Origin of the sequence: Bradyrhizobium guangdongense (assembly GCF_004114975.1) — a bacterium.
Classification (GTDB): domain Bacteria; phylum Pseudomonadota; class Alphaproteobacteria; order Rhizobiales; family Xanthobacteraceae; genus Bradyrhizobium; species Bradyrhizobium guangdongense.
The window spans coordinates 1,368,558-1,481,590 of sequence record NZ_CP030051.1; the positions used below are offsets into that span (position 1 = coordinate 1,368,558).

The 113,033-nt window shown below is 64.5% G+C and carries 113 protein-coding genes, 1 other RNA gene and 1 pseudogene (2 of these 115 cut by a window edge); 62 read left to right on the plus strand and 53 right to left on the minus strand.

Features of this window, described 5'->3' with window-relative positions; all coding sequences use genetic code 11:
• Both X265_RS06520 and X265_RS06525 read left to right on the plus strand, forming a co-directional pair.
• Window positions 1-330, plus strand: partial view of a metallophosphoesterase family protein gene (locus X265_RS06520; protein ID WP_128964062.1) — the 3' portion only. The gene continues 1,179 nt to the left of window position 1, outside the view; 330 of the gene's 1,509 nt are visible here — the last part of the coding sequence; its start codon lies off the left edge, out of view; it ends in the stop codon at window positions 328-330.
• A 70-nt stretch (window positions 331-400) separates the two neighbouring features.
• Window positions 401-1,213, plus strand: coding sequence for a tetratricopeptide repeat protein (locus tag X265_RS06525; protein WP_128964063.1), 813 nt, complete (start codon window positions 401-403; stop codon window positions 1,211-1,213).
• 129 nt (window positions 1,214-1,342) lie between these two features.
• Here X265_RS06525 and X265_RS06530 read toward each other — a convergent pair whose 3' ends face one another.
• The 10 genes from X265_RS06530 to X265_RS06570 all read right to left on the minus strand — a co-directional run bounded on the left by X265_RS06530 (window position 1,343) and on the right by X265_RS06570 (window position 10,268).
• A complete protein-coding gene (locus X265_RS06530) occupies window positions 1,343-2,317 on the minus strand; it encodes a type II secretion system F family protein (RefSeq protein WP_128964064.1) in 975 nt (324 codons plus the stop codon).
• A gap of 9 nt (window positions 2,318-2,326) precedes the next feature.
• Window positions 2,327-3,304, minus strand: a complete 978-nt coding sequence (locus X265_RS06535) for a type II secretion system F family protein (RefSeq protein WP_128964065.1) — start codon at window positions 3,302-3,304, stop codon at window positions 2,327-2,329.
• Between the two features lie 16 nt (window positions 3,305-3,320).
• On the minus strand, window positions 3,321-4,784 hold the full coding sequence (locus tag X265_RS06540) for a TadA family conjugal transfer-associated ATPase (RefSeq protein ID WP_128964066.1): 1,464 nt from the start codon (window positions 4,782-4,784) through the stop codon (window positions 3,321-3,323).
• Window positions 4,785-4,805: 21 nt separating this feature from the next.
• Window positions 4,806-6,074 carry a CpaE/TadZ family protein gene (locus X265_RS06545; RefSeq protein ID WP_128964067.1) on the minus strand — a complete coding sequence of 423 codons (1,269 nt, stop codon included), beginning with the start codon at window positions 6,072-6,074 and terminating at the stop codon, window positions 4,806-4,808.
• Window positions 6,071-6,805 (minus strand): CpaD family pilus assembly protein, encoded by a 735-nt coding sequence (locus tag X265_RS06550; RefSeq protein WP_128964068.1) that lies wholly within the window; start codon window positions 6,803-6,805, stop codon window positions 6,071-6,073. Before X265_RS06550 ends, X265_RS06545 begins: the two co-directional genes overlap by 4 nt.
• A 20-nt stretch (window positions 6,806-6,825) precedes the next feature.
• Complete coding sequence (locus tag X265_RS06555; RefSeq protein ID WP_164938448.1) at window positions 6,826-8,301, minus strand: type II and III secretion system protein family protein; 1,476 nt, start codon at window positions 8,299-8,301, stop codon at window positions 6,826-6,828.
• An 11-nt stretch (window positions 8,302-8,312) separates the two neighbouring features.
• Window positions 8,313-9,110, minus strand: coding sequence for a Flp pilus assembly protein CpaB (gene cpaB / locus X265_RS06560; protein ID WP_164938449.1), 798 nt, complete (start codon window positions 9,108-9,110; stop codon window positions 8,313-8,315).
• A 127-nt stretch (window positions 9,111-9,237) separates the two neighbouring features.
• A complete protein-coding gene (locus X265_RS06565) occupies window positions 9,238-9,762 on the minus strand; it encodes an A24 family peptidase (protein ID WP_128964071.1) in 525 nt (174 codons plus the stop codon).
• Between the two features lie 123 nt (window positions 9,763-9,885).
• Window positions 9,886-10,026, minus strand: coding sequence for a hypothetical protein (locus tag X265_RS40330; RefSeq protein ID WP_164938337.1), 141 nt, complete (start codon window positions 10,024-10,026; stop codon window positions 9,886-9,888).
• A gap of 77 nt (window positions 10,027-10,103) precedes the next feature.
• The gene (locus X265_RS06570) at window positions 10,104-10,268 is read right to left on the minus strand and encodes a Flp family type IVb pilin (protein WP_128964072.1); all 165 of its coding nucleotides are present in this window, start codon (window positions 10,266-10,268) and stop codon (window positions 10,104-10,106) included.
• A 258-nt stretch (window positions 10,269-10,526) separates the two neighbouring features.
• On the opposite strand from X265_RS06570, the gene X265_RS06575 reads away from it, so the two are divergent.
• Together X265_RS06575 and X265_RS06580 are read left to right on the plus strand one after the other, a co-directional pair.
• Window positions 10,527-11,354: a sterol desaturase family protein gene (locus tag X265_RS06575; protein WP_092293397.1), complete on the plus strand. Its 828-nt coding sequence runs from the start codon at window positions 10,527-10,529 to the stop codon at window positions 11,352-11,354.
• A gap of 141 nt (window positions 11,355-11,495) precedes the next feature.
• On the plus strand, window positions 11,496-11,993 hold the full coding sequence (locus tag X265_RS06580; RefSeq protein ID WP_128964073.1) for a pilus assembly protein N-terminal domain-containing protein: 498 nt from the start codon (window positions 11,496-11,498) through the stop codon (window positions 11,991-11,993).
• A 131-nt stretch (window positions 11,994-12,124) separates the two neighbouring features.
• On the opposite strand, the gene X265_RS06585 is transcribed toward X265_RS06580, so the two are convergent.
• The 3 genes from X265_RS06585 to X265_RS06595 form a co-directional block, all read right to left on the minus strand.
• A complete protein-coding gene (locus X265_RS06585; protein WP_057759442.1) occupies window positions 12,125-12,337 on the minus strand; it encodes a cold-shock protein in 213 nt (70 codons plus the stop codon).
• A 263-nt stretch (window positions 12,338-12,600) separates the two neighbouring features.
• A complete protein-coding gene (infA, locus tag X265_RS06590; protein WP_024340539.1) occupies window positions 12,601-12,888 on the minus strand; it encodes a translation initiation factor IF-1 in 288 nt (95 codons plus the stop codon).
• 23 nt (window positions 12,889-12,911) lie between these two features.
• Window positions 12,912-14,459 (minus strand): DEAD/DEAH box helicase, encoded by a 1,548-nt coding sequence (locus X265_RS06595; RefSeq protein ID WP_128964074.1) that lies wholly within the window; start codon window positions 14,457-14,459, stop codon window positions 12,912-12,914.
• Window positions 14,460-14,978: 519 nt separating this feature from the next.
• On the opposite strand from X265_RS06595, the gene urtA reads away from it, so the two are divergent.
• From urtA to X265_RS06670, 15 genes are all read left to right on the plus strand, one after another.
• Window positions 14,979-16,301, plus strand: a complete 1,323-nt coding sequence (urtA, locus tag X265_RS06600; RefSeq protein ID WP_128964075.1) for an urea ABC transporter substrate-binding protein — start codon at window positions 14,979-14,981, stop codon at window positions 16,299-16,301.
• Window positions 16,302-16,381: 80 nt separating this feature from the next.
• Window positions 16,382-17,992 (plus strand): urea ABC transporter permease subunit UrtB, encoded by a 1,611-nt coding sequence (gene urtB / locus X265_RS06605; RefSeq protein ID WP_128964076.1) that lies wholly within the window; start codon window positions 16,382-16,384, stop codon window positions 17,990-17,992.
• Entirely contained in the window at window positions 17,989-19,167 is a 1,179-nt protein-coding gene (urtC, locus tag X265_RS06610; RefSeq protein ID WP_128964077.1) for an urea ABC transporter permease subunit UrtC, read from the plus strand. The genes urtB and urtC overlap by 4 nt, the downstream gene beginning before the upstream one ends.
• Complete coding sequence (gene urtD, locus X265_RS06615) at window positions 19,164-19,925, plus strand: urea ABC transporter ATP-binding protein UrtD (RefSeq protein ID WP_128964078.1); 762 nt, start codon at window positions 19,164-19,166, stop codon at window positions 19,923-19,925. The genes urtC and urtD overlap by 4 nt, the downstream gene beginning before the upstream one ends.
• Window positions 19,926-19,928: 3 nt before the next feature.
• Window positions 19,929-20,624 (plus strand): urea ABC transporter ATP-binding subunit UrtE, encoded by a 696-nt coding sequence (gene urtE, locus X265_RS06620; RefSeq protein ID WP_128964079.1) that lies wholly within the window; start codon window positions 19,929-19,931, stop codon window positions 20,622-20,624.
• A 35-nt stretch (window positions 20,625-20,659) separates the two neighbouring features.
• Window positions 20,660-21,490, plus strand: coding sequence for an urease accessory protein UreD (locus X265_RS06625; RefSeq protein WP_128964080.1), 831 nt, complete (start codon window positions 20,660-20,662; stop codon window positions 21,488-21,490).
• Between the two features lie 24 nt (window positions 21,491-21,514).
• Window positions 21,515-21,817 (plus strand): urease subunit gamma, encoded by a 303-nt coding sequence (locus X265_RS06630; RefSeq protein ID WP_128964081.1) that lies wholly within the window; start codon window positions 21,515-21,517, stop codon window positions 21,815-21,817.
• A 10-nt stretch (window positions 21,818-21,827) separates the two neighbouring features.
• Complete coding sequence (locus tag X265_RS06635) at window positions 21,828-22,133, plus strand: urease subunit beta (protein WP_128964082.1); 306 nt, start codon at window positions 21,828-21,830, stop codon at window positions 22,131-22,133.
• A gap of 57 nt (window positions 22,134-22,190) precedes the next feature.
• Window positions 22,191-22,730: an HD domain-containing protein gene (locus X265_RS06640; protein WP_128964083.1), complete on the plus strand. Its 540-nt coding sequence runs from the start codon at window positions 22,191-22,193 to the stop codon at window positions 22,728-22,730.
• A 37-nt stretch (window positions 22,731-22,767) separates the two neighbouring features.
• The gene (gene ureC / locus X265_RS06645) at window positions 22,768-24,483 is read left to right on the plus strand and encodes an urease subunit alpha (protein WP_128964084.1); all 1,716 of its coding nucleotides are present in this window, start codon (window positions 22,768-22,770) and stop codon (window positions 24,481-24,483) included.
• Between the two features lie 128 nt (window positions 24,484-24,611).
• Entirely contained in the window at window positions 24,612-24,911 is a 300-nt protein-coding gene (locus X265_RS06650; RefSeq protein ID WP_128964085.1) for a putative quinol monooxygenase, read from the plus strand.
• Window positions 24,912-24,917: 6 nt separating this feature from the next.
• The gene (gene ureE / locus X265_RS06655; protein ID WP_128964086.1) at window positions 24,918-25,553 is read left to right on the plus strand and encodes an urease accessory protein UreE; all 636 of its coding nucleotides are present in this window, start codon (window positions 24,918-24,920) and stop codon (window positions 25,551-25,553) included.
• Entirely contained in the window at window positions 25,534-26,262 is a 729-nt protein-coding gene (locus X265_RS06660) for an urease accessory protein UreF (protein ID WP_128969160.1), read from the plus strand. The genes ureE and X265_RS06660 overlap by 20 nt, the downstream gene beginning before the upstream one ends.
• A 48-nt stretch (window positions 26,263-26,310) precedes the next feature.
• On the plus strand, window positions 26,311-26,934 hold the full coding sequence (gene ureG / locus X265_RS06665) for an urease accessory protein UreG (protein ID WP_128964087.1): 624 nt from the start codon (window positions 26,311-26,313) through the stop codon (window positions 26,932-26,934).
• Window positions 26,935-27,228: 294 nt separating this feature from the next.
• Entirely contained in the window at window positions 27,229-28,887 is a 1,659-nt protein-coding gene (locus X265_RS06670) for a CHASE domain-containing protein (RefSeq protein WP_128964088.1), read from the plus strand.
• 22 nt (window positions 28,888-28,909) lie between these two features.
• Here the strand turns inward: X265_RS06670 and X265_RS06675 are convergent, their stop codons facing one another.
• The 6 genes from X265_RS06675 to X265_RS06700 all read right to left on the minus strand — a co-directional run bounded on the left by X265_RS06675 (window position 28,910) and on the right by X265_RS06700 (window position 33,467).
• Window positions 28,910-29,263: a RidA family protein gene (locus tag X265_RS06675; protein WP_128964089.1), complete on the minus strand. Its 354-nt coding sequence runs from the start codon at window positions 29,261-29,263 to the stop codon at window positions 28,910-28,912.
• Window positions 29,264-29,320: 57 nt separating this feature from the next.
• Window positions 29,321-29,929 (minus strand): TetR/AcrR family transcriptional regulator, encoded by a 609-nt coding sequence (locus X265_RS06680; RefSeq protein ID WP_164938450.1) that lies wholly within the window; start codon window positions 29,927-29,929, stop codon window positions 29,321-29,323.
• Between the two features lie 106 nt (window positions 29,930-30,035).
• Complete coding sequence (locus X265_RS06685) at window positions 30,036-31,178, minus strand: OpgC domain-containing protein (protein WP_128964091.1); 1,143 nt, start codon at window positions 31,176-31,178, stop codon at window positions 30,036-30,038.
• A 188-nt stretch (window positions 31,179-31,366) separates the two neighbouring features.
• A complete protein-coding gene (locus X265_RS06690) occupies window positions 31,367-31,819 on the minus strand; it encodes a hypothetical protein (RefSeq protein ID WP_128964092.1) in 453 nt (150 codons plus the stop codon).
• Between the two features lie 85 nt (window positions 31,820-31,904).
• A complete protein-coding gene (locus tag X265_RS06695) occupies window positions 31,905-32,276 on the minus strand; it encodes an ElaB/YgaM/YqjD family protein (RefSeq protein ID WP_128964093.1) in 372 nt (123 codons plus the stop codon).
• 78 nt (window positions 32,277-32,354) lie between these two features.
• On the minus strand, window positions 32,355-33,467 hold the full coding sequence (locus X265_RS06700) for an AI-2E family transporter (RefSeq protein WP_128964094.1): 1,113 nt from the start codon (window positions 33,465-33,467) through the stop codon (window positions 32,355-32,357).
• A gap of 208 nt (window positions 33,468-33,675) precedes the next feature.
• Here X265_RS06700 and X265_RS06705 point away from each other — a divergent pair, with 208 nt between their 5' ends.
• Complete coding sequence (locus tag X265_RS06705) at window positions 33,676-34,446, plus strand: L,D-transpeptidase (RefSeq protein ID WP_128964095.1); 771 nt, start codon at window positions 33,676-33,678, stop codon at window positions 34,444-34,446.
• A 19-nt stretch (window positions 34,447-34,465) separates the two neighbouring features.
• Entirely contained in the window at window positions 34,466-35,119 is a 654-nt protein-coding gene (locus X265_RS06710) for a DUF2865 domain-containing protein (RefSeq protein WP_128964096.1), read from the plus strand.
• A gap of 8 nt (window positions 35,120-35,127) precedes the next feature.
• Here the strand turns inward: X265_RS06710 and X265_RS06715 are convergent, their stop codons facing one another.
• The gene (locus X265_RS06715; RefSeq protein ID WP_128964097.1) at window positions 35,128-37,221 is read right to left on the minus strand and encodes a methyl-accepting chemotaxis protein; all 2,094 of its coding nucleotides are present in this window, start codon (window positions 37,219-37,221) and stop codon (window positions 35,128-35,130) included.
• A 267-nt stretch (window positions 37,222-37,488) separates the two neighbouring features.
• Between X265_RS06715 and X265_RS06720 the strand changes: the two genes are divergently transcribed.
• Window positions 37,489-37,644, plus strand: a complete 156-nt coding sequence (locus X265_RS06720) for a Thivi_2564 family membrane protein (RefSeq protein ID WP_008546817.1) — start codon at window positions 37,489-37,491, stop codon at window positions 37,642-37,644.
• 70 nt (window positions 37,645-37,714) lie between these two features.
• On the opposite strand, the gene X265_RS06725 is transcribed toward X265_RS06720, so the two are convergent.
• The 3 genes from X265_RS06725 to cysD form a co-directional block, all read right to left on the minus strand.
• The gene (locus X265_RS06725) at window positions 37,715-39,880 is read right to left on the minus strand and encodes a malate synthase G (protein ID WP_128964098.1); all 2,166 of its coding nucleotides are present in this window, start codon (window positions 39,878-39,880) and stop codon (window positions 37,715-37,717) included.
• A 401-nt stretch (window positions 39,881-40,281) separates the two neighbouring features.
• Window positions 40,282-42,198, minus strand: coding sequence for an adenylyl-sulfate kinase (gene cysC / locus X265_RS06730; protein WP_128964099.1), 1,917 nt, complete (start codon window positions 42,196-42,198; stop codon window positions 40,282-40,284).
• Between the two features lie 22 nt (window positions 42,199-42,220).
• The gene (gene cysD / locus X265_RS06735) at window positions 42,221-43,015 is read right to left on the minus strand and encodes a sulfate adenylyltransferase subunit CysD (RefSeq protein WP_092293395.1); all 795 of its coding nucleotides are present in this window, start codon (window positions 43,013-43,015) and stop codon (window positions 42,221-42,223) included.
• A 244-nt stretch (window positions 43,016-43,259) separates the two neighbouring features.
• On the opposite strand from cysD, the gene cysG reads away from it, so the two are divergent.
• The 12 genes and pseudogenes from cysG (at window position 43,260) to X265_RS06795 (ending at window position 54,448) form a co-directional block, all read left to right on the plus strand.
• Window positions 43,260-44,684, plus strand: coding sequence for a siroheme synthase CysG (gene cysG / locus X265_RS06740; RefSeq protein WP_128964100.1), 1,425 nt, complete (start codon window positions 43,260-43,262; stop codon window positions 44,682-44,684).
• Window positions 44,681-44,998 (plus strand): DUF2849 domain-containing protein, encoded by a 318-nt coding sequence (locus tag X265_RS06745; RefSeq protein ID WP_128964101.1) that lies wholly within the window; start codon window positions 44,681-44,683, stop codon window positions 44,996-44,998. The genes cysG and X265_RS06745 overlap by 4 nt, the downstream gene beginning before the upstream one ends.
• A gap of 11 nt (window positions 44,999-45,009) precedes the next feature.
• On the plus strand, window positions 45,010-46,665 hold the full coding sequence (locus X265_RS06750) for a nitrite/sulfite reductase (RefSeq protein WP_128964102.1): 1,656 nt from the start codon (window positions 45,010-45,012) through the stop codon (window positions 46,663-46,665).
• Window positions 46,652-47,167: a DUF934 domain-containing protein gene (locus X265_RS06755; RefSeq protein WP_128964103.1), complete on the plus strand. Its 516-nt coding sequence runs from the start codon at window positions 46,652-46,654 to the stop codon at window positions 47,165-47,167. Before X265_RS06750 ends, X265_RS06755 begins: the two co-directional genes overlap by 14 nt.
• Window positions 47,164-47,889, plus strand: a complete 726-nt coding sequence (locus tag X265_RS06760; protein ID WP_128964104.1) for a phosphoadenylyl-sulfate reductase — start codon at window positions 47,164-47,166, stop codon at window positions 47,887-47,889. Before X265_RS06755 ends, X265_RS06760 begins: the two co-directional genes overlap by 4 nt.
• 112 nt (window positions 47,890-48,001) lie before the next feature.
• Window positions 48,002-49,003: pseudogene (locus X265_RS06765) on the plus strand (sulfate ABC transporter substrate-binding protein).
• Window positions 49,004-49,090: 87 nt separating this feature from the next.
• On the plus strand, window positions 49,091-49,876 hold the full coding sequence (gene cysT / locus X265_RS06770; RefSeq protein ID WP_244659254.1) for a sulfate ABC transporter permease subunit CysT: 786 nt from the start codon (window positions 49,091-49,093) through the stop codon (window positions 49,874-49,876).
• Window positions 49,877-49,885: 9 nt separating this feature from the next.
• Window positions 49,886-50,794, plus strand: a complete 909-nt coding sequence (gene cysW, locus X265_RS06775; protein WP_128964106.1) for a sulfate ABC transporter permease subunit CysW — start codon at window positions 49,886-49,888, stop codon at window positions 50,792-50,794.
• Entirely contained in the window at window positions 50,784-51,821 is a 1,038-nt protein-coding gene (locus tag X265_RS06780; RefSeq protein ID WP_128964107.1) for a sulfate/molybdate ABC transporter ATP-binding protein, read from the plus strand. Before cysW ends, X265_RS06780 begins: the two co-directional genes overlap by 11 nt.
• Window positions 51,822-51,900: 79 nt before the next feature.
• On the plus strand, window positions 51,901-52,404 hold the full coding sequence (locus tag X265_RS06785) for a CAP domain-containing protein (RefSeq protein ID WP_128964108.1): 504 nt from the start codon (window positions 51,901-51,903) through the stop codon (window positions 52,402-52,404).
• 78 nt (window positions 52,405-52,482) lie between these two features.
• Window positions 52,483-53,658 (plus strand): DUF3734 domain-containing protein, encoded by a 1,176-nt coding sequence (locus tag X265_RS06790; protein ID WP_128964109.1) that lies wholly within the window; start codon window positions 52,483-52,485, stop codon window positions 53,656-53,658.
• 1 nt (window position 53,659) lies between these two features.
• Entirely contained in the window at window positions 53,660-54,448 is a 789-nt protein-coding gene (locus X265_RS06795; protein ID WP_128964110.1) for a 3-hydroxybutyrate dehydrogenase, read from the plus strand.
• A 137-nt stretch (window positions 54,449-54,585) separates the two neighbouring features.
• Here the strand turns inward: X265_RS06795 and X265_RS06805 are convergent, their stop codons facing one another.
• The 3 genes from X265_RS06805 to X265_RS06815 all read right to left on the minus strand — a co-directional run bounded on the left by X265_RS06805 (window position 54,586) and on the right by X265_RS06815 (window position 58,134).
• On the minus strand, window positions 54,586-55,410 hold the full coding sequence (locus tag X265_RS06805) for a sulfite exporter TauE/SafE family protein (RefSeq protein WP_128964112.1): 825 nt from the start codon (window positions 55,408-55,410) through the stop codon (window positions 54,586-54,588).
• A gap of 195 nt (window positions 55,411-55,605) precedes the next feature.
• Window positions 55,606-56,973 (minus strand): oligosaccharide flippase family protein, encoded by a 1,368-nt coding sequence (locus X265_RS06810; RefSeq protein ID WP_373291577.1) that lies wholly within the window; start codon window positions 56,971-56,973, stop codon window positions 55,606-55,608.
• A 321-nt stretch (window positions 56,974-57,294) separates the two neighbouring features.
• Window positions 57,295-58,134, minus strand: a complete 840-nt coding sequence (locus tag X265_RS06815; protein WP_128964113.1) for a protein-disulfide reductase DsbD domain-containing protein — start codon at window positions 58,132-58,134, stop codon at window positions 57,295-57,297.
• A gap of 142 nt (window positions 58,135-58,276) precedes the next feature.
• Here X265_RS06815 and X265_RS06820 point away from each other — a divergent pair, with 142 nt between their 5' ends.
• Window positions 58,277-58,921 carry a YqgE/AlgH family protein gene (locus X265_RS06820; protein WP_128964114.1) on the plus strand — a complete coding sequence of 215 codons (645 nt, stop codon included), beginning with the start codon at window positions 58,277-58,279 and terminating at the stop codon, window positions 58,919-58,921.
• A 138-nt stretch (window positions 58,922-59,059) separates the two neighbouring features.
• On the opposite strand, the gene X265_RS06825 is transcribed toward X265_RS06820, so the two are convergent.
• Window positions 59,060-59,947 (minus strand): TauD/TfdA dioxygenase family protein, encoded by an 888-nt coding sequence (locus tag X265_RS06825; protein WP_128964115.1) that lies wholly within the window; start codon window positions 59,945-59,947, stop codon window positions 59,060-59,062.
• A 96-nt stretch (window positions 59,948-60,043) separates the two neighbouring features.
• On the minus strand, window positions 60,044-60,823 hold the full coding sequence (locus X265_RS06830; protein WP_128964116.1) for an SDR family NAD(P)-dependent oxidoreductase: 780 nt from the start codon (window positions 60,821-60,823) through the stop codon (window positions 60,044-60,046).
• Between the two features lie 98 nt (window positions 60,824-60,921).
• Here X265_RS06830 and X265_RS06835 point away from each other — a divergent pair, with 98 nt between their 5' ends.
• Both X265_RS06835 and X265_RS06840 read left to right on the plus strand, forming a co-directional pair.
• Window positions 60,922-61,659, plus strand: a complete 738-nt coding sequence (locus X265_RS06835; RefSeq protein ID WP_128964117.1) for an SDR family NAD(P)-dependent oxidoreductase — start codon at window positions 60,922-60,924, stop codon at window positions 61,657-61,659.
• Between the two features lie 77 nt (window positions 61,660-61,736).
• Entirely contained in the window at window positions 61,737-62,111 is a 375-nt protein-coding gene (locus X265_RS06840; RefSeq protein ID WP_128964118.1) for a CsbD family protein, read from the plus strand.
• 157 nt (window positions 62,112-62,268) lie between these two features.
• Here X265_RS06840 and X265_RS06845 read toward each other — a convergent pair whose 3' ends face one another.
• Entirely contained in the window at window positions 62,269-63,954 is a 1,686-nt protein-coding gene (locus X265_RS06845; RefSeq protein ID WP_128964119.1) for an SGNH/GDSL hydrolase family protein, read from the minus strand.
• Window positions 63,955-64,103: 149 nt separating this feature from the next.
• On the minus strand, window positions 64,104-65,474 hold the full coding sequence (locus X265_RS06850; RefSeq protein WP_188637355.1) for a lytic murein transglycosylase: 1,371 nt from the start codon (window positions 65,472-65,474) through the stop codon (window positions 64,104-64,106).
• Window positions 65,475-65,676: 202 nt separating this feature from the next.
• On the opposite strand from X265_RS06850, the gene X265_RS06855 reads away from it, so the two are divergent.
• The gene (locus X265_RS06855; RefSeq protein ID WP_128964121.1) at window positions 65,677-66,552 is read left to right on the plus strand and encodes a UTP--glucose-1-phosphate uridylyltransferase; all 876 of its coding nucleotides are present in this window, start codon (window positions 65,677-65,679) and stop codon (window positions 66,550-66,552) included.
• Between the two features lie 138 nt (window positions 66,553-66,690).
• Here X265_RS06855 and X265_RS06860 read toward each other — a convergent pair whose 3' ends face one another.
• The gene (locus X265_RS06860) at window positions 66,691-68,187 is read right to left on the minus strand and encodes a sensor domain-containing diguanylate cyclase (RefSeq protein ID WP_128964122.1); all 1,497 of its coding nucleotides are present in this window, start codon (window positions 68,185-68,187) and stop codon (window positions 66,691-66,693) included.
• A gap of 144 nt (window positions 68,188-68,331) precedes the next feature.
• On the opposite strand from X265_RS06860, the gene X265_RS06865 reads away from it, so the two are divergent.
• Window positions 68,332-68,595: a DUF7662 domain-containing protein gene (locus X265_RS06865; protein WP_164938977.1), complete on the plus strand. Its 264-nt coding sequence runs from the start codon at window positions 68,332-68,334 to the stop codon at window positions 68,593-68,595.
• Window positions 68,596-68,780: 185 nt separating this feature from the next.
• Here the strand turns inward: X265_RS06865 and X265_RS06870 are convergent, their stop codons facing one another.
• Both X265_RS06870 and X265_RS06875 read right to left on the minus strand, forming a co-directional pair.
• Complete coding sequence (locus X265_RS06870) at window positions 68,781-71,657, minus strand: EAL domain-containing protein (RefSeq protein WP_164938452.1); 2,877 nt, start codon at window positions 71,655-71,657, stop codon at window positions 68,781-68,783.
• 139 nt (window positions 71,658-71,796) lie between these two features.
• Window positions 71,797-72,795, minus strand: a complete 999-nt coding sequence (locus X265_RS06875) for an NAD(P)H-quinone oxidoreductase (RefSeq protein ID WP_128964123.1) — start codon at window positions 72,793-72,795, stop codon at window positions 71,797-71,799.
• 127 nt (window positions 72,796-72,922) lie between these two features.
• On the opposite strand from X265_RS06875, the gene X265_RS06880 reads away from it, so the two are divergent.
• Window positions 72,923-73,114: a DUF1192 domain-containing protein gene (locus tag X265_RS06880; protein WP_128964124.1), complete on the plus strand. Its 192-nt coding sequence runs from the start codon at window positions 72,923-72,925 to the stop codon at window positions 73,112-73,114.
• Between the two features lie 487 nt (window positions 73,115-73,601).
• Window positions 73,602-74,111, plus strand: a complete 510-nt coding sequence (gene rcdA / locus X265_RS06890) for a protease adaptor protein RcdA (RefSeq protein WP_128964125.1) — start codon at window positions 73,602-73,604, stop codon at window positions 74,109-74,111.
• Window positions 74,112-74,234: 123 nt separating this feature from the next.
• Here the strand turns inward: rcdA and rpmE are convergent, their stop codons facing one another.
• Window positions 74,235-74,462, minus strand: coding sequence for a 50S ribosomal protein L31 (gene rpmE / locus X265_RS06895; RefSeq protein ID WP_011084323.1), 228 nt, complete (start codon window positions 74,460-74,462; stop codon window positions 74,235-74,237).
• 201 nt (window positions 74,463-74,663) lie between these two features.
• Between rpmE and X265_RS06900 the strand changes: the two genes are divergently transcribed.
• Complete coding sequence (locus X265_RS06900; protein WP_128964126.1) at window positions 74,664-76,514, plus strand: ABC transporter ATP-binding protein/permease; 1,851 nt, start codon at window positions 74,664-74,666, stop codon at window positions 76,512-76,514.
• 138 nt (window positions 76,515-76,652) lie between these two features.
• Here X265_RS06900 and X265_RS06905 read toward each other — a convergent pair whose 3' ends face one another.
• From X265_RS06905 to X265_RS06920, 4 genes are read right to left on the minus strand one after another with little or no spacing between them, the layout of a single operon-like run.
• Window positions 76,653-76,904, minus strand: a complete 252-nt coding sequence (locus X265_RS06905; protein ID WP_128964127.1) for a hypothetical protein — start codon at window positions 76,902-76,904, stop codon at window positions 76,653-76,655.
• 20 nt (window positions 76,905-76,924) lie between these two features.
• Window positions 76,925-77,371: a GNAT family N-acetyltransferase gene (locus X265_RS06910; protein WP_128964128.1), complete on the minus strand. Its 447-nt coding sequence runs from the start codon at window positions 77,369-77,371 to the stop codon at window positions 76,925-76,927.
• Window positions 77,371-78,399, minus strand: coding sequence for a peptidoglycan -binding protein (locus tag X265_RS06915; protein ID WP_128964129.1), 1,029 nt, complete (start codon window positions 78,397-78,399; stop codon window positions 77,371-77,373). Before X265_RS06915 ends, X265_RS06910 begins: the two co-directional genes overlap by 1 nt.
• Window positions 78,400-78,423: 24 nt before the next feature.
• Window positions 78,424-79,443 (minus strand): flagellar motor protein MotA, encoded by a 1,020-nt coding sequence (locus X265_RS06920; protein WP_164938453.1) that lies wholly within the window; start codon window positions 79,441-79,443, stop codon window positions 78,424-78,426.
• Window positions 79,444-79,664: 221 nt separating this feature from the next.
• Here X265_RS06920 and X265_RS06925 point away from each other — a divergent pair, with 221 nt between their 5' ends.
• Window positions 79,665-80,702, plus strand: a complete 1,038-nt coding sequence (locus tag X265_RS06925; protein ID WP_128964131.1) for an SAM-dependent methyltransferase — start codon at window positions 79,665-79,667, stop codon at window positions 80,700-80,702.
• Here the strand turns inward: X265_RS06925 and X265_RS06930 are convergent.
• Together X265_RS06930 and X265_RS06935 are read right to left on the minus strand one after the other, a co-directional pair.
• Window positions 80,699-81,040: an addiction module antidote protein gene (locus X265_RS06930; RefSeq protein WP_128964132.1), complete on the minus strand. Its 342-nt coding sequence runs from the start codon at window positions 81,038-81,040 to the stop codon at window positions 80,699-80,701. The two genes, X265_RS06925 and X265_RS06930, sit on opposite strands and share 4 nt — an antisense overlap.
• A gap of 4 nt (window positions 81,041-81,044) precedes the next feature.
• On the minus strand, window positions 81,045-81,338 hold the full coding sequence (locus X265_RS06935) for a type II toxin-antitoxin system RelE/ParE family toxin (RefSeq protein WP_128964133.1): 294 nt from the start codon (window positions 81,336-81,338) through the stop codon (window positions 81,045-81,047).
• Window positions 81,339-81,399: 61 nt separating this feature from the next.
• On the opposite strand from X265_RS06935, the gene X265_RS41915 reads away from it, so the two are divergent.
• From X265_RS41915 to X265_RS06950, 4 genes are all read left to right on the plus strand, one after another.
• The gene (locus tag X265_RS41915) at window positions 81,400-81,522 is read left to right on the plus strand and encodes a hypothetical protein (RefSeq protein WP_283814961.1); all 123 of its coding nucleotides are present in this window, start codon (window positions 81,400-81,402) and stop codon (window positions 81,520-81,522) included.
• A gap of 184 nt (window positions 81,523-81,706) precedes the next feature.
• Window positions 81,707-82,900: an efflux RND transporter periplasmic adaptor subunit gene (locus X265_RS06940; protein WP_128964134.1), complete on the plus strand. Its 1,194-nt coding sequence runs from the start codon at window positions 81,707-81,709 to the stop codon at window positions 82,898-82,900.
• 6 nt (window positions 82,901-82,906) lie between these two features.
• Complete coding sequence (locus X265_RS06945; protein ID WP_128964135.1) at window positions 82,907-86,059, plus strand: multidrug efflux RND transporter permease subunit; 3,153 nt, start codon at window positions 82,907-82,909, stop codon at window positions 86,057-86,059.
• A 165-nt stretch (window positions 86,060-86,224) separates the two neighbouring features.
• On the plus strand, window positions 86,225-87,352 hold the full coding sequence (locus tag X265_RS06950; RefSeq protein ID WP_128964136.1) for an AAA family ATPase: 1,128 nt from the start codon (window positions 86,225-86,227) through the stop codon (window positions 87,350-87,352).
• A gap of 60 nt (window positions 87,353-87,412) precedes the next feature.
• Here X265_RS06950 and X265_RS06955 read toward each other — a convergent pair whose 3' ends face one another.
• From X265_RS06955 to tkt, 9 genes are all read right to left on the minus strand, one after another.
• Window positions 87,413-88,204, minus strand: coding sequence for an inositol monophosphatase family protein (locus X265_RS06955; protein WP_128964137.1), 792 nt, complete (start codon window positions 88,202-88,204; stop codon window positions 87,413-87,415).
• Window positions 88,205-88,286: 82 nt separating this feature from the next.
• Complete coding sequence (locus X265_RS06960; RefSeq protein ID WP_128964138.1) at window positions 88,287-89,396, minus strand: tetratricopeptide repeat protein; 1,110 nt, start codon at window positions 89,394-89,396, stop codon at window positions 88,287-88,289.
• Between the two features lie 8 nt (window positions 89,397-89,404).
• Window positions 89,405-90,073, minus strand: coding sequence for a thiamine phosphate synthase (locus tag X265_RS06965; RefSeq protein WP_128964139.1), 669 nt, complete (start codon window positions 90,071-90,073; stop codon window positions 89,405-89,407).
• A 3-nt stretch (window positions 90,074-90,076) separates the two neighbouring features.
• Entirely contained in the window at window positions 90,077-91,102 is a 1,026-nt protein-coding gene (locus tag X265_RS06970) for a class I fructose-bisphosphate aldolase (RefSeq protein ID WP_128964140.1), read from the minus strand.
• A gap of 240 nt (window positions 91,103-91,342) precedes the next feature.
• Window positions 91,343-92,410, minus strand: coding sequence for a class II fructose-bisphosphate aldolase (gene fba, locus X265_RS06975; protein WP_128964141.1), 1,068 nt, complete (start codon window positions 92,408-92,410; stop codon window positions 91,343-91,345).
• Window positions 92,411-92,460: 50 nt separating this feature from the next.
• The gene (locus X265_RS06980; RefSeq protein ID WP_128964142.1) at window positions 92,461-93,654 is read right to left on the minus strand and encodes a phosphoglycerate kinase; all 1,194 of its coding nucleotides are present in this window, start codon (window positions 93,652-93,654) and stop codon (window positions 92,461-92,463) included.
• 27 nt (window positions 93,655-93,681) lie between these two features.
• Complete coding sequence (locus X265_RS41920) at window positions 93,682-93,810, minus strand: hypothetical protein (protein ID WP_283814960.1); 129 nt, start codon at window positions 93,808-93,810, stop codon at window positions 93,682-93,684.
• A gap of 10 nt (window positions 93,811-93,820) precedes the next feature.
• Window positions 93,821-94,828: a type I glyceraldehyde-3-phosphate dehydrogenase gene (gap, locus tag X265_RS06985; RefSeq protein ID WP_128964143.1), complete on the minus strand. Its 1,008-nt coding sequence runs from the start codon at window positions 94,826-94,828 to the stop codon at window positions 93,821-93,823.
• 149 nt (window positions 94,829-94,977) lie between these two features.
• The gene (tkt, locus tag X265_RS06990; protein ID WP_128964144.1) at window positions 94,978-96,963 is read right to left on the minus strand and encodes a transketolase; all 1,986 of its coding nucleotides are present in this window, start codon (window positions 96,961-96,963) and stop codon (window positions 94,978-94,980) included.
• Window positions 96,964-97,294: 331 nt separating this feature from the next.
• On the opposite strand from tkt, the gene X265_RS06995 reads away from it, so the two are divergent.
• The 5 genes from X265_RS06995 to X265_RS07015 all read left to right on the plus strand — a co-directional run bounded on the left by X265_RS06995 (window position 97,295) and on the right by X265_RS07015 (window position 99,849).
• Entirely contained in the window at window positions 97,295-97,585 is a 291-nt protein-coding gene (locus X265_RS06995) for a DUF4164 domain-containing protein (protein ID WP_128964145.1), read from the plus strand.
• On the plus strand, window positions 97,582-97,965 hold the full coding sequence (locus X265_RS07000; RefSeq protein WP_027530136.1) for a cell division protein ZapA: 384 nt from the start codon (window positions 97,582-97,584) through the stop codon (window positions 97,963-97,965). The genes X265_RS06995 and X265_RS07000 overlap by 4 nt, the downstream gene beginning before the upstream one ends.
• A gap of 121 nt (window positions 97,966-98,086) precedes the next feature.
• Window positions 98,087-98,247: non-coding RNA, 6S RNA (gene ssrS / locus X265_RS07005), on the plus strand.
• Window positions 98,248-98,450: 203 nt separating this feature from the next.
• Window positions 98,451-99,047 carry a 5-formyltetrahydrofolate cyclo-ligase gene (locus tag X265_RS07010; RefSeq protein WP_128964146.1) on the plus strand — a complete coding sequence of 199 codons (597 nt, stop codon included), beginning with the start codon at window positions 98,451-98,453 and terminating at the stop codon, window positions 99,045-99,047.
• Entirely contained in the window at window positions 99,025-99,849 is an 825-nt protein-coding gene (locus X265_RS07015) for a TIGR00282 family metallophosphoesterase (RefSeq protein WP_164938455.1), read from the plus strand. The genes X265_RS07010 and X265_RS07015 overlap by 23 nt, the downstream gene beginning before the upstream one ends.
• A 340-nt stretch (window positions 99,850-100,189) precedes the next feature.
• Here the strand turns inward: X265_RS07015 and X265_RS07020 are convergent, their stop codons facing one another.
• Window positions 100,190-101,614, minus strand: a complete 1,425-nt coding sequence (locus X265_RS07020; RefSeq protein ID WP_128964147.1) for a methyl-accepting chemotaxis protein — start codon at window positions 101,612-101,614, stop codon at window positions 100,190-100,192.
• Window positions 101,615-101,721: 107 nt separating this feature from the next.
• Window positions 101,722-103,461, minus strand: coding sequence for a methyl-accepting chemotaxis protein (locus X265_RS07025; protein ID WP_128964148.1), 1,740 nt, complete (start codon window positions 103,459-103,461; stop codon window positions 101,722-101,724).
• Window positions 103,462-103,683: 222 nt separating this feature from the next.
• Between X265_RS07025 and X265_RS07030 the strand changes: the two genes are divergently transcribed.
• The 7 genes from X265_RS07030 (at window position 103,684) to X265_RS07060 (ending at window position 108,839) form a co-directional block, all read left to right on the plus strand.
• Window positions 103,684-104,430: a YebC/PmpR family DNA-binding transcriptional regulator gene (locus X265_RS07030; RefSeq protein WP_128964149.1), complete on the plus strand. Its 747-nt coding sequence runs from the start codon at window positions 103,684-103,686 to the stop codon at window positions 104,428-104,430.
• A gap of 76 nt (window positions 104,431-104,506) precedes the next feature.
• Complete coding sequence (gene ruvC, locus X265_RS07035) at window positions 104,507-105,034, plus strand: crossover junction endodeoxyribonuclease RuvC (protein WP_128964150.1); 528 nt, start codon at window positions 104,507-104,509, stop codon at window positions 105,032-105,034.
• Complete coding sequence (gene ruvA / locus X265_RS07040) at window positions 105,031-105,648, plus strand: Holliday junction branch migration protein RuvA (RefSeq protein WP_128964151.1); 618 nt, start codon at window positions 105,031-105,033, stop codon at window positions 105,646-105,648. Before ruvC ends, ruvA begins: the two co-directional genes overlap by 4 nt.
• Window positions 105,649-105,668: 20 nt before the next feature.
• Window positions 105,669-106,703 (plus strand): Holliday junction branch migration DNA helicase RuvB, encoded by a 1,035-nt coding sequence (ruvB, locus tag X265_RS07045; protein ID WP_188637360.1) that lies wholly within the window; start codon window positions 105,669-105,671, stop codon window positions 106,701-106,703.
• Between the two features lie 149 nt (window positions 106,704-106,852).
• Window positions 106,853-107,776 (plus strand): metallophosphoesterase, encoded by a 924-nt coding sequence (locus X265_RS07050; protein ID WP_128964153.1) that lies wholly within the window; start codon window positions 106,853-106,855, stop codon window positions 107,774-107,776.
• A gap of 69 nt (window positions 107,777-107,845) precedes the next feature.
• A complete protein-coding gene (ybgC, locus tag X265_RS07055) occupies window positions 107,846-108,295 on the plus strand; it encodes a tol-pal system-associated acyl-CoA thioesterase (RefSeq protein ID WP_128964154.1) in 450 nt (149 codons plus the stop codon).
• A gap of 76 nt (window positions 108,296-108,371) precedes the next feature.
• Window positions 108,372-108,839: a nuclear transport factor 2 family protein gene (locus tag X265_RS07060; RefSeq protein WP_128964155.1), complete on the plus strand. Its 468-nt coding sequence runs from the start codon at window positions 108,372-108,374 to the stop codon at window positions 108,837-108,839.
• Between the two features lie 294 nt (window positions 108,840-109,133).
• Here the strand turns inward: X265_RS07060 and X265_RS07065 are convergent, their stop codons facing one another.
• Window positions 109,134-109,847 (minus strand): type 1 glutamine amidotransferase, encoded by a 714-nt coding sequence (locus X265_RS07065; protein WP_128964156.1) that lies wholly within the window; start codon window positions 109,845-109,847, stop codon window positions 109,134-109,136.
• A gap of 26 nt (window positions 109,848-109,873) precedes the next feature.
• Window positions 109,874-110,800 (minus strand): LysR family transcriptional regulator, encoded by a 927-nt coding sequence (locus X265_RS07070; protein ID WP_128964157.1) that lies wholly within the window; start codon window positions 110,798-110,800, stop codon window positions 109,874-109,876.
• Window positions 110,801-110,983: 183 nt separating this feature from the next.
• Here X265_RS07070 and X265_RS07075 point away from each other — a divergent pair, with 183 nt between their 5' ends.
• The 3 genes in view from X265_RS07075 to X265_RS07085 are tightly spaced (at most 30 nt apart) and all read left to right on the plus strand, a layout consistent with a single transcriptional unit that may run on beyond the window.
• Window positions 110,984-111,907, plus strand: coding sequence for an N-carbamoyl-D-amino-acid hydrolase (locus X265_RS07075; RefSeq protein WP_244659269.1), 924 nt, complete (start codon window positions 110,984-110,986; stop codon window positions 111,905-111,907).
• 30 nt (window positions 111,908-111,937) lie between these two features.
• Complete coding sequence (locus X265_RS07080; RefSeq protein WP_128964159.1) at window positions 111,938-112,765, plus strand: ABC transporter substrate-binding protein; 828 nt, start codon at window positions 111,938-111,940, stop codon at window positions 112,763-112,765.
• Window positions 112,762-113,033, plus strand: the 5' end (the start) of a protein-coding gene (locus X265_RS07085; RefSeq protein WP_164938456.1) for an amino acid ABC transporter permease. The gene runs 586 nt beyond the window's last position; only the first 272 of its 858 coding nucleotides appear in the window; it begins with the start codon at window positions 112,762-112,764; its stop codon lies beyond the right edge, outside the window. The genes X265_RS07080 and X265_RS07085 overlap by 4 nt, the downstream gene beginning before the upstream one ends.

Consider the following 113,033-nt stretch of genomic DNA (forward strand, 5'->3'; position numbering starts at 1 on the left):
GACGGCAAGCTCGCCAGGTCGGCACAAAGGTCCGAAGCCACGGCGCGGACCGAAGTGAGGGCGCTGCTCCACCGACTGATTGGACAATCAGCCGACATGCTCGGCATCGACCATGCCACTCTGGAGGAGCTCCGCACGGATCGCCTGCTCAATCGTGACGACCTCCTGCGCCGGTGGCCGATGCTGCCGCGCGATGCCGCGGATGTCGCCGGGAGAACGCAACAGCGGTTGCATCTGCTGCGCGAGCTGAACGAGCAGGTGAAGCTGCTCGGCCTCGATCTCGACCTGGGCGGGGAGATGCCGCCGCAAGGCGGCCGTTCCCGGCATTAACCGACCATTAGGGTTAACAGTCTATTGCTGGCGCGTTCGGCTCGATCATCGGCTCGAGAGTCAAAGCGTCATGCGTCAACGGTTCCGTCCTGTCCGGCTTCTTGCCTCCGCCTCGCTGATTGCTCTGGTGGCCGCGAGCCTCGGCGGCTGCACTGCCATGTCAAAGCTGTCCGACGTCACGGGCTCGATCGGGCCGAAGGCGGAAGCTGTGCCGGCGGATCCGGCGCGCGCGGTCGAGGCCTATGGCGAACGCTACCGCGCCAATCCCAAGGACGCGGACGCGGCGCTGGCCTACGGTCAGGCCTTGCGCGCCAATGGCCAGCGTGCCCAGGCCGCCGCCGTGCTCGAGCAGGCGACCATCGCCAACCCCGGCAACAAGCCGCTGCTAGCCCTCTACGGCCGCGCGCTTGCCGACAACGGCAATTTCCAACAGGCCTTCGACGTGTTGTCGAAGGCGCATTCGCCCGACAATCCGGACTGGCGCCTGCTATCGGTGCAGGGGACCTGTCTCGACCAGATGGGCCGTCACGACGAGGCGCGCGCCTATTATGCGAGTGCGCTGAAGATCGCGCCTGACGATCCCGGCGTGCTGTCCAATCTCGGGCTGTCCTACATGCTGTCGCGGAATCTGCCCAAGGCGGAAGAGGTGCTGCGGCAGGCCTACGCTTCGCCGCGTGCGAGCTCGCGGGTGCGGCAGAATCTCGGCCTGGTGGTCGGCCTTCAGGGTCGCTTCGCGGAGGCCGAGGCCATCGTGAAGGCGGACCTGCCGCCGGACCAGGCTGCGGCCAATGTCGCCTATCTCAAGGACATGCTGAGCCGCAGCGATGCTCCGCGCGGCGTGCCGAAGCGCACGCCGGTCGCCTCGCTCAGCCAATCCGACTGATCTGCCGCTCTTGGCGCGATCAGGCGAAATTAACCCGATATTGCCAAGGCTTATCGCGATCTACAGGGCATAGAGCCGGCGGTGGCCGGCTACTGTGCATGGGGTTGTTTTCGCGTTTTTCGTTCCGCGTCAGTGCAGCTCGGAGATCTTGATGCCGGTCGGCCCGAGAATGACGACGAACAGCACCGGCAGGAAGAACAGGATCATCGGCACCGTCAGCTTCGGCGGCAGCGCGGCGGCCTTCTTCTCGGCCTCGTTCATGCGCATGTCGCGATTTTCCTGCGCCATCACGCGCAGCGATTGGCCGAGCGGCGTGCCGTAGCGTTCCGCCTGCTGAAGCGCCAGACACACCGACTTGACGCCTTCGAGCCCGGTGCGCTTTGCCAGGTTCTCGTACGCCACCTTGCGGTCCTGCAGGTAGGAGAGTTCGGCGGTGGTCAGGGTGAACTCCTCCGACAGCGCGATCGACTGGCCGACGATTTCGGTGGCGACCTTGCGGAACGCCATTTCGACCGACATGCCGGATTCGATGCAGATCAGCAGCAGATCGAGCGCATCGGGAAAGGCGCGCTTGATCGAGAGCTGACGCTTGGAGATCGCGTTCTTCAGGAACAGCATCGGCGCCTGCAGGCCGAGATAGGCCGCGCCGACGCAAATGCCGATCTTGATCGGCAGCGGCCGATCCATATGGGCGATCAGGAACACGTAGATCACCGAGCCGACGAGCAGCACGATCGGGGCCACCAAGCGCGCGAACAGGAAGGTAATGTAAGGCGCCTGGCCGCGATAACCCGCCATGATCAGCTTGTCGCGCGCAGCCTCCTGCGCCAGCCATTTGGTCAGGTTGAAGTCCTCGACGACCTTGGAGACGATCTGCTTGGGCGTCTGGCGCAGCGAGACCTTTTCGTTCTTGTTGAGACGCTCGCGCTCGCGCTGCCGGATCCGCTCGCGCTCGCTGGCCACCGCCTTCATCCGCTTGGAAAGGCCTTCGCCGGCGAACAGCGGCATCACCAGCGTATAGACGGTGGCGCTGGCGGCGATGGCCGCCAGCAGCATGGTCATGAAGTGGGCGTCATGCAGTTTCGTAACGAGGAACTCGACCATGCGGCACCGTCAGAAATCGAAGTTGATCATCTTCTTCATCACCATGATGCCGATCGACATCCAGACGACGCAGCCGACCAGCATGAGCTGACCGGTGGGATGGGTCCACAGCAAGGAGATGTAGTCGGGCGTCGTGAGATAGACGAGGAACATCACGATCGGCGGCAGCGAACCGATGATGCCGGCCGAGGCCTTGGCTTCCATCGACATCGCCTGGATCTTTTCCTTCATCTTCTTGCGGTCGCGCAGCACCTTGGAGAGGTTGCCCAGCGCTTCGGAGAGGTTGCCGCCCGATTTCTGCTGAATCGACACCACGATGCCGAAGAAATTGGCCTCCGGCAGCGGCATGCGGTCGTAGAGGCGCGAGCAGGCCTCGCCGAGCGGCATGCCGATCGCCTGCGTCTCGATGATGGCCAGGAATTCGCTGCGCAGCGGCTCCGGCGCGTCGGCCGCGACGACCTTGATGGATTCGAACAGCGGCAGGCCAGCCTTGATGCCGCGGACGATGACGTCGACGGCGTCGGGCAGGGCAGCCAGGAACTTGTTCTCGCGCCGCTTCTTCAAGAAGCCCAGCGCCCAGCGCGGCAGCCCGAAGCCGCCGGCAAAGGCGAGACCGGCGGCGCCCAGCAGGCCGCCGCCGCCGAACAAGGCGCCAAAGAAGAACACGCCGGCCACGACGCCGGACGCGATCCAGAATTTCTGCGTCGTCCAATCGAGCCCGGCCTGCGACAGACGAATGTTGAGCGGAACGCTCTTCTCCTGCGAGCGTCTCGCCTCGAGATCCTTGAGCGAGCTCTCGACCTGCTCGCGGCGCGAGCGCTGGGTCTTCTCGGCCTGGCGGGTCGCGGGCGCTTCGGCGCGCGCAATCGACGCGCGGCGGTTCTCGGCCTTCCGCTCGCCTGAGAGCATCGGATAGAGGAAGACCCAGGCGATGCCGCCGACGGCAGCGGTGGCGAGGAAGGCGAGGGCGAGGACCTGAATGTTCATGGCTGCGCCGGCCCGCTCACGTGTTCGGTTTCTTTTCCGCAGCGTCGAGCGCGGCGGCAAGGCGTTTCTCTTCGCCGTAATAGCGTGCGCGTTCCCAGAACTTCGGACGGCCGATGCCGGTCGATCGGTGCTGACCGATGATCTTGCCGTTGGCGTCCTCGCCGATCAGGTCGTAGAGGAAGATGTCCTGGGTGATGATGGTGTCGCCTTCCATGCCCATCACCTCGGTGATGTGCGTGATGCGCCGCGAGCCGTCGCGCAGGCGCGCGGCCTGGACGATGACGTCGATCGAGGCGCAGATCATCTCGCGAATTGTTCGCGAAGGAAGGGAGAAGCCGCCCATCGTGATCATGGATTCGCAGCGCGAGAGCGCTTCGCGGGGATTGTTGGCGTGCAGCGTTCCCATCGAGCCGTCGTGGCCGGTGTTCATGGCCTGGAGCAGGTCGAACGCCTCCGGGCCACGGACTTCGCCGACGATGATGCGTTCGGGACGCATGCGCAGGCAGTTGCGCACCAGTTCGCGCATCGTGACCTGGCCTTCGCCCTCGATGTTGGGCGGGCGGGTTTCGAGGCGCACCACGTGCGGCTGCTGGAGCTGGAGCTCGGCGGCGTCCTCGCAGGTGATGACGCGCTCGTCGTGCTCGATATAGTTGGTCAGACAGTTGAGCAGCGTCGTCTTGCCGGAGCCGGTACCGCCGGAGATCAGCACGTTGCAGCGTACGCGGCCGATGATCTGGAGGATCTCCGCGCCCTCCGGCGAGATCGCCCCGAACTTGACGAGCTGATCCAGCGTCAGCTTGTCCTTCTTGAACTTGCGGATGGTAAGCGCGGGGCCGTCGATCGCGAGCGGCGGCACGATGGCGTTGACGCGGGAGCCGTCGGCGAGACGCGCGTCGCAGATCGGCGAGGATTCGTCGACGCGCCGGCCGACCTGGCTGACGATGCGCTGACAGATGTTGAGGAGCTGTTGATTGTCGCGGAAACGGATTCCGGTGCGCTGGATCTTGCCGCTGACTTCGATGAAGACCGTGCCGGCCCCGTTCACCATGATGTCGGCGATGTCGTCGCGCGCAAGGAGCGGCTCGAGCGGGCCATAGCCGAGCACATCGTTACAGATGTCGTCGAGCAACTCTTCCTGCTCGGCGATCGACATCACGATGTTCTTGATCGCGATGATCTCGTTGACGATGTCGCGGATTTCCTCGCGCGCGGACTCCGAATCGAGCTTGGCGAGCTGGGCGAGGTCGATCGCCTCGATCAGGGCGCCGAAGATGGTCGCCTTGACCTCGTAATAATTGTCCGAGCGCCGGGTCTCCATGACCGGCACGGGCCGGGAGGGGGCGAGGGGCGGGGAAGCGATGGCCGGCGGGGGCGGCGCGCGCGACACCGTCGGCGCCGGAGCCGGGGCAGGCTCTGGCGACACGGCGCCGGGCTTGGGAGCCCGAAAGTCGGTGTCTGTTCCGCTACGCTTACCGAACACTTAACAACTCCATGCGGCGGCTTATTTTCCCCGCAACTTCTCAATCAGCGGTGAAAGCAGGGACGACTTTTGTTTCTTCGTCTCGCTGCGGCCGGTCAGGCGCTGGGCGATCTGGAGGAACATCTCGATCGACTTGTGGTTCGCGGAGATCTCCGCGATCATCTGGCCGTTGTTGGCGGCAGCGCCGAAGATCTGCGGCTCGAACGGGATCGAAACCACTGGCTGGCTCTCGATCGCCTTGGCGAATTCGCTGGCGGCGATCTCCGGCCGCTTGGGGATGCCGACCTGGTTCAGGCAGTATAGTGGCGGGCGGTCGTTGGGGCGCGCGGCCTTGAGCAGATCGAACAGGTTTTTGGTGTTGCGCAGATTGGCGAGGTCGGGTGCCGCCACGATCAAAATGTCGTCGGCGCCAATCAGAGCGCGCTTGGTCCAGCCCGACCATTGATGCGGGATGTCGAGCACGATGCAGGGCATGGTCGCACGCAGCGTGTCGAATACCGCATCGAAGGCGTCGGTGCCGAAATCATAGACCCGGTCGAGCGTCGCCGGTGCCGCCAGCAGGCTCAGATGGTCCGTGCATTTCGACAACAGGCGGTCGATGAAGGCGGTGTCGACGCGGTCGGGCGAGAATACGGCGTCTGCGATGCCCTGCGGCGGGTCCTGATTGTAGTCGAGCCCGGCGGTGCCGAACGCCAGGTCGAGGTCGGCGACCACGGCGTCCATCGCGAGGTCCCGCGCAATCGCCCAGGCGACGTTGTGTGAGATGGTGGAGGCGCCGACGCCGCCCTTGGCTCCAACTACGGCGATGATGCGGCCGACCGCCTTGGCTTCGGGAGCCGAGAACAGGTTGCAGATCGAGCGCACCACATCGATGGCACCGACCGGTGCGAGCACGTAGTCGCTGACGCCGCGACGCACCAACTCACGGTAGAGCATGACGTCGTTGATGCGGCCGATCACGACCACGCGGGTGCCGGCGTCGCAGACGGTGGCGAGCTGGTCGAGCCCGGTCAGCAGGTCGCTGCGGCCGTCGCTCTCGAGCACGATCACGTTCGGCGTGGGCGCCGAGCGATAGGCTTCGATCGCAGCCGCCATGCCGCCCATCTGGATCTTCAGATGGGCCTTGCCGAGGCGGCGATCCTCGCCGGCCGATTGCACGGCGGCGGCGGTCTCCACGGTTTCGCAGAAGGCCTGGACCGAAACGCGCGGCGCGGGCGCAATATGCTCCTCGACCGGCGGCGGAGGGGCTTCCGGCTGCTGTTCTTGTGTCTGGCGCGCGTAGCTGATCATTTGCCGGTGTCGCTGAGTTTGGCCCTTTCGGCCTCGGGATAAGAGACCGCCGTCGGATTACCCTTGCGATATTTCTCGAAGGCGGCGGTACGCCGCACCGTGTAGGCCGGTGTTTCAGGTCGCGGCTGTTCGAGGTCGGTGGGATTGTCGACCATCGCCGCGAGGTTGCGCTGGTAGGCGCAGCCGAAATTGTAATAGTCCTTGTTCTCGAACCAACTCTTGTTCTTCATCGAGGGGCCGATGTCCTCCGGCCACAGGCCGCACGGACCCGCGACCGCGGCGATCTTCGAATAGGTCAGCCGGATCGGCGGCAGGAAGCGCTTGTCCTCGGGCCGATAGGGGCGAGCGATGACGCCGCGCGGCGGCACGCCCGCGGCCGCCAACATCGCCTGGATCTCGTGCATGGATTCCGCCACCGGACGGGCGTTGGGCATCCCCGTCGGCACGTCGATGTGGATGGCACCGGTGCCCTCGTGCAGCCAGGTCGAGGCCAGGCCCATCACGTCGGCGCGCTGAGCGGCGGTCAAGCCGCCGCGGGCGTGACCGACAAAGACCACGATCGAGCGGTTCTGCTCCTCGATCGCGATCGGATGACGCTGCTTGTAGTCGTCGGGAATGGAGGCCGTAGTCACTTCGTCATGCTGGCAGCCGCCGAGCGCGAGCGCGATGCCGACCAGCGCGCTGCCGAGGGCGATGGCGCGCTTGCGAAGCTGGGGTGGTCTTATGGTCATCGTGAAGTCCCCGTTCCGCCTCAGTCGGTGATGAAGCCGTAGGTACCGCGATAGTTGCGCGCCGGCTCGGTCTTGCCGGGCACGCCGTAGATGCGGTTGATGTTGCCGATCAGTTCGGCCTGCGGATCCGCGGGCGCCGCGAAGCCGTCATCCGGGCGCGACAGGTCCTTTGGCGCCGTAGCGCGAACGACGTAGGGCGTCACGATCACGACCAGCTCGGTCGCGTTGTTGACGAAGTCGCGGCTGCGGAAGAGCGTGCCGAGGATCGGCAGCTGCATCAGGCCCGGCAATCCGCTCACCGCCTGCTTGGTCTGCTGCTGGATCAGGCCGGCCATCGCCATCGCGCCACCGGAAGGAATTTCCAGCGAGGTCTCGGCGCGGCGGGTCCGGATCGAAGGCACCGTCACCGAGTTCACCGACGTCGAGGTCACGGCCTGGGACAGTGTGATCGAATTTTCGTTCGACAGTTCCGAGACCTCGGTCATCACCCGGAGGCTGATCTTGCCTTCGGTCAGAACCACGGGTGTGAAGTTGAGCGAGATGCCGAACTTCTTGAAGCTGATCTGGGTGGTACAGACATGCGTGGTGGGATCGCACGCATAGCCTGCCGGCACCGGAAATTCGCCGCCGGCAATGAAGGTCGCCGATTCGCCGGAGATCGCGGTCAGGTTCGGCTCGGCCAGCGTACGGATCACGCCCGCGGTTTCCATTGCGCGCAAGGTGGCCTGGACCGAGGGGCCCCCGCCGAATTTCGTCGTCAGATTGTTGCCATCGACGAGATTGTGGCCGAGCGCCGTGAACGGGTTGGTGTTGGTGAAGCTCACCACGGAGGTGCCGTAGTTCAGGTTCGCGGACAGATCGATGCCGAGCTGCTTGACGATGTTGCGCTGGACCTCGGCCACCGTCACTTTCAGCATCACCTGGTCGCGGCCGCGGACCACGATCGAGTTCACCACCTTGTCGACGCCGCCGACGAGGCGCGCGGCGAGATCGTTGGCCTGCTGCGCTTCCAGCGGGTTGGCGGCCGTGCCGGTCAGGACGACTCCCTCGCCGAGACCGTCGATCTGGATGTCGGAATTCGGCAGGATCTGCTTGAGCGCAGCGCGCACGCCGTTGAGATCGCGCTTGACCGCGATGTCGTAGGCCGCGATCTGCTGGCCGGCGGAATCGAAGAACACGATGTTGGTCTGGCCGACCGTGGCGCCGATGATGTAGGCGCGCTGCGCCGAGCGCACTACGGCATTGGCGATCTTGGGATCGGCGACCAGCACGTCCTTGATGTCGCGCGGCAGGTCGATCACGATCGACTTGCCAACGCCGAGCGAGAGGAAGCGCGCGTTCATCTGGCCGTCGGCCCCAACCGGTGCCGCGGGACGGTAGTCTGCCGCGATCACGGGCGTCAGCGCGGGATTGAGCGTCAGCGCGAGAGCGGCCGAGAACGACAGGGCGCGAACGATCGAGGTCCGCATCGTTGCCAGATCTGCCCTGCATTTCATATCGACTGTCCTCATCGTGCTTTCGAGGTCGAGCTCGGGATGCCGTATCGAATGATCGAGACGCCGTCGCGCTTCTGTGCGGATTCGTCGAGCGTGATCTCGGTCGCCTTGACGTCGGCAATGCTGCGCAGCGCCAGCGATAGCGTTCCAGCCTGGCGGGCGGAGGAAAGCGCCTGGGTCTGCGCCGGATTGAGTTCCAGGGTCACGGTCTTGCCGATCACCGCATTCTGGCCGTCCTTCTCCTTCGGCGCCTGGTCGATGGCGAGGACGCGGACATTGGTCAGGATGATTTCGGACGTCACGACGTCCGGCGCGCCGCTGCTCTGGTCCGGATTCTTGAGGCGGCGGGTGAGCAACACGTCGACGCGATCGTTGGGAAGGATGAAGCCGCCGGCACCGGTCTCCGGAGAGATTTCGGTCGAGATGGCACGCATGCCGCTCGGCAGGATCGCGGCCATGAAGCCGGAGCCGTCGGCCTTGACCAGCTTCTGGTCGCGGATCGGCTCGCCCTGGATGAATGGGGCGCGCGCGATCGAGCCGACGACCTGGGTGGCGCCGTCAGGGCGCTCACTGCGGCGGATGAAGGTAGCGCTGGCCGTCGCGGTCGGCCAGGTCTGCCATTGTACGTCTTCGGGCTTGACGGTCTGGCCGAGACCGATGTCGTTCTTGGCGACCAGAACGTCGGTGGTGGGAAGCTGCGCGACCGGAGCCGCTGGAGGCGGCGCAGAGTCCGTGCTGCTCGCCAGATACGCGGCGATACCGCCGGCGCAGATGGCGACCGCCAGGACGACTATGCGTGCCCGATTCATACGCTTCACTTTCCACAGAACGCCGCGACGCTGCCGCCGCCGTAATCGGCAGTTGACCAGCTATTCGTCAAAGCATGGTTAATGAGGCGTATCTAAATCGCCTTAACGCCGGGTTTATCCGGAGCGTTCAGCGCAGTGCGAGGTGAGCGAGATCGATCGCCTTCACCCATTCGGTCTCGGGATAGATCATCAATGCGCCAAGCGCGAGCGCGATGCCGTAGGGAATGCCGCTCTCCTTGGCGTGCAGCCGCGCCAGCCAGGCCTGACCGGCGAGCCCGTAAGGCAGCGGCCATTGCCGAAATTGGAGTAGAAGCAGCGTCAGCGCTCCGCCGAACAGCGAGGCGTACAGCAGGAAGTCCATCAATTGAGCGAAGCCGAACCAGAGCGCCACCGAAGCTGCGACCTTGGCGTCGCCACCTCCCATCCAGCCCATCGCAAAGCAGGTAAAGGCCACGACGAGGAGCAACGCGCCGGCGCCGACATGGCTCAGCACCTCGTAAGGTGCCATGCCACCGGCGAGAGCAAGCACGAAGAAACCTGCGACCAGCGCCATCGACACGCGGTTCGAGATCGTCATGGTGAAGAGATCGCTGGCGGCTGCAAACGCCATCAGGGCCGGGAAGAGCAGAAGGCGCGCAAGGTCAAGGATCATGGGCTGCGTCTTGAGGCCTGGGTCGGTTGCCGGATCGGGGCGTCGGCGCATGCTAGCGCGCAGTGCTAAACAAACCGACAACGGCTGCGAGGAGTTCGGAATCGGCAGCCCGGCGCGGTCGCGTCACCACATGCTGGCGATACGGATTGCGAGCGTGCCCATGGCGAGCAGCAGCGCCAGGCAGACCCAATAGGCCGGCGCGTCGATGCGTGCCGTATCCGCCTCGTTCGCCGCAATCGCGGCATCGGTTCTGTGCTTACGCAACGCCACTGGAACTCGCACACTGCAGAAAAACAAAGGCCCCGGAGGTCCGGGGCATTTGCCGTCGTTCGTCGGTCGGCTTACTTCAGCGAGGAGCTGATCGAGGTGAACTTGGCGTTCAGCGTGGTGCCGAGCTGGTTGACGACGGTGATGATCGCCAGCGCGATGCCGGCGGCGATCAGGCCGTATTCGATGGCGGTGGCGCCGGATTCATCCTTGGCGAAACGCGCAATCAGGTGCTTCATGAAACTAAACTCCATCTGGGTGAGGTCGCCACGTTCGGCGCTGTCTTGACGGGACGACCATGTGAGCCGAGCTCTTTCGGCGGGGTTAATTCGACCAGTCAAACCCGCGGCCGGCGTGATGCTTTTGGCCAAAGTGAATTTCGCCTTAAGGCGGCCCTGCAATTCGTTCCAGTTCGGAAACGCGCCGCCAACTTCACCGTCCCTTAAATCTCGCGGAGTAGGCGTAGGTCGGATCAGCAGCCCGGAAAACAAGCGATGATGTCGAGCCTGCCCATGCAAGTCGCCCTGATGCTGGGCGAGACCATCGAGAAGGTCATCCCTGTCACGCTCGTGCTCGCGCTGGTGTTCACCGTGCTCGAGCATTTCTGGGCCTGCAATCCCGGACCGTCGTGGTGGCGCAAGCGCGAGATCGTGACCGACATCTGCTACTGGTTCTTCGTTCCGGTGTTTGCCCGCACCATGCGGATCGGCCTGTTGATCGTCACGGCCGGCATCGTCTTCAATATTCACGATGCCGACGAGCTGATCGCCTTCTACGACAATGGCCACGGCCCGCTGTCGCAACTACCGCTCTGGCTGCAGGGCGTGCTGTTCCTGGTTGCGTCCGATTTCATGCTCTACTGGCTGCACCGGCTGTTTCATGGCGGCGGGTTCTGGAAATACCACGCGGTCCATCACTCTTCGGAGGAGATCAGCTGGATTTCGGCGGCCCGCTTCCATCCGGTCAATCTGATGCTCGGCACCATCGGTGTGGACGTCGTGCTGCTGATGGCCGGCATTTCGCCGAACGTGATGATTTGGGTCGGTCCGTTCACGACCTTCCACTCGGCCTTCGTGCACGCCAATCTGAACTGGACTTTCGGTCCGTTCCGATATGTGCTGGCGACGCCGGTATTCCACCGCTGGCATCACACGCCTCTCGAAGAAGGCGGTGATACCAATTTTGCCGGCACCTTTCCGATCTGGGATGTGCTGTTCGGGACCTATCGCATGCCGAACGGCGAACTGCCGCAGGGCTACGGCAAGGATGAAGCGACCATGCCGAAGGAATTCCCCGGTCAGCTAGCCTATCCGTTCCGACACTAGCCGCCGGGCCGACAAAAACCGTTCAAACAATAGTTGCCGAATTTGCGGAACGTTCACGAATTACAGGCAGGTTAACCGGGTCGGGCGCCGGCTCCGCTTCCTGATCGATCATGCCGGTTTGTGACGTCCCGGGGTAAGAGTATGCGTAAAGAGTTCCTGCGCCGTCATGCGCGCATCTGTCTCCTGGCCGCGGCCGCTGTGCTGGCCTCGCCGGCCATTGGTCTTGCTGAGCCCACCGTCGATACCATCGCCGTCAATGTCGACCAAGCCAAGCTGGTGCGGCTGCCCGGCAAGGTGGCTACGATCGTGGTCGGCAATCCTCTGATCGCCGACGTCACGCTTCAGCCAGGCGGGATGATCGTCGTGACTGGCAAGGGCTATGGCGCCACCAACTTCATAGCGCTCGATCGCGGCGGTGAGATCCTGGTTGATCGACAGATCCAGGTCGAGGGCCCGAGCGACCGTCTCGTCACCGTCTATCGCGGTGTCGAGCGGGAGTCCTATAGCTGCATGCCGGTCTGCCAGCGCCGCGTCACGCTTGGCGACAGCGACAACTTCTTCAATACCACGATGGGTCAGGCGGGTGCGCTGAGCAACAACGCTAGCGGCAGTGCGAGCTCGGCCCCAAAGGCCAACTAGCGAGGCTGCACGACCTCCTGAGCGGGTCCGCTCTCCAGACATGAAAAAGGCCGTGCATCGCGCACGGCCTTTTCCGCTGTCAGTGCGCTCGCGCTGATCCGTGTGCGGCCTCTTAAGGCGCGCGGTGGATATCAGCCCGCGTCGCGGAGGTTGTCGGCAGCCGACTTGCCGGACCGGCGGTCGGCCACGATCTCGTAAGAGACCTTCTGGCCTTCGCGCAGCGAGCCGAGGCCGGCGCGCTCGACGGCGCTGATGTGAACGAACACGTCCTTGCCGCCGTCGTCGGGCTGGATGAAGCCATAGCCCTTGGTCGCGTTAAACCACTTCACGGTTCCCATGCTCACGGGGGTAGTCCCTTCTCAGATACACAATGTAAGAGCCCGCTTGCGCAGGCCGGTTAGATCGAATTTTGGAAGGGTCGTCAGCGTGTCTGAACCGGCTGTACCGGTGGATGCTAATGTCGTCCGGCCGAAAATCGATTGATTGATTTTATTGGAATTAAGGCACCAAAACAATCCTGACGTGCACGATTTTTTGATCCGCCGTGATGCCACGGCGGATCAGCAGACAGGACAGCAATTTTGTGCCGCGCTGGCGCGCGGGGCCGTTAACGGCGACGGAACTGGCCGCCGCGCTGTCCGGGACGCGGCGGACCACCCGCCGTGCTGGGACGTTCGTCCTTGTGGCGGAAAATCAGCCGGCCCTTTTCAAGGTCGTAGGGCGACATTTCCACCGTGACGCGGTCACCCGCCAGCGTCTTGATGCGGTTCTTCTTCATCTTGCCGGCGGTGTAGGCGACGATCTCGTGCCCCGCGTCGAGCTGCACGCGGTAGCGCGCGTCGGGGAGGATTTCGGTGACCAGTCCTTCGAACTGGATCAGCTCTTCCTTAGCCATGAATTTCTCCAGGTCGTGGACGGCTAGTGCGAATGGGGTTTGCGGTTCGGGTGGCCGTTCGGCCGACTCTCCCGGCGCAAAAAGGCCACGCCTTGTATCCCATTAGGGGCTCCGGCGCTATGCGCGGAACGCTGTTCCGAGCGGTCGTTTGGCGGGGAATGCATCTTTCCACCGGAGCGGCGGCGGCGAGATCCCTTCGAGCCGTTGCCGGCCCTTCCGTCGACATGCCTGCTGTCGCCCGGGCGCCCCTCGCCATGGCGGCCCTCACCGGGCCGTCCGTCGCTGGGCTTGCTGGAGCTGTGGTGACGTCCGTCGCCGTGCCGTTCCTCACCACGCCGTCCATCGCCATGGCGTGCGCCTTGCGGACGCTGGCCCGGGCGGCCGCCCGGCCGGCCCTGCCGCTGCTGCGGCGCGGGCGCGCCCGTATCGCGGCGGCCGGCATCGGTGCGCAGATCCTCGCGCGGCAGCACCACCCGGATCAGCCGCTCGATATCGCGGAGATAGCTGAGCTCCTCGCCGCCGGCGACCAGTGAGATCGCGGTGCCGTCGGCACCGGCGCGCGCGGTGCGGCCGATGCGGTGCACATAGGTCTCGGGCACGTTGGGCAGGTCGAAATTGATGACGTGAGTGATGCCGTCGACGTCGATGCCGCGGGCGGCGATGTCGGTGGCGACCAGGGTGCGGATCTCGCCGGAGCGGAACTGCGCCAGTGTCCGTTCGCGATGGTTCTGCGACTTGTTGCCGTGAATGGCGCTGGCGGCAATGCCGGCCCGTTCGAGCGTCTTCACCACCTTGTCGGCGCCGTGCTTGGTGCGGGTGAAAACCAGCGCGCGGTTGATCGGCTCGTCCTTCAGGAGCTTGGTCAGGAAGGCGGGCTTGGCCGAGAAGTCCACCTGGACGATGCGCTGGTTGATACGCTCCGCGGTCGAGGACACCGGGGTCACCGCGACGCGGGCCGGATCGCGCAGCATGGAATCGGCGAGCTCGGCGATGTCCTTCGGCATGGTGGCGGAGAAGAACAGCGTCTGCCGCTTGATCGGGAGTTTCGCGACGATTTTGCGGATGTCGTTGATGAAGCCCATGTCGAGCATGCGGTCGGCCTCGTCGAGCACGAGGAATTCGACGCTGCCGAGCTTCAGCCCATTGCTCTGCACGAGGTCGAGCAGGCGGCCAGGGGTGGCGACCAGCACCTCGACGCCCTGCATCAGGGCGCGCACTTGGCGGCCCATAGGCACGCCGCCGATGGCGAGCGTCGAGGACAGGCGGATGTGGCGGCCATAGGCGTTGAAGCTGTCGAGGATCTGCCCCGAAAGTTCGCGGGTGGGCGACAGCACCAGGACGCGCGCCGTCTTGGGTTGCGGTTTGACGCGGTTCTCGAGCAGGCGGTGCAGGATCGGCAGCGCGAAGGACGCGGTCTTGCCGGTGCCGGTCTGGGCGATGCCGACGACATCGCGGCCGGTCAGCGCGGTGGGGATCGTCTGGGCCTGGATGGGGGTGGGGGTGACGTAATTCTCTTCGGCGAGAGCACGTGCGATGGGTTCGGCGAGGCCGAAGTCCTGAAACGAAGTCAAAAGATGGATCTTTCCATGTCGAATGCGGTCGGCCGACGCAATCAGCGTGGCGCGCGCAAGGGTGTCGAGAGGACACCTGCGTGTTTGGGGTGTCGGATGGCTTGGATGAGATGGGGCAAGCCAGAGGCCCGTAGGGGCTTAAGAACACGCGGCTCGCTACGACCGCTCGATTCGCAAGCGATCTCCCCAGTCATATGGAACATTGACGGGGCGCTTTCAAGGCGGGTGATCACCGGATACCGCTGGTGGTGCAAAAATAGTTATGCCGGAATTTTAGCCAATAATGTCAATCTGCTTATTAATTAGACTGATTGCTACATAAGCATACAATTTTTTTGCTCAAGTTTTGAGCGGTTAAGCGGTGCCCACAGTTCGGACGAGGTTATTTTATCCAAATTAATCAATGGCTTGTTGGGTGCTTCGTCCATGGCATGGTTCTTGCGATTCCGTTAATCGCAGGCGGCCGTGGGGCCGTTTCGCAGCGTTTTTTCACGTCTGCGTCAGGGAGATGATACATCCATGCCTACCAAATCCATTCACGATATAGCGGCGTCATTGAGCCGCCGCGGCGTGCTCGCCGCGACAGCTGGACTGATGCTCGGTCTGGCGTCCATTTCCGGCGCAAAGGCCGCGGACGACACCATCAAGGTGGGCGTCCTGCACTCGCTCTCGGGCACCATGGCCATCAGCGAAACCACGCTGAAGGACACCATCCTCTTCCTGATCGACGAGCAGAACAAGAAGGGCGGCGTGCTCGGCAAGAAGCTCGAAGCCGTCGTCGTCGATCCCGCCTCGAACTGGCCGTTGTTCGCCGAGAAGGCGCGCGAGTTGATCACCAAGGACAAGGTCGCCGTCGTGTTCGGCTGCTGGACTTCGGTCTCGCGCAAGTCGGTGCTGCCGGTGTTCAAGGAGCTCAACAACATCCTGTTCTACCCCGTGCAGTACGAGGGTGAAGAATCCGAGCGCAACGTGTTCTACACCGGCGCTGCGCCGAACCAGCAGGCGATCCCCGCCGTCGACTATCTGATGAAGGAAGAGAAGGTGAAGCGCTGGGTGCTCGCCGGCACCGACTACGTCTATCCCCGCACCACCAACAAGATCCTGGAAGCCTATCTGAAGTCGAAGGGTGTCGCCCAGGAAGACATCATGATCAACTACACGCCGTTCGGTCACTCCGACTGGCAGACGATCGTGGCCGACATCAAGAAGTTCGGCTCGGCCGGCAAGAAGACGGCGGTGGTCTCGACCATCAACGGCGACGCCAACGTTCCGTTCTACAAGGAGCTCGGCAACCAGGGCATCAAGGCCAAGGACATCCCGGTCGTCGCGTTCTCGGTGGGTGAGGAAGAGCTCGCCGGCATCGACACCAAGCCGCTGGTCGGCCATCTCGCGGCCTGGAACTATTTCGAGTCGATCAAGACCCCGGCGAACGAGAAGTTCATCAAGGATTGGCAGGCCTACACCAAGAACCCGAAGCGTACGACCAACGATCCGATGGAAGCCCACGTGATCGGCTTCAACATGTGGGTGAAGGCGGTCGAGAAGGTGAAGTCGACCGATCCGGACAAGGTGATCGATGCGCTTCCCGGCATCGAAACGCCGAACCTCACCGGTGGCGTCGCCAAGATGCTTCCGAACCACCACATCACCAAGCCGGTGTTCATCGGCGAGATCAAGGGCAACGGCCAGTTCGATGTTGTCTGGAAGACCCCGAGCCTCGTCCCCGGCGACGCCTGGTCGAAGGAGCTCGACGGCTCCAAGGACCTGATCGGCGATTGGGTCGGCAAGAAGTGCGGCAACTTCAACACCAAGACCAACAAGTGCCTCGGCTCCGGTTCCTGATCCGGATCTGACATTCGACTGCACGCTGGGAGAAGACGGCGATTCCGCCGCCTTCTCCCCACTTCTGCCGGGGTGATCCAGTGCCAACCAAACTGACTGCTCGTCTTTCGACGTTTGTTCTCTCGCTATTCCTGATCGCGTTGGCGCTGCCGGCCCTTGCCGGTCCGTTCGAGGATGCGGTCGCCAAATTCGCCAACGACGATTTTTCCGAGACGGATGAGGCGATCGGCGCGGTCGCCAGCAGCGGCAACAAGCTCGCCTTTCCGATCATCAGCGCGCTCCAGGACGGCCGCCTCATGGCCGATCCCGATAGCAAGAAGGTTTACGTCACCGGCACCGACGGCAAGTCGATCGATGCCGCGACCGGTGAGCCGGTTGCCAGCGTGCCCGACAGCGCCAGCGCCGTTCGCCTCAACAATCGCCTGCGCCGTAGCGTCGATGCTGCGCTCGGCAGCCTGACGCTTCAGTCGCCGGATCTCGGCGCGCGGCTCCAGGCCGCGCAGTCGGTCTTCAAGTCGCACGAAGAGACCGCGCTCGAGCCCGTCGAAAGCGCGCTCGCCAAGGAGACCAACCGATCCGTCAAGACCGCGCTCGGCGAAGCGCGCGCGGCGATCCTGCTGTTCAAGTCCGATGCCACCGAAGTGCAGAAGCTCGAGGCCGTCGCCACCATCAGGGCGCGTGGCGACCAGGAAGCGCTGGCGCTGCTGTCCGACATCGGGACCGATCAGCCGGCCTCCGTCGCCAAGGCCGCGACCAGCGCGATCGGCTCGATCCAGAACACGCTCGCGATCTGGTCCACGGTGCAGAACGCCTGGTACGGCCTGTCGCTCGGCTCGGTGCTGCTGCTCGCGGCGATCGGGCTCGCCATCACCTTCGGCGTGATGGGCGTCATCAACATGGCCCATGGCGAGATGGTGATGATCGGAGCCTACACCACCTTCGTGGTGCAGGAGGTGATCCGCACCCGCTATCCCGCTTTGTTCGACTATTCGCTGCTGATCGCGGTGCCTCTGGCCTTCCTCGTCGCCGGCGGCATCGGCGTGCTGATCGAGCGCAGCATCATCCGCTTCCTCTACGGCCGTCCGCTGGAGACGCTGCTCGCGACCTGGGGTCTGTCGCTGGTGCTGCAGCAGGCGGTGCGCACCATGTTCGGCCCGACCAACCGCGAGGTCGGCAATCCCTCCTGGATGAGCGGCGCCTTCGAACTCGGCCAGATCACCATCACCTACAACCGGCTCTGGATCCTCTGCTTCACGCTTGCGGTGTTCGCGATCCTGCTCGCCATGCTGCGCTACACCGCGCTCGGCCTCGAGATGCGCGCGGTGACACAGAACCGCCGCATGGCGGCCTCGATGGGCATCGCCACCTCGCGCGTCGATGCGCTGACCTTCGGGCTCGGCTCGGGCATCGCCGGCATCGCCGGCGTGGCGCTGTCCCAGATCGACAACGTCAGCCCCAATCTCGGCCAGAGCTACATCATCGACAGTTTCATGGTCGTGGTGTTTGGTGGGGTCGGCAATCTCTGGGGCACTTTGGTCGGCGCCTTCACGCTCGGCATCGCCAACAAGTTCCTTGAGCCGGTCGCCGGCGCGGTGCTCGGCAAGATCGCCATCCTGGTCCTGATCATCCTGTTCATTCAAAAGCGCCCGCGCGGCCTGTTCGCGCTCAAGGGCCGCGCGGTGGAAGCATGACCCCTCACATGCTGACGCGATCGCTCGACCGCGGCGCGGCAATCTTCCTGATGATCGTCGCCGCCTGCGGCATCCTGATCCCGCTCTCCAACCTGCTGCTGCCGGCGGGCTCGGTGCTGCAAGTGCCGACCTATCTGGTCGCGCTCTGGGGCAAATATGTCTGCTACGCCATCCTTGCGCTCTCGATCGACCTGATCTGGGGCTATTGCGGCATTCTCTCGCTCGGCCACGGCGCCTTCTTCGCGCTCGGTGGTTACGCGATGGGCATGTACCTGATGCGGCAGATCGGCACCCGCGGCGTCTACGGCAACCCTGTCCTGCCCGACTTCATGGTGTTTCTGAACTGGCAGAAGCTGCCCTGGTACTGGTACGGCTTCGACATGTTCTGGTTTGCGGCGCTGATGGTGTTGATCGTGCCGGGCTTGCTCGCGTTCTGCTTCGGCTGGCTCGCCTTCCGCTCCCGCGTCACCGGCGTGTATCTGTCGATCATTACCCAGGCGATGACCTATGCGCTGCTGCTCGCCTTCTTCCGCAACGATTTCGGCTTTGGCGGCAACAACGGCCTGACCGATTTCAAGGATATCATGGGCTTCAATGTCCAGGCCGAAGGCACCCGCGCCGCACTGTTCGCGCTGAGCTGCCTGGCGCTGATCGGAAGCTTCCTGATCTGCCGCGCCGTGGTGTCCTCCAAGCTGGGAAAGGTGCTGATCGCGATCCGCGATGCGGAATCGCGCAGCCGTTTCCTCGGTTACCGCGTGGAATCCTACAAGCTGTTCGTGTTCACGCTGTCGGCCTGCATGGCCGGTGTTGCCGGCGCGCTCTATGTGCCGCAGGTCGGCATCATCAACCCATCCGAATTCGCTCCGGGCAATTCGATCGAGGCGGTGATCTGGGTGGCGGTCGGCGGCCGTGGCACGCTGGTCGGCGCGGCGCTCGGCGCCATCGTCGTCAACTACGCCAAGACCTTCTTCACCTCGGGCGTATTGGCGCCGTACTGGCTGTTCATGCTGGGGGCGCTGTTCATCCTGGTGACGCTCCTTCTGCCCAAGGGCATTGTCGGCACCTTCAACGCCTGGCGCGATCAGTCGAAAGAGAAGCGCTCTGCTTCAGCCGCTGCGAGTGCGGCTGCCGAAGACGGCGTCACCGAAGCCAACATGGCAGAGGAGCGGTCATGAACGTCATGGACACCCGCGCGACCTCCGCGATGCTCTATCTCGACGGCGTGCACGTCTCGTTCGACGGCTTTCACGCCATCAACAATCTGTCGCTGACGCTCGAGCCCGGCGAGATGCGCGCCATCATCGGCCCCAACGGTGCCGGCAAGACCACGATGATGGACATCATTACCGGCAAGACCAAGCCCGACGAGGGCACGGTGCTGTTCGACGGCGTCACCGACCTGACGCGCCTCGACGAGACGCGCATCGCCGAGCTCGGCATCGGCCGCAAATTCCAGAAACCGACGGTGTTCGAGAGCCAGACCGTCCAGGACAATCTGTTGCTCGCGCTCAATGTCGATCACAGCGTCAAGGGCACACTGTTCTGGCGCGGCAGCAGGGCCGAGTCGGAACGCATCGACAAGGTGCTGGAGACGATCCGCCTCACCAACGCCCGCAACCGCCTCGCCGGCAGCCTCAGCCATGGTCAGAAGCAGTGGCTCGAGATCGGCATGCTGCTGGCGCAGGACCCGAAGCTGCTGCTGGTCGACGAGCCCGTGGCCGGCATGACCGACGTCGAGACCCATCTCACCGCCGAGCTCCTCAAAGAGATCAACAAGACCCACACCGTCATGGTGGTCGAGCACGACATGACGTTCGTACGCGAACTCGGTGTCAAGGTGACGTGTCTGCACGAAGGCGCGGTGCTCGCGGAAGGAACCATTGACCAGGTCTCGTCCAACGAGCGGGTCATCGAAGTCTATCTGGGACGCTGAACGATGCTTGAGGTCAAGGACATCAACCTGTTCTACGGCGCTGCGCAGGCGCTGCGCGGCGTTTCGATCGCGGCCGAGCCGGGCAAGGTGACATGCGTGCTCGGGCGTAACGGCGTCGGCAAGACCTCGCTGCTGCGCGCCATGGTCGGGCAATATCCAATCTCCTCGGGCGCAATCGTGTTCGACGGCGCCGATATTACCGGCCTCAAGCCGTATGAACGGGCGCGCAAGGGCATCGGCTTCGTGCCGCAGGGCCGCGAGATCTTTCCGCTGTTGACGGTCGAGGAGAACCTCAAGACCGGCTTCGGTCCTCTCAAGCGCCAGGACCGGAACATCCCGGACGACGTGTTCTCGCTGTTTCCGGTGCTGCAATCCATGCTCGGCCGTCGCGGCGGCGATCTCTCCGGCGGTCAGCAGCAGCAGCTTGCGATCGGTCGCGCGCTGGTGATGCGGCCTAAATTACTGCTGCTCGACGAGCCGACCGAGGGCATCCAGCCCTCGATCATCAAGGACATTGGCCGGGCCATCTCCTACTTGCGCAATCTCGGCAACATCGCCATCGTGCTGGTCGAACAATATCTCGACTTTGCCTGCGAACTCGGCGACAGTTTCGCGGTGATGGATCGCGGCGCGGTGAAGTTCACCTGTGATCGATCCAATCTCGACCCAAGCGAGATCAGCCGCCAGATGGCGCTGTAGGAAGAAATCCTGCCGCAACCGGCGAGGGGAGACGGATGCGCAGCGATGCTTTGGCGGCATCTTCGGTGTTCGAAGCCAATCGCGCCAGGGGCGTGGTGCGTTTCGACGTGCATGCCCGCGACGGCGTGACGCGGCGCGGCGCCTTGCATGAATCCGGATCGCTGCGCGTGCGCTTTCCCTCGCCGGAGGACAAAGGCCTGTCCGGCGTGTTCGTCAACACGGCCGGTGGCGTTGCCGGCGGTGATCGCTTCGACATCGAGATCTCGGCCGCAGAGGCCGCGCGCTTGACGCTGACGACGGCCGCCGCGGAAAAGATCTATCGCGCGCCGGGCGCCGCGGCGCAGCTCAATATTTCCTTGAAGGTCGGCGCCGGCGCGCATCTCGGCTGGCTGCCGCAGGAGACGATCCTGTTCGATCGTGCGCGTGTCCATCGCCGCTTCGACATCGAGCTCGACGAGGCCGCCTCGCTCATGCTTTGCGAAATCGTCGTGTTCGGCCGCGCCGCCATGGGCGAGCGGATGGAGCAGGGGGAGTTCGTCGACCGCTGGCGGCTGTCCCGTGGCGGCAGGCTGGTCTTTGCCGAGACCATCAGGCTCGACGGCACTATCGGCGCGAAGCTGGCCCGATCCGCCGTCGCCAAGGCTGGTGCCGCGATCGGCACGGCGCTGATCGTGCCCGGCGATGAAGCTTTGGTCGAACGCATCCGCGAGGCATCGGAAGCTTTCGCCGGCGAGGTCGGGATATCCGCCTGGAATGGCTTTGCAATAGCGCGGTTCTGTGCCCAAGATGCGGCGCGTTTGCGCTCCGACATGATGACCGTGCTGGCGCGCACCGGCGCGGCCTTGCCGCGGCTCTGGCTGAATTGAATTGTTGAACCGAAGAGATTTCGCATGAACCTGTCTCCCCGCGAAAAGGACAAGCTTCTGATCTCGATGGCGGCCATCGTGGCGCGCCGCAGACTGGATCGCGGCGTCAAGCTCAACCATCCCGAGGCGATCGCGATCATCTCCGACTTCATCCTCGAGGGCGCGCGTGACGGCCGCACGGTCGCCGAGCTGATGCAGTCAGGCGCGCAGGTGCTCACCCGCGAGCAGGTCATGCCTGGCATCCCCGAGATGATTCACGACATCCAGGTCGAAGCGACATTTCCTGACGGCACCAAGCTCGTCACCGTGCATGAACCGATCCGATAGGAACATAGACATGATCCCCGGCGAACTCTTCATCCAGGACGGCGAGATCGAACTCAATGCCGGTCGCAAGACCGTGACGCTGACGGTGGCGAACACCGGCGACCGCCCGATCCAGGTCGGCTCGCACTATCATTTCTTCGAAACCAACCCCGCGCTGAAATTCGATCGCAAGAAAGCTCGCGGCATGCGCCTCGACATCGCCGCCGGTACTGCGGTCCGCTTTGAGCCCGGTCAGACCCGGGAAGTTCAGCTGGTCGCCATGGCGGGGAAGAAGACCATCTACGGCTTCCGGGGCGAGGTGATGGGGAAGCTGTGAGCGGCGCAGGAACGAGCGCGATGCGGCATCGTTGAGGCGAAAACGGAGGAGTTTGCCATGCTGTCACCCGTCCGCCTCGTTTCCGAAGCCGCAGAGCTCGCCGCACGCCGTCACAATGGCATGGCGCGCAAGGGGCGCGGCAAGGAGCCTTATATCAACCATCTCGCCGAAGTTGCTAACCTGCTTGCGACTGCGACCGACGGCGCCGACGCCGAGCTCGTTGCCGCCGGCTGGCTGCACGATTCGGTCGAGGATACCGACACCGAGCCCGAGGAGCTGGCGCAGAAGTTTTCTGAACGCGTCGCCGCTCTTGTCCTCGAATGCACCGATGATATGGGCCTGTCGAAGGCCGAGCGGCGGAGCAGGCAGGTGGTCGATGCGCCAAACAAATCCGCCGGCGCCAAGCTGATCAAGATCGCCGACAAGGTCAGCAACATCGGGGCGCGGATTCATCCCGATCCAACCACCGAAGAGCGCGACGATCTTCTCGATTACGTCGATTGGGCCGAGCAGGTCGTCGCCGGCTGCCGCGGCGGCAATCAATGGCTCGATACGGCATTCGACGACATGGTACTGAGAGCGAGAACCTCGCTGTGAGTGCTAATCCGATATTCCAACACAAACGGGGCTTGTGATGTCCGTGAAGATGAAGCGTTCCGTCTATGCCGACATGTTCGGCCCCACCACAGGCGACAGGGTGCGGCTCGCCGACACCGATCTCATCATCGAGGTCGAGAAGGATTTCACCACCTACGGCGAAGAGGTGAAGTTCGGCGGCGGCAAGGTAATCCGCGACGGCATGGGGCAGTCGCAGGTGACCAACAAGCAGGGCGCGGCCGACACCGTCATCACCAATGCGCTGATCGTCGATCACTGGGGCATCGTGAAGGCCGACATTGCGATCAAGGACGGCATGATCTCGGCGATCGGCAAGGCCGGCAATCCCGACATCCAGCCTGGCGTCTCCATCATTGTCGGCCCCGGCACCGACGTGATCGCTGGCGAGGGAAAAATCCTCACCGCCGGTGGCTTCGACAGCCACATCCATTTCATCTGCCCGCAACAGATCGAGCACGCGCTGATGTCCGGCGTCACCTCGATGCTGGGCGGCGGAACCGGTCCCTCGCACGGCACCTTCGCCACCACTTGCACGCCCGGCCCCTGGCACATCGCGCGGATGATCCAGTCGTTCGATGCCTTCCCGGTGAACCTCGGCATTTCCGGCAAGGGCAATGCCTCGCGCCCGGCCGCGCTGGTCGAGATGGTCAAGGCCGGCGCCTGCGCGCTGAAGCTGCATGAGGATTGGGGCACGACGCCGGCGGCGATCGACAACTGCCTGTCGGTCGCCGATGATTACGACGTTCAGGTCATGCTGCATTCCGACACGCTGAACGAATCCGGATTCGTCGAGGATACGATCAAGGCCTTCAAAGGTCGCACCATCCATGCCTTCCATACCGAGGGCGCCGGCGGCGGTCACGCTCCTGATATCATCAAGGTCGCCGGCCTGAAGAATGTGCTGCCGTCCTCGACCAATCCGACACGCCCGTTCACGCGCAATACCATCGATGAGCATCTGGACATGCTGATGGTGTGCCATCACCTCGATCCTTCGATCGCGGAAGATCTGGCGTTCGCGGAAAGCCGCATCCGCAAGGAGACCATCGCGGCCGAGGACATCCTGCACGATCTCGGCGCGCTCTCGATGATGTCGTCGGACTCGCAGGCCATGGGCCGCCTCGGCGAGGTCATCATCCGGACCTGGCAGACCGCCGACAAGATGAAGAAGCAGCGCGGGGCGCTGCCGCAGGACAAGGGCAAGGACAACGACAATTTCCGGGTGAAGCGCTACATCGCCAAGTACACCATCAATCCGGCGATCGCGCATGGCGTGTCGAAGCTGATCGGCTCGGTGGAGAAGGGCAAGCTCGCCGATCTCGTGCTGTGGTCGCCGGCCTTCTTCGGCGTCAAGCCGGACTGCATCATCAAGGGCGGCTCGATCGTCGCCGCCCCAATGGGCGATCCCAACGCCTCGATCCCGACGCCGCAGCCGGTGCACTACCAGCCGATGTTCGGTGCCTTCGGCAAGGCGCGTACGGCGTCCTCCGTGGTGTTTACCTCGAAGGCCGCGATCACCGGCGGCCTCGCACGAAAGCTCGGTATCGAGAAGAAGCTCTATGCGGTCCAGAACACCCGCAGCAAGATCTCGAAGAAGAGCATGATCCACAACGACGCCACGCCTGACATCGAGGTCGATCCTGAGACCTATGAGGTGCGCGCCGACGGCGAGCTGCTGACCTGTCCGCCCGCCGAGGTCCTGCCGATGGCGCAGCGATATTTCATGTACTGAAATAGCGTCTGGACGCATGTCCCCGGCGGGTATCCGGGGAGGCTTTTCCGGTTTTGCGTTCGATCCCGGCTGGTCTAATGTCCCGCCCGGTATCGAACCCTTCAGAAGAAAAGCCGGGAGGATTTCTCGTGATCTACGTTGTTGCTACCTTGACCATCAAGCCTGAAACCCGCGCCGAGTTCATTGCCGCCGCCGTCGCCTGCATCAAGGAGACGCGGAAAGAGCCCGGCAATATCGCCTATGATCTGCACGAGAGCGTCACCGATCCCACCAGGATGGTGTTCGTCGAGCAGTGGGAAAATGCCGAGGCGCTGGTGCCGCATCGCGCCCAGGAACACATGAAAACGTTCGGTCGAGTCGCGGTGAAGTGCTTTACCGCTCCGCCGAAGATCGAGATCATCACGCCCGAGAAGGTCGAGACGAGGTAACAGCGCATGATCCGGGCGACGCAGGTTAGGGGACAGCACCGCTTCACGGAAACGCCGGCGGATACGGTCGTGCTCGACTTCGACGATCGGCACCGCCGCCGCATGGCGATGACGGGGACGCGGGGGCTCGAGTTCCTGCTCGACCTGGAGAACGCCGTCGCGCTGCGCGGCGGAGATGCGCTGGTGCTGGAGGACGGAAGGCTGGTCGAGGTGGTCGCGGCGCCCGAGGCGCTGCTCGAGATTCGTGGTCGCGATCCGCACCACCTGATCCGCGTTGCCTGGCATCTCGGCAACCGCCATCTGCCGACGCAGCTGATGGCCAAAGCCTTGCGTATTCGCCGCGACCACGTGATCGAGGCGATGGTGAAGGGCCTCGGCGCGCGCGTGGTCGAGATCGAGGCACCGTTCGATCCCGAAGGGGGCGCCTATGCCGACGCTGGCCATGCGCATGCGCACGACGATAATGCGCATCATGATCATGGTCATCACGGTCATGGCCATCATCACCATGATCATCACGACCACGGCCACGGCCATGACCATGCCGCGCATGACCATGGCCACGATCACCACCATCACGACGATCATTGCGACCATCCCGACCATCACCACGGCCACAAGCATGCTCATGATCACAAATGAGCCTGTCGGCGCGGGCGACCTCGCCGAGCGTGAGGCGGCGGCGCTGTACCGGCTGATGACGTGGTTGTCGCCGGCGTTCCCCGTCGGCGGCTTCTCCTATTCCAGCGGCATCGAATGGGCGGTCGAAGCCGGAGATATCACCGATATCGCGACGCTCGCCGACTGGCTCGATGCCATGCTCGGTGACGGCTCTGGCTTTTGCGACGCGACGTTTCTGGTCCAGGCCTACCGCGCCGCTGAAGCCGGCGAAGACGCCGCCTTGAATAACATCGCAGAGCTCGCGGCCGCCTTTGTGCCGTCGCGCGAGCGGCAGCTCGAGACGACCTCGCAGGGCCGTGCCTTCATCGACATCTCCCGCGCCGCGTGGGATGCCGAGGGTTTGGATGCCATGGTCGCGGCATGCCGCACGCCATTGGTCTATCCCGTCGCCGTCGGGGTCGTCGCCGCGCTGCACGGCGTACCGCTGGCACCGACGCTGCACGCCTTCCTGCATGCGCTGGTCTCGAACTGGATTTCGGCCGCGAGCCGCCTCATTCCGCTCGGCCAGACCGACAGCCAGCGTGTACTGGTGAAACTGGAAGCTGCTGTCGCCGCGACCGCCAATCGTGCGCTGAATGCGATGCTGGACGATCTCGGCAGCGCGACCTTTCGCGCCGATCTCGCCGGTATGCGGCACGAAACGCAATATACGCGGCTGTTTCGCTCGTGAGCACGAGGCCATCCTGTCGCCGGGACGACATCAAGAGAGAGCAATTACATGACAACTTCTCACGGCCCGTTGCGTGTCGGCGTCGGTGGCCCGGTCGGATCGGGCAAGACCGCGTTGATGGATCTGCTCTGCAAGACCATGCGCGAGCGCTACGACATCGCCGCGATCACCAATGACATCTACACCAAATGGGATGCGGAGTTCCTTGTGCGATCGGGATCGCTGACGCCGGACCGCATCGCCGGTGTCGAGACCGGCGGCTGCCCGCACACCGCGATCCGCGAGGACGCTTCGATGAACCTCGCCGCCGTAGCGGATATGCGCGCGAAATTCCCCGAGCTCGACCTCGTGCTGATCGAATCCGGTGGTGACAATCTCGCTGCCACTTTTTCCCCGGAGCTCGCCGACCTCACGATCTATGTCATCGATGTGGCCGCCGGCGACAAGATCCCGTCCAAAGGCGGTCCCGGCATCACCCGCTCAGACCTCCTGGTCATCAACAAGATCGATCTCGCGCCCCATGTCGGGGCGTCCCTCGAGAAGATGAACACCGACGCCAAGCGCATGCGCGGCGAGCGTCCCTTCGTGATGACCAACCTGAAGAAGAGCGAAGGGCTCGACCGTATCGTCGGCTTCATCGAGGCCAAAGGTGGATTGAAACGGGCGGGCTGACGGGCCGCGGCGACATGGCGCAGGCATTTTCTAACGTTAACGTCTGAGGCAAGGCCGGCCAAGCGGAACTAAATTCGGACGTAGCGATTGTCTACCTCCGGTGCCCGGACCAAAGCCGCGGCTTGACGATCGGGGGCAGATTAAGCTTTTTGGGCGACCCAAGTTGCGTATAGATGCCTCCTCCGTCATTATCTCTTTCACGGGGCCCCACCCTGTTTCGGCACATGGCCGTTCGAGCGGCGTTGATATGCTCCGCGTTTATTGCCGACCTCCCGCTTTCGGTTGAGTAGTCCCGTGGTCCGGCTGGGTTTCATCATCGGCTTCATCGCTCTGCTCGGAGCCTTGCTCTCCGGGCTGGCCGCGTATCGCGTTCACGACCAGGAGCTGGCGTTGGACCGGATCGCGCTGGCGCGCGCGATCGATGTTCATGCGAGCCTGGTCCAGGACAGGTCGACTGAGCGCGAGCTGTTGGCGCGTGTCGCGTCAGGCCTGTTCCGCGCGCCCTCGGTGCTGAAGCCCAACATGCTGGAGCCGCTGCGCTCGGCCATCTACGCCTTCAAGACCGATTTTGTCGTGGCCGGCTGGGTTGCCCGTCTGCAGCCGAGCGAACTTGCCGCGGCACAGACCGCGCTCGCGACCGCCGGCTTCCCGAAGCCGCAGATACGCGACTACGGCGACAAGCCGATCGACCCGGCAAGCCTGACCCAGCCGGTCGACGTGCTGATGGACCTCGAGCCGCGCAGCGACGAGACCAAGGGGTTGCTCGGTCGTAGCTTCGATAACGATCCCGTTCGCAGCGCGATGCTGACGCGCGCCAGGGTCGAGAAGCGATCGATCGCCTCAGACCCCGTGCCGCTGCTGCGCGACAACGGTTCGATCGGCGTCATTGTGGCGGCCCCCGTCATTCCCGAAGGTGCAACCGAGCCGGCCGGCTTCGTCACGTTTTCTTACGAGCTGGCCTCGCTGATGCTGACGAATGACGATTTGTCGTTGTTCTCTGTCGCGCTGAAGGACCCGCGCAAGGAAGGCAGCGAGCTCGTTGCCAACGATCAGGGCGTCGTCTCCACCCGCATGACGTCGCCGGAGGGGCCGTCGCCGTCGGCGACCCGCACCATCAGCTTCGGCGGCCGGGACTGGCAGCTCGGCTATTACGCCAAGTCCAATTCGGCGCGTCGCGCCGAGCAGACCGCGATCATTGTCGCCGCCATCGGCTTTGCGATCACCGCGATGGTGTGCGGCCTGTTCGGCTACGTCGCCTACAACAATCTGAGACTCAGCCGCGAGATCCAGGTGCGGATCGGCTTCGAGCGGCGGCTGACCGCGGTGATCGACGAGCTGAATCATCGCGTGAAGAATATCCTCGCGGTGATCCAGTCGATCGTGACGCGCACGCTGCGCCATGGGTCGGACATCGATGTGGCGCGCGAGCTCCTGATCGGCCGCATCCACGCCATGTCCAACGTGGTCTCGCTGCTCAGCGAGAGTCAGTGGCAGGGCGTCAAGCTCAAGGGACTGTTCGAGGCGCGTGCCATTCCGCACGCCGATCGCATCGCCGTCAGCGGCCCGGACATCGCCGTCAGTGCGCGCGCCGCCCAGAGCCTGTCGCTGCTGTTCTTCGAACTCGCGTCGCATTCGGACGAAGGCTTGTCGCTGGTCGGCAAGCATCCGCATATCACCGCGAACTGGACGGTGACGGGCGAAGAAAGCGGCGAGATCTTCCACTTCCGTTGGGAGGAGTTCAACACCAGCGAGGCGACGCGCCGGCCGGATTCGGATTTCGGTCTGATCCTGCTCGACCGGGTCGCTCCGGAAGCGCTTGGCGGCACCGCCAAGCGCTACTTCACCGACGTGTCCTATGTCTACGAGCTGACGGCGCCGATGGAGACGGTCGTTGATATGACCGAGCGCGACCGTACGGACAAGATCTCGGCACCGGTGCGGCCTGCGAAGTAGATCTCGTGCCGGAGCTTGAATTCTAGCCGGGCCGAGCCGCCATTGCCGTCATCTCGAGTTTGACGTTCGGTCCGAGATCGGCCACGCCGACGGCGGCGCGCGCCGGCAGGTGAGCTTCGGCGAAATGCGCCTTCCAGGCGGCATTGAACGCAGCCTTCTCGCTCAGGTCGGTCATGAAGATGGTCACCTGCAAGACCTTGGACATATCTGATCCGAGAGTCGCCAGCAGGCGCGACATCTGGCCGAGCACATCGTTAGCCTGGCCAGACATATCGAGGCTCGTGTCCTCGGGGACGATTCCACCGATGTAAAGCACACCTGCATGCTCGACCACCTCGTGGAGCAAGCCTTCGTACGGCAAGATGCGTTTGATCATGACGAGAATGGTGCTCCTGTCGAAAGAGGGATGAGATTGGCCGAATCCAGCGCCGGTCTAGAACTTCGGCCGCAGCACCAGGTCGACCAGATTGCGCGCGTAGGCCGGCGTGATCGGCGCGATACCGAAGACGTAGCGGTAGAACAGGCTGCCATAGATGGCGTCGTACAGATCTTCCGGCGGGCCTTCGGCGAGAATGCTGCCATCCTTTTGCCCGGCGGCAATCATCTCCACCAGCGCGTCGCGGCGGAATTGCAGGTAGCGGGCATAGAACAGTTCGGCCGAGCCGGTTTTCGAGATGCATTCGGAGATGACGGCCAGCTGCACCTTGCCGAACTCGCCTTGCAAGGCCTCGGCATAGGCCGCGGCATGGCGGCGCGTGCGCGCCGCGGGCGTGCCCGCGCTCACCGGGGGCAGCGGCAGCATTTGGGCTGCCTGATGGAGAAAGGCGTCGATCAGCAGCGCCTCTCGCGAGGGCCACCATTTGTAGATCGTCATCTTGGAGACGTTGGAATGGCGTGCGATCGCATCAATCGTGGTTGCGACAAGGCCGGTTGCGGCCATCAGCGTGTAGGCGCTTTCGAGAATGGCGTTGCTGGTCTCGATCGAACGCGGCCGGCCGCGCCGGGGAGCGCCCTCGGCCGCATCGCTCGTGTCTTTCGCCATGACCAAGCCGGTCTCTCCTCGTGCAGAGGCCGCCATTCCGCGGCAGCCTCGTCACGCATAGCGTAGCGGGGGGCTCCGGCCTAGCGAAATCGCGCGGTCGTTGCGGCTAGGCCCGTTGACGCAAGGCCGCCGGCTCGTCCTGCCGCTTCGACCAGGAGATATAATAGGCCACAGCCGTCATCGCAGCGAAACCGACGAGGCTCACGCCGATCTGCATCACGACCAGATTGGCGCCGGTGATCAGGATGAGATGACCGGCGAAGGACAGGAATACGGCGACGCAGAATACGGCGAGCCATTCCTCGCCGCATTTGATGACCATCCGGAGCGGCTTCAATTGCAGCCCCGGATGGTCGGCCGGAATGACATAGGTTGCGATGAAGGCGAGCGCCAGGAAATGGACCACGCGATAGGGCGCGAGATTTTCCTTGTCGGTCGGCGAGATGCCGTTGAGCACGACATCAGGGAGATAGGCGGACAACGCCGGCGAATGGCGCATCAAGGTGATGGCCATCGCCGACAGCAGATAGACACCCGCGAGTGCACGCAGCCAGGACAGATTGCGCAAGCCGTGGCCCGAGGCGCCGGTGACCGCGAACCAGCCGCCCAGCACCATCAGCATCTGCCAGCAATACGGATTGAACGTCCATTCCCGGTCGGGAAAAGCGTGAAAATTCCAGCCGAACCAGCGCGCCGCGAGATACAGCGCGACCGAGGCAGCCAGCGTCAGGTTTGGGTGTCGTAGCAGACCCCACAAGGCGAACGGGAAGAACGCCATCAGCGGAATCATCAGCTGCAGGAGGTCGAGATTGAGCGGCTCCTCCTGTAGCACCAGTCCCTGGACCAGGATGCGCAGCGGGTGCTCGAGAATTCCCGAGATGTTGTATTCCTCGATGATCTCAGGCGCCATCGATTGAGAGGCGACGTAGGCAATGGCGTCGATATAAATCACGAACAGGACGACATAGGCCGCATAGAGCCGCCAGACCCGGCGGAAGATGCGGGTCGCGGCAACGACATAGCCGCGCTCGAATGCCATCCTGCCGTAGATGATGGCCACCCCATAGCCCACCACGAACACGAACAGGTCGGCCGCGCCGCTGAAGCCGAAATTGCGCAGCGTCAGCAAGTTGACGACATTATCGGGGATGTGGTCGACGAAGACCGACCAGTTTGCAATGCCGAGCGTCAAATAGAGCCTGGCGTCGTGTTGAAATGCGGCAAGGTTCGCCTTGACGGACGGTTTCATCGTGAAATTGACTTCTGGAATCAGGGGCGATGCTTGTAGCGGCAACCGCCAGCCTATCCGAGTAGCGATTGCGTGAGGCCGGACGGATTTACCGCGCCTTATGAAAATTTCGCAGAGGCGGGCCATCGGATTCCTGCCAGCCGGCGTCTCCCGGCCCGCAGCGCAACTTTCTTAATGCGGTCTCACTCTTACTCCGCCGGCTCGGCCGAAGTCTCGTCGATAGCGCCGCCGCGGCTTGCCATGATTCCGAGCGCGACGCCACCGATCGCCAGGATCGGCAGCAGCCGCTTGACGCCGATGGCGCGGACGATCTGCAGGCCTGTGGCGAGCAGCATGGGATCGGCGAGCATGCTCGGGGCCGCCTTCGCGGCGCGCTCGGCGGCGAGATGAGCTTCCCGACGCAGCTCTCGCTTGTAGGCCCAATAGCTCACTGCCGCGGTCAGGGTCAGCAGGAAAAAGACACCGGCACCTGCGAGGCAAGCCTGCACCGGACCGTATTTCTCCAGGACCGAGATAAAGGCCGCCGCGCACAGGAAGCACGTGGTGATGAAGAGTGCGAAGGCCGCGCCCGCTGCCAGCGAGGTCAGCCGGACCGTCGTGCCGGTTGAGGCACTGATGCCGTCGAGAATACGCTGAAACATGGCCTAGCTCCTCAAATCACGCGTCGCCATAAGCCGGCACCGGCGGCGCTGCCGCCGCGCTGTGCTTCCAAGATTGCTTCGCCTCTCACCGGCGCCAGGCGAACCCGATCAGGAAGCCGATGCCGAGGGCAATGCCGACGGTGGCGAGCGGCCGCTGCGTGATCGCGTCTTCGAGTGTTTCCTCGATCGAGCCGTAGGCGTCCTGCGCCGCGTCCATCATCGCGCTGCCCCGCTCCGAGAAATCGTCGAGCGTCGTATCCATGTTGTCGCGTGCCTGCTTGTAACCGCGCCGCGCCTGCTTGCTCGTGGCGTTGGCGAAGGTATTGAGCGCGTCGGTGATCTGGTCGGTGAGGGCGGCGATATCGCTTTTCACGGCTGCTACATCCTTCTCGAGACGTTCTGCATTGGCCTTGTCAGTCCAGCCTCTCATCCCGGCTTCGGTATCGGTCGTTGACATCGGGTGCTCCGAGCTGTTCGGCGGTTGAGATGGGCGGAAAACGTTTCGTCGAGACGGAAGTTCCGTCGCGGAAACCAGTCATTCCTCCGGCAACTGCGGCGAGTTCTCCGGCAACAGATGTTCCTTGAGGATCAATCCGACGATCAACAGCGGCGACGACAGGAACGCGCCCATCGGTCCCCACAGCCAGGTCCAGAACGCCAGCGCGACGAAAACGGCGAGCGCATTCAGCGCCAGTCTGCGACCGATAATGGTGGGCGTGACGAAATGCCCTTCCAGGAAGGTGATGCCGCCGAAGGCGATCGCCGCGGCGAGCCCGCCGCCGATGGTCGGAAAGGTCAAAACGCCGACGAGGGCCAATATGAGGAACATCGCGACCGGGCCGATGATCGGGATGAAGTTGAGCGTTGCAGCAAGGGCGCCAAGGCCGGCCGGATTGGGCATGCCCGTGATTGCGCAAACGATACCGGCCGCAATGCCCACGCCGACATTGATGATGGTCACCGTCAGCAGATAGTTGCCGAGATGGACCTCGATCTCGTTCAGGATTCGCAGCGTGCGCAGCCGGGCATCGCGCTCGGCGAACGTCATGATCAGCGCTCGCCGCAGATCGCGCCAGCTGGCGATGAACAGGATCAGGGTTGCGAAGAACAGCAGGAATTCGGCAAAGGTCGGCGACAGGAATTCCAGCGTCGGCTGCACCCATTCGATCTTGGGGAGCTGAAAGTTTGGCAGCCCGTCGGAGCCGCCGAGCATGCTTTGGAGCTCCCGCCAGAGTGACAGGGGACGGTCGAAGACGTGCATCTTGTCCTTGAGCTGGCCCGCAAGCTGCGGCAGGCGGGAGCTCCAATCCATCACTGGTGAAGCAATGAGTGCGAAGATGAACGCGACGATTGCGCTCACCGCGGCCACGATGAGCACGGCCCCGACGGCCCGCGGCACGCGACGCTTTTCCAGGAAGGTCGCGGCCGGCGACAGCATTGTACCGGCGACCACGGCCATGACGACAGGCAGGAAGAACGCCTTGGCGAAATAGAGCACCGCGACCACGGCGATCAGGAGCAGGCCGGCAAGGGCAAAGGCAACGAACTCGGTTCGCCGGATCACCGGCGGCAATTCGGCATGGCTGTCAGGGAGCGGGGTGCCCTCGTCGGGGCCGGACATCAGTCGTTCAGTGGGAAGGACGCGCACAATTTCTCTCCCCGCGCGGAAGTCTCCGTGCGCCCATTGATGGCATTGAAACGCACGAGCGGGCGCCGCGGTTCCATCTCGGCCTCGTGAAGTGGTGATCGCTTGACTGTGACACGCCGGTCGCAGCCGTCATCGGAACTTGAGTCGTCACCGCCGCGTTGAGGCGACAGCAGCATCACCCAGATGCACACATCCAACGGGGCACCACATGACAACGTTCTCCGGAATCCGTCGCAGCGTCTCGCCGCGCGTCGTCACCGCTTGTGCATTCGCGACAGCTTTGCTGGCCGTTCCGTTCACGGCTCAGGCGCAAACGCTGGGCTATGCGCCGATGCAGCCGCAGGCCTATCAGCAGGACCCGTCCTACGCGCAGGGTTACACCGGCGCGGCGCCGCAAGCCGCCGACGAGGATGCGGCGCTGCCGGATCGCCTTCGCCGGCAGATCGTGAGTTTCGACCGCAGCGAGCCGGCCGGCACCATCGTCATCGATACCGCGAACACTTATCTCTATTATGTGCTCGGGAACGGGCGGGCCATCCGCTATGGCGTCGGCGTCGGCCGCGAGGGATTTACCTGGTCGGGCGTGCAGAGCGTCAGCCGCAAGGCGGAATGGCCGGACTGGCATCCGCCGGCAGAGATGATCGCGCGCCAGCCCTATCTGCCGCGCTTCGTGGCCGGAGGGCCCGGAAATCCGCTGGGTGCCCGTGCGATGTATCTCGGCTCCAGCGAATACCGCATCCACGGTACTAACGATCCCACCACCATCGGCAAGTTCGTCTCCTCCGGCTGTATCCGCCTCACCAATGAGGACGTGACCGATCTGTTCAGCCGCGTCAGCGTCGGTACCAAGGTCGTGGTGCTGCCGAAGAACGCGCCGCTGATGGCGCGCGGCGGCGACGGCGTGCGCAAGCGGCCGGCGGTCACGACGCTGCCCTCGGGGCGCCAGGCGCTGAACGTCCCGGCGCCGTCGGTGGACTGAAGAGACTAAGTGAGGTCATATGATGAGACGTTCGATCAGCAGGCTGGCTTGCGGAACGGCCGCATTCGTCGCGATTGCTTCGCTTGGCCTCGCGCTGACGCCTTCGGCGCGTGCGGAGGATTTCTTCTCGGCGCTGTTCGGTGGCTTCCGCATGCGGCCGCCGCCGGAGATCAGGGTGCCGTTCCCGAACGACGACGGGCCGCGCTACGATGCGCCGCGCCAGCGCGCGTCCTATGGTGGCGGCACGGCCTATTGCGTGCGCGGCTGCGACGGGCGCTACTTCCCGGCGCAAGGCAATGATGCCGAGAGCAAGGCGCAATCCTGCAAGAGCTTCTGCCCGGCGACGGAGACCTCGCTGGTCTATGGCAACGATATCGACGACGCCACCACCGACAAGGGAAAATCCTATTCCGACCTGCCCAACGCCTTCCGCTATCGCAAGGAGATCGTCGCAGGCTGTACCTGCAACGGCAAGGATCCGGTGGGGCTCGCCCAGCTCAAGATCGACGACGATCCGACCCTGCGCAAGGGCGATATCGTTGCGGGCGCCGACGGCCTCGTCGTCGCCAATCGCAACGCCAACGATCGCCGCGGCGTCGCGATGAACTTCTCGCCGTTGCCTGACAAGATGCGCGCCAAGTTCCGCCAGATGCCGGTGGTGGCGAAGGAGTAGCGGGCTTCTTACGCGGCGCGGATCTTGCCGAGGAAGTCGCTGACCTCGTGGCCGAGCTGGCGGCTTTGGCGCTCCAGCACTTCCGAGGCGCTCTTCACATTGTCGGCAGCCGCGGCTGCCGCATCCGCATCCGCCTTCACGCCGGTGATGTTATCCGAGACGTTCTTGGTCCCCTGAGCGGCATATTGGGTACTGCGCGTGATCTCCTGCGTCGCGGCGCCCTGCTCCTGCACGGCGGCGGCGATCGCGGTAGCGACCTCGTTGACCTCGCCGATGATGCCGCCGATCGCCTGGATCGCGTTGATGGCGTCGCCGGCGACCTTCTGGATGTCGGCGATCTGCTCCGAGATTTCCTCGGTCGCCTTTGCGGTCTGGCTTGCCAGCGACTTCACCTCGGAAGCGACCACAGCGAAGCCCCGCCCTGCTTCACCGGCGCGGGCAGCTTCGATCGTGGCGTTGAGCGCGAGCAGATTGGTCTGCGCCGCGATCGTATTGATCAGGCCGACGACTTCGCCGATGCGGCCTGCGGATTGCGCCAGGCCCTGAACGGTGCCGTCGGTCTCACGTGCCTGGGTGACGGCACGGCTGGCGATGCCTGCGGCATGAGCGGCCTGCTGGCTGATGTCGTTGATCGAGGCGGACAGCTCTTCCGCGGCCGCCGCGACGCTGTCGACGCTCATGGAGGCGTCGCTGGAGGCCTTGCCGGCCACCTGCACCCGGTCGTTGGTTTGGCGCGACACCGCGGAGAGATCGCCCGAGGTCTTGCGCATCTGCCCCGACGCATCGTTCAGTTCGCCAAGCGTGTTACGCACTGCGCTCTCGAACTCGCCGACATAGGCTTCGACCGCGCGCTGGCGCGCGGCGGCGCCCGCATTGCGCTCGCGCTCCTGCTCTTCGATCCTGAGCTTGTCGGCGGCCTGCTGCTTGAACGTCTCGAGCGCGCCGGCCAGGGCGCCGATTTCGTCCCTGCGATCGAGATAGCCGCTGTCGACCGCAAGATCGCCGCCGGCGACCTTCAGCATCGCGTCGCGGATGGTGTTGAGCGGCTTGATGACGCGGCGGCTGACCAGCACGTTCGCGCCGACCGCAAGGGATACCGCGAGCGCGAGCAGCACCAGCTGCAGGATCAGTGCACGCTCCGCGGCGCCGCGCTGCTCCTGCGTATGGATTTTGGCGGCGTCGAGCGCGGCTTCGGCCACGGAGACCGCGCTGGCCATGCGGCCGACCGTGAGCGGGCTCCACTGGTTCGCGGTCATTTCGGCCTTCTCGCCCTTGAGCAGTGCGTCGGCGAGGCGGTCGCGCAGGCCCAGATATTGCGGCTCGAAATAGGCGGTCTTGGCCGCGGCCATGGCTGAGGTGAGCGCCGGTGGCAATTGCATGCCGGACGTCGACAGCTCCAGCGCCTTCCACATCGCAGCCGTTCCGCCGACATATTGGGTGTAGCTGTAGCGCCCCTCGGGCGTGATCTTGCCGGCCGCAAGTCCGGTCGAAACGATCAGCGAAGCCTCCCCAGCCGTGTTGCGCAGCAGCCAGGCGTTCTGCTTGATCGACAGCAACTGGTCGATCTCGGCGTCCTGATGGTTGACGGTGGCGGCCAACGTGTTCGAGAGATTATCGAGCACGTCAAGCAGCCCCTGCGTCGTCTCCATGTATTCCTTGGTCAGCCCCGCGCGGCGCTGCTCCTTTGGCTTGGCCACGTTCTCCCAGAATTCCTTCTGTTCCTCGATCAGCAACTTGTTGAGGCGCGCCAGCTCCGGCACCAGCGTGCCGGATTGTGGGAAATCCATGCCGGGCAGCAGGACCAGCGCCCGTGCCATGGCCGGCATCTGCGCATCACGCAGCGCGCGGAGGTACTTCTCGATCTCGGAGTCCATCGGCTCGGTCGCATTCAGGAGCCGCGAGGTTGTCGAGCGGTCGGTGCGCAGATTGTGCATTGCCTTGAACAGATCGGCGGAGGCGTCGGCGATCTGCGAAATGCGGTTGGCGGTCTTGAGGCGATCCCACGAGCCGTAGGCCGTGAGCGAGAGCGTGATTACCACGCAGACCGACGTGATCGCGATCACTGCCTTCAGCAGCGCAGATACGGTCAGGCGATTAAGCATCGAAGTCCCCCAAATTCCCATTTCGAAGTTCGCAAGCCCCGGCAAAATCGAGAAACAGGGGGCGTGTCACGATCGGCAATCACATCGTTCGCGGCTCGGGCCAGCGACGGTCTGCGATATCTGAAATGAAAAGGGTAAAATTCTAAGCAGACGCTCAGCCGGTAGAATTACGCATTTACTAGAAGTTGCAAGAGGTTGCGTTGGTGGAACCGATATGCGAGACAAACGTTAGGACCTCGTTAGCAATTGCCTGAAGGGGGCCCTGCGATGCTGGTCGGCGTACTCGTCACCTTTCTCGTCGTCATTCTCGTGCTCTATCTCATCAACATGCTGCCGATGGACGGCCGCGCCAAGCAGATTGCGCGCGTTATCGTCATCATCATCGGCATCGTTTCGCTGCTGAAATATCTCGCGGTGTTCTAGCCCGCTTTCTGATGCCGCAGCAAAAAAGCCCCGGCTTGTGCCGGGGCTTTTGATGTTCCAACAATCGGTCTCAAACCAGCGCCTTGGCCTCGCGGCGGCGCGCGGTCAGGATGTATTCCGTATAGCCGTTCGGCTGCTCGCGTCCCCTAAAGATGAGATCGCAGGCGGCCTTGAAGGCGACGCCGTCGAAGGCGGGCGCCATCGGCTTGTAGATCGGGTCGCCCGCGTTCTGCTGGTCGACGACGACGGCCATACGCTTGAGCGATTCCATCACCTGCGCTTCCGTGATCACGCCCTGGTGCAGCCAGTTGGCGAGATGCTGGCTGGAGATGCGCAAGGTTGCGCGGTCTTCCATCAGGCCGACATCGTGAATGTCAGGCACCTTGGAGCAGCCGACGCCCTGGTCGATCCAGCGCACGACATAGCCGAGAATACCCTGGCAGTTGTTGTCGATCTCCTGCTTGACGTCGTCAGGCGCCCAGTTCGATTTCGACACCGGAATGGTGAGGATGTCCGACAGCTTGGCGCGCGGGCCGCCCTTGGTCAGCTCCTGCTGGCGCGCGATGACGTTGAGCTGGTGGTAGTGCAGGGCGTGCAGCGTGGCCGCGGTCGGCGAGGGCACCCAGGCGGTGGTGGCGCCGGCCTGCGGATGGGCCAGCTTCTGCGCCAGCATGTCCGCCATCTTGTCCGGCGCGGCCCACATGCCCTTGCCGATCTGGGCATGGCCGGGCAGGCCGTCGATCAGGCCCATGTCGACGTTCCAGTCCTCGTAGGCCTTGATCCAGGCCTGCGCCTTCATCTCGTTCTTGCGGATCATGGGACCCGCCTCCATCGAGGTGTGGATCTCGTCGCCGGTGCGGTCGAGGAAGCCGGTGTTGATGAACATGATGCGCTTGGAGGCGCGCTGGATGCAGGCCTTGAGGTTGACGGTGGTGCGCCGTTCCTCGTCCATGATGCCGACCTTGAGCGTGTTCTCGGGAAGGCCCAGCATCTTCTCGACCCGGTCGAAGATCTCGCAGGTGAACGATACCTCGTCGGGGCCGTGCATCTTCGGCTTGACGATATAGGCAGATCCCGTGCGGCTGTTCCTGACCTTGGAATTGCCCTTGAGGTCGTGAATGGCAAGCAGCCCGGAGACGGCGGCGTCAAGCAGGCCTTCCGGCACTTCCTCGCCCTTCTCGTCGAGCACCGCGTCGGTGAACATGTGGTGACCGCAATTGCGCATCAACAGCAGGCTGCGGCCGTGCAGCTTCAGTTCGCCCTTGCCGTCCGGCGTCTTGTAGCTGCGATCCGCATTGAGCGAGCGCGTCAGCGTCTTGCCGCCCTTCTCGAAATCGGCGGATAGCGTGCCGTTCATCAGGCCGAGCGTGTTGCGGTAGACCAGCACCTTGTCCTCGGCATCAACCGCGGCAACCGAGTCTTCCATGTCGAGGATGGTCGAGACCGCGGCTTCCATGATCATATCGGCGACGCCGGCGGGATCGTCCTTGCCGATCGTGCTGCTGCGGTCGATCTTCACCTCGACATGCAGGCCGTTGTTGACGAGCAGCACCGCTGATGGTGCGGCCGCATCGCCCTGAAAGCCGGCGAATTGGGTGGCGTTCTTCAGCGCGGTGGCGTTGCCGCTCTTCAGCTTCACCGCGAGCTGGCCGGCGACGACGCTATAGGCGGTGACGTCGGTGTGGCTGCCGGTCGCGAGCGGCGCGGCGGTATCGAGGAACGCCTTGGCCTTGGCGATCACCTTGTCGCCGCGCGCCTTGTTGTAACCCTTGCCACCCTCGGACGGATCATGCGGGATCGCGTCGGTGCCGTAGAAGGCGTCGTAGAGCGACCCCCAGCGCGCATTTGCAGCGTTCAGCGCATAGCGCGCGTTAGTGAGGGGGACGACCAGCTGCGGACCGCAGATCTTGCCGATCTCTTCATCCACATTGGCGGTTTCGACCTTCTGTGTCGCCGGTTCGGGGACGAGGTAGCCGATCTCCTTCAGGAAGGCGGTGTAGGCGTCGAGGTCGAAGGCCTTGCCCTTGTGGGCGCGGTGCCAGTCGTCGATCTTGCCCTGGAGCGTGTCGCGGAAGGCGAGCAGCGAGCGGTTCTTCGGCCCCAATTCCTTGATGATGGCGGCAACCCCGGCCCAGAACGCATCCGGCGCGATCCCCGTTTTGGGGGCGGCTTCCTTGGCGATGAAATCGAAAAGGACAGGGGCGATCTTCAATCCGTGGGCGTCGACGCGTTTCATGATGGGCTTTCTTGTTGGAAATGGCTGTTTTTTGGCTGCTTTTGACCCGTCAGCAGCAAAATGCGCCCACGCGGGGCGGCTTTCGGGACCTATTAGCCCCAAAATCGGGGCGCTGAGAAGACCCCCCGGGGGTTGTCAAAATGTCAAGGAAAGGTGGGGGCGCGATACAAGCGGTCGAGCCAACGTCGCGCCACGCGCAACTGCGCTCCCTCCCCCCTTGTGGGGTAGGACGGGGGAGAGGGGTAGCCCAGGAAAAGGTGTTTGTTATCGCGAAGAAGATCTTTTGCGTGATCGCTAGAGTCCCCGCGCGGCACCCCTTTCCCTAACCCTCCCCCACAACGGGAGGGGGAGGGAACGCATTATCCGTGTGGTGGCAGTGCTCTAACCAAGGAAAGTGAGCCTCAAATATTCGCGGCGAGGTCCACGACTTCGTCGAACAGCACGCCCGATGACTTCAGCATCTGTTCGATCTCGTCGGCGGCCTCCGCGACTGTTCGCGTCGACGTGTCGATCACGAGCTCGGCAGCGTGCGGCGCCTCATAGTCGTTGCCGATGCCGGTGAACGACGCCAGCGCGCCCGCGCGGGCCTTCTTGTAGTGGCCTTTGGGATCGCGCTCCTCGCAGACCTCGGCCGGTGTCGCGACATGGATCTCGCGGAACGCGGTGTCGGCGATGCGGCGCGCGATGGCACGGTCCTCGCGGGCCGGGGAGACCGCCGCGACGATCGCGATATGGCCGTTGCGCGCGAGATGCGTCGCGACCTCGGCAAGCCTGCGGATGTTCTCGCTGCGGTCGGCGGCGGAGAAGCCGAGATCGCTGTTGAGGCCGGCCCGCAGCGTGTCGCCGTCGAGCAGGATCGGCGAGCCGCCATTGCTGAACAGCCGGCGTTCCAGCGCCTTTGCCAGCGTCGACTTGCCTGAGGCGGGAAGGCCGGTGAGCCAGACCACGGCGCCGTTGTGATGGTAGCGCGCTGAGCGCTCGTCCGGCCGCAGCGCGGATTCCACCGGAACAATATCGACCGGCACGGCGCGTTGGCCGGCGTCGACCGACAGCACCAGGCCGCCGCCGGCGATACGTCCCGACACCTCGATCACGAGGCGTCCGGTGCGCGGATTATCAGTGTAGGGATCGGTGGCAATCGGGTTCGACAGCGAGATATCGATTTCGCCGACATGGTTGCGGCCGATCGCCTTGTTCTCGCTGCTCGAGAGCTCGCCGGGATCGACGGCCTTCTCGATCGCGACGACGGTGGCGCGGCTTTCCTTCGGCCCCGACCGCACCAGCAACTGGTCGCCCCTGGCGAGCGGCTTGTCGTGCAGCCAGAAGATCCGCGCGCGCAGGCGGCGCGTCTCGCGCGGGGCAGCGTTCGCGTGGGCGATGATGTCGCCGCGTTCGATGAACAATTCGCGGTCGAGCGTGATGCCGACTGAACGGCCCGCGCCCTGCCGTCCTGCGACCGGCGTGACCGGCCAGCTCTCGACCGTCTTGATCCTGGCGATCTTGCCGGCCGGCATGATCACGATCTCGTCGCCCGCAACCAGGCTGCCGGACTCGATGCGGCCGGCGACGATGCGGCGGTCGTCGAACTTGTAGATGGCCTGCACCGGCAGGCGCAGCGCCAAGGCTTCCAGGGGCCGTGCCGGTTCGAGGGCGTCGAGCGCCTCGACTACGGTCGGACCCTTGTACCAGCCGATGCGGCCGGTACGTTCGGCGACGCCATCGCCATCGCGCGCGGAAATCGGGATCACGGCCGTCGGCTTCACACCAAGACCGCTCAGATGGGCCGAGATCTCGTCGCTGATCGCCTTGAAACGCTCGGCGCTGAAATCGACGCGGTCCATCTTGTTGACGACGACTGCGACCTGCTTCACGCCGAGCAGGTGCAGCAGATAGCCGTGCCGCCTCGTCTGGTCGCGCACGCCTTCGAGCGCATCGATGATCAGCACCGCGCCGTCGGCCTGCGAGGCGCCGGTGATCATGTTACGCAGGAATTCGGCGTGGCCGGGCGCGTCGATCAGTACGATGTCGCGCGAATTGGTGCGGAAGCGGATCTGCGTGGTGTCGATGGTGATGCCCTGGTCGCGCTCGGTCTGCAGCGCGTCGAGCAGGAACGACCATTCGAACGGCATGCCGCGCCGAGCGCTGACGGCCTTCAGCATTTCGAGCTTGCCCTCGGGCAGGCTGCCGGTCTCGTGCAGGAGGCGGCCAACCAGCGTCGACTTGCCGTGATCGACATGGCCGACGATGACGATGCGAACCTGCGGACGGGTGGTGCCGTTCGGCGTGGCGGGCGAAGTCGGGGTGACGAGCATGTTCATGACCGCGTGCGTCCTTCAGGGATCAGAGATAGCCGGCGACGCGCAGGCGCTCGAAAGCGTCTTCGGTCTCGTGGTCGAGCGCACGGCCGGCGCGCTCCGGCACCTTGGTCTGCTCGAGCTCGATCAGGATCTCGTCGATCGTCGACGCATTCGAGTTCACGGGATTGGTGATGTCCTGATCACCCAGCGAGCGGTAGCGCTTGCCGTTCTTGGCGAGATACAGCGGGATGATCGGGATGTTCTCGCGCTTGGTGTAGGCCCAGATATCGGCCTCGGTCCAATGCAGGATCGGATGGATGCGCAAATGCGCGCCTTGCGGCGGCGAGGCGTTGAAATGATCCCAGAACTCCGGCGGCTGGTCGCGCACGTCCCAATTGCCTTCGAGGCCGCGCGGCGAGAACACGCGCTCCTTGGCGCGGGTTGCTTCCTCGTCGCGGCGGATGCCGGCGATCAGGCCGTCGAAGCCGTATTTGGCCAGCGCCATCTTCAGGCCTTCGGTCTTGCGCGCTGCGGAACGGGCGGCCGGCGGCAGCGTCGGGTCGACGGCGTCGATGGGCGGGCAGGGCTCGACGCGCAGGTCGAGATCCCATTCCTTTCCGTAATGATCGCGGAAGCGGTACATCTCCGGAAACTTCTTGCCGGTGTCGACATGGAGGGCCGGGAACGGCATGCGGCCGAAGAACGCCTTGCGCGCCAGCCAGATCATGACGTTGGAGTCCTTGCCGAGCGACCACAACAGGGCGATCTTCTTCAACCGGGCAAAGGCCTCACGGAAGATGTAGATGCTCTGCGCCTCGAGCTGGTCGAGATGGTCCATGCTGGGCGCAACGTCGGCGGAAAATTCTTGCGAGCCCGAGCGTCCGATGAAGGCCGGGCTGCTCACTCCGATGTCCGCGGAATCGTCCTTGAGAAGATGCATCTCTGCCACTTTGCGTTTGGAGGCGAAAATTCTATAGTTGCAGTGCCGAAGAGAAGAAAAAATTTTCTCTTTGCGCGCTCGAAACGACACATATATAGAAAATAATTCCAGTCAACCCCGAATTGGGGGAAGCGAGTATCGCATGCGGTTCCTGCCGGTGTTTCTCGATCTCAAGGCCGGTCCGGTGGTCCTCATCGGCGCGGGTGAGCTGTTGCGCGCAAAATTGCGTGTGCTCGCGGCGGCCGGGGCGCGCGTTCGCGTGCATGCGATCGACGGCGATCATGAACTGGGCCTCAGCGCCGAGGACATCGCGCGTGTCGAGATCGCGACCTGTGATCCGCTGACCGCTGATCTCTCCGGCGTCATTGCCATCGTCTGTGCGGGAGCGGGCGACGTCGGCGTTGCCATGTCGGCGCGGGCGAAGTCGCTCGGTCTGCCCGTCAACGTCATGGACGATCTCGAACATTCCAGCTTCATCTTTCCGGCTATCGTCGACCGCGGCGATGTGGTGGTCGCGGTCGGCACGGGTGGCACATCGCCGGTGGTGGCGCGGCGCGTGCGCGAGAAGATCGAGGCGCTGCTGCCGGCGCGCATTGGCGAACTCGCCGAGTTCATCGGCAGCTTCCGCAAATCCATCAACGAGCGCATCGCCGAGTTTCCGCTGCGCCGCCGCTTCTGGGAGCGCGTCATCGACGGCCCGATCGGCGCCGCCGTGCTCGCCGGTCGCAAGGCCGAAGCGGATGCATCGCTCAAGGCGATCTCCGATCCGTCCGCGTTCGCGCGCGCCGACAAGCCGGAAGGCTCGGTGGCGCTGGTCGGTGCCGGACCCGGCGATCCCGACCTTCTCACCATCAAGGCGCTACGCGCTGTGCAGGACGCCGACATCGTCTTTCACGATGAGCTGGTCTCGCCTGAGATTCTCGACCGCATCCGCCGCGATACCACACGCGTTGCGGTCGGCCGGCGTGTCGGCAAGCCCGGCATAGGCCAGGATGCCATCAACAAACGCATGATCGAGGCCGCGCGATCGGGCCAGCGCGTGGTGCGGCTGAAGGGCGGCGATCCCTTCGTGTTCGGCCGCGGCGGCGAAGAGGTCGAAGCGCTGCGGGCGGCCGGGATCGCCTATTCGGTCATTCCAGGCATTACCGCAGGACTCGGCGGCGCCGCCGATTTCGAGGTGCCGCTCACCTATCGTCACGAAGCGACCCGCATCACCTTCCTCACCGCGCACAAGGCACGCGATGCGGAAGCGGTGGATTGGTCGACCCTGACCGACACCAGGATGACCGTCGTCGTTTACATGGGCATGACCGCGGCGCCGGCCGTGCGCGCCGGCCTGTTCGCGGCCGGCCGATCCCCGGAAACGCCGGTCGGCGTGTTCGCCCGCGTCACGCGGCCCGATGCGCAGAGCGCGATCGGTACGCTGCGCGACCTACCCGAGCTCGTGCGGCGGATCGATGGCGGTCCCGCCATTCTCATCATCGGCGACGTGGTCCGGCATGCCGGTACGCTTCGCCGTCAAACACCCAACCAAATCATCTCTGACCTATTGGATGCAGCCGAATGACCTCTCCGCTCGAACAGAAGAAGATCAAGATCGCCGGCCCCTCGGTGGTGACCGCCAACCGCACCTGGGACGGCATCGTGGTGTATCGCACCGCCGCCAAGAGCTGGTCCGCGGACCTCTCGGAAGCCGCCATCGTGCGCAACTCCGACGAAGCCAAGGCGTTGCTCGCGGAATCGGTCGCCGATGACGTCGGCGCCATCGGTCCCTATATCGCGCCGGTGCAGGTCGGCGACGACGGCAAGATCGAGCCCGGCAATCTGCGCGAACAGATCCGCCGCACCGGCGTGACCATCGGACAGCCGGCCCAGCTTTAAGGCATTCGCTTATGTACGCTTACGACGAAATCGACCGCACGCTCGTCAACGAGCGCGTCTCGGAGTTCCGCGACCAGGTGAAGCGCCGTCTCTCGGGCGAGCTCACCGAGGACGAGTTCAAGATCCTGCGCCTCCAGAACGGCGTGTATCTGCAGTTGCACGCCTACATGTTCCGTGTTGCCATCCCGTACGGCACGCTGGCAACCAACCAGCTGCGGGCGCTCGCCCATGTCGCACGTAAATACGATCGTGGTTACGGCCATTTCACGACTCGGCAGAACATCCAGTTCAACTGGATCAAGCTCGCCGAGCTGCCGGACGCGCTGGCCGATCTCGCCAGGGTCGGCATCCATGCGATGCAGACCTCCGGCAACAACATGCGCAACGTGACCTCCGATCAGTGGGCCGGCGTCGCCCCCCGCGAGATCGAGGACCCGCGCATCTGGTCGGAGCTGATCCGCCAGCACACCACGCTGCATCCGGAATTCTCGTTCCTGCCGCGCAAGTTCAAGATCGCGATCACCGCGTCGGACCACGACCGCGCCGCGATCAAGATCCACGACATAGGCCTGCGGCTGGTCAAGAACGAGAAGAACGAGACCGGCTTCGAAGTGCTGGTCGGCGGCGGCCTCGGCCGCACGCCGTTCATCGCCAAGACCATCAAGCACTTCGTGCATGGCCGCGATATCCTCAGCTATATCGAAGCGATCCTGCGCGTCTATAACCAGTACGGCCGCCGCGACAACATCTACAAGGCGCGCATCAAGATCCTGGTCCACGAGCTCGGCATCGAGAAATTCTCGCGCGAGGTCGAGGAGGAGTGGCAGCACATCCGCAACTCCTCGCTCCAGATCGACGACGAGGTGATCGAGGACATCCGCTCGCGCTTCACTTATCCGGCTTACGAGAAGCTGCCGCACATGCCGGACGAGCTGCGCCAGGCCGCGGCCGACCCCGACTTCGAGGCGTGGCGCAAGAACTCGGTGGCCCCGCACAAAGTCCAGGGCTATTCCATCGTCACCATCTCGCTGAAACCGATCGGCAAGCCGCCGGGCGATGCGACGGCCGAGCAGATGGATGCGCTGGCCGATCTCGCCGACATCTATTCCTTCGGTGAGATCCGCGTCGGCCACGAGCAGAATTTGGCGCTGCCGCACGTCGCCAAGCGCGACCTGCCGGCGCTGTGGAAGGCGCTCGACAAGCTCGGGCTGGCGACGCCCAATGTCAATTTGATCACCGACATCATCGCCTGCCCGGGTCTCGACTATTGCTCGCTGGCAAATGCGCGCTCGATCCCGATCGCGCAGGAGCTGTCGCGGCGCTTCGCCAACCACGAGCTCGCCAATCTGATCGGCCGGCTGCACATCAACATCTCCGGCTGCATCAACGCCTGCGGCCATCATCATGTCGGCCACATCGGCATTCTCGGCGTCGAGAAGAACGGCGAAGAGGTCTATCAGATCACCATCGGCGGCCGCGCCGACGAGGGCGCTGCGCTCGGCACCCTGATCGGCCCCGGCGTCAAGTTCGACGAAGTTGCCGACGTCATCGAGGACGTCGTGGAAGCCTATCTCGCGCTGCGCGAGCGGCCCGAAGAGCTGTTCATGGACACCGTGAAGCGCCTTGGCGTCGAACCCTTCAAGGAGCGCGTCTATGCCACTCGTTAACGGCGGAAAAATCGTCGACGACAGCTTCGTCAAGCTTGCCGTCGACACGCCGCTGCCGGAGAGCGGCGACATCCTGGTCCCAGCCGAGCGCTTCATTGCCGAGGCGGATGCGCTGCTCAAGCGCCCCGGCAAGGTGGGCGTGATCTGGCCTAACAACCGCGACATCGACGAACTCGTGCCGTATCTCGGCAAGGTCGCCGCCGTCGCGCTGGTATTCCCGACCTTCCGCGACGGACGCGCCTACAGCCAGGCGCGGCTGCTGCGCGAGCGTTACAACTATCGCGGCGAGCTGCGCGCGACCGGCCAGATCCTGCGCGACCAGTTCGTGTTCATGCTGCGCGCCGGGTTCGATTCGTTCGAGGTCAAGAAGCAGGCGGATGCGGAAGCCTTCATGCAGACCGCAAAACGCTATTCGGTGTTCTACCAGCCGACCGGCGACGGCCGCATCACGGCGCTGCACCGGCGCATGCAGCTGCGTCATTCCGAAGGTGTCGGCACGTGAACGCCATCGGCCCCCAGATCTCGTCCGCTGCCCCGCAGCCTTCGGCGGCAGAGCTCGATCGGAGCTTGCGCGATGCCTCGCCTGCGGAGGTCATCGCTGCCGCGCTGGAGGCGGTCGGTCGCGACAAGCTCGCGCTGGTGTCGTCCTTCGGCACGGAATCGGCGACGCTGCTCAAGGTCATGGCGGACGTTGATCCGGCGATCCCCGTGATCTTCCTCGATACCGGCTGGCTGTTCGAGGAGACGCTGGCCTATCGCGATACCCTTATCGCGACGCTGGGCCTGAAGGACGTCCGCTCGATCAAGCCGGCGGAGGAGACGTTGTCGCGCGAAGATCCCGACCGCGAGCTCTGGTTTTCCGATCCGGATGTCTGCTGCCGTATCCGCAAGGTCGAACCGCTGGCGCGTGCGCTAAAGCCATTCTCGGCCTGGCTCAACGGGCGCAAGCGGTTTCAGGGCAATGCGCGTTCGGACATTCCCGTGGTCGAGGATGATGGCGCACGGTTGAAGTTCAATCCGTTTGCGAATGTCTCGCGCGAGGAACTCGAGGCGATTTTCGTCCGCGCCAAATTGCCGCGCCATCCACTCGTGGCGTCCGGCTTTCGCTCGGTCGGGTGTATGCCTTGCACCAGCAGAACGGCCGAAGGCGAGGATGAGCGCGCGGGTCGCTGGCGCGGCCGCGCCAAGACGGAATGCGGCATCCACACGATGAAGATTTCGTAGTACGGTCGCGCTGCGATCTCGCGAACAAGAGAATCCGGTTCCGTTGACTTGAGAGCATTTCGCCGCGAGTTTCACCTGCATGCCTTCGTCGACATCGGCGTCGTCGAAGTGAATGGAGATGGACCTGATGCGCCGTATCGTTCCGCTCGCTGCAGGACTGCTTTGGGCAAGCTCGGCTCTCGCCGCTGACGTCAATCTTTTGAACGTGTCGTACGACCCTACGCGCGAGCTCTATGTCGAGTTCAACAAGGCGTTCGCGACCGCCTATCAGAAGGAGACCGGCAAGAGCGTCGAGATCAAGCAGTCGCATGGCGGCAGCGGATCGCAGGCGCGCAGCGTGATCGACGGCTTGCAGGCCGACGTGGTGACGCTGGCGCTCGCCTACGACATCGACGCGATCGCCGCCAAAGGTCTCACCGCGGCCGATTGGCAGAAGCGTCTGCCGCAGAACTCCTCGCCCTATACTTCGACCATCGTGTTCCTGGTGCGCAAGGGCAATCCCAAGGGCATCAAGGATTGGGACGACCTGCTCAAGCCCGGCGTCGCCGTGATCACCCCGAACCCGAAGACCTAGGGCGGCGCGCGCTGGAATTATCTTGCCGCCTGGGGCTTTGCGCAGAAGAAATACGGCTCAGTCGACAAGGCCAAAGAGTTCATCGGCAAGCTCTATCAGCAGGTGCCGGTGCTCGATACCGGAGCGAGGGGCGCCACCGTCACCTTCGTCGAGCGGGGTGTCGGCGACGTTCTGCTCGCCTGGGAGAACGAGGCGTTGCTCGCTCTGAAGGAGTTCGGCGCGCAGAAGTTCGAGATCGTGGCGCCGCCGCAATCGATCCTGGCCGAGCCGCCGGTCGCCATCGTCGACAAGGTCGCCGACAGAAAAGGCACCCGCAACGCCGCCGATGCCTATTTGCAATATTGGTACACCAGGGAAGGTCAGGAGATCGCCGCGCGCAATTTTTACCGTCCGCGCAACGCCGAGATCGCCAGGAAGTACGAAAATGCCTTTGCCAAGGTCGAACTCTTCACGATCGACGATGTCTTTGGCGGTTGGACCAAGGCGCAGAAGGACCATTTTTCCGACGGCGGTATTTTTGACCAGATCTACAAGAACTGATCTGATGCGTCGTAAGGGACTTTAGCGGGGGGCTTGGTGAGCCTAAGGGCAGCACGACGCCGGACTCTTCCGGGCTTCGGTCTCACGATGGGACTGACGCTGACCTGGCTGTCCGTCATCATCCTGATTCCGCTCGCTGGCCTGTTCCTGAAATCGCTGGAGCTCAGTCCCGAGCAGTTCTGGGCCATCCTCTCCAGTCGGCGCACCCTGAATGCGCTGCGCGTCTCCTTCGGCCTCGCGTTTGCGGCGGCCTGCGTCAATCTCGTGATGGGCAGCATCATCGTCTGGGCACTGGTGCGCTATCGTTTTCCCGGCCGGCGGATCTTCGATGCCATCGTCGATGTGCCGTTCGCATTGCCGACGGCTGTTGCCGGGGTCGCACTGACTGCGCTGTTCGCCGAGAAGGGCTGGCTCGGCGCGCCGCTCGCCGCTTTCGGCGTCAAGGTCGCGTTCACGCCCCTCGGCATCTTCGTCGCCATGATCTTCATCGGTATTCCCTTCGTGGTGCGCACGGTGCAACCGGTACTGCAGGATCTCGATCCCGAGATCGAGGAAGCTGCAGGCAGCCTGGGTGCCAGCCGCTGGCAGACCATCACACGCGTGATCCTGCCCTCGCTCGCACCGGCATTGCTCACCGGTCTCGCGCTCGCCTTTGCCCGTGCGGTCGGCGAATACGGCTCCGTGATTTTCATCGCCGGCAATCTGCCCAATGTTTCCGAGATCGCGCCGCTCCTGATCGTGATCCGCCTGTCCGAATTTCGCTATGCCGACGCGACTGCGATTGCGGTCGTCATGCTCGTCGTGTCCTTCGTCATCATCTTCGCCGTGAACCGGCTGCAGCGCTGGGCGCAGCATCGGGATGGGGAACGGTAGGAGGAGAGTATGGCGATGCAGATCACCGATTCGGCCATGCTCGACACGTCCGGAGCGAAGGCGCGCGTCCGAGCGGCCGCGCAGGAGAACATCCGCACCGAGCCTGCCGCGGTCCGCATCGCCATCATCACAATCGCAGTGTCGTTTCTCACGATCTTCGTCGTGCTGCCGCTGGTCCTGGTGTTCGCGCAGGCCTTTTCCAAAGGCGTCGTGGCCTATGTCGCGGCGCTGGCCGAGCCTGAGGCGCTGGCCGCGATCAGGCTGACGCTGCTGGTCGCTGCGATTTCGGTCACGCTCAATCTGGCGTTTGGTCTGGTGGCCGCCTGGGCCATCGCCAAATTCGATTTTCCCGGCAAGACCTTCCTGATCACGCTGATCGACCTGCCGTTGTCGGTGAGCCCGGTGATCTCGGGCCTCGTCTTCGTGCTGCTGTTCGGTGCGCAGGGTTATTTCGGAAGTTGGCTCCGCGAACATGACATCCAGATCCTGTTCGCGGTGCCCGGCATCGCGCTGGCAACCACCTTCGTGACCTTCCCCTTCGTGGCGCGGGCGCTGATCCCGCTGATGCAGGAGCAGGGCACCCAGGAGGAGGAAGCCGCGATCTCGCTCGGCGCCTCGGGCCTGCAGACCTTCTTCCGGGTCACGCTGCCCAACATCAAATGGGGCGTGCTCTACGGCGTCCTGCTCTGCAATGCGCGCGCGATGGGCGAGTTCGGCGCGGTTTCGGTCGTCTCCGGCCATATCCGCGGCGAGACCAATACGATGCCATTGCTGGTCGAGATTCTCTACGACGAGTACCAGTTCGTCGCCGCATTCGCGATCGCCTCGCTGCTCGCCATGCTGGCGCTGATCACGCTGATCGCCAAGACAATCCTGGAGCGTCACCTCGACGAAGGACACGACGTCAATGACCATTGAAGTCAAAAATCTCGTCAAGACCTTTGGCAGCTTCAAAGCCCTCGACGGCGTCGACCTCAAGGTCGAAAGCGGCGAGTTGCTTGCACTGCTCGGCCCGTCCGGATCGGGCAAGACCACGCTGCTGCGGATCGTCGCCGGACTGGATTGGCCCGACGCGGGCGAGGTCTTCATCAACGGCGAGGATGCGCTGGCGCAGGGCGCGCGCGAGCGTCACGTCGGCTTCGTGTTCCAGCACTACGCGCTGTTCCGCCACATGAGCGTGTTCGAGAACGTCGCCTTTGGCCTGCGCGTGCAGCCGCACGCGGTCCGCAAGGACGAGGCGGCGATCCGCAGCAGGGTCAAGGAGCTGCTCGATCTGGTGCAGCTCGACTGGCTCGCCGACCGTTATCCGAACCAGCTCTCGGGCGGACAGCGCCAGCGCATCGCGCTCGCGCGTGCGCTTGCGATCGAGCCACGCATCCTCCTGCTCGACGAGCCGTTCGGCGCGCTCGATGCAAAGGTGCGCAAAGAGCTGCGCAGATGGCTCCGTTCGCTGCATCACGAGATCAACGTCACCTCGATCTTCGTCACCCACGACCAGGAAGAGGCGCTCGAAGTCGCCAACCGCGTCGTGGTGATGGACAAGGGCAGGATCGAGCAGATCGGCTCGCCCGACGACGTCTACGAGACTCCGGCGACGGCCTTCGTTCACGGCTTCATCGGCGAATCCATCGAGCTGCCGGTCCAGGTCGAAGCCGGCGTCGTCAGGCTGGGCGAGCGGCCGCTGCGGCTCGCGGCAGACGGCCTTGCGCCTGGCGCGTCAAAGCTGTTCGTGCGGCGACATGATATGTTGATCGGCCCGCCCGGCTCTGGCGCCTTCGAGGGCGCGGTCCAGCACGTCCGCAATTTCGGCCCCGTGCAGCGGGCCGAGGTCGCGTTATCTGGTGGCCAGACCATCGAGATCGACGCCCCCCGGGACCGGGAACTGCGCGCCGGCGACACGATCGGGCTAAATCCTCGCCGCTACCGGATCTTTGCGGGCGCCTAAACCGCTCAAATCTTCTTCAAAATTCACCTTTCAGCCATTGTTGGTATGCAACAACGGCCCCTCATTTGGGGGCTCCTGTATGCGCGCTGCGGCCGCAATTCTCATCACTTTGCTTCTTGCCGGCTGCGCCGGGAACGAAGCGCCGGTCCAGCAGCCGTCGATGTATGCGGACATGTCGGTCCCGGGCGCCAAGCTCGATGCGCCGGCCGCCGCGATCATGATCTCGCAATACCGCCAGAACAACGGGCTCGGCTCCGTCGAGATCGACCCCGAATTGATGCGGCTGGCCGAATCCCAGTCCAACGCCATGGCCGCTGCCAACAAGATGGACCATGACGTCCGCGCGCCCCTGGGCAAGCGGCTCAATGCCGGCGGCTATCCCGCGACCGTGGCGGTCGAGAACATCTCCGCCGGCTATCATACGCTGGCGGAAGCATTTTCCGGCTGGCGCGACTCGCCTCCGCACCGCGCCAACATGCTCAAGAGCGGTGTCACAAAATTGGGCATCGCCGCAAGCTATGCTCCGGGCACCAAGTACAAGGTGTTCTGGACCATGATCCTGGCGTCGACCGAGCCCCGATAAGCCAGACTTGATCCCGGGATGCATTGACGCCGCGGCAGACTGTCGCCACGGTGGCTCGCATTTTGCTATTAGTCCCTGATGACAGATCATAGCCCGGAAGTCGCAACAGTCCCCGCAAAGGCGCAGCGCGTCCTGGTTCTCCAGGGCGGCGGTGCGCTCGGGTCCTATCAGGCCGGAGCCTATCAGGCGCTGTGCCATTTCGATTTCGAGCCCGAATGGGTCGCCGGCATCTCGATCGGCGCCGTCAACGCCGCCATCATTGCCGGCAACGAGGGCCACACCCGCGTCAAGCGGCTCAAGGAATTCTGGGAAATGGTTTCCGCGCCGGTGCCGTGGAAGCCGATCGGCAAGAGCGACCACAGCCGCGAGCTGTTCAATTCCACCAGCGCCGCGCTGATCGCGACCTTTGGCGTGCCGGGCTTCTTCGTCCCGCGCGTGCCGCCGGCGCCGCTCTGGCCGCCCGGCAGCAAGCAAGCCGAAAGCTATTACGACACCGCGCCGCTGAAGAAGACGCTGGAGCGGCTGGTCGACTTCGATCGCATCAACGATCTGAAGACCCGCCTGTCGGTCGGCGCGGTCGGCGTCACCTCCGGCAATTTCAAATATTTCGACAATTACGAGTTCAAGAAGCTCGGCAAGAAGATCGGCCCGGAGCACATCATGGCCTCGGGTGCCTTACCTCCGGGCTTTCCGTCCGTGGTCATCGACGGCGAACATTATTGGGACGGCGGCATCGCCTCCAACACGCCGCTCGACTTCGTGCTGGATGCGGAGCTCGACCGCGATCTCCTGATCTTCCAGGTCGACCTCTTCAGCGCACGCGGCGACCTGCCGACCTCGCTGCTCGAGGCCACGGAGCGCGAGAAAGACATCCGGTTCTCCAGCCGCACGCGGATGAACACCGACAAGAACAAGCAGGTGCACAACACGCGCAAGGCGCTGCGCGAGCTGATCGACAAGCTGCCTGATTATCTGAAGAACGATCCGTCGGTCGAGATCCTCAACAAGGCGGCGCGCGAAAGCACGGTCACCGTCGTGCACCTGATCTACCGCAGCAAGAATTACGAATCCTCGTCCAAGGATTACGACTTCTCGCATGTCGCCATGGTCGAGCATTGGGAGAGCGGCGTGCGCGACGTGCATCTGTCGATGCGCCACAAGGATTGGCTCGAGCGGCCGCAATCCGGCGAGACCATGGTGACTTACGATCTCACGGGGGACGTCACCGCGCCCCCGGCAAAAAGGAGCGAATAATATGGGTACTCTCTCAGGCAAGAACGCCGTCGTGACAGGTTCGACCAGCGGCATTGGCCTTGCTTACGCGCGAGCCTTCGCCGGCGCCGGTGCCAATGTCGTCATCAACGGCTTCGGCTCGCCGGAGGACATCGAGAAGGAGCGCGCCAAGATCGAGTCCGATTTCGGCGTGAAGGCGATCTATTCACCCGCCGACATGACCAAGCCCGCCGAGATCGCCGGCATGATCGCGCTCGGCGAAAAGACCTTCGGTTCGGTCGACATTCTCGTCAACAATGCCGGCATCCAGTTCGTCTCGCCGGTCGAGGAATTCCCGGTCGAGAAGTGGGACCAGATCATCGCGATCAATCTGTCCTCGGCCTTCCATGGCATCCGCGCCGCCGTGCCCGGCATGAAGAAGAAGGGCTGGGGCCGTATCATCAACACCGCTTCGGCGCACTCGCTGGTCGCTTCGCCGTTCAAGTCGGCCTATGTGTCGGCCAAGCACGGTATTGCCGGCCTCACCAAGACCGTGGCGCTGGAAGTCGCCACCCACAAGATCACCTGCAACTGCATCAGCCCCGGCTACGTCTGGACGCCGTTGGTCGAGAAGCAGATCCCCGACACGATGAAGGCTCGCAATCTCACCCGCGAGCAGGTCATCAACGACGTGCTGCTCGATGCGCAACCGACCAAGGAGTTCGTGACGTCCGAGCAGGTCGCAGCGCTGGCGCTGTTCCTGTGCAGCGACGATGCCGCGCAGATCACCGGCACCAATTTGTCGATCGACGGCGGCTGGACCGCGGAGTAACGACACTGTCTGTCATGCCCCGCCGAGGCGGGGCATCCAGTACGCCGCGGCCCGTCGATTGAATTACAACTTTCTCGGAATACTGGATCGCCCGGTTAAACCGGGCGATGACAGCGAGAGGGGGCGCGGTTCGAGGCCTAATGACTCCATGCCAGCGCCGTCACGATCGCGGATTGCAGATTCAATTCCGCGAACATGATCTTGCCGGCGACCAGCATGAGGACGCTGGCCAGTGTCAGGCGCAGCACCATTTCGGGCACGCGTGTCGCGCTGTAGCTGCCCACGATGATACCGGGCAGCGAGCCCATCAAGAGCACACCCATAAGGCCCCAGTCGACATCGCCGAGCGCCCAATGTCCGATCCCGGCGACCAGGGTGAGCGGCACGGCATGTGCGATGTCCGAGCCGACGATCGTCGCCACCGGGAGGCGCGGGTAGAGCATCAGCAGCACGGTCACGCCGACCGCGCCGGCGCCGACGGAGGAGATCGAGACCAGCACGCCGAGTACGACGCCGGTGATGACGGTTGCCACAGCCGTGGTGCGCCCGTCGATTTGCTCGAGGCGGCGACGATAGCGCTCCATGATCGATTTGCGGAAGATCAGCGACGTGGCAGTCAGCAGCAATGCGAAGCAAAGCACGATGTTGACGAGGTTGCGCTCGGCATCACTCTTCAGGTCGAGCTTCCACAACACGAGCAGCGTCAGCGCGCTCGCCGGAATGCTGCCGCAGGCAAGCCGCAGCACCGCCGGCCAGTGCACGCTGCGCGACCAGCCATGCACGATACTGCCGCCGGTCTTGGTGGCGGCGGCATAGAGCAGGTCGGTTCCGACTGCGGTCGAGGGATGGACGCCGAACAGCAGGATCAGCAGCGGCGTCATCAACGAGCCACCTCCGACGCCGGTCATCCCGACAAGCAGGCCGACGGCAAATCCCGAGGCGACGTACAGTGGATCGATCATATCAGCAGAATCTAAGTTGATCTCGTCGATTGAGCAATACGACGTAGGATAAACTTTCCCTGCGATGCAACCTCTTGGACGGAATAAGAAAATTTTCGCTGTCCATTGCAGGTAGAGAGGTGTTTCGCCTTGTTCGCGGGCTCGTTGCGAAACAGTCGTTCCCCGGGGCGAGGGGCGCTACCGGATGTGTAATTCCTATTTACCAAACGCCAGGACGTGCAGCCCCAGACGCTGTCGCACGATCCAGAACAGCAGCACCGTCTCGAAGGTGAGCGAGATCGAGGTCGCTGCCGCGGCGCCATGACCGCCGAAGCGTGGTACCAGTGCCACGCACAGCAGCACGTTCAGCACGAACGCCAGCGCATAGGCCAATGCGCAGATCTTCTGCTGGCCGAGCATGTTGAGCAGCCGCTCGACCGGGCCGATCGCGGCGCGCACCACAAGACCGATCGCGGCGATGAACATGATATCGTAGCCGACAACGAATTGCGGCCCGAACAGCCACAGCAACGGCTTGCCGAGTGCGAGCAGCACGGCGGTGGCGGCGAGAGACGGCCAGAACGTCCAGACGATCGCGTGCGCGACATAGGCCGACAGCCGCGCCTTGTCGCCGCTGGCATTGTATTCGGCAAAGCGGTGCGCCGTCGTCGCCGACATCGCGTAGTGAATGAACGACACCAGCGCCAGCGTCTTCACCACGGCAAAGTAGACGCCGACCTCGTCGGAGGGGCGGAATTGCTGCAGCACCAGCACGTCGGTGTAGGACAGCAGCAGGTAGAAGCTTTCGACCAGCAGGATCGGCAGCGAGACGGCGAGCCAGCCGCTGACGTCATAGGCTCTGGGGCCGGGTGTGATGTGCTCGGCGAGCTTGCGGTTCAGCACCACCATCTGCCCGGTCATTGCGATCCAGACCGCACCGAGGCTCGCGACCATCGCCGCGACGGCGCCGAGATGAAAGCCGAGCAGGAAGGCGATGGCCGTGATGCCGATGATCAGCGCCTGGCGGATGATGAATTGCGGCATGAGGCCGAGCTGCATCCAGTCATGCGAGCGCGCGATGCCGTCCTGGGTGTTGGCGACGACGAAGGCCGGCAGCGTCATGCAGCCGATATAGAGCGGCAGCTCCTCGGCCGGATCGATCCAGGGCGACAGCAGTCTGACGAGGCCGGCAAGCGCCAGCGATATCAGCGTCGAGACGGCAAAGGTCAGCCAGCGGCTACCGGAGAGAAAGCCGCGCAGCAGCGCGTGGTCGCCGCTGGCGCGATATTCCGGAATGATCTTTTGCGCGGAAGCCGAGATGCCGAAGTCCAGCATGCTGCCGAGCAGCAGCACCCACGTCCAGACATAGACGTAGATGCCGTAGTCCGACGTGCCCATCCAGCGCGCGAGCAGCACCTGCGAGACATAGGCGAGGCCCGCACTGATGACGCGGATGAGGAAGATGGTGCCGGCCAGCCGCCGCGTCAGCGACGCTTCGCTCGAGCCGCCGGTCAGCTTGGCGCGCAGCCGCGCGATCAGCCCCGCCGGTCCGGTCGTTGCAGGTTCTGCATCCATCACGGCCAAATCGAGATCCCCAGGCGTGCCGCATGTTGCGGCAGGCTTGATGCGGTAGTCCTTGGGACTAGCAACCATTCGTTAAGATTCGGTTGGGCGGACGTGCTGTTGCCACATCCTTGGCGTCGTCCCCGCGAAGGCGGGGACCCATAACCACAGGGAGAGATTGTTGCGCGAGCTGGTAACTCCGAGTCTTCGGCCAAACCACTCCCTGTGGTCATGGGTCCCGGGTTCGCGCTCCGCGCGCCCCGGAGACGACAGCGGAATATAAGCGCCGGCAGGGCAACTCACGCGCCGCGTCGTGACTACCGCCGGGACGCCCCCGCGGGCTTACTCCAAGTTCGTATTGAACTCGTAGGATTTTTCCGGCCCGACCAGCGTGAACTTCAGCGCTGCGCCGTCAGGCTTGGCGCCGGGCGGCAATCCGTCGAGCTCGAACGAAAACCGCTTCACGCCGGGCGGGCTGTGCTCGACCTTGTCGGGGATCGGCAGCGACCATTCGGGCGTCGGCCCTTCCACGAACAGATCGACCTTGCTGCTCTCCGGCGCGACGACGTCGACCACGACGTTCTTGGGCCCGTCGAGCTTGACGTCGCGGATGGTCAGGGGATTGGGATCGCCGATATTGGCCGGCTTCGGCACGGTGTCGAGTGCCGCGCGCAGATTGGCATCTTCCGTCGAGGCGACATTGTTGAAGCCGAGCTCGACTTCGGCCGCGACGGGAACGCAGAGCTTCTCGCACACCGCGTAATTGATCTCGGCGCGCAACGTCACGGGCTTGTCCGCCGCCTTGGCGACGATGCGCAAGGGCAGCACGATCTGGTCGTGATAGCCGATCGAGTGGCCGCCTGCGCCATCGTCGAACTTTTGCGGTGCCGGCCACATGACGGTCACCGCTTCGACATTGTCGGACTTCGAGAAGTCGAACCGCGGTGGAACACCGGAATCGCCCGGCATGCGCCAGTAGGTTTTCCAGCCGGGCTGGATCTGGAACGCGATACCGCCGAGCAGCACTGCGCCGCTGCGCGATCCCGCCAACAGCCGCACCGCGGAATGGCCGTCGCGCTGCCACGGCGATGCATCGTCGGCATGGGCTACCGTCGCCAGCGATGACGCAAGCACAGTTGTCGCGACAGCAATCGCCGCATGCAGGGGAACTCTTGTCAGCATGGTACGTCTTTACAGGGTCATCCCAAAGCAAACCATTGAATTGCTTGTGATGGATGTACCCGAATCATGTCGCGGCAAGCCTTGATTTGACAGCGGCCCGGCCCGACATCAGGATAGGAATTGAAACCGGAGTGCTTCACCGATGGCTTCCACAGGCAAACGGACGGGCGAAAGCACCCGCAGTGCGGGTCCCGCGCTTCCCAGCTCGGCCGGTTATCTCGACGGACGGCTCCTGATCGCGATGCCCGTGATGGGCGACTCGCGCTTCGAGCGGTCGGTGATCTACCTCTGTGCCCATTCCGCCGAGGGCGCGATGGGCATTATCGTCAACCATCCCGCCGGCAGCATCGACTTCCCGGAGCTGCTGGAGCAGCTCGGCATCATCAAGAAGGGCGAGCATATCAAGCTGCCGGAAAATGCCGAAAGCATGAAGGTGCTGGCCGGTGGTCCGGTCGACACCGGTCGCGGCTTCGTACTGCATTCCAGCGACTTCTATATCGAGCATGCCACACTGCGGATCGACGACGGTGTCTGCCTTACCGCGACTGTCGACATCCTGCGCGCAATCGCCAATGGCTCGGGGCCCAAGCACGCCATCCTCGCGCTCGGCTACGCAGGCTGGGCGCCGGGCCAGCTCGAGACCGAGATCCAGAGCAATGGCTGGCTGCATTGCGATGCGGATGCGGACCTGATCTTCGGCGACGACGTCGATGAGAAATACAGCCGCGCCCTGCGCAAGATCGGCATCGATCCCGGAATGCTGTCGAACGAGGCCGGGCACGCGTAGTCGGTGATGGCATCGCGTGGCTCTCACCGCCGTCATTGCGAGAGCTCTTGCGACGAAGCAATCCAGGCTGTTTCCGTTGAAAGATTCTGGATTGCTTCGCTTCGCTCGCACTGACGGAATTTGTTGAGGCCGTCGGTTCTACTCCGCCGCCTGCTGCTGCACCGTCGGCTCGGTTCCCGCGACCGTCGCGCGCCGCATGTCGCGGGGCTGCGATTGGTCGTAGCGGCGGACGCGGTGCATGGTCTGACGGTTGTCCCACATCACGAGATCATGCAGCTTCCATTTATGAACGTAGACGAACTCTGCTTGCGTCGCGTGCTCGGTGAGGTCGCGCAGCAACAGCCGTCCTTCCGGGACGCTCATGCCGACGACCTTGCCGGCATGGGATGAGAGGTACAGCGACTTGCGGTGATGCACGGGATGCGTGCGCACCAGCCGCTGCAGCACGGGCTTGAACATGGCCTTTTCTTCGTCGGTATATTCGGTGAAGCCGAGCGATCCCCGCGAATACATCAGCGAATGTTCGCAGACGAGGTCGTCGATCTCGGCCTTGGTCTCGTCGTCGAGCGCGTCGTAGGCGGCGCGCATGTCGGCGAACTCGGTGTTGCCGCCCTTCGGATTCACCACGCGCGCCGACAGCAATGAGAATTTCGCCGGGATGGGGCGGAACGAGCTGTCGGAATGCCACAGGCAGTTGCCGAGATTGAACAGATGCGTGCGGCTGTCTTTCGCCAGCGGCTTGCCGTCCTTGCCGAGATTGGAGACGTCGTTGAGGCCGGACTGGAGCCGGTAGTCCTTTTGCTTCGTCACCGTGCCGCCACGCGCATCCTCGCGCTGGCCAAAATTCAGCGCAAAGTCCATCTGCTGCTCGTCGGTGATGTCCTGGTCGTGGAAGACCAGCACCGCGTATCTGTCCATGGCGGACTCGATCTCGCGGGCTTCATCCGGTGTGAGCGGCTTGCGCAGGTCGAGGCCGGAAACCTCGCCGACAAAATGCTTGTGAAGCTGCCGGATGGCGATCGTCATGGCGTCTCTCCCGCGAACCGCGAGCGGTTGGCCCGCTCTATTGACGAAAAAGCTACTCCCGCGTCTGGCGTTGTCAACGCTCCCCGCGCATGGCTCTTACGCGTTGCGCGCCATCAACCCGCCATCGACCGGGATCACGGCGCCGGTGAGGAAGGACGCCGCCGGCAGGCACAGGCTCAGCGTCATATGCGCGACCTCCTCGGGGTCGCCGTAGCGCAGAAGCGCGGTGCGGCGCTTGGCGTAGATGGTCTTGTGCTCTTCCGAGATGCGCTCGGTGATGGCGGTTCGGATCGGACCGGGACAGATGCAGTTGACGGTGATGCCCTCGCGGCCGAGCTCGACTGCGAGCGATCGCGTCAGGCTCGCTACACCGCCTTTCGCTGCAGAATACGGGCTGTGCAACGCGGTGGCGCCGAGCGCCTCGGTCGAGGCGATATTGACGATGCGAGGGGACTTCGATTTGCGCAGGTATGGCAGCGCCGCACGGATGATGCGCGGGTGAGCCGTCAGCATCACCGCGATGCCTTTGGCCCAGGCATCTTCGTAAGCCTCGTCGTCGATCGCGACGCGCACGGAGATGCCGGCATTGTTGACCACGATATCAAGCCCGCCGAAATGCGCCGCGACGTCGCCGACCACGCGTTTGATCTCGCCGCCGTCGGCAACGTCGAGCTTCCAAGCCTTGCCCGAGCCGCCGCTGGCCGCGATTTCCTTCGCGACGGCCTGCGCGCCTTGCTCGTCATGATCGGTCACGGCGACGTTGGCGCCTTCGCCTCCGAACACGCGCGCGGTCGCGCGGCCCATGCCGCTGGCGGCGCCGGTGACGAGAACGGTCAGGCCCTTGACGGAGCGGCTGAGCTCTTTGAACTCGGACATGCTGTTTCCTCGGGTCTCTTGTTTCTTGTGATGAGATGGACAAGGCTGGCGTCGATCCGCAGACAGGTCAAGCAAGCAAAACAAAAGGGGAGGCCGCGATGGCGAACGAGCTGGATTTCACGGGCAAGCAGGTTCTGGTCGTCGGAGGTTCCAGCGGCATCGGCAACGGCATTGCGCAAGCCTTTCGTGCCAGAGGCGCCAGCGTCGCGGTGTGCGGCACGCGTGCTCGTGCGGCGGAATATCAGGCGGAGGAGGGCTCCGATCTCAGCGGTCTTGCCTACGCGCAGCTCGACGTCAGCAGCCCCGGCGCGATCGAGGCGTTCAAGCCGTCCTTCGAGAACCTCGACATTCTGGTGCTCGCGCAGGGCGCCGTGATCTATCGCCGCGGCGAGTTTGAGATGGCCGGCTTCCGTAAGGTCGTCGAGGTCAATCTCATGAGCCTGATGGCGTGCGCGACGCGGTTTCATGCCATGTTGCGGGATTCGAAGGGCGCGCTGATCATGGTGTCCTCGACCGCGGCCTATCACTCGACCATGGGCAATCCGGCCTACAATGCCTCGAAGACCGGCGCCGTCGGATTGACGCGGACGCTGGGCGAGGCCTGGGCAGAAGACGGCATCCGCGTCAACGGCATCGCGCCCGGCCTCGTCGACACCAAGATGACGAAGGTGACGACCGACAATCCCAAGCGGCTCGAAGGCGCGTTGTCGCGCATTCCGCTGCGGCGGTTGGGCACGCCGGCCGACATGGCGGGCGCGGCACTGTTCCTGGCTTCGCCGCTGTCGTCCTACATCATCGGTCAGACGCTCGTCGTCGATGGCGGGCTCATCCTGTAGGGGACGACACTTTCGTCATCGCATGGAACTGCGCTCCTCCTGATCGGTTACTTGGGCAGACCCCGAGGAGGAGCATCATGGATACGGATCGGATTGTGGGATCGGCCAAGGAATTCGCAGGACGCGCGGAAGGCGCTGTCGGAGACATGGCAGGCGATGCCAAGACGCAGGCGTCGGGCAAGGCGCGGGAAGCCGCAGGCACCGTGCAGAATCTGTACGGCCAGGCCAAGGATGCGGTGCGTGACGCAGCCGACACTGCGACGAGCTACGCCAAGGACGCCTATGAGAACAGCGGCGATACCTTCCGCGATGGCTCCAAGGCGATCGCGCAGAAGGTGCAGGACAATCCGCTCGGCGCGCTGCTGGTCGCCGGCGGCATCGGCTTTGCGCTCGCGCTTCTGATGTCGCGCCCCGCGCGCCGTCCGCCGCCGCGCTGGCGCTATTACGGCTGAACGATCAGCACGCGTTCTCGTGCCCCGGACGCGCTGCAGCGCTAGAGCGCTGCTGCGCTGAGCCGGAGCCCATTCTCTGTTGATATTGAAAGAAGCTGTTCCGGCTCTGCGTCGCATCACCAAGAGGTGCTGCGCCGCGTCCGGAACACGCGATCGTCTACCGCACCACTTCCGCCGCCCGCCCGACGTTGCCCGGCGGACGCGGGACCGCGGGACCCGGGTTCGGGTTGCGCGGCGCCGGCGTGAATTGACGCGGCGCCGGCTGCGGCGAGCCGAAGCCGAAGAAGTCGCGCAAGGACGGCGTCGCCTGCGCCGGCTGCTGCTGTGATGCAGGCTTCTTCGGCGCGAGCGGCTTGGGCGGTGCGATCGCGGCGCCGGCACCCGGCGTGCCCGGCGCGCCGGGAGCCGCAACACCACCCTCAGGCGTCGTCGCCGCAACAGGCGTATCGCCCTTGGCCTGTTCACGGCCGACTTCGCGGCGCGGCCAGGCATAATCGTCAGCCCGGCCGGCGGGCGCCGCCAGCGGCTCGCCCTTCACCAGCGTTTTGGCGGCGAGGGCATCGACGGGGGCGGGGCGCGTGCCCGGTCCGCCCAGCAATTGATCGGTCGAGATCGAGGCCGCGACCAGCGGCACGATCGGGCCGGCGAGCGGCCGCGGCGCAGGCTTGCCGGGCTCGGCGCTGATGTCGGGCGTCGCCGGTTCGCTCGGCAGCGCGATCGGACCGGAGCGTCCGGCCAGCAGGCGCGTGATCTCGCGCTCGACATAATGGGCGAGTTTTCGTGCGCCCGGCTTGGTGAAGTAGACGCCGTCAGCGCTGCGGAGCTGGCGGATCTGGCCCTCGAAGTCAGGTCCCTTCTGCAGGAAGCGGCCGGCCTCGTCGACAAAGCCGTCCCAGACGTCGACATAGGTGATGCCGGCCTTGGCGGCGCCTTCGCGATAGAGCGAATCCAGGAACAGCATGTCCGCGGTGCCCTTCTGACCGCGGATTGCCGGCAGGCCGACCCAGAGCACGGGCACGCCCTTGGCTTTCAGCACACCCGCGAGCTCCTCGATCTTCTTGCCGTAGAGCTCGACCCAGCGGTCGTCGCGGAATTCGTAAAGGCCATTCGGATTGCGCGTGGCCTTCTCGGGCGTCGTCGCGGGCGTATCGGCGTTGTCGGCGTCATCCTGCGGCAGGTCGGTATCGACAGGCTTGTCCTCCGGCTTGGCGGCGGCGTCGGGCTTGGCCTCGCCGGGCTTTCCTTGCGGCTTGGCGTGCGCGCCCTTGTCGTTCTTCTTGTCCTTGTCAGCGGGCTTCTCGGCAACGGGTTCGCGGATCGCGATGCGGTCGTTGAGGCCGAGCATGACGACGATGACGTCGGGCTTCTCGGTCTCCAAAATGCCCTTCGCGGCCGCCGCCCAATCGGAGGGCTCACCCTTCGGCTGGTACTTGATCAGGCCTGAGGTGGTCCGGTGCTTGCGGATCACACCCATGTCGGGCTGTTCGGTGTAGGCGTCTTCCAGGCCATAGGCGAGCCAGTCGGCCATGGCGTCGCCGATCACCAGCACGTTCTTTTCAGGGACGGTGTCGCGCTTGGCGGGCGCGGGCGCGCGCGAAAAATCCTGGCGCGGGGCCTGCGGCTGCTGTTGCTGGAATGGCGCGAAGAAATCGCCGCCGAACCAGCCACCGCCGTGTCGCGGCGGCGGGGCCGCGCGTTGCGGCGGACCGCCGAAGCCGGGGAAGTTGAAGAACTGCGCCGAGGCCGGTCCCGCGATCGAGACCAGGATCGCAAGCGCCGTTCCCAGCGCGATCAGCGGGCCGGTCTCGGTCAGCGCCTTGAAAAAGGATTTTGGCTTCGACATGCGATCTCGGGCGGCGCGCAACGGGTCTGGAATTGGCTCGCTATAATAACGGAATCGGGCGCCAAACGGGCAAATTCTCTCGCGGATTTCTGCCCCATACACCGCCGAACGGCCGGAATCCCCGCTTCAAGGTTACTTTCGGCGCGCTTTTACTGCCCGCGCAGCCGGTCCAGCACGTCGGAGGAGGCAAATCCGTCCGCGGGGACCCCGATCGAGGCCTGGAAATTGCGCAGGGCCTCCCGGGTCTGGCCGCCGAACTGGCCGTCCGGGGTGCCCTTGTAGAAGCCGCGCTGAGCCAGAAGCTGCTGGAGTTCCAGCCGCTCGGTGCGGGACAATTCGCGCTCCTGCCGCGGCCAGGGCTGCACGAAGGGCTGCCCGCCGCGCAGGCGGTCGGCGAAGTGGCCGATCGCCAGCGCATAGGCCTCGGCCGGGTTGTACTTCATGATCACCCGGAAGTTCTGCAGCATCAGGAAGCCGGGGCCCTGCGCGCCGGCGGGCGCCAGCAGGTAGGCTTTCTCCGCCGGATGCGGGAACGGCTGGCCCGTCGCCCGCTTGAGCCCGAGCTTCTCCCACTGCGCGATCGTCATCATCTTGGCGCGATCGGCCAGCATGTAATTGAACCCTTGGGGCACCACCACCTCAAAGCCCCAGGTCTGGCCGCTCTGCCAGCCGTCCTTCTTCAAATTGTTGGCAGTTGAGGCGATCAGGTCGGTCGGATTGTCGACGACGTCGCGCCGTCCGTCGCCATCGCCGTCCACGGCAAAGCGCTTGAACGCGGTCGGCATGAACTGGGTCGGGCCGAACGCGCCGGCCCAGGAGCCGCGCATCTGCTCGGGGCGCAGATCGCCCCGGTTGAGGATCTCCAACGCGGAGAGGAATTCATCCTTGAAGTAGGCCTGGCGGCGGCCGATGCAGGCGAGCGTCGCGGTCGATTGCAGCACGCTGCGGTCGCCCATCTGCGTCGAATAATTGGACTCGATGCCCCAGATCGCGGCGATGATGTAACGGTCGACGCCATAGGCCCTCTCGGTCGCGTCGAACTGCGCCTTGTACTTGGCGAGGATCTCCTTGCCCTTGGCGAGGCGGTTATCGTTCACCAGGATGTCGAGATAGTCCCAGATCGACCTGGAGAACTCGGGCTGCGAATCCATCAGGTCCATGATGCGCAGATCGGGGGCAAGGCCTTCGGTGAAGCGCTGGAAATTCTCCTGCGTGATGCCGCGACGTGCGGCATCGGGCCACATGCCGGCGACGCAATTGCTGAAATTGCCGGCAGCCTCGCGGATCGCGGCCGCCGTCATCAGCGGATGACCGGACGCGCCGTCTTCGCCGCTCCAGGGCTGGGCACCGCCTGGCGCTGCGGCCTGGGGCGCCGAGCTTGGTCCGGAAAAGATGCCGCCGAACAGGTTCGACAAGCCGTTCTGGGCCTGCGCCTGCGCCGGAAGCGGGAACAGCGAGGCGACCGCAAGCATTGTTGCGCCGGTCAAGGATCCCGCTACGCCTGTCACCAATTGCCTCATGCCCCACCTGTCCGGCCAAAAATCCGCCTTCAGGAGGCCCCGTTACGGTTGCCAATATCTTAACAAAGGTGAAATTTTGTAGGCGGCCTTGTCATCAAGTCCCTAAGCAAGGGCCCTACATCCGCCTTTGTTACCGGCTGCAAACCGGCTAGCAAGCTCGCATTGCTTCGTTCACGCATCTCTCAAGGTATTCGATCACCACATGAAGATCCGCAAAGCCGTATTCCCCGTCGCCGGCCTCGGCACCCGCGTCTTGCCTGCCACCAAGGCAATGCCGAAGGAAATGCTCACCATCGTCGACAAGCCGCTGATCCAGTACGTCTATGACGAGGCACAGGAAGCCGGCATCGAGCACTTCATCTTCGTGACCGGCCGCAACAAGAACGTGATCGAAGATCATTTCGACAGGATGTTCGAGCTCGATGCGACCCTGGCTGCGCGCGGCAAGAAGGCCGAGCAGGAAATCCTGGCACAGAACCAGCCGGACGCCGGCGCCGTCAGCTTCACCCGCCAGCAGGCGCCGCTCGGTCTCGGCCATGCGGTCTGGTGCGCGCGCGACATCGTCGGCAACGAGCCGTTCGCGGTGGTGCTGCCGGACGAACTCGTGCTCAACACGCCGGGCTGCCTCAAGCAGATGATCGAGATGGCTGCAACGCTCGGGGAGAAATCCAATTTGATCGCGGTCGAGGCCGTGCCCGATCATCTCACCCATCAATACGGCATCTGCGGCGTCGGCAAGCGCACCGGCAAGATGTTCGAGGTCGACGGCATGGTCGAGAAGCCGGCCAAGGGCACCGCTCCCTCCAACCTCTCGATCACCGGCCGCTACATCCTCCAGCCCGAGATTTTCAAGATCCTGGAGACCCAGGAGCGCGGCGCCGGCGGCGAGATCCAGCTCACCGATGCCATGATCGGTCTCGCCAAATCGCAAAACTTCTACGGCGTCGAGTTCGAGGGCGAGCGCCATGATTGCGGCTCCAAGCCCGGCTTCCTTCGCGCCAACATCGCCTACGCGCTGAAGCGGCCGGAGCTGCGCGAAGGATTGATCGCGGAGATGAAGAAGTATCTGGGGCAGTAGCTGCTCGTCATTGCGAGCGAAGCGAAGCAATCCAGAGATGTTTCCGCGCAGGAAGTCCGGATTGCTTCGTCGCGCCAGCGCAAAATTGCTACGCAATTTTGTCGCGGGCTCCTCGCAATGACGGCGAGAGAGTAGGCCTCACGCCACCAGCGATAGCTGCGGCAGGCTCGCCACCACCGATTGGTTGCGGCCGCCGGCTTTCGCGGCATAGAGCGCCTTGTCGGCGGCCGCGACCAGGATCGGCCAGTCCATGCCGGCGCTGGGCACGAGGCTGGCGATGCCGCAGGAGACGGTCGATCCCGTCCCGCCGTCGGACCAGCCCTGCACTTTGGCGCGAATCGTCTCTGCGATCCTGAAGGCGTCTGCGGCCGAGGTGTTCGGCAACAGCACGGCGAATTCCTCTCCGCCATAACGTGCGGCGCAGTCGCCGGCGCGACGAACCGAATCGGAGATGCAGATGGCAATGCCGACCAGCACCTGGTCGCCGGCCTGGTGGCCGAACGTGTCATTATAGGCCTTGAAGTGATCGGTATCGATCATCAGGAGCGCGAGCGGCGTCTTCTCGCGCATGGCGCGCCGCCATTCGATGTCGATGACGGCATCGAACTTGCGGCGGTTGCGCAAGCCGGTGAGCGCGTCCGTCGTCGCCATCTCCTCGAGCTTGCTTTCGGCTTCGGCGCGGCGGCCGATCTCGCGGGCGAGCACCAGCGTCGAGCCCAGCATGAACAGGATCAGCGCGACCACCACCGCGCCGATGCGATAAGCTTCCTTCTGCCAGAGCTGGAATACGGCGCCCAAGGGTTTGCCTGCGACGACAAACAGCGGACCGGAGCCGCTGCTGCGCACATAGAGACGCGGCGTCACGTCGACAGGTCCCTTGCCGGCATAGGATCCGCCCGCCCTGAGGTTATCGGGCTTCCAGTCCTGCCGCGTTCCCAGGTTCTTGCCGATGACGTCGAGATCGAACGGCCGCCGCATCATAATGGTGCGGTCGCGCTTGAGCACGGTGATGGTGTCGTCGGGATCGAGGCTGAGCCGCTCGAACAGCTCGTGGAAATAGCTGAAGCGGATCGACCCGGCCACCACGCCCATGAAGCCGCCGTCGCTGTCGCTGATGCGCCGGCTCAGCACGATCGAATAGGCGCCGCGGAACAGCATCGGCCGGCTGATGAACAGCCCGGCTCCGGGATTGTCGCGGTGAACCGTGAAATAGTCCTCGTCGGCGCGGTTCTCGGCTTGCGGGTCGAGCGTGGACGCGTCGATGGTCAGCTTGCCGTCGGCATCGAACACCTGGATGGCGCCGAAATGCCGCGCCGTCGTGGCATGGTCGAACAGGATGAGCTGGCGGATCGGCTTTGCAACGGTGGCGATCTCGGGCAGCAGCATGTTGCTGGCGACCGCCTTCAGTGACAGATCGTAGACCTCGATGTTGCGGCTGATGTCGGCGTCGATCGTCGTCGCCAGGTTCTCCAGCGTCTGGCGGGCGAGCGCCTCCTCGCCGCGGCGCATGTCGAGCATGACGTTGACGCAAATGGCGGAAAAGCCGATCACCGTCACGACGGACGAGATGATCAGCAGCTTCGCCGAAATGCGCCACGGCCGCCGGGCCGTGACGTCGCGCCATCCAGACAGCATCGATTGCTCCTGCCGTTACTGGATGCACCTGAAATGTTGCACAGTGTTTAAGCCGCGACTTGGCTGCTGCAATGAGTTAAGAATTGGTTTCCGCGGATCACGCTTTTGCGCAGATCAGGCCGTGGATAAAGGATGAGGACGGCGGTGAACGATTACGACGCGCTCCGCGATTACCTACTGCGGCAGAAGCAGACGGAATTCGTGCTGAGCTTCGAGCAGATCGAGGAGATCATCGGCGCGGCCCTGCCGCGCGCGGCCAACCGTGCCTCATGGTGGGATAGCCTGCGCAGCCCCGACATCCAGATGCCCCAGCGTGAAGCCTGCCTGGCTGCCGGCTTCGTTGCGACCAGGATGCCTGACGGCCAGAGCGTGCGGTTCACGAAGCGGAAGAAGGACGGGCGAAGGTGAAGGGCTAAAATCTCTCGCCGTCATCCTGAGGTGCTCGTTCTGCAACGCAGGACGAGCCTCGAAGGGCGACGGCCCGGCTGCATCTCGGCCGCTCATCCTTCGAGGCTGGCCAAGCGCCGCTTCGCGTCGCATGGCTCACGCCCCAGGATGACGGTTTGATATTGCGCGCGAGTCGAGAGATCAGATCAGCTCGCCGCTTCCAGCCGCACTTCCGTGAGCAGCCGCATCGCCGCATCCGCATCCATCGGCTCGCCGAAGGCGAAGCCTTGCGCGTATTCGCAGCCCAATTGATAGAGCTCGACCGCGTCGGAATCCGTCTCGGCGCCTTCCGCCACCACGTCCATGCCGAGATCATGCGCGAGCGCGATGATCGACTTCAGGATCACCGGCCGCGTGCCGCGATTGGTGGTGCGGACGAAGGACTGGTCGATCTTGATGGTGTCGAACGGGAAGCGCTGGAGATAGGCGAGCGAGGAATGGCCGGTGCCGAAATCATCGAGCGACAGCCCGGTGCCGAGCTCTCGGATCCGCGTCAGCATTTGCGCGGCGTGCTCCGGATTCTCCATCACCAGCGATTCCGTCAATTCCAGCTTCAGCGTGCCGCGCGCCACCGAGGAGCGCGACAGCACGGTGCGGATGTCGTGGATGAGGTCGTGGCGCAGGAGCTGCCGGGAGGAGACGTTGACACTTGCGAAGATCGGCTCGCGCGAGCGCATCGCGCGCTGCCAGACCGAGAGCTGCTTTGCGGTCTGGTCGAGCACGAACATGCCGAGGTCGACGATCAGGCCGGTCTCTTCCGCGACGGTGATGAATTCCGACGGCGCCATGCGCCCGAGCTTGGGATGGTCCCAGCGCACCAGCGCCTCGAAGCCCGCGACCGAACGATCCTCCAGCCGCACGATCGGCTGGTACAGGATCGTCAATTCCTGCCGCTCGATGGCGCGGCGCAGCTCGCTCTCCAGCGTCAGTCGGTCGGTCTTTCGCGCGCGCATCGCGGGCTTGTAGACGTCGATGCGGTCGCCGCCGATGCGCTTGGAATGATACATCGCAAGCTCGGCGTCCTTGATGATCTCGTCCGTCAGTTGCGTCTGAGGGTCGGACAAAGCGAGCCCGATCGACGCCGTCAGGAAGATCTCGCGGTCGTTGAAGGCGATCGGCGCGCGGATCGTCTTGCGGATGGTCTCGGCGAAGGCGGTGATGCGGGCCGGGTCCTGCTCGGACAAGAGGATCAGGCCGAACTGGTCGCCGGCAAGCCGCGCCAGCGTGTCCTGGGGTTTGAGGATGCGGGTGAGACGGCGGGCCAATGTCAGCAGGATGGAATCGCCGACCGCGATGCCGACGGAATCGTTGACCTGCTTGAAGCGGTCGAGGTCGATCACCATCAGCGTCGGCCGCAGCGTCGGCATGGTCTTGGCGAAATTCGCCACCGCGCCCAGCCGGTCCATGAACAGCTTCCGGTTCGGCAGGCCGGTGAGGTTGTCATGCACGGAATCGTGCAGCAGGCGCTCCTCGGCGTTGCGCAGCTCCGTGACGTCGGTGAGCGTGCCGACCACGCGCGAGACCTCGCCGTCGGAGCCGACCACCGGGCGCGCCTTCAGCGCGAACCACATGAAATGGCCATCGGGGGTGCGCAGGCGGAAATCCTGCACCAGGCGGCCGCGGCGCTGGTCGAGCACGCTGTCCAGCGCGGCGCGGAACCGGTCCTGGTCGAGCGGGTGCAGCACCTCGAGCCAGGAGGCCGCCGGTCCCTCCAGCGTGCCGCGCTTGAGGCCGAGCAGGGCTTCGGTCTCGGGGCTGGTGAAGACCTTGTCGGCGGAGACGTCCCAGTCCCAGATCAGATCGCCGGAGCCGGCCAGCGCGAGCGCGCGGCGTTCGATGTCGGATACCACGCCGGTCGTGGCACCGCCGCCGGCAAAGGCGTGCTGCATCACCGTGAAGCCGATCAGCATCACGATCAGCACGAGGCCGCCGAGCAGGGCAGGGCCGACGATATCGTTGGTGACGGAGCCTGCCACCGTCATGCCGGCCGCGACCACCCAGACCACCAGGAGGAACCAGGTCGGGATCAGCAGCACCGCACGGTCGAAACCGTGGGTCGAGAGATAGACGATCAGCGCGAAGCCGGCGAAGGCGATCAGCACCAGCGAGATGCGGGCGATGCCGGACGCCACGGCGGGGTCGAACAGCGCGAGCGCGACCAGCGAGCCAAGGAAGGCGAGCCAGCCGACCGTGATGTGCGAATAGCGCACATGCCATCGACTGAGGTTGAGATAGGCGAACAGGAACACCAGGAGCGTCGCTGCCAGGATCGCTTCACCCGCCGCCCGCCAGATGCGCTCGGCGTTGTTCGACATATCGAGCACCTTGCCCCAGAAGCCGAAATCGACCCCGATATAGACCAGCACCGCCCAGGCCAGCGCCGCGGCCGCCGGGAACATGATGCTGCCCTTCACTACGAACAAGATGGTGAGAACGAGAGCCAGAAGTCCGGAGATTCCGATCACGATGCCCTGGTAGAGCGTGAAGGAGTTGACCTTGTCCTTGTAGGCTTCGGGCTCCCACAGATAGAGCTGCGGCAGCTTGTCGGTGCGCAGTTCCGCGACGAAGGTGACGACGGCGCCGGGGTCGAGCGTGACGCGGAACACGTCGGCGGTCGCGCTCTCCTGGCGGTCCGGCCGGTCGCCAATGGACGGCGTGATGGTCGCGATGCGTGACAGGCCGAGGTCGGGCCATAGCAGGCCCGAGGACACGATGCGATAATGCGGGGCGACGATCAGACGGTCGAGCTGGTCGTCGGTATTGTTGGCAAGCGCAAACACCACCCAGTTCTGGCCGCCCTCGCGGGCGCGCACCTCGATGCGACGGACGATGCCGTCGGTGCCGGGGGCGGTGGAGACCTGGATGCGGTCCGTGTCGCTGCGCTGATGCTCGAGCACACCGGTGAGGTCGATCGCCGGCGCGTCGCCGCGGACGCTGACGGCGTCAAGCGCGCGTGCAGGCGACGCGGCGACAAGAATCATGAGGCCCAGCGCAATGGGCGCGAGGCACCTGATCAGACGCAAGGTCAGTTCTCCGCGTTCGACGCAAACTCAGTCTGCAAGACGATTTCACGCCGAACGGAATTGGTTCGGCGGTTCGCGATAGATGCCACGAAAGCGAGGAAAATCAAAGGGTTTCCGCCTCGCTTGGTGGGTCAGCGGCCTAGACCTCCAACACAATTTTGCCAATATGTGCCGAGGTCTCCATGCGCCGGTGTGCGTCGGCGGCCTTTTCCAGCGGGAAAGCGCTGTCCATCAGCGGTTTGACACGGCCCTCGCGCAACAGCGGCATCACTTTCGCTTCAATCGCAGCCACCATCGCCGCCTTGTCCGCATTACTACGGGGCCGCAAGGTCGAGCCGGTATGGGTCAACCGCTTCACCATCACCTTGGCGATGTTCGCGGTGATCTTGGGACCGTTGAGGGTTGCGATCTGTACGATACGGCCGTCGACGGCGGCGGCGTCATAATTGCGGTCGACATAGTCGCCGGCGACCATGTCGAGGATCAGGTTGACGCCGACCTTGTCCGTCTCTTCCTTGACGACAGCGACGAAGTCTTCGGTCTTGTAATTGATCGCGCGGTCGGCCCCGAGCTTGAGGCAGGCATCGACCTTGTCCTGCGAGCCCACGGTCACGAACACCTTGGCGCCGAACGCCTTGGCGAGCTGGATCGCCATGGTGCCGATGCCCGAGGAGCCGCCATGGATCAGCAGCGTCTCGCCGGCCTTCAGGCCGCCGCGTTCGAACACGTTGTGCCAGACCGTCATCAGGGTTTCCGGCAGCGCACCGGCTTCCTTGATCGACAGTGCCGAGGGCACGCTCATCGCCTGGGCGTCCTGCGCGATGCAGTACTGCGCGTAGCCGCCGCCGGCGACCAGCGACATCACGATGTCGCCGACCTTGTGCCGCTTGGCGTTGCTGCCGACCGCGACCACCTCACCGGCGATTTCCAGACCGGGCAGGTCGCTGGCGCCGGGCGGCGGCGGATAGGCCCCGGAGCGCTGCGCGACGTCGGGCCGGTTGACGCCGGCAGCCATCACCTTGACCAGGATCTCATCGGGACCCGGCTGCGGAAGGGGGCGTTGTTCCGGCACCAGCACCTCGGGTCCACCGGGCTTGGAGATGGCGACCACGGTCATTTGCGCGGGCAGCTTGTCCATGATGTGTCCTTGAGCAAAGGTGCGAGGGGAACGAGGCCTTTGATTAGCCAGCGCAGTCCGGGCTGGCAACCGCCCAAGCCGTATATCAAGCGTGTGGTCCGGTCCGCGGACGAGAGGAGGAAGGACGATGGCGATGGAAGACGACGACCGTCCGCGCAAGAAGGTCACCCACGAGATCGGACAGGATCTCTCACTGTTGTCGGTCGAGGAACTGACCGAGCGCGTCGCCTTGCTGAAGACCGAAATCGGCCGACTGGAAGAAGCCGCCACCAAGAAGCGCGCCTCGCGCGATGCGGCGAACAGTTTCTTCAAGACGTAGGCGTCGCGCCGAACTCTTTCCGCCGTCATTCCGGGGCGCGACGAAGCCACAAGCCCGGAATCCATCAGGCAGCACAGGCGGCCGCGCAATGGATTTCCGGGCTCGGCGCTACGCGCCGCCCCAGAATGACGGTGGAAAGAGCACGCTGTTACACTCGTCCAATGACCGACATGACTAACGAACTCTCAAAAATTTGGCTCGTTTACGCGCCATTAAGCTTTCGAGTTTATGACTGGAGCTGTCCTCGTTTGGACACCGAGTGGCTCCTGTCCACTCTGTTTGACGCCTCCCTGTTATCAACTTTCAAAGCCGCCGGTTTCCGGCGGCTCTTTTTTTGTCCATTTCCGGTTGAATTCCGGGGGGATGACCCGCGGAAACCATATCCGCGCTTGTCGCTGGACTCCGCCCTTCCCGCGCGCAATGATTTGTTCATCATAAGCCGGCGCCAAAGCCGGACAGGTAAACAGTTGCGTAAGGGGCGTTAACCATGGAACGTTTGCAAGCCGACGGTGCTCTCGTTCAACTCAGCGAGCGGTTCACCAATTCTGCGGCCTTTGGCGCTCTGTTCCGCGAAGGCATGGATCTGGTCGAAGAAACCGCGGCCTACCTCGACGGCGCCGGCCGTACCGAGGCCAAGGCGCTCGACCGTGCCGTCAGCCTCACTTACGCGACCGAGAGCATGCGCCTGACCACGCGCCTGATGCAGCTCGCCTCGTGGCTGTTGCTGCACCGCGCCGTGAAGGAAGGCGAGATGACGCTGGTCCAGGCCAACCGCGAGAAGACGAAGGTCAAGCTCAGCGCCGCCGATCCCGGCCCCGCCGACACCATCGAGAAACTGCCGGCGCAGCTGCAGGACCTGATCCATCGCTCGATGAGCCTGCAGACCCGCGTGCGCCGCCTCGACAGCTCGATCCACAACCCGCCGGCCGAGCCCATGTCGATCGGCAATCCGCTCGTGCCGCACCTCAACGCCCTGAAGGCCGCGTTCGAGCGGTAAGGTCGATCAACAATCTCTTTCGTCATTCCGGGCTCGCCCTTCGGGCGCCCCGGAATGACGGACAAAAATAAAAACGCCCTCGGTCTCCCGGGGGCGTTTTTCGTCTCCAGCCTTGCGGCGGGATCAATCCTTCTTGAGGAAGCCCGAGAACTTCTTCTGGAAGCGCGAGACGCGGCCGCCGCGATCCATGATCTGGGCGTTGCCGCCGGTCCAGGCCGGGTGCGATTTCGGGTCGATGTCGAGGTTCAGCGTGTCGCCTTCCTTGCCCCAGGTGGAGCGGGTCAGGTACTCGGTTCCGTCGGTCATCACGACCTTAATCGTATGATAATCCGGATGAATTTCGGCTTTCATGGCAATTCCTAGGGCGACCGGCGCCTTGCTTGAGTGACTATCGAATGACGGATTTGGCCGGTCTATACCTCACGGGCCCCCTTAAAACAAGCCATTGTGGGGACAGGAGAACCGGGCGGTCCCCTAAGGGACTTACCGGATTTGCCACTACCCTTGCACCGGCCTATGTGGGGTTATCTCCTCTTCCTTAGGTCCGATCTCATGAGCGCAGTGGAACGGCTTGACGACCAGTACCGCGACGCGCGCGACAGCGCGCCGGCGGAGGCTCCCTCGGTCGAGGCCGAGCTGATCGAGCAGCCCGCCAAGAGTCGCGCCAAGCTGCGCCCGCTGATGGCCCTTGCGCCCTATGTCAGCCGCTATCGCGGCCGGGCGGCGCTGGCCTTTGTCGCTCTCACGGTCGCTGCGCTGACCACGCTACTGGTGCCGGTCGCGGTGCGGCGGATGATCGACTTCGGCCTGACGCCCGAGGGGATCGAGCTGATCAACAGCTATTTCTCAGTAATGATCGCGGTGGTGGCCGTGCTCGCGCTCGCGAGCGCTTCGCGTTACTATCTGGTGATGACGATCGGCGAGCGCATCGTCGCCGATCTCAGGCGCGACGTGTTCGGCCATCTGCTCTCGCTGTCGCCGTCCTTCTTCGATTCCGCGCGCAGCGGCGAACTGGTGTCGCGGCTCACCGCCGATACCACGCAGATCAAATCGGCCGTCGGCGCCTCCGTGTCGATCGCGCTGCGCAACCTCATGATGTTCTTCGGCGCTGCGGCGATGATGGTGATTACCAGCCCGCGGCTGTCAGGCTTCGTGCTGCTGGCGATCCCGCTGATCGTGCTGCCGCTGGTCGCCTTTGGCCGCTGGGTGCGGCGGCTGTCGCGCAACGCGCAGGACACGCTGGCCGATGCGTCCGCCTATGCCGGCGAGCTGGTCGGCGCGATCCGCACCGTGCAGGCCTATACCAGCGAAGGGCTGGCCGCGAAGCGCTTTGGCGGCGAGGTCGAGCAGGCCTACGAGGCCGCGCGCACGTCCACGCAGGCTCGCGCCGTTCTCACCGCCATCGTCATCTTCATCGTGTTCGCAAGCGTAGTCGGCATCCTCTGGATCGGCTCGCATGACGTCCTCACGGGTACGATCACGCCAGGCCGGCTCGGCCAGTTCGTGCTCTATGCGGCCTTCGCGGCCGCCGGTCTCGGCCAGCTCAGCGAGGTCTGGGGCGAGGTGTCGGCTGCATCAGGGGCCGCCGAACGGCTGTTCGAGATCTTGCACGTGAAGCCTGAGATCGCAGCGCCCGCATCGCCGCGCGCGCTGCCGGTGCCGGCCCGCGGCGAGGTCGGCTTCGATCGCGTCAGCTTCGCCTATCCCGCGCGTCCCGACGTCAATGTGCTCGATGCGGTGTCGTTTGCCGTGCGGCCCGGCGAGAAGGTCGCGATCGTCGGCCCGTCCGGCGCCGGCAAGAGCACGATCTTCCATCTCCTGCTGCGCTTCTACGATCCGCGCAATGGCGCGATCTCGCTCGACGGCGTGCCGGTGAAATCAGCCGACCCGCGCGATTTCCGCGCCCGCATTGCGCTGGTGCCGCAGGAATCCAACGTGTTCGCGGCGAGCGCGCGCGAGAACATCCGCTTCGGCCGGCCCGACGCTGATGATGCCGAGGTCGAGCGCGCCGCCGAGCTCGCGCATGCCGCCGAGTTCATCCGCCGCCTGCCGGAAGGTTTCGACACCCCGCTCGGCGAACGCGGCGTGACGCTGTCGGGCGGCCAGCGCCAGCGCATCGCCATCGCCCGCGCGATCCTGCGCGATGCACCGCTATTATTGCTCGATGAAGCCACCTCGGCGCTCGATGCCGAAAGCGAGACCTTGGTGCAGACCGCGCTCGAGGAGCTGATGCGCCACCGCACCACGCTGGTGATCGCGCATCGCCTCGCAACCGTGTTGTCCTGCGACCGCATCCTGGTGATGGACCAGGGCAGGATCGTCGAGCAGGGCACGCATGCCGAGCTCGTCGCCGCGAACGGGCTCTATGCGCGGCTGGCGAGGTTGCAGTTCGAGGGGGCTTAGGAGCTCTCTCCACCGTCATTGCGAGCGCAGCGAAGCAATCCAGACTGCATCTGCGGGACGACTCTGGATTGCTTCGCTGCGCTCGCAATGACGCGTAGAAGGAGTCGCGCACCCCCACTGTAACTGCGCTCGCGGAGTCTATTTACACTTCGGCGAGCCCATCGGCACGTTGGGCCACGGCCAGTTCTTCCAGCTCCCGCCCTCACCGATACAGGCCGATCCGCCGTCGGCGGGAGGCTGGCTGTTCGTCGGAGTTGGCGGATCCTTGCTCTCACTTGCAGCCTTGGGCGGCGGGGCCAAGCGCTGGTCGACATAAACGGTCGACACGTAACCCGCGACGATCACGCCCAGAAAGACCGAAGATCCTTTGGCCAGGTCGTTCAGCCGCATCGATTCACTCCGTCCATCAGTCACGGCCGCCACGCCATCTTCAGCACCGGCCGGCCCGAGGTCGGGTTCACGTCGTCGCCGGCATGGGCAAAGCCGTTGCGTTCGTAGAAGCGGATGGCGCGGGCGTTGTCCTTGTTGACCAGCAGCGTGACCCCAGAAGGCGACAGCCGCTTGGCCTCATCGACCAGCAGCCTTGCTGCATCCGAGCCCCAATGATCGGGATCGACCACGAGCTGGTCGAGATAGCCGTCCCCGTCGATGGTCACGAAACCGGTCAGTGCGCCGTCCTGTTCCGAGACGACGATCTGGGACTTCGGCACCAGATCCTTGCGCCAGCGCTCGCGCCACCAGTCGAGCCGCGCGGCGAAATCGATCTGCGGATAGGCCTGCTGCCAGGTGCGATGCCAGAGATCGATCGCCGCCGCTTCGTCAGTGGCCGCGTAGGGGCGGAGGTGGAGCGTGCTCACTACCGCTCCGTCAGCTTCAGCTCGATGCGGCGGTTGCGCTTGTAGGCCTCCTCGGTGTTGCCCGGGTCGAGCGGCTGGAATTCGGCAAAGCCTGCGGCGACCAGGCGCTGGGCCGGCACGCCGAGCGAGATCAGATATTGCACCACCGAGATCGCGCGCGCCGACGACAGGTCCCAGTTCGACTTGAAGTTCGGGCCGTTCACCGGGCGCACGTCGGTGTGGCCGTCGACGCGCAGCACCCAGGCGATCTCGGGTGGGATCTTCTTGTCGAGCTCGATCAGCGCGTTTGCCACGGTGTCCAGCTCGGCCTTGCCCTCGGGCAGCAGCGTCGCCTGGCCGGTGTCGAAGAACACTTCGGACTGGAACACGAAGCGGTCGCCGACGACGCGGATGTCGGGGCGGTTGCCGAGGATGGCGCGCAGGCGGCCGAAGAACTCGGAGCGGTAGCGCGACAATTCCTGCACGCGCTGCGCCAGGGCGACGTTGAGGCGCGAGCCCAGATCGGCGATGCGGTTCTGCGATTCCTTGTCGCGCTTCTCGCTGGCATCGAGCGCCTCTTCCAGCGCCGCCAATTGCCGGCGCAGCGCGCTGATCTGCTGGTTCAGCACCTCGATCTGCGCCAGCGCCCGCGCCGACACCGCCTTCTCGGAATCCAGCGCCTTGCCGAGCTCGGCGGTCTTGCCTTGCGCATCGTTGCCGGCATTGGCGAGGCCTTCATAGAGGCCCTTCATGCGGTCGCGCTCGTTCTCGGCCGAGGCGAGGCCGGCCTTCAGCTGCGAAACCTCGTCGTCGAGCGAGAGCTTGCCGAGCTTCTCGAGCGACAAGAGCTCGGTGAGCTGGGCGATCTTGGCGTTGAGCTGCTCCAGCGCCTTGTCCTTGCCGGTCACCTCCTGCGACAGGAAGAACTGCACGACCAGGAACACCGAGAGCAGGAAGACGATCGACAGCACCAGCGTCGACAGCGCGTCGACGAATCCGGGCCAGTAGTTGAAGGCGCCTTCGCTGCGGCGGCCGCGGGCTAGAGCCATGCTCGCCTCTCAAATGCTGATTGCCTAACTCTTCTCCGGCTGGCGCGCGATGCGCTCCAGCAGGCGGCGGATCTCGCGGTTTTGCTCGCCCTGGCCGTCGGCCCATTCCCGGATCATCTGCTGCTCGGTCCGCATGTGCGAGACCAGCGCCTGGATGGCCTCTGCGAGGCTCGCCATCGCCGCCGTGGTGCCGCGGCTGGCGCTGCCCTCCTCGAGCACGGAGCGAAGCCGCTCGACCGCCGCCTGGAGCTCGCCGCTGGCAACGCCGCCACTGCTCGCGACGGCGGTGACTTCGCTGCTGCCGTATTCGCGCACGGTGGTGGCGAGCCAGTCCTCGAGGTCGGTGTAGAAGCGGTTCTGCGCCTGGCTCGATTGCAGATCGAGGAAGCCGAGGATCAGCGAGCCGGCGAGGCCGAACAGCGAGCTCGAAAACGAAATACCCATGCCGCCGAGCGGGGCGGCGAGGCCCTCCTTCAGCGTGTCGAACAGCGCGCCGGCATCGCCGCCGACCTTGAGGCCGTCGATCACCTTGCCGACCGAGCCGACCGTCTCGATCAGGCCCCAGAAGGTGCCGAGCAGGCCGAGGAAGACGAGCAGGCCGGTCATGTAGCGGGAGATATCGCGGGCTTCATCGAGGCGCGTCGCGATCGAATCCAGCAGATGCCGCATCGTGGTCTGGGTGATCGACATCCGCCCGGTGCGCTCGCCGCCCAGGATCATCGCCATCGGCGCCAGCAGCTTGGGGTGCCGGGCCGGCGCGAGGCCGGGATCGGCGATGCGGAAATTGTTGACCCAGGAGACCTCGGGATAGAGGCGGATGACCTGCCGGAAGGCCAGCACGATGCCGATGAACAGCACGGCCCCGATCAGGGCGTTCAAACCAGGGTTGGCGAAGAAGGCCTGGATGATCTGCTTGTAGAGCACGACGCCCACCAGCGCGCACAGCACCAGGAAGACCAGCATCCGCACCAGGAAGACGCTGGGCGAGGACAGTTTTGTGTACTCGATCTCGATGGTGGAGCGGGGCGAGGCGCCTGACGGCATGGCCGGTATCATCCATTACGAAAGCTTGCTTGCTTCCGCACTATGGCACAGCGCCGGGGCAAAAAAAGCGCCGGCTGCGCGGATTTCGGTGGGAGGGGCGGGAACCCAAAGCTGAAACCGGGCTTTGATACGCACATAGGCTGCAAAACTTCGGCATCCCGCGGGCAGGGCTCGGTTTTTGCACGGCTCCGCCCGCCGGGACTGGACCAGGGGAGGGCTGCGTGAGCGTCGTTTCCGCGATCATGGGGACTGCCGAACGCGTGCCCTTGCCCGATGTGGTGGTCCGCGCCGCGATCCAGCGCCTGTGCTCCCGCACGGCAACCCGTCTCGCCGCGCATGATGCGGCCGACGATGCCGCCTTCGCCGGGCGGATGATGCTGAGGTCGATCGCCGAGCACGCCGACGCCGCCAACACCCAGCACTACGAAGTGCCGCAAACCTTCTTCGCGCAGGTGCTGGGACCGAACCGGAAATACTCCTCCTGCTTCTACAGGACCGACGCGACGACGCTGCAGGAGGCAGAGGAGGAGGCGCTGCGTCAGACCGTCGAGCATGCCGGTCTCGCAGATGGACAGACCATCCTCGAGCTCGGCTGCGGCTGGGGCGCCCTGTCGCTGTGGATGGCGCGGCAGTTTCCGCATGCCAAGGTGACCGCGGTCTCGAACTCACGGTCGCAGCGCGCCTATATCGAAGAGATGGCGCAGAGCCGCGGCATGACGAATCTGCGCGTCGTCACATCAGACATGAACGTGTTCGCCCCCGATGGCCAGTTCGACCGTATCGTCTCGATCGAGATGTTCGAGCACATGATGAACTGGCGCAAGCTGATGACGCGCGTGCAGTCATGGCTTGCTCCGGAGGGACGCTTCTTCATGCAGATCTTCACCCATCGCGTCGGCTCCTATCTGTTCGACCAGGCCAATCGCGAGGACTGGATCGCGCAGCATTTCTTCACGGGCGGCCTCATGCCGAGTCATCATCTCGTCCGGCAATATGACGATATCTTTGCAATCGAGAGGGAGTGGCGCTGGAGCGGCACGCATTATCAGCGCACGGCCAACGACTGGCTCGCCAATTTCGACGCTCATCGCGACGCCATCGAAGCCATTTTGCGCAACGTCTATCGCGAGGACACCGCGTTATGGATGCGGCGCTGGCGCTGGTTCTTCCTCGCGACGTCAGGCCTGTTCGGCTACGCCGACGGAACGGAATGGGGCGTCAGCCACTATCGGATGAAGGCGGCGGACCTTTGCGCCTAAGCAGCCTTGCTGGCTCGCGGCTTTGCTGTTTTGCGCGGCTTACTTGGCTTCCTGGATAAGGGGCGCGCAGTCAGACCTAAGCCAAGCGCGCGCAATACCCCCAGCATTGTCGAGAACTCCGGATTTCCGGTCTCGCCGAGGGCCTTGTACAACCCCTCGCGGCTCAGCCCCGTCGATTTTGCTATCTCGCTCATGCCGCGGGCACGCGCAACGGTATTCACGGAGTCACGAATGAATGCCGCGTCGCCTGTCTCCAGCGCAGCCGTAATGAATTCGGCTTGTGCTTCCGGCGTATCCAAATATTCCGCCGCATCAAATGGTGTTGTTTTCAGCGCCATTGCACTACTCCAGTTCCTCAAGCATGGCCCGTGCCCGCTTGATGTCCGCAGATTGCTTTCGCTTGTCGCCACCGCAGAGCAGGATGACCGTCACGGCTCCACGTTGTGCCGCATAGAGTCGATAGCCCGGGCCGTAGTCAATTCTGAATTCAGACAGGCCCGCTCCCAAAGACTTCACGTCGCCAAGTGCGCCGCGTTCGATCAATGCGATTCGGCTTGCGATGCGCGCAACTGCGCGACGGTCGTGTAATCCGGCAAGCCAGCTCCGAAATGCTTCTGTCTGTACAACATCGACCACGAACTGATCTGTAATCCATAGTTCACAGGAGGGCAAGTCCTCAAAGAACGAGGCAATCGCTTTGGCTGGGCGCGTTGTCACGCCGCGCTGGCGCCGGTTCTTCCTCGCGACGTCGGGCCTGTTCGGCTACGCCGACGGAACGGAGTGGGGCGTCAGCCACTATCGGGTGAAGGCCGCGGATTGATTGCGGTGTTCTGTCGCAGCACGCCGTGATGGAACCCGACTCACAATCAGGTGAGTCCCAAAAAATCACCAGAACTCAGAGCGATAGGGCGTGTGACATTGAGCCGCCCGGGCGATGCGTTGCGTCGCAGCACGTCCATTCTATTTTGACCGCATCAGCCAACAATTTTGGGGCACTTAACTTCATGTCAGGACTACGAGCGCGATCGGCATGCGTTGCACTGATGCTCGCGGCCTTTGCGCCGCTGCTCGGTGCTTGCGACGAATCCTCATCCGCCGTCTCCGCGGCGCAGCCGATCGAACCCGATGTCAGCATCGTCACCGTCAAGCCGCAAGCCCGCGCCGTGGTGCGTGAGCTGCCCGGCCGGATCTCGCCGACGCGCGTCGCCGAAGTGCGGCCGCGCGTGTCGGGCATCGTCGTCGAACGCCTGTTCCGGCAGGGCAGCGAAGTGAAGGCAGGCGATCCGCTCTATCGCATCGATCCGCGTCCGTTCGAGGTCGAGGTCATGGCCAATGAGGCCGGACTTGCCAAGGCTGAAGCCGCGTTGATGCAGGCGCAGCAGCAGGCGCGCCGTATCGCGACGCTGACCAGCCAGCGTGCCGCGCCGGAAGCCGAGAACGAAAAAACCATCGCAGCCGAGCGCCAAGCCCAGGCCGAAGTCGAAGGGCGCAAGGCCGACCTCGCGCGGGCCAAGCTCAACCTGGACTATGCGACCGTGCGCGCGCCGATCGACGGCGTGGTCGGCGCTGCCCTGGTCAGCGAGGGCGCGCTGGTCGTGCAGAACGAGACCAATCTCGCCACCGTGCAGCAGCTCGATCCCATTTATGCGGACTTCACCCAGTCGGTGACCGAGCTCAACCAGCTGCGCCGCGCCTTCGAGAGCGGCGATCTTGACCGCATCGAGGCGGATGCGGCCAAGGTCCGTCTCGTGCTCGACGACAATACGATCTACGCGCTCGACGGCAAGCTGCTGTTCTCCGATGCCAAGGTTGACGCGCATACCGGGCAGGTGACCTTGCGCGGCGAGTTCCGCAATCCCAAGCGCGAGCTGCTGCCGGGCATGTATGTCCGCGTCCGCATCGAGCAGGGCCTGGACTCCGACGCGATCGCGGTGCCGCAACAGGCTGTGCAGCGCAATGGCGGCGGCGGCAGCGAGGTGTTCGTCGTCAAGGACGACAATCGCATCGCGGTGCAGCCGATCCGCACTGGCTCGGTGCAGGACGGCGTCTGGTTCGTCACTGACGGCCTCAAGGCCGGCGACAAGGTCGTGGTCGAAGGCTTCCAGAAGTTTGCGGCCGGCGACAAGGTCAAGCCGCAATCCTGGTCCGAGGCCGAGGCGAGTGCGGACAACAGGCGCGCCCTCAAGGTCGTGCGGTAATCCGCCATGCCGAGCTTCTTCATCGACAGGCCGATCTTCGCCTGGGTCGTCGCGCTGTTCATCTGTCTGATCGGCGCGATCTCGATCCCGCTGTTGCCGATCGCGCAATATCCGATCATCGCGCCGCCCTCGATCTCGATCTCGACGAGCTACCCCGGCGCGTCGCCCGAAAACCTCTACAACAGCGTCACGCGGCTGATCGAGGAGGAGCTCAACGGCGCCTCTGGCATCCTCAATTTCGAATCGACCAGCGACTCGCTCGGCCAGGTCGAGATCACTGCGAACTTCCAGCCGGGCACCGACACCAGCGCAGCCTCTGTCGAGGTGCAGAACCGCATCAAGCGCGTCGAGGCGCGCCTGCCGCGCGCGGTGATCCAGCAGGGCATTTTGATCGAGGAAGCCTCCAGCGCGGTGCTGCAGATCATCACGCTGAACTCGACCGACGGCAGCCTCGACGAGGTCGGCCTCGGCGACTTCATGATCCGCAACGTGCTCGGCGAGATCAGGCGCATTCCCGGCGTCGGCCGCGCCACGCTGTATTCGACCGAGCGCAGTCTTCGCGTCTGGGTCGATCCCGCCAAGCTGGTCGGCTATGGCCTCACCGCCGATGATGTCAACAAGGCGATATCGGCGCAGAACGCGCAGGTCGCCTCGGGCAGCATCGGTGCGGAGCCGTCGACCGCGACCCAGCGCACCTCGGCGCTGGTGCTGGTCAAGGGCCAGCTGTCCTCGCCTGACGAGTTCGGCGCCATCATCCTGCGCGCCAACGCCGATGGCTCCACCGTGCGCCTGCGCGACGTCGCGCGCATCGAGGTCGGTGGCCTCAGCTATCAGTTCAACACGCGCCTGAACGGCAAGCCGACCGCGGGCCTGTCCGTCCTAATGTCGCCGACCGGCAATGCGCTGGCGACCGCGAGTGCCGTCGAAGAGAAGATGAAGGAGCTGTCGCGCTTCTTCCCGGCCAACATCAGTTACGAGATCCCCTACAACATCACGCCCGTGGTCGAGGCATCGATCAAGAAGGTGCTGTCGACCCTGCTAGAGGCCGTCGTGCTGGTGTTCGTGGTGATGTTCCTATTTCTGCAGAACATCCGCTACACCATCATTCCAACCATCGTGGTGCCGGTGGCGCTGCTCGGGGCCTGCACCACGCTGCTGCTCGCCGGCTACTCCATCAACATGCTCAGCATGTTCGGCATGGTGCTCGCGGTCGGCATCCTCGTCGACGACGCCATCGTCGTGGTCGAGAACGTCGAGCGCATCATGGCCGAGGAAGGCCTGTCGCCGAAGGAGGCAACCCGCAAGGCCATGTCGCAGATCACCAGTGCCATCATCGGCATCACCTTGGTGCTGATGGCGGTGTTCGTGCCGATGGCGTTCTTTCCGGGTTCGGTCGGCATCATCTATCGCCAGTTCTCGGTCACCATGGTCGCGGCGATCGGCTTCTCCGCCTTCCTGGCGCTGTCGCTGACGCCGGCGCTGTGCGCGACGCTGCTCAAGCCCGTCCCGGCCGGCCACGGTCACGCCAGGCGTGGCGTGTTCGGCTGGTTCAACCGCATGCTCGAAGGCGGCAAGGAGGGCTATTCCCGCACCGTCGGTTTCTCGCTGAAGCGCACCGGCCGTTTGATGATGGTCTATGCTGCGCTGCTGGTTGGGTTGTCCTGGGCCTTTGTCAGCCTGCCGGGCGGCTTCCTGCCGGTCGACGACCAGGGTTTTGTGACGACCGACGTGCAAACGCCATCGGATTCGTCCTACGGCCGCACCGAGGCGGTGATCGAGAAAGTGGAAAAATATCTGGCGCAGCGGCCCGGGATCGACAACGTCACCTTCCTCACCGGCTTCAGCTTCTCCGGCCAGGGCATGAACACGGCGCAGGCCTTCATCACCTTGAAGGACTGGTCGGAGCGCGGTCCGAAGGACTCCGCCGCGGCCATCGTCGATGACATCAACCGCGATCTCGGCGCCTTGATCCGCGATGCAAAAATCTCGGCGTTGCAGCCGCCGCCGATCGACAATCTCGGCAACTCCTCGGGCTTTTCGTTCCGTCTGCAGGATCGCGGGCAGAAGGGCTATCCGGCCCTGATGCGCGCCGCCGACCAGCTGATCGCGGAAGCCAATGCCAGCCCGGTGCTGCAGAAGGTCTATGTCGAGGGCCTGCCCGAGACGGGCGTGGTCAATCTCGTGATCGATCGCGAGAAGGCCGGCGCCTTCGGCGTCACCTTCGAGGACATCAACAACACGGTCTCGACCAATCTCGGCTCGAACTACATCAACGACTTCCCGAACCGCGGCCGCATGCAGCGCGTCGTGGTGCAGGCCGACAGCCGCGATCGCATGAAGACCGAGGACATCCTCAACTACAACGTCAAGAACTCTCGCGGCCAGCTGGTGCCGTTCTCGTCCTTCGCATCGGTCGAATGGTCGCGCGGTCCCACCCAGATCGCCGGCTTCAACTATTATCCGGCGGTGCGCATCTCGGGCGAGGCCAAGCCCGGCTTCACCTCGGGCGATGCGATCGCCGAGATGGAGAGGCTGGCCGGCAAGCTGCCGCGCGGCTTCGGCTATGAATGGACCGGCCAGTCGCTCCAGGAAAAGCTGTCGGGTTCGCAGGCGCCGTTCCTGCTGGCGCTCTCCGTCTTCGTGGTGTTCCTGTGCCTGGCCGCGCTCTATGAGAGCTGGACCATTCCGCTTGCGGTGCTGCTCACCGTGCCGCTCGGCATCGTCGGCGCGGTGGTGGCGGCGATGCTGCGCGGCCTGCCCAACGACGTCTATTTCACCGTCGGCCTGATCACCATCATCGGCCTCGCCGCCAAGGATGCGATCCTGATCATCGAATTCGCCAAGGATCTGCGCAAAGAGGGCAGGCCGCTGGTGGAGGCAACCATCGAAGCCTGTCGCCTGCGCTTCCGCCCGATCCTGATGACCGGCCTTGCCTTCATCTGCGGCGTGCTGCCGATGGCGATTGCGCATGGTGCTGGCGGCGCCAGCCAGCAGGCGCTCGGCAGCGTCGTGATGGGGGGCATGATCGCGGTGGTGATTTTGGCCTTGCTGATGGTGCCGGTGTTCTTCGTCTCGGTGCAGCGCGTGCTGGCGGGCGATCGGGAGAAGGTGGCGACGAGCGCCGAGGCGTATGGGCCACCGGCGCCGGTGAAGCCATAGGGCACATTGTCATTCCGGGGCTCGCGCCAAGAGGCGCGCCCCGGAATGACAAGCAGAGAGCTTGCCTTCCCGGGTTCGTCAATCCAGACTGCATCCCTGGATTGAAGGAGCTTTCATTCGCACCACGCTGAATGCACGGCCACCCTTGCCGATTGAGAGCACCTGATGCGTCTGACCGACATTGCAATCTCGAACTATCGCTCGATCAGGCGGCTCTCCATACCCATTCACCCCTTGTCCGTGTTCGTGGGCGAGAACGGCGTCGGCAAATCCAACCTCTACAAATCCCTGTCGCTGTTGCGCGACGCGGCGACCGGGCGGATCACGCGCACGATCGCCGACGAAGGTGGGTTGAATTCGGTCTGCTGGTCCGGCATCCGCAAGCGCGGCGAGGACGGACGACTGCGATTGTCGGCGAGATTCGAGCGCCTGAAATATTCAATAGAGATCGGATTTCCCAGCCCGCTTGCGGCGGCGTTTGCCGGCGAGCCGATGATCAAGGAAGAAAGCATCGAGGCGACGCAGGGCAAGCGAACGGTCAAGTTGATGGAGCGGAAGAATTCGCTCGTCAGCGTCCGCGACGACGGCGGCACATGGAGCAGCCACAAGGATGCGGTGCTGCCGTCCGAGACGGCGCTCGCGGGATTTTACGACGGCAAGCAATGCCCCGAGATCGATCTGATCAGAAACGCCATGCTGGGATGGCGGTTCTATCACGACTTCCGCACCGATCCGGCCTCGCCGATCCGAAAGCCGTGTCTCGCGATCACGACGCCCTCGCTCAGTGCCGATGGCAGCGATCTGGCAGCGGCCCTGGCGACACTCTATACGATCAGGCAGGACGCCACCGAATTGCAGGACGCGATCCAGGATGCGTTCCCAGGCGCCGATCTCCGCGCCTGGGAGCAGGGCGGTTTGTGCGATTTCGATCTGCAACTGGAGGACATGCCGCGCCCGTTCAGGGCGCATGAACTGTCCGACGGGACGCTGAAATACATCTGCCTGCTCGCCGTGTTCATGGGCTATCGGCTGCCGCCGTTCATCGCGCTGAACGAACCCGAGACCAGCCTGCATCCGTCGCTGCTGGCGCCCTTGGCCCGGCTGATCGCCAAGGCATCAAGCCGCGCCGATATCTGGATCGTCACCCATTCGGAGCAGCTGATGGAAGCCTTGCGAAGCGAGAGCTCGGTCCCGCTTCGCCGGGTGATCAAGCAGAAAGGCGCCACCATGATCGAGGGCCTGACCCTCGGCGGGGAATACCGCGAGGAGGAAGCGGAGGAGGATGACGAATGAATTCCGGGCTCAGCGCTTCGCGCTGCCCCGGAATGACGATTTGGAGGGGGTGCTCTCGCCTTACGCCGGCTTCCGCAAAATCCTCACCAATTCCCCGTGCACGTACTCGTTCCCGCACACCACGTCGCCCGTGACCAAGGCATCGCCCGGGGTGTTGATGTCGCTGATCGTCCCGCCCGCTTCGCGCACCATCAGCATGCCGGCGGCGATGTCCCAGGATTGCAAATTGCGCTCCCAATAGCCGTCGAGGCGGCCGGCGGCGACGAAGGCGAGGTCGAGCGAGGCGGCACCGAAGCGGCGCAGGCCCGCGACGCGATCCTGGATCGCGGTCATCTCGCGGCGGAATTCCTCGTGGTCGCCGCGGCCGATATGGGGCAGGCCGCAGGCCACCACGCATTCATTGAGCTGGCGGCGGCCGGCGACGCGCAGGCGCTGGTCGTTGAGGAAGGCGCCCTTGCCGCGCTCGGCGATGTAGAGCTCGTCATTGGCGGGGTTGTAGATCACGCCGGCGATCACGGTGCCCTCGCGGGCAAGGCCGATCGAGATCGCGAATTGCGGAATGCCATGCAGGAAGTTGGTGGTGCCGTCGAGCGGATCGACGATCCAGGTGTGGCTCTTGTCGGTGCCCTCGCGGGTGCCCCCCTCTTCGCCGATGAAGCCGTAGCCGGGCCGCGCCTTGGCGAGGTCCTGGTAGAGGATCTCCTCGGCGCGTTTGTCGGCGAGCGAGACGAAATTGGCGGGCCCCTTCAGCGAGACCTGGAGATGCTCGATCTCGCCGAGATCGCGCTTGAGGCTGCGGCCGGCGCGGCGCGCGGCTTTGACCATGACGTTGATAGTAGCGGAATACAGCATGAGGTCAGTCTTTGATGGGGGAGGGGCGCGAAAGAGCGCCATTTGAGGAGATTGGGTGCCCCGCGGGGGGCCTCAGGTCAAGTCATTTGGTCCCGAGCCATCTCTTGGCGGCGGCCTCCGCCTTGGCACGGTCCTCCGCGGGCAGATCGGCCAGCTCCTTGTCGAGCTCCGGGTCGCCTTTGCCGCCGGTCTTGGCCACCAGATGCCATTTGAAACCCTCGACCTTGTCCACGGGCGCGCCCATGCCGTTGATCAGCACCCAGGCGAGGCGGTTCTGCGCGATCGCGCTGCCCTGGCGGGACGCCTTGCGCAGCAACGCCACGGCCGCGGGCTCGTTCTTCGGCGTGCCGGTGCCGTTGAACAGGGCGATGGCATATTCGACCTCGGCATCGACATTGTCGGCCAGCGCGGCCGCCTGGAGCAGCCGCACTGACCGTTCGAGGTCTTTCGGCACGCCGGTGCCTTCCTTGTAGAAGGTCGCGAGCGCGTATTGCGCCTCGGGCAGGCCGGCATCGGCCGCCTGGCGCAGCAGCTCGGCGGAGCGCTTGACGTCCTGCGGCAGGGTCTGGCCGTCCAGATAGAGCAAGGCGAGATTATAGGCCGCCTTAGGCTCGCCGAGCTTGGCGGCGGAGGCCATCAGCTTGACCGCCTCGGCCTTGTCGACGGGACCGCCGCGGCCGGCGATGCGCAGCATGGCCAGCGCGAACATCGCCTCGCGGTCGCCGGCGTCGGAGGCGCGCTTGTACCATTCCACCGCCTTGGCGTAGTCGCGCCGGATGCCCATGGCGTTGGAATACAGCTCGCCCAGCATGGTCATGGCCTTGGCGTCGCCGGCCTTGGCGCGCTCGCTGGCCAGGTTGAAGGCGGTCTTGTACTGGCCGCGCTGATAGGCACCGAACACCAGATCGACGTTGGGATTGTCTGATGGCGGCGCGGGGATCACGGTCGCAGGCAGGGTCGGGCTCGGCGAGGCCGACGGCTTCGGCGCCGGCGCGGCCTCCTTCTTCTTGGTGATCGTGTGCGGCGCGACCTTGGGCTTTTCCTTGGCCGGTTCTTTGGACTTCTGCTTTTCGGGCGCAGGACTTGGGATCGTGCCCGGCGGCGTGATCTGAAGCTGCGCGGCCGCAGGCATTGCCAGGAGCTGCGTCGCCAGCAGCAGCGCGGCCAGAAGCGTGATGCGAGGAAGCTTCATGGCACCCGCTAGCCCTGGCCCGCGGCAGCCGCCGCGAAGGCCTTCTTGATCGCGGCGTCGGCCTCGATCAGCGCGGCCCTGGGTCCGCGCGGGTCGGCCCAGACGAGATCGCCGACCAGCACGAAATCGGCGCCGCTGGCGGCGAAATCGTAGGCCTCCTCGAACGAGGTGGCGAAGCCGACGCAGGGCGGCTCGAACAGCTCGGCCCACCAGTCCAGCCGCTCGGCGATGGCCTCCGCGGACGGCCGCTGGCCTTTCGCATCGGGCTCGCCGAACAGCACGTAATCGGCGCCCATCTCGCCGGCGCTCATGGATTCGTGGCGCGTGGCGAGGCCGCCGACGCCGGCGATGCGATCGGGCTTGAGCGAGGGCAGTGCCTCCTCCAGCGTCGCGACATTTGCCAGATGCGCGCCATCGGCGCCGCTGCGCGCGACGATTTCCGGATGACCGTCGACCAGGAGGGCCGCGCCGGCGTTCTGCACGAGCGGCGCCATCGCCTTGATCCGCGAGATCATGGTGCGCTGGTCGGTCTCCTTCAACCGCACCAGCACGGCCGCGACATCGGCCGCCGCGAGCAGATCAGGCAGTTCAGCGAGCAGAGAGGCGGGATCGTCGACGACGGGCGTCGCGAGATAGAGGCGCGGCGCGGGGCGCGGCGGAGGCGATTTGTTCGACAAGATCTAGGCTGCCTTCTGTTCCAGGCTGCTTTGCCATTCGCCCCTGGAGGCGAGGCCGTTCATGCGGGCACGATGACTGAATGCGGCTTGCCCGGCCGCAACGTTCTCGGGCCGGCCGGACCAGGCCTTCTGCGGCGCGGCCTGCAGCGCGCGGCCGTAGGAGAAGGTCAGGCCCCAGGGCAGCGGACCGAGCCTGTGCATGGCGTTGAGATGCGCGGTGGCTTCCTCATCCGACTGGCCGCCGGAGAGGAAGGCGATGCCGGGCACGGCCGCGGGCACGCAGGCCCTGAGCAGCCGGATCGTCTTCTCCGCGACCTCCTCGACGGAGGCCTGCTTTGCGCATTTCTTGCCTGAGATCGCCATGTTCGGCTTTAGCACCATGCCTTCGAGCGCGACGCGCTGCACGCGCAGCTCCTGGAACGTCTTGTTGAGCACGCGGCTCGTCACCTCATAGCAGCGATCGATGTCGTGGTCGCCGTCCATCAGCACCTCGGGCTCGACGATCGGCACGATCTGCGCGGCCTGGCACAGCGCGGCATAGCGGGCCAAAGCGTGGGCGTTGACGCTGATCGCGGTCATCGAGGGGATGCCGCTGCCGATGTCGATCACGGCGCGCCATTTGGCGAAGCGCGCGCCGCGCTCGTAATATTTCTTCAATCGCTCGGCGAGCTTGTCGAGCCCGACCGTGACGAGCTCCCCAGGGCACATCGGCAAGGCCTGCGTGCCCTCGTCGACCTTGATGCCGGGAATGGCGCCGGCCTGTTCGATCAGCTTGACCAGCGGCGTGCCGTCTTTGGCGTCCTGCCAGATCGTCTCGTCATAGAGGATCACGCCGGAGATGTACTGGCTCATGGCCTCCTTGGCGCGAAACAGCATCTCGCGATAGTCGCGGCGGTTCGTTTCCGTCGATTCCACCCCGATCGCGTCGAACCGCTTCTTGATGGTGCCGGAGGATTCGTCGGCGGCAAGGATGCCCTTGCCCGGCGCGACCATGGCGGTCGCGATCCTGTTGAGCTCAGTCAGATTCATCGAGAGGTCCTCCCAAAACGATTCTGCCCTTGCCCGTAAAAATAGACCGTTCTCGGGCAATTGCCGAGACAACGTTGGTCGCAGGGCAAAACCGTTCCCCGTCATTCCGGGATGCGCCGAAAGGCGCAGGCCCGGAATCCATAACCCCAGGCTGTGGTTATGGATTCCGGGCCCACGCTTCGCGTGTCCCGGAATGACCCGGGAATAGGCTTGAGAGGTTTACGCCACCTTCACGATCGCTTACGCGACGCGGGGATCCAGCTCGCCCTTGGCGTAGCGCTTGGCCATCTCGGCCGGGGTCAGGATCTTCTTGAACTTGGCGGCCTGGCCTGCCGTGTTGAACTCCTGCAGCCGCTGCTTGCACAGCTTGGTCATGGCTTCCATCGCCGGCTTCAGGTACTTGCGCGGGTCGAACTCTTCCGGATTGTCCTTCAGGACTTTGCGGATCTGGCCGGTCATGGCCATGCGGTTGTCGGTGTCGATGTTGATCTTGCGCACGCCGTTCTTGATGCCGCGCTGAATCTCGGCGACCGGCACGCCCCAGGTCGGCTTCATCTTGCCGCCATAGGCGTTGATGATGTCCTGCAGCTCCTGCGGCACCGAGGAGGAGCCGTGCATGACGAGATGCGTGTTCGGCAGCTTGCGGTGGATCTCCTCGATCACGTTCATGGCGAGGATGTCGCCGTCGGGCTTGCGGGTGAACTTGTAGGCCCCGTGGGACGTGCCCATCGCGATCGCGAGCGCGTCGACCTTGGTCTCCTTAACGAACTTCACGGCCTCGTCCGGATTGGTCAGCAGCTGGTCGTGGGAGAGCTTGCCTTCGGCGCCGTGACCGTCCTCCTTGTCGCCCATGCCGGTTTCGAGCGAGCCGAGCACGCCGAGCTCGCCCTCGACCGAGATGCCGCCGAGATGGGCCATATCGGTCACCGTCTTGGTGACGCCGACATTGTAGGCCCAGTCGCCGGGCGTCTTGCCGTCGGCCTTGAGCGAGCCGTCCATCATGACCGAGGTGAAGCCGGCCTGGATCGCGGTCATGCAGGTCGCGGCCTCGTTGCCGTGGTCGAGATGCACGCAGACCGGAATGTGCGGATAGATCTCGGTCACCGCGTCCATCATGTGCTTGAGCATGACGTCGTTGGCGTAGGAGCGCGCGCCGCGCGAGGCCTGGATGATGACGGGCGCGTCGACCTGGTTGGCCGCGTCCATGATCGCCAGCGCCTGCTCCATGTTGTTGATGTTGAAGGCCGGTACGCCGTAATCGTTCTCAGCCGCATGGTCGAGCAATTGACGCAACGTGATCCGAGCCATCTGTCTTTTTCTCCGTTCGAGCCTGAAGGTCGCTGTTTCCAGCCGACTGTTTACTTGATGCGCAGGACTTCAACGCCGGGCAGCGGCTTGCCTTCCATCCATTCCAGGAATGCGCCGCCGGCGGTCGAGACATAGGTGAAGTCGCCGGCCACATGGGCCTGGTTGAGGGCTGCGACCGTGTCGCCGCCGCCCGCGATCGAGATCAGCTTCTTCGCCTTGGTGCGTTCGGCGGCGTGCTTGGCCGCCGCCACGGTGCCGCGGTCGAACGGCTGCATCTCGAAGGCCCCGAGCGGTCCGTTCCAGACCAGCGTCGCGGCGTCGTCGATCGCGGCGTGAACACGCGCGATCGATTGCGGGCCGACATCCAGGATCATGCCGTCGGCCGGGATCGCGTCCAACCCGTAGGCATGCGAGGGCGCGTTGGCGGCGAAATGATAGGCGACGGTGGCATCCACGGGAAGGATGATGGCGCAGTTGGCGGCTTCCGCTTTCTCCATGATGCGCACGGCGGTCGCGGCGAGATCCTTCTCGGCCAGCGACTTGCCGACCGCGACGCCCTGGGCGTGCAGGAAGGTATTGGCCATGCCGCCGCCGATCACGAGCGCGTCGACCTTGGTGACGAGGTTTTCCAGGAGGTCGATCTTGGTGGAGACCTTGGCGCCGCCGATGATGGCGATGACGGGCTTGGTCGGCGAGCCCAGCGCCTTCTCCAGCGCATCCAGCTCGGCCTGCATGGTGCGGCCGGCATAGGCCGGCAGCTTGTGGCCGAGGCCTTCGGTGGAGGCATGGGCGCGGTGCGCGGCCGAGAAGGCATCGCTGACCCAGATGTCGCCGAGCTTGGCCAGCTCCGCGACGAAGGCGGGATCGTTCTTCTCTTCTTCCTTATGGAAGCGGGTGTTCTCGAGGCAGAGGATGTCGCCATCCTTCATGTCAGCGACCGCCTTGGCCGCGGGCTCGCCGATGCAATCGTCGGCGAAAGCGACCGGCTTCTTCACGACCTTCGACAGCGCCTCGGCCACGGGCAGAAGCGAGTCCTTGGCATCGCGCCCCTTCGGCCGGCCGAAATGCGCGAGCAGGATGACCTTGCCGCCCTTGTCCGAGATTTCGGTGATGGTCGGCGCGACGCGCTCGAGCCGGGTCGCATCGGTCACGCGTCCGTTGTCCATGGGGACGTTGAGATCGACGCGCAGCAGCACGCACTTGCCCTTCACGTCGACGTCGTCGAGGGTGCGGAATTTGGCCATGTCCTGATCACTCGTTGGCTGGCGACGCTACGGCGCATCGCGCTCGGGTGGATTGCCTTCCTGCCTGGTCTTGATCTTACTCCCCTGGCGCACGCCATACGCGATCAATGCGAACAGCAGAATGACGCCAGGAATTCCGATCCAGGCAGGAAGCATTGCGCTCCCCTTAGATCACCTTCGCCATCGCGACGGCGGTGTCGGCCATGCGGTTCGAGAAGCCCCACTCGTTGTCGTACCAGGACATCACGCGCACCAGCGTGCCATTCTGCACCTTGGTCTGGTCCTCGTGGAAGGTCGAGGAGTGCGGGTCGTGGTTGAAGTCGATCGAGACGTTCGGCGCACTGGTGTAGCCGAGGATGCCCTTGAGCTGCTGCTCGCTGGCGCGCTTCATCGCCGCGTTGATCTCCTTGGCATCGGTCGCGCGCTTGGCGACGATCTTGAGATCAACGACCGAGACGTTCGGGGTCGGCACCCGGATCGCGACGCCGTCGAGCTTGCCCTTCAACTCGGGCAGCACGAGACCGATCGCCTTGGCGGCGCCGGTCGAGGTCGGGATCATCGACATCGCCGCCGCGCGGCCGCGGTAGAGATCCTTGTGCAGCGTATCCAGCGTCGGCTGGTCGCCGGTGTAGGCGTGGATCGTGGTCATGAAGCCGGTTTCGATGCCGACGAGATCGTTCAGCACCTTGGCGACCGGCGCGAGGCAGTTGGTGGTGCAGGAACCGTTGGAGACGACCAGATGATCCTTGGTCAGCGTCTCGTGATTGACGCCGTAGACGATGGTGGCGTCGGCGCCGTCAGCCGGCGCGGAAACCAGCACGCGCTTGGCTCCGGCGGTCAGATGTGCCGAGGCCTTGTCCTTCGAGGTGAAGATGCCGGTGCATTCCAGCGCGATGTCGACGCCGAGATCCTTCCACGGCAGCTTCGAGGGATCGCGCTCGGCGCTCACCTTGATCTTGCCGTTGCCGAGGCTGATCGAGTCGCCATCGACAGTCACGGTGCCGGGGAAACGGCCATGGACGCTGTCGTAGCGCAGGAGATGAGCGTTGGTCTCCACTGGGCCGAGATCGTTGATGCCGACGACCTCGATGTCCTTGCGGCCGGACTCTGCGATCGCCCGCAGCACGTTGCGGCCGATGCGGCCAAAACCGTTGATTGCCACGCGGACTGCCATGTTTCGTCTCCTTCAATGACCGTTGTCATCCCGCACAACGCGCTTCTGACGCGCCTGCGAGGGTTTTTTAGGGCGGACGCCCGGTTCGGCCGGGCGGTGCTTGATCATATGAGAGCTTTGGTAGTCCTTTTTTTTGACAAGCTCAACTCTCAGCTGACGCGCTTCAGCACGGCGTTAACCGCAGCCTCGGCGGTAATGCCGAAATGCTGGAAGATCTTGTTCAAAGGCGCGCTGGCACCGAACGAGTGCATGCCTACGAATTCGCCATCCTGGCCGATCACGGCATCCCAGCCCCAACGCACCGCAGCCTCGATCGCGACCTTGATCGGCGCATTACCGATGATCGCGTCACGGCGTTCCTTTGGTTGCGCTAGCAAAAGCTCGAGCGAGGGCACCGAGACCACCCGCGTCGGAATGCCGCGCTCGGCGAGCTGCTTCTGGGCGGCCACTGCCATCTCGACTTCGGAACCCGAAGCGAACAACGTCGCCTTGGCTTCGCCTTGGGCGGCGACCAGCTCATAGGCGCCATGCTGGCAGGGATTGTCGTTCGGCGCCGTGGTCCGGAGCTGCGGCAGGTTCTGGCGCGTCAGCGCCAGCACGGTCGGGCCGTCGATGCGGTTCAGTGCGAGCTCCCAGCACTCGGCGACCTCCATCGCGTCGCAGGGACGGAACACGCGCATGTTCGGAATGGCCCTGAGCGCGGCGAGGTGCTCGACCGGCTGGTGGGTCGGACCGTCTTCGCCGAGGCCGATGGAATCGTGCGTCATCACGTAGACGACGCCGGCACCCATCAGCGCGGCGAGGCGCATCGCGGGACGCGCGTAGTCGGTGAAGACCAGGAAGGTCGCACCGTTCGGCGCGAAGCCGCCATGCAGGAAAATGCCGTTCATCGCCGCCGCCATGCCGTGCTCGCGGATGCCGTAATGGATGAAGCGGCCCTTCGGCGTCTTGGCGGAGAAGGCGGTCGCCGACTTCGCCTTGTTGTTGTTGGAGCCGGTGAGGTCGGCGGAGCCGGCGAGGAATTCCATCGGCATCGCACCGGCGATCACTTCGATGACCGCTTCCGAAGACTTGCGGGTCGCCGCAGTCATCGGCTTTTCCAGGAGCTCCTTCTTGTAGGCGCGCAGCGCCTTGGCCAGCGAAGCGGGACGTTCATGGCGCAGGCGGCGCTCGAACTCGGCGCGCTTGCGGTTGCCGAGCTCGCCGAGCCGCGTTTCCCATTCCTGCCGTGCGGCCGCGCCGCGGCTGCCGGCGCCACGCCAGGCCTTCAGCACGTCATCGGGCACCGAGAACGGCTCGAGCGAGATGCCGAGATTTTCCTTGGCGGCCTTCAGCTCGTCGGCGCCGAGCGCCTCGCCATGCGCCTTCGCGGTGCCGGCCTTATGCGGCGCGCCGAAGCCGATGGTGGTGCGGCAGGCGATCAGCGTCGGCTTGTTCGACTTCTTCGCGCGGGTGATGGCATCGGCAATCGCCGCCTGGTCGTGACCGTCGATCTTCTCGGCCGCCCAGCCCGCCGACTTGAAGCGCTTCACCTGGTCGACCGAGTCGGAGATCGAGGTCGGGCCGTCGATCGAGATGCCGTTGTCGTCGTAGAGCACGATCAGCTTGTTGAGCTTCCAGTGCCCGGCCATCGCGATCGCTTCCTGCGACACGCCTTCCATCAGGTCACCGTCGGAGGCGAGCACGTAGGTGTGGTGGTCGACGATCTTCTTGCCGAACTCGGCGGCCAGCATCTTCTCGGCGAGCGCCATGCCGACCGCGGTCGAGATACCCTGGCCGAGCGGGCCGGTGGTGGTCTCGATGCCCTTGGTGTGGCCGTGCTCCGGATGTCCGGGGGTCAGCGACCCGAGCTGACGGAAGTTCTTGAGCTGGTCGATCGTCATCTCCGGACTGCCGAGGAGATACAGCAGCGAATAGAGCAGCATCGAGCCGTGGCCGGCCGACAGCACGAAGCGGTCGCGGTCCGGCCATTCGGTCGCGGCGATGTCGAATTTCAGGAATTGCGTGAACAGCACCGTCGCGATGTCGGCGGCGCCCATCGGCAGGCCGGGATGGCCCGATTTCGCCTTCTCGACAGCGTCCATCGAGAGGCCACGGATCGCGTTGGCCATGCGGTTGTGGTCGACTTGCGTCATGTCTGAAATCCGTCTGAAATGAAGCGCTTGGCGGTGGTGCGGGCCGCGCGGGAGAAGTCTGGCGGCAGCTGAAGGTCGGGGCTGGGATAGCACCTCGGTTCCGGGAGTCCAAGGCAATCAAACGCGCCACGGCGCGAAAAGCTGCTTATCGGTGCATAGTTTCGCGGCGGCGTTGCGCTCGGCTAGCTTGCCACGTAAATTTCTGCTTCTAACCGCTTGCCGAACCGAGTCTTTTGCTGGCCGGCAAGCTCTCGAGGTCAAGCCCACGGGCTTAAGCCCACCAGGTTCCGCCGCTGACTGCATGAACGATCGCGTGTCCAAAAGCTCTGCCATGACGGAATCAGCTGCCGTCGAGATCGAGATCGCGACCCGCAGACTCACGGCGGCGCTCGACGCGCTCGAAAGCGCGGTCGAGCGGCGGCGCGATGCCGATCGCGACGAGAACGAGCTTGCGACGCGAATCCAGGCGCTGGGCGCGGACCGCTCGCGCCTTGCCGACGAGCTCGACGGCGCGCTGGTCAAGGCACGCAAGCTCGAGCGCACCAACCGCGAGATCTCCGACCGGCTGGATTCCGCGATCGTCACGATACGCTCGGTGCTCGATACCGGAGAGGACGGATGAGCCACATCAACGTCACCATCAACGCGCGGCAGTACCGCATGGCGTGCGAGGAGGGCCAGGAGGTGCGGCTGCTCAAGCTCGCCGAAAGCCTGGAGACCCGCATCCAGTCGCTGCGCGGAAAATTCGGCGAGATCGGCGATGCGCGGCTCACCGTGATGGCGGCGCTGACCGTCTGCGACGAACTGGTCGACGCCGGCAACCGCATCCGCACCATGGAGCAGGAGCTGACCGAGCTCCGGGATTTCCGCAACGCCGCCGTCGAGCGCGCGCGGATGACGCAAACCGCCGTGGTCAACGCCCTGAACGCCGCCGCCGAGCGCATCGAGAAATCCACCCAGGTGCTGAATCGCACGGTCGGGAACGGCATCGCGATCGGGTGATCGTGGTTAGAACGAAAGATCGCGCCGCGGCGGAGGTGCTCACCTCTCCCCGCTGGGAGAGGTGGGCACCGAGACCGCAGCCGGGCTGGCGATTCAGCAGTATCGTTGTTACATTGCCCCCGCGAGGCTGCGACGCGCGTCAGGAGCCATATATCCCCGGGGCCTTATCGATCCTTTAGGGAACTGTCCCTGGCCGGGCCCGTGGGCCCGGACATATGGTGCCCACCTACTTTCGTAGGGAACTCCGGGATCGAGTGCTTCAACGGCGTCCGCGGCTTCGCACTGTTTCTTCCTTCTGGTTCGTGCCTGTTGAAATGACTGCGGCCAGCTCAACAGGTGTCATTCCCCGCGAAAGCGCGCGAAAGCGGGGAATCCAGTACGCCGCGGCGTCGAAGTTTTAGCACTGGCGTCTCTGGCATACTGGATCGTCCGCCTTCGCGGACGATGACGGCGGAGCAACATTCCGCCTCGGGGGACCAACGCACATGCCCAACACCAAATCCGAACTCCGCGCCAAAGCTCTCGCCGCGCGCGACGCGCTGAGCGAGAAGAAGCGCGCCGCCGCCGCGACAAAGCTCGCCAAGCGCGGGCTGCCGTTCGAGCTGCTGCCCGGCAGCATCGTCTCAGGCTATTCGCCGATCCGCAGCGAGATCGATCCGATGCCGCTGATGAAGAAGCTCGCCGAGGAGGGGGCGAGGCTGGCGCTGCCCTGCGTCACCGCGCGCGGACAGTCGCTGATCTTCCGCCTCTTCCATCCGAACGACCGCCTGATGCTCGGCCCGCTCGGCATTCCCGAGCCGTCGCCGGCGGCCGCCGAAGTGATTCCCGACATCATGCTGACGCCGCTCGCGGCGTTCGACCGTCTCGGCCATCGCATCGGCTATGGTGCGGGGCATTACGATGTCACCTTCGCCCATTTGCGCAAAGCCAAGCACATCGTCGGCATTGGGCTCGCTTTCGCAGCGCAGGAGATCGAGGCGGTTCCGGCACTATCACACGACGTGGCGCTGGATTATGTGCTAACGGAAACGGACGTGTTCGATTTCCGGAGTTCTGAAGTTGCGCATTCTCTTCGTGGGTGATGTCGTCGGCCGTAGCGGGCGCAACGCCGTCGCCGAATATCTGCCCGGCATGGTCAAGGATTGGTCGCTCGATTTCGTCGTCGTCAACGGCGAGAATTCGGCCGGCGGTTTCGGCATCACCGAAGCGATCTACCAGGAGTTTCTCGATGCCGGCGCCGATGCGGTGACGCTCGGCAACCATTCCTGGGATCAGCGCGAGGCGCTCGTCTTCATCCAGCGCGCCGAGCGCCTGGTGCGCCCCGCAAACTACCCGCGCGGCACGCCCGGCCGCGGCGCCGCTCTGGTCGAGACCAAGAACGGCAAGCACGCGCTCGTCGTCAACGCGCTCGGGCGCGTCTTCATGACCCCGTTCGACGATCCCTTCGCGGCGCTGGAGCGCGAGCTCGGGGCCTGTCCGCTCGGCGTTGCCGCCGATGCCATCGTCGTCGATTTCCATTGCGAGGCTTCAAGCGAGAAACAGGGCGTCGGCTTCTTCTGCGACGGCCGCGCCAGCCTCGTCGTCGGCACACACACCCATGTGCCGACCGCCGACCACCAGATCCTCTCGGGCGGCACCGCCTATATGACCGACGCCGGCATGACCGGCGATTACGACTCCATCATCGGCATGCAGAAGGAAGAGCCGCTGCGGAGATTCACCTCCGGGATTCCGTCAGGCCGCTTCGAGCCGGCCGCGGGCACGGCAACGCTGAGCGGCGTTGCGGTCGAGACCGATGACGCGACGGGCCTCGCACTGAAGATCGCGCCGGTGCGTGTGGGCGGAAGGCTGGAGCCGGCGACGCCGAAGTTCTGGTTGAGCTGAAGCGCGGCACCAAGCTCGGAAATCGCAGGGTGGGCAAAGCGCACCTGCGCCGTGCCCACGATATTTCTCTATCTTGGCAAGTGCGTGGGCGCTTCGCTTTGCCCACCCAGCCAGCCAGACGTTCAGCCGAATTTCGGAATAATGGCATTATGCGCCTGTTTTGCCCGACGGTGCAACTGTTGTTCGTCAGTGGGCGCCCCAGCACCCGAGTCACCTCTTCCGGAGAGGTGAACCCACGCTGCCAAACGGGTCTGACTTCATCAGGCGTCTAAGCCGTTGATTCCCCACACTCCGGCTACTGTGCATGGGGTTGTTTTCAACATTTTGGTCGGAGCGGCCGTCAGCTCTGCCGGAATCCCATCCGGAAGGCGCCCCAGTGCTTGCCGCGGATCATGATCGGCGAGGACAGATCCTTCATCAGCACGAACTGTCCGCCGCCCATGTCGCGGCGATAGGTCTGGAGCAGGAAGGGTTTTGTGTTGGCCGCGACCTTCTTCACCGCGCGGTCGGTGAACAGGCGGCGGTTGCGGCAATTGGCGTTGTTCCAGACCGGGTCCTTGCCCTGCGGCAGGCGATAGTTCGGATTGTGCGTCGGCAGATAGCCGCCTCTGGCCCAAGCGACGCAGAACACGATGCGCGGATCGGACTTCTGGATCGGATCCTGGATCGCGGGCAGCACGCGGTCGGTGAAGTCGACATAGGCGGTGGTGTACTGCTTGGGATCGGTGCCCGATATTTCCCGGTAGTTCTCGTCCATGAGCTGGTCGAGCGTGATCTCCCCGCGATCGATCGCGGCTTCGAACTCGGCCGAGATCCGCTTCGCGGTATCGACGACCACGCGGATCAGCGGCGCATCCGAGGTTTCGACGCCGCTGTCGGCGATCAATGCGATCAGGGTTTCGGAGGTGTCGAGCAGCTTTGTCACGCGCTGGTCGGCGCTCTTGAGATCGCGCGAGGAGAGGTCGACGCCCTTGGCGAGCTCGTTGAGCTCGCTGATCACGGTATCGCAATGGCCGAGATTGGAGGTCGCCGCGCGCGTGACGCTGTCGATCTCGGCTTCCACGGAAGCGAAGCCCTGCTGGACGCGCGAGATGATGCCGGAGATCGCTTGCGCGCCTTCGCCCGCGGTCTTGGCGCGCTGCGAGGCATCGCTGCTCTCGCCGATCAGCCCTTCGATCTGGCCGTCGAGATCGCGCACGGTATCCGAGATCTGGTGCGTGGCCTGCCGCGTCGCCTCCGCAAGATTCTTCACTTCGCTGGCGACCACCGCAAAGCCGCGTCCGGCATTGCCGGCACGCGCGGCTTCGATGGTGGCGTTCAGCGCCAGCAGATTGGTCTGCTTGGCGATCGCCTCGATCGATCCGGAGACCTTTGCGACCTGCGCCAGCGCCGAGCCGACGGCGCCGAGTCGCGCTTCGATCCGCTCCACGGCCGCGACCAGCTCGGAGATGTGGCTGACCGCGGTATCGACCGCGCTGCGCGACTGCGCGATCTCGCCGACCGCCGCCGACGTGGTCGATTGCACCGCCTGCGAGGCGTTGGCGATGTCGTGGTTCGCGGAGACCATGGTCTCGGCGGTCTGCTGGAGGTGATGGAACCGCTCGGACTGGTTGGCGACGCGGTTTGCAACTTCCTGGACGTTGCCGGCGATGTCGGCGAGCTCGACGCCGAGACCGCCGATGCGGTCGGCCAGCTGGTCGATCAATCGCTCGGCGAGCGTCCGGTTGGAGCCGGTGTCCATGACTGCAAGTTGTGCGACGGACATGTCAGATGAGTCCTCCAGTCGGAGCCGCCCGCCGGCCCCCGCGGCATTCCCATTCCAATTTCGATGTTAGAGGATGATTCGCGCCCGCCGTCTTGCCTGAGCGTGCACTACAGCTTGTAAGCCGTCCTGAATCCGCCCCAGTGCCGGCCCTGCACGCGGATCGGGACGTCGATCTCGCGCATCATCACGGTGTTGCCGTTGCCCATGTCACGGGCATAGCTCTGGATCAGGTACGAGCGCAGGTTGTGCGCGGCCGCGAGCCCCGCCGGATCGTTGAAGATGCGGCGGTTGCGGCTGTTGGCCGTGTTCCAGGCGACATCGCCCGGCCGCTGCGGATGCGAATAGATCTTGTTGTGCACCGGCAGGAAGCCGTTGCGGTCGACCATGGCGCAGAACGCCATGCGCGGTTCCCTGGCGAGAAAGGCTTCCTGGAACGGCGGCAGCGCGCGATCGGCCCAATCGAGATATTTGGTGCGGTATTGCTGCGGATTGGTGCCTGCGATCTCGACATAGTTGGTATCGAAGAGGTCGTCGATCCTGACTTCGCCGCGCGCAACGGCCTGCTCGAAGATCTTGGTCAGCGCGTTGCCCGCCTCCATCGCGCGGGTGACGAACTCCGTGTTCTCCTCGTGGATCGACCAGAGCTTGTCTTCGATCTTCTCGCGCAGCTCGGCACTGGGACTGACGAATTGCGTGCGCGCACCGGCCTTGGACTGCTCGACCACGCGCAGGCGGCAGGCGCCGACGTCTTCGAGGTTGCCGTCGACGATGGCCTGCGATGCAAGCCGGCCTGCTTCGGCGCCGCCGATCAACACGCCGTCCATTGAGATTTCGTAGGCCGGCAGCACGCCGCGCGCGCTCTCGAATTTGAGATGGCAGGGCAGCCGCTCCGTCTTGCGGCGGTCATCGTGCTCGCTCTGTTTGAGCAGCACCGCGCAACGCGACTTCAGCTTCTGCGCAAAAGTCGTCACGGCCTTGCCGGCGCTGGCGACGTTCTCGCCGTGGGTTTCGGCCGCCTTGGTCGCGGCGTCGATCTCGGCCGCGCTCTCGCCTACCGAGCTGATGAATTGCGAGGCGCTGGTCGCGTTGTCGGAGACCTCGCTGGTGGTGGCGTTCTGCTCGGCGACCGCGCCGTTGACGGTCTCGAACACCGGGCGGATCGCTTCGATGGCTTGCGAGATCCGGTGCACGGCGTCGGCCGACCCGGCGGCGTCGCGCTGCAGCGCGTCGATCTTCTTGGTGATCTCCTCGGTGGCGCTTTGCGTCTGCACCGCGAGCGCCTTGACCTCGGTCGCGACGACCGCAAAGCCCCTGCCGGCTTCGCCCGCACGCGCCGCCTCGATGGTGGAGTTGAGCGCAAGCAGCGTGGTCTGCCGCGCGATCTGGGCAATCAGATTGACGACGTTGCCGATGGCGGCAGAGGACTCGCGCAGGCGATCGACGTTGGCGCGGGCTTCCTGCGCGGCGGCGCTGGCCTGGTCTGCGAGCTTTCCGGCCTCTCGGACCTGGGTGCCGATGCCCTGCGCGGACTGGGTGAACTTGTCGGCGGCATGGGCAAAGCTGGAGGCGTTCGACTGCGCGGCATTGGTCCGCCCGGTCAGCGCGTCGGTGCGCTGGCGTATATCCGCAAGCGTTGCCGCCGTCGCCTCGGCGCCGCCCGCCACCGAATTGGCGGCACGCTCGAGCTGGCGGATCATGGCGCCGAGTTCGAGTTCCAGCAGTTCCAGGATCTCCTGGGCCGAATCGCCCTCGGCGGCCGGGGCCGGCTCGGAATGGGGCGCGGCCGCCGGAGCGGCCGCAGGCGCAGCCTGGTCCGGCAGACGCTTCCGAAATAATCCGAACGCCATCGGCTCTCTCTTGTCGGGGAAAACGGTCGGACGCTATTCTTGCAGTCCGGAATGAAATCAGGGTTAACAATGCCCGATCTCTAGGCAGCCGGCCGTACCCAGGGCTAGCTTTACGGTGCTACCTTAGGAGTAGGAGATCCCTTTGATTCCGGCGGGTTGGCGGCCTATAAGGCCGCGCTTCCCAGGCTCACCTTTGGCTGACGATTCCTCGAGAGACCACGCATGGCCGGACATTCCCAATTCAAGAACATCATGCACCGCAAGGGGCGGCAGGATGCCCAGAAGTCGAAGCTGTTCGGCAAGCTGGCGCGGGAAATCACCGTCGCGGCCAAGCTGGGCACGCCCGACCCGGCCATGAACCCGCGCCTTCGCGCCGCCGTGATCGCCGCGCGACAGGAGAACATGCCGAAGGACAATATCGAGCGCGCCATCAAGAAGGCGCTCGGCAACGACGGCGAGAACTATGACGAGATCCGCTACGAGGGCTACGGCCCCGGCGGCGTCGCCGTCATCGTCGAGGCGCTGACCGACAATCGCAACCGCGCCGCCTCGGACATCCGCTCCTTCTTCACGAAATCCGGCGGCAATCTCGGCGAAACCGGCTCGGTCTCCTTCATGTTCGATCGCACCGGGGTGATCGAATATGATCGCAGCGTTGCCGATGACGACTCGGTGCTGGATGCCGCGATCGAGGCCGGCGCAGACGACGTGGTCTCGGGCGAAGGCGGCCACGAAATCTACGCCTCGACCGAAGGCTATCGCGACGTCGCCAAGGCGCTGGAAGCCAAGTTCGGCGAGCCGCGCAAGGCCGCGCTGATCTGGAAGCCGCAGAACACGGTCGCGGTCGACGACGAGACGGGCGAGAAGCTGCTCAAGCTGATGGACCTGCTCAACGAGCACGACGACGTCCAGAACGTCTACGCCAATTTCGAGGTGTCGGACGCGCTGATAGCGAAGATGGGCGGGTAGGGGACGGGCGCCTTTCCCGGGGGACTTTTGTTCTGTTTCTGTTTCGCTATCATGGGCCAACCGCTATCACTGGCCCATGACCGCGCTCCCGATTCGCCAACCCGTTCGCATCATCGGCATCGACCCCGGCCTGCGCCGCACCGGCTGGGGCGTGATCGAGGCTGACGGCAACCGCCTGATCTACGTTGCCTGCGGCTCGGTGGAACCGCCGGACGATCTGCCGCTGTCGAGCCGGCTGCTGGCGATCCATCAAGGGCTCGCAGCCGTTCTCTCCAGCCACCAGCCGGCGGAAGCCGCGGTCGAGCAGACCTTTGTCAACAAGGATGGCGTCGCGACGCTGAAGCTTGGCCAGGCCCGCGGTGTTGCCATGCTGGCGCCCGCGATGTTCGGCATCTCTGTCGCAGAATACGCGCCGAACCAGGTGAAGAAGACGGTGGTCGGCGCCGGACACGCCGAGAAAGCCCAGATCGCGATGATGCTGAAGATTTTGCTGCCGAAGGCCGAGCCGCCATCCGCCGACGCTGCCGATGCACTCGCGATTGCCATCACGCACGCTCATCACCGCCAGAGCACCGCGCTCAGGCTGAGGGTCGCGGGACTATGATCGGCAAGCTCAAAGGCCTGATCGATTCCTACGGTGAGGACTATGTCGTCCTCGATGTCGGGGGCGTCGGCTATCAGGTGCATTGCTCGGCGCGCACGCTGCAGCATCTGCCCTCGCCGGGCGAAGCCGCCGTGCTCTCGATCGAAACCTATGTCCGCGAGGACCAGATCAAATTGTTCGGCTTCCGCACCGACCAGGAGCGCGAATGGTTTCGCCTGCTCCAGACCGTGCAGGGCGTCGGCGCCAAGGTCGCTCTCGCCGTGCTCGGTACGCTCGCGCCGGCCGATCTCGCCAATGCGATTGCTCTGCGCGACAAGGCCGCGGTGGCGCGCACCCCCGGCGTCGGGCCCAAGGTCGCCGAGCGCATCGTCACCGAGTTGAAGGACAAGGCGCCGGCCTTCGCCAATGTCGATCCCGCCGTCGTGCATCTTGCCGGCGCCGTCGACGACCAGCGCGCGCCGCGGCCGGTGGCCGATGCGATCTCCGCCCTTGTCAATCTCGGCTACGGCCAGCCGCAGGCGGCCGCGGCGATCGCCTCGGCCTCGCGCAGCGCCGGTGAAAATGCCGAGACGGCGAAGCTCATTCGTCTCGGCCTGAAGGAGCTCTCGAAGTGAGCGATCCCAAGGCCAGCCGCATGGTTTCGCCCGAACGCCGCAGCGACGATGTCGGCGACACCGCGCTGCGTCCGCAATCGCTATCCGACTTTGTCGGACAGCAGCAAGCGCGCAAGAACCTCTCGATCTTCATCGAGGCGGCGCGCAAGCGCGGCGAGGCACTGGATCACGTGCTGTTCGTCGGTCCCCCCGGCCTCGGCAAGACCACGCTGGCGCAGATCGTCGCGAAAGAACTCGGCGTCGGCTTTCGCGCAACGTCAGGGCCAGTCATCGCCAAGGCCGGCGATCTCGCCGCGCTTCTCACCAATCTCGAAGAGCGCGACGTGCTCTTCATCGACGAGATCCATCGCCTCAGTCCCGCGGTGGAAGAGGTGCTCTATCCCGCGATGGAGGACTTTCAACTCGACCTCATCATTGGCGAGGGGCCGGCGGCGCGCTCGGTCAAGATCGAGCTGTCGAAGTTCACGCTGGTCGGCGCCACCACGCGTGCCGGCCTGCTCACCAATCCACTGCGCGATCGCTTCGGCATTCCGGTCCGGCTCAACTTCTATACGATCGAAGAACTCGAGAGCATCGTCACCCGCGGTGCGCGCGTACTCAATGTCGGCATGAGTGCCGACGGCGCCAACGAGATCGCGCGCCGCGCCCGCGGCACGCCGCGCATCGCGGGCAGGCTGCTGCGTCGCGTGCGCGATTTTGCCTCGGCTGCAAATGCCGACAAGATCGATCGGAAAATCGCCGATCATGCGCTCAGCGCGCTCGAGGTCGATGCCGCAGGCTTGGACGCCATGGACCGCCGCTATCTCACGACGATCGCGACAAACTACGGCGGCGGCCCGGTCGGCGTCGAGACGATGGCGGCTGCACTGTCCGAGCCGCGGGATGCGATCGAGGATATCATCGAGCCTTATCTCATTCAGTGCGGCTACCTCCAGCGCACTCCGCGCGGTCGCCTGCTGACATCGCACGCGTTCCGCCATCTCGGCATCGCCGAGCCCTCGCGCGATGCGGCCGCGCAGTTCGGCCTGTTCGGCACCGAGGATGACGACGACTAGCGCGTGATGGCATGGGCGCGCTTCGCTCGTCATGAACTTCCGGTAAGGTTGACGGAGGTTTGCAGGGCGGTGCAGATGATCTGCACGAACGCACCCCATTTCCGCTCCAATCGGATCCCATCAAGACGCAGCATCACTATCGGGCTTCCATGATCACGCGTCGTCATCTCATCCGTTCCATCGGGGGTCTCTCCGCCCTCGGCGTCTCGACGGCCGCCTATGGCGTCGGCGTTGAGCCGGTGCTGCGGCTCGGCGTCACCCGCTATCACCCGACGCCGCCGCAATGGCCTGCGGACTTCCCGCTGAAGATCGCCGCGATCGCCGACATTCATGCCTGCGATCCCTGGATGTCCCTGGAGCGGATCGAGGCGATCGTCGATCGCACCAACGCGCTGAACGCCGACCTCATCGTGCTGCTCGGCGATTACGTCGCAGGCCTGCACCAGGTCACGCGCTTCATCCCGGCGAACGAATGGGCCAAGGTGCTGGCCGGCCTCAAGGCGCCGCTCGGCGTCCATGCGGTCATGGGCAATCACGATTATTGGGCCGACAGGGCCGTGCAGCAGGTCGGGCACGGACCGACCGTTGCGCATCGCGCGCTAGAAGCCGCCGGCATTCCGGTCTACGAGAACGACGCGATCCGTCTTGGCAAAGATGGTCGCCCGTTCTGGCTGGCCGGCCTTGGCGACCAACTCGCCTTTCTACCCGCACGACGCTCCCGGAGCACGGGGCGCTTCGGCGCCGACGATCTCGGCGCGACGCTTGCCAAGGTCACCGATAATGCGCCGGTGATCCTGCTCGCGCATGAGCCCAATATCGCGCCGCGCGTGCCCGCTCGCGTCGCCCTACAATTGTCCGGCCACACCCATGGCGGCCAGATCCGCCTGCTCGGCTGGTCGCCGGCCGTTTCGCGGGAGCACGGCCTCCGCCTCGCCTATGGCCACTTCCGGCTGAAATGCGACGTCATCGTCTCCGGCGGCCTCGGTTGCAGCATCGTTCCAGTCCGCGTCGGCGTGCCGCCCGAAATCGTCGAGGTCAATTTGGGGCGGACACCCGTGGCACCCGTGTCCTAGCCGCGCTTGCGCGGCCGGCCGTTTTTGCGCAAAACGGGCCGGTACCGACAAGCTGAAGAGGCTCGTGACGTGACTGCCCATCTCGACGGCGAGATCCGCGACGGCCGCCACCACATGCAGGTCCGCGTCTATTACGAGGACACGGATTTTTCCGGCATCGTCTATCACGCCAATTACCTGCGCTACATGGAGCGCGGTCGCACCAATCATCTGAGACTGATGGGCGCCGAGCAGCAGGCGTTGTTCGACCAGCCCGAAACCGAAGGCGCCGGCTTTGCCTTCGTGGTGCGCTCGATGCATCTGGATTTCCTCAAGCCCGCACGGATGGACGACGTTCTCGATGTCGTAACCTGGCCCATTGCCGTGAAGGGTGCCTCCATCATGCTGGCGCAAGAGGTGCGCCGCGGCGAGGACGTGCTGGTGAAAGCGGAGGTGCGCGTCGCCTTCATCAGCGGCGGCCGGGCGCAGCCGATCCCGAAATCGATCCGCGCACTGATGAAGGCCGATCTGATTTCGTGATCGGGCGATAGGCGATCGCCTCTCGACTCCATCGTATGCAGGGATAGATTGCGGCCCCCAAACCGATGAGGCCATCATGTCGCGCCCGCCGCTTCCGCCGTTCACGAGAGAAACTGCCGCGCAAAAGGCGCGCATGGCCGAGGACGCCTGGAATTCGCGCGATCCGGTGCGCGTCTCGCTCGCCTATACCGAGGATAGCCGCTGGCGCAATCGCTCGGAAGTGCTTCAGGGCCGCGAGGCCATCGTCGCGTTCCTCACCCGCAAATGGGAGAAGGAGCAGGATTACCGGTTGATCAAAGACCTCTGGGCCTTCGACGAAAACCGCATCGCGGTGCGCTTTCAGTACGAATGGCACGATGCCGGCGGCCAGTGGTATCGCTCCTACGGCAACGAGCAGTGGGAGTTCGACGAGCACGGCCTGATGCGGCGGCGCGAGGCCTCGATCAACGACATTGCGATTGCGGAGAGGGACCGTCGGTTTCACTGGGCTGCGCCCGGGCCGCGGCCGGCGGACGTGCCGGGGCTGGGGACAGAGCCGTTCTGATTATCTAACTGCCCTCGTTGCTTTTGGCTCTTTGCTTTTGGGAGGTCCTCCCAGAACCACATGACGCCCAAGGCCGTCACGAAACCGGCGGCCATCAGCATCCAGCCCTTCCACCGAAGTGCAAAGAACAACAGATATATGAGAGCCACCAGCCCGACGACGATTAGGGCGAGTGCAAGCATCAGGCTTATCGTGCGACGAATTGGGCTCATTCCCGTCCAGCCTTAAGCCTCAGAGGGCGATTATGCCTCGTCATTGGCGACACTCAAGAGGAGAGAGTAGAGGAGCGTGCAACTAAATGGGTGTACGCCTTGCCAAAAACCTCGCAATCGCCCCACCCAGCTTCGCATTATCCAGTGGCTGCGCCAGCGAGTCCTTTGCCGCGGCCACGACGTCATCCGGCGCCTTGCCGTCGCGCAGTTCGCAGCACACTTGCGCGAACCCGACGTCGAACTCCGGATGCGGCTGCACCGTCAGCGTCGCGCCGTTGGCGTAGAGCAGGCCGGCATGCGGGGTGAATTCGGACGAGAGGATCGTGAGAGCGTCATCAGGCGGCGAGATCACCTGGTCCTGATGCGAGCAGGCGATGGCGACCGCTTCGCCCTCGACGACGCCGTTCTCCGGCAACACCTGATAGACGTGCCGGCCGATGCCCCACCCCTTCTCCGACTTGTGCACGGTACCACCGAGAGCCTGTGCAATCAGCTGGTGGCCGAAGCAGACGCCGACCATCGGCGTCTTGTTGGCGTAGGCGGTGCGCACAAATTCTTCAAGCTGCGCGATCCAGTCGAGCCCGTCATAGACGCCGGCGGCCGCACCGGTGATCAGCACGGCCTCGAGCTTGCTTGGATCAGGCAGAGGGTCGCCATTCGGAATGCTGACGACGTCCACGGTCGCCGTCGGATCCTCGGCGCGGACCATGCGCTCGAACATGTCCGGAAACGAGCCGTGCTGCTCGCGATATTCATGCGGAACCTGTCCGGTCTCGATGATGGTGATGCGGGTCATGCTGCTTGCGAAAGAGATTGCGACGTTCAGTCGCTGTCTGTCTGATGTTGCCGGTGTGGCGCTACGCGTTCCAGCAAGGTGCTCTCTTTGCGTACCTTGTTGAGAAAGGCTTTTGCCAGCCGCGACAGCGGCTCGGCTTCCGACCATAGCATATAGGCGACCGCATGCGTCGTCGGCGCGAACGGCCGAACGACGAGGCCGCTGCCGCTGTTCTGGCGCGGCGAGAACGGATCGACCACGGCGGCGCCGACGCCGGCGGCGGCGAGCACGCAGGCCGTATTGCAGTAACGCACCTCGACAGTCGGTCGAAATGGCGCGCCGTCCCGGGCAAAGCTGTCGCGCACCGCTTCGCCGAGCCGCGTGCCGCGCTCGAGCCCGATGAAGGGCAGGCCGGAAAGATCGGACGCGGAGATCATCGGTTTGTCGGCGAGCGGATGCAGCGGCGGAAGCACGCAGACCATTTCGCCGGTATGCACCACCTCATGCGCGATGCCGGGATGATGCGTCAGGCCAAGCGCGAAGCCGAGTTCGGCGACGCGGCTGAGCACACCTTCGATGATGCCCTCATAGCGCCGCACGTCGAAGAACACGCGCGTCTCCGGGCGGCGGCGCAGGAAGCTCGAGAGCGCGGATGGAATGATGCTGTAGGCGAGCGGTGGCGTCGCCACGATCGCGAGGTGACCGGCCCGGTTCTCGCGCAGATCGCGAACGCGGCTTTCGAGCTTGGCGTGAAGCGCGAAGATCGCCTCGCTCTCCTTGTAGAGCGCCATCGCCTCCGCAGTTGGAAACAGCCGGTTGTTGACGCGCTCGAACAGCGCAAAGCCCGCCTGCGCCTCCATCGTCTTCAGCGCGTTGCTGACCGCAGGCTGCGACAATGCCAGCTCGTCCGCCGCAGCGACCGTGGTGCGGTGGCGGATGACGGCACGCAGGATCTCGAGCTGGCGCAGGTTCATATCACTGCCGGTTATAGTCTGAGCCAAAACATCATAGCACGATGAATTGCTTTTGCAGCCCTGCTTGCGCCTAATGTCTTGGAATTTGCGTGCTGGATCAAGGGGTTCATTCGCCCATTGAGGCAGCATGCGCACAGATTGGAGGCAATCTTGGTTCGTGTCCTTCGCGCCGCCGCCGCTCAGATGGGGCCGACGCAAAAAGCCGATGCGCGTGAGCATACGCTGTCGCGGATGCTGGCCATGCTGGAGGAAGCGGCGAGCCGCGGCGCCAGCCTCGTGGTGTTTCCCGAGCTTGCCTTCACCACCTTCTTTCCGCGCTGGCTTCTGGAGGGCGCGGCGCTCGATCGCTATTTCGAACGCGGCATGCCGAATCCGGCCGTGGCAAAGCTGTTCGACCGCGCGCGGGCGCTGCGTGTCGGCTTCTATGTCGGCTATGCCGAGCTGACGCCCGAAGGCCGTCGTTACAATTGCGCCATCCTGGTCGATCGCGACGGCGAAATCCTCGGCCGTTATCGAAAAGTGCACCTGCCGGGCTCGGTCGAGCCTCGAGAGGGTGCGTGCTATCAGCAGCTCGAGAAGCGCTACTTCGAATACGGAGATCTCGGCTTTCCCGCGTTCCGTGCCGGCTCGAGTTGGGCGCACGCGATCATGGGCATGATGATCTGCAACGATCGCCGCTGGCCGGAGTCCTGGCGCGTGCTCGGCCTGCAGGGCGTCGAGCTGGTCTGCATCGGTTACAATTCGGCGGCCTATGATCCCAACGGCGGCACGACCGAGGACGCCTCCTTACGCACCTTCCACTCGACGCTCGTGACGCAGGCCAATGCCTACATGAACGCGACCTGGGCGATATCGGTCGCCAAAGCAGGCGAAGAGGACGGCTCCGGCCTGATCGGCGGCTCGTGCATCGTCGATCCCAACGGCCGCATCGTCGCGCAGGCGCAGACGCTGACCGACGAGGTCATCGTCGCCGACATCGATCTCGATCTCTGCCGCCAGGGTAAGGACAAGATGTTCAACTTCGCCGCCCACCGGCGGCCCGAGCAATACCGGGTGATCACCGAACGCGCCGGCGTCGTCGAACCGGCCGTGCTCGATGCGGACTGAGTTTTGCAAGGCGCTGGCAAAGGAGCTGACATGACACGCCTCTCGCACTTCCTCTCCCTCGCAGCGCTGGCTGCGATGACGTCCGCGCAGGCGGCCGAGCTCCCGGCGGACATCAAGCAGGCGGGCGGGTTCAAGCTCACGGTCAACTCCACCTACGCGCCGATGGAATATCGCGATCCCGCGACCAACGAGCTGGTCGGCCTCGACATCGACCTCGCCAATGAGCTCGCCAAGCGGCTCGGCGGCCTGAAGATCGTCTGGAGCGAGACGCCATTCGCCGAGCTGATCCCGTCACTCCAGACCAAGCGTGCAGATTTCATCATCTCGGGCATCTCGGATCGCGCCTCGCGGCGCGAGACCGCCGATTTCGTCGATTACCTCACCACAGGCCCGCAGTTTTTCGTGATGACGGAGAGTGCGGCAAAGGCTGCGACCGATCTCTGCGGCATGAAGGTCGGCACCACCCGCAGCACCAGCTTCCCGGCCGAGATCGAGAAGTGGAGCAAGCAGAATTGCGAAGCGGCGGGCAAGCCGGCGATCCAATATGTTCCCGGCGAGAACTCCATCGACGTCCGCAACCAGCTCAAGCAGGGCCGCATCGATGCCGCCGTGCAGGGCAGCGAGACGCTGCCCTATGCGCAGACGCAGGAGCCCGGCAAATACCGCGTGATCGGCGAGGCCTTTGCCAAGGGATATCAGGGCATCATGTTCCGCAAGGACGATGCCGCCTTGCGTGAAGTGGTAACGGAGAAGCTCGCGGCGATGATCGCCGACGGCGCCTACAAGGCTGTTCTCGACAAATGGGGCCTCGGGGCGAACGCTGTCGCCCAGCCCATGCTGAACGCGGCGCCGCAATGAAGCCGGCGCCGGCACTCGCGGAAGGTTTTCCCGATCTGTCGGGATTGCGTATCGCGCGCGAGCCGCACTGGTTTCGCTGGATCGGCGCGGTGTTGATCGTGCTCGTGCTGGCGGCGATCGTGCGCGCATTCGCTGGCGGTCAGATCGAATGGTCCTATGTCGGCCGCTTCCTGACCGCAAAGGTCATCCTCGAAGGCATCGTCAACACCATGGTGATGGCGGTGCTGGCGATGGCGCTCGGCATTGTCCTCGGCGTTGTCGTGGCGAT

Coding starts and splice junctions, on each gene's coding strand:
- X265_RS06525 (WP_128964063.1), top strand. CDS start 401: ATGCGTCAACGGTTCCGTCCTGTCCGGCTTCTTGCCTCCGCCTCGCTG.
- X265_RS06530 (WP_128964064.1), bottom strand. CDS start 2,317: ATGGTCGAGTTCCTCGTTACGAAACTGCATGACGCCCACTTCATGACC.
- X265_RS06535 (WP_128964065.1), bottom strand. CDS start 3,304: ATGAACATTCAGGTCCTCGCCCTCGCCTTCCTCGCCACCGCTGCCGTC.
- X265_RS06545 (WP_128964067.1), bottom strand. CDS start 6,074: ATGATCAGCTACGCGCGCCAGACACAAGAACAGCAGCCGGAAGCCCCT.
- X265_RS06550 (WP_128964068.1), bottom strand. CDS start 6,805: ATGACCATAAGACCACCCCAGCTTCGCAAGCGCGCCATCGCCCTCGGC.
- X265_RS06555 (WP_164938448.1), bottom strand. CDS start 8,301: ATGAAATGCAGGGCAGATCTGGCAACGATGCGGACCTCGATCGTTCGC.
- cpaB (WP_164938449.1), bottom strand. CDS start 9,110: ATGAATCGGGCACGCATAGTCGTCCTGGCGGTCGCCATCTGCGCCGGC.
- X265_RS06565 (WP_128964071.1), bottom strand. CDS start 9,762: ATGATCCTTGACCTTGCGCGCCTTCTGCTCTTCCCGGCCCTGATGGCG.
- X265_RS06570 (WP_128964072.1), bottom strand. CDS start 10,268: ATGAAGCACCTGATTGCGCGTTTCGCCAAGGATGAATCCGGCGCCACC.
- X265_RS06575 (WP_092293397.1), top strand. CDS start 10,527: ATGTCGAGCCTGCCCATGCAAGTCGCCCTGATGCTGGGCGAGACCATC.
- X265_RS06580 (WP_128964073.1), top strand. CDS start 11,496: ATGCGTAAAGAGTTCCTGCGCCGTCATGCGCGCATCTGTCTCCTGGCC.
- infA (WP_024340539.1), bottom strand. CDS start 12,888: ATGGCTAAGGAAGAGCTGATCCAGTTCGAAGGACTGGTCACCGAAATC.
- urtA (WP_128964075.1), top strand. CDS start 14,979: ATGCCTACCAAATCCATTCACGATATAGCGGCGTCATTGAGCCGCCGC.
- urtC (WP_128964077.1), top strand. CDS start 17,989: ATGACCCCTCACATGCTGACGCGATCGCTCGACCGCGGCGCGGCAATC.
- urtD (WP_128964078.1), top strand. CDS start 19,164: ATGAACGTCATGGACACCCGCGCGACCTCCGCGATGCTCTATCTCGAC.
- urtE (WP_128964079.1), top strand. CDS start 19,929: ATGCTTGAGGTCAAGGACATCAACCTGTTCTACGGCGCTGCGCAGGCG.
- X265_RS06625 (WP_128964080.1), top strand. CDS start 20,660: ATGCGCAGCGATGCTTTGGCGGCATCTTCGGTGTTCGAAGCCAATCGC.
- X265_RS06630 (WP_128964081.1), top strand. CDS start 21,515: ATGAACCTGTCTCCCCGCGAAAAGGACAAGCTTCTGATCTCGATGGCG.
- X265_RS06635 (WP_128964082.1), top strand. CDS start 21,828: ATGATCCCCGGCGAACTCTTCATCCAGGACGGCGAGATCGAACTCAAT.
- X265_RS06640 (WP_128964083.1), top strand. CDS start 22,191: ATGCTGTCACCCGTCCGCCTCGTTTCCGAAGCCGCAGAGCTCGCCGCA.
- ureC (WP_128964084.1), top strand. CDS start 22,768: ATGTCCGTGAAGATGAAGCGTTCCGTCTATGCCGACATGTTCGGCCCC.
- ureE (WP_128964086.1), top strand. CDS start 24,918: ATGATCCGGGCGACGCAGGTTAGGGGACAGCACCGCTTCACGGAAACG.
- X265_RS06660 (WP_128969160.1), top strand. CDS start 25,534: ATGCTCATGATCACAAATGAGCCTGTCGGCGCGGGCGACCTCGCCGAG.
- ureG (WP_128964087.1), top strand. CDS start 26,311: ATGACAACTTCTCACGGCCCGTTGCGTGTCGGCGTCGGTGGCCCGGTC.
- X265_RS06675 (WP_128964089.1), bottom strand. CDS start 29,263: ATGATCAAACGCATCTTGCCGTACGAAGGCTTGCTCCACGAGGTGGTC.
- X265_RS06680 (WP_164938450.1), bottom strand. CDS start 29,929: ATGGCGAAAGACACGAGCGATGCGGCCGAGGGCGCTCCCCGGCGCGGC.
- X265_RS06685 (WP_128964091.1), bottom strand. CDS start 31,178: ATGAAACCGTCCGTCAAGGCGAACCTTGCCGCATTTCAACACGACGCC.
- X265_RS06690 (WP_128964092.1), bottom strand. CDS start 31,819: ATGTTTCAGCGTATTCTCGACGGCATCAGTGCCTCAACCGGCACGACG.
- X265_RS06695 (WP_128964093.1), bottom strand. CDS start 32,276: ATGTCAACGACCGATACCGAAGCCGGGATGAGAGGCTGGACTGACAAG.
- X265_RS06705 (WP_128964095.1), top strand. CDS start 33,676: ATGACAACGTTCTCCGGAATCCGTCGCAGCGTCTCGCCGCGCGTCGTC.
- X265_RS06710 (WP_128964096.1), top strand. CDS start 34,466: ATGATGAGACGTTCGATCAGCAGGCTGGCTTGCGGAACGGCCGCATTC.
- X265_RS06715 (WP_128964097.1), bottom strand. CDS start 37,221: ATGCTTAATCGCCTGACCGTATCTGCGCTGCTGAAGGCAGTGATCGCG.
- X265_RS06720 (WP_008546817.1), top strand. CDS start 37,489: ATGCTGGTCGGCGTACTCGTCACCTTTCTCGTCGTCATTCTCGTGCTC.
- X265_RS06725 (WP_128964098.1), bottom strand. CDS start 39,880: ATGAAACGCGTCGACGCCCACGGATTGAAGATCGCCCCTGTCCTTTTC.
- cysC (WP_128964099.1), bottom strand. CDS start 42,198: ATGAACATGCTCGTCACCCCGACTTCGCCCGCCACGCCGAACGGCACC.
- cysD (WP_092293395.1), bottom strand. CDS start 43,015: ATGGACCATCTCGACCAGCTCGAGGCGCAGAGCATCTACATCTTCCGT.
- cysG (WP_128964100.1), top strand. CDS start 43,260: ATGCGGTTCCTGCCGGTGTTTCTCGATCTCAAGGCCGGTCCGGTGGTC.
- X265_RS06745 (WP_128964101.1), top strand. CDS start 44,681: ATGACCTCTCCGCTCGAACAGAAGAAGATCAAGATCGCCGGCCCCTCG.
- X265_RS06750 (WP_128964102.1), top strand. CDS start 45,010: ATGTACGCTTACGACGAAATCGACCGCACGCTCGTCAACGAGCGCGTC.
- X265_RS06755 (WP_128964103.1), top strand. CDS start 46,652: ATGCCACTCGTTAACGGCGGAAAAATCGTCGACGACAGCTTCGTCAAG.
- cysT (WP_244659254.1), top strand. CDS start 49,091: ATGGGACTGACGCTGACCTGGCTGTCCGTCATCATCCTGATTCCGCTC.
- cysW (WP_128964106.1), top strand. CDS start 49,886: ATGGCGATGCAGATCACCGATTCGGCCATGCTCGACACGTCCGGAGCG.
- X265_RS06780 (WP_128964107.1), top strand. CDS start 50,784: ATGACCATTGAAGTCAAAAATCTCGTCAAGACCTTTGGCAGCTTCAAA.
- X265_RS06785 (WP_128964108.1), top strand. CDS start 51,901: ATGCGCGCTGCGGCCGCAATTCTCATCACTTTGCTTCTTGCCGGCTGC.
- X265_RS06790 (WP_128964109.1), top strand. CDS start 52,483: ATGACAGATCATAGCCCGGAAGTCGCAACAGTCCCCGCAAAGGCGCAG.
- X265_RS06795 (WP_128964110.1), top strand. CDS start 53,660: ATGGGTACTCTCTCAGGCAAGAACGCCGTCGTGACAGGTTCGACCAGC.
- X265_RS06805 (WP_128964112.1), bottom strand. CDS start 55,410: ATGATCGATCCACTGTACGTCGCCTCGGGATTTGCCGTCGGCCTGCTT.
- X265_RS06815 (WP_128964113.1), bottom strand. CDS start 58,134: ATGCTGACAAGAGTTCCCCTGCATGCGGCGATTGCTGTCGCGACAACT.
- X265_RS06820 (WP_128964114.1), top strand. CDS start 58,277: ATGGCTTCCACAGGCAAACGGACGGGCGAAAGCACCCGCAGTGCGGGT.
- X265_RS06825 (WP_128964115.1), bottom strand. CDS start 59,947: ATGACGATCGCCATCCGGCAGCTTCACAAGCATTTTGTCGGCGAGGTT.
- X265_RS06830 (WP_128964116.1), bottom strand. CDS start 60,823: ATGTCCGAGTTCAAAGAGCTCAGCCGCTCCGTCAAGGGCCTGACCGTT.
- X265_RS06835 (WP_128964117.1), top strand. CDS start 60,922: ATGGCGAACGAGCTGGATTTCACGGGCAAGCAGGTTCTGGTCGTCGGA.
- X265_RS06840 (WP_128964118.1), top strand. CDS start 61,737: ATGGATACGGATCGGATTGTGGGATCGGCCAAGGAATTCGCAGGACGC.
- X265_RS06845 (WP_128964119.1), bottom strand. CDS start 63,954: ATGTCGAAGCCAAAATCCTTTTTCAAGGCGCTGACCGAGACCGGCCCG.
- X265_RS06850 (WP_188637355.1), bottom strand. CDS start 65,474: ATGAGGCAATTGGTGACAGGCGTAGCGGGATCCTTGACCGGCGCAACA.
- X265_RS06855 (WP_128964121.1), top strand. CDS start 65,677: ATGAAGATCCGCAAAGCCGTATTCCCCGTCGCCGGCCTCGGCACCCGC.
- X265_RS06860 (WP_128964122.1), bottom strand. CDS start 68,187: ATGCTGTCTGGATGGCGCGACGTCACGGCCCGGCGGCCGTGGCGCATT.
- X265_RS06875 (WP_128964123.1), bottom strand. CDS start 72,795: ATGGACAAGCTGCCCGCGCAAATGACCGTGGTCGCCATCTCCAAGCCC.
- X265_RS06880 (WP_128964124.1), top strand. CDS start 72,923: ATGGCGATGGAAGACGACGACCGTCCGCGCAAGAAGGTCACCCACGAG.
- rcdA (WP_128964125.1), top strand. CDS start 73,602: ATGGAACGTTTGCAAGCCGACGGTGCTCTCGTTCAACTCAGCGAGCGG.
- rpmE (WP_011084323.1), bottom strand. CDS start 74,462: ATGAAAGCCGAAATTCATCCGGATTATCATACGATTAAGGTCGTGATG.
- X265_RS06900 (WP_128964126.1), top strand. CDS start 74,664: ATGAGCGCAGTGGAACGGCTTGACGACCAGTACCGCGACGCGCGCGAC.
- X265_RS06905 (WP_128964127.1), bottom strand. CDS start 76,904: ATGCGGCTGAACGACCTGGCCAAAGGATCTTCGGTCTTTCTGGGCGTG.
- X265_RS06915 (WP_128964129.1), bottom strand. CDS start 78,399: ATGGCTCTAGCCCGCGGCCGCCGCAGCGAAGGCGCCTTCAACTACTGG.
- X265_RS06920 (WP_164938453.1), bottom strand. CDS start 79,443: ATGCCGTCAGGCGCCTCGCCCCGCTCCACCATCGAGATCGAGTACACA.
- X265_RS06930 (WP_128964132.1), bottom strand. CDS start 81,040: ATGGCGCTGAAAACAACACCATTTGATGCGGCGGAATATTTGGATACG.
- X265_RS06940 (WP_128964134.1), top strand. CDS start 81,707: ATGTCAGGACTACGAGCGCGATCGGCATGCGTTGCACTGATGCTCGCG.
- X265_RS06945 (WP_128964135.1), top strand. CDS start 82,907: ATGCCGAGCTTCTTCATCGACAGGCCGATCTTCGCCTGGGTCGTCGCG.
- X265_RS06950 (WP_128964136.1), top strand. CDS start 86,225: ATGCGTCTGACCGACATTGCAATCTCGAACTATCGCTCGATCAGGCGG.
- X265_RS06955 (WP_128964137.1), bottom strand. CDS start 88,204: ATGCTGTATTCCGCTACTATCAACGTCATGGTCAAAGCCGCGCGCCGC.
- X265_RS06960 (WP_128964138.1), bottom strand. CDS start 89,396: ATGAAGCTTCCTCGCATCACGCTTCTGGCCGCGCTGCTGCTGGCGACG.
- X265_RS06970 (WP_128964140.1), bottom strand. CDS start 91,102: ATGAATCTGACTGAGCTCAACAGGATCGCGACCGCCATGGTCGCGCCG.
- fba (WP_128964141.1), bottom strand. CDS start 92,410: ATGGCTCGGATCACGTTGCGTCAATTGCTCGACCATGCGGCTGAGAAC.
- X265_RS06980 (WP_128964142.1), bottom strand. CDS start 93,654: ATGGCCAAATTCCGCACCCTCGACGACGTCGACGTGAAGGGCAAGTGC.
- X265_RS41920 (WP_283814960.1), bottom strand. CDS start 93,810: ATGCTTCCTGCCTGGATCGGAATTCCTGGCGTCATTCTGCTGTTCGCA.
- gap (WP_128964143.1), bottom strand. CDS start 94,828: ATGGCAGTCCGCGTGGCAATCAACGGTTTTGGCCGCATCGGCCGCAAC.
- tkt (WP_128964144.1), bottom strand. CDS start 96,963: ATGACGCAAGTCGACCACAACCGCATGGCCAACGCGATCCGTGGCCTC.
- X265_RS06995 (WP_128964145.1), top strand. CDS start 97,295: ATGACGGAATCAGCTGCCGTCGAGATCGAGATCGCGACCCGCAGACTC.
- X265_RS07000 (WP_027530136.1), top strand. CDS start 97,582: ATGAGCCACATCAACGTCACCATCAACGCGCGGCAGTACCGCATGGCG.
- X265_RS07010 (WP_128964146.1), top strand. CDS start 98,451: ATGCCCAACACCAAATCCGAACTCCGCGCCAAAGCTCTCGCCGCGCGC.
- X265_RS07020 (WP_128964147.1), bottom strand. CDS start 101,614: ATGTCCGTCGCACAACTTGCAGTCATGGACACCGGCTCCAACCGGACG.
- X265_RS07025 (WP_128964148.1), bottom strand. CDS start 103,461: ATGGCGTTCGGATTATTTCGGAAGCGTCTGCCGGACCAGGCTGCGCCT.
- X265_RS07030 (WP_128964149.1), top strand. CDS start 103,684: ATGGCCGGACATTCCCAATTCAAGAACATCATGCACCGCAAGGGGCGG.
- ruvC (WP_128964150.1), top strand. CDS start 104,507: ATGACCGCGCTCCCGATTCGCCAACCCGTTCGCATCATCGGCATCGAC.
- ruvA (WP_128964151.1), top strand. CDS start 105,031: ATGATCGGCAAGCTCAAAGGCCTGATCGATTCCTACGGTGAGGACTAT.
- ruvB (WP_188637360.1), top strand. CDS start 105,669: ATGGTTTCGCCCGAACGCCGCAGCGACGATGTCGGCGACACCGCGCTG.
- X265_RS07050 (WP_128964153.1), top strand. CDS start 106,853: ATGATCACGCGTCGTCATCTCATCCGTTCCATCGGGGGTCTCTCCGCC.
- X265_RS07060 (WP_128964155.1), top strand. CDS start 108,372: ATGTCGCGCCCGCCGCTTCCGCCGTTCACGAGAGAAACTGCCGCGCAA.
- X265_RS07065 (WP_128964156.1), bottom strand. CDS start 109,847: ATGACCCGCATCACCATCATCGAGACCGGACAGGTTCCGCATGAATAT.
- X265_RS07070 (WP_128964157.1), bottom strand. CDS start 110,800: ATGAACCTGCGCCAGCTCGAGATCCTGCGTGCCGTCATCCGCCACCGC.
- X265_RS07075 (WP_244659269.1), top strand. CDS start 110,984: ATGGGGCCGACGCAAAAAGCCGATGCGCGTGAGCATACGCTGTCGCGG.
- X265_RS07080 (WP_128964159.1), top strand. CDS start 111,938: ATGACACGCCTCTCGCACTTCCTCTCCCTCGCAGCGCTGGCTGCGATG.